General features: G+C 49.7%; 91 protein-coding genes and 1 other RNA gene (2 of these 92 cut by a window edge). 28 read left to right on the plus strand and 64 right to left on the minus strand.

Going from position 1 to position 115,343, the window contains the following annotated elements; translation table 11 throughout:
* The 3 genes from AC2YIT_RS01345 to AC2YIT_RS01355 all read left to right on the plus strand — a co-directional run.
* Positions 1-1,113: the 3' portion of a tail fiber domain-containing protein gene (locus tag AC2YIT_RS01345; protein ID WP_430843204.1), read on the plus strand. Its footprint begins 765 nt before the window's first position; 1,113 of the gene's 1,878 nt are visible here — the last part of the coding sequence; its start codon lies beyond the left edge, outside the window; it ends in the stop codon at positions 1,111-1,113.
* A complete protein-coding gene (locus tag AC2YIT_RS01350) occupies positions 1,110-1,805 on the plus strand; it encodes a T9SS type A sorting domain-containing protein (protein ID WP_430843202.1) in 696 nt (231 codons plus the stop codon). Before AC2YIT_RS01345 ends, AC2YIT_RS01350 begins: the two co-directional genes overlap by 4 nt.
* 162 nt (positions 1,806-1,967) lie before the next feature.
* The gene (locus AC2YIT_RS01355) at positions 1,968-3,566 is read left to right on the plus strand and encodes a tail fiber domain-containing protein (RefSeq protein WP_430843200.1); all 1,599 of its coding nucleotides are present in this window, start codon (positions 1,968-1,970) and stop codon (positions 3,564-3,566) included.
* 84 nt (positions 3,567-3,650) lie between these two features.
* Here the strand turns inward: AC2YIT_RS01355 and AC2YIT_RS01360 are convergent, their stop codons facing one another.
* From AC2YIT_RS01360 to AC2YIT_RS01370, 3 genes are all read right to left on the minus strand, one after another.
* Entirely contained in the window at positions 3,651-4,295 is a 645-nt protein-coding gene (locus AC2YIT_RS01360) for a hypothetical protein (protein WP_487278003.1), read from the minus strand.
* A gap of 96 nt (positions 4,296-4,391) precedes the next feature.
* Entirely contained in the window at positions 4,392-4,976 is a 585-nt protein-coding gene (locus AC2YIT_RS01365; protein WP_430843196.1) for a Crp/Fnr family transcriptional regulator, read from the minus strand.
* An 80-nt stretch (positions 4,977-5,056) separates the two neighbouring features.
* Complete coding sequence (locus AC2YIT_RS01370) at positions 5,057-7,627, minus strand: Kelch repeat-containing protein (RefSeq protein WP_487278004.1); 2,571 nt, start codon at positions 7,625-7,627, stop codon at positions 5,057-5,059.
* Positions 7,628-7,922: 295 nt separating this feature from the next.
* On the opposite strand from AC2YIT_RS01370, the gene AC2YIT_RS01375 reads away from it, so the two are divergent.
* Positions 7,923-10,169, plus strand: coding sequence for a GH92 family glycosyl hydrolase (locus AC2YIT_RS01375; protein ID WP_487278005.1), 2,247 nt, complete (start codon positions 7,923-7,925; stop codon positions 10,167-10,169).
* A 196-nt stretch (positions 10,170-10,365) separates the two neighbouring features.
* Here the strand turns inward: AC2YIT_RS01375 and AC2YIT_RS01380 are convergent, their stop codons facing one another.
* On the minus strand, positions 10,366-11,379 hold the full coding sequence (locus AC2YIT_RS01380) for an AraC family transcriptional regulator (RefSeq protein WP_487278006.1): 1,014 nt from the start codon (positions 11,377-11,379) through the stop codon (positions 10,366-10,368).
* A gap of 283 nt (positions 11,380-11,662) precedes the next feature.
* Here AC2YIT_RS01380 and AC2YIT_RS01385 point away from each other — a divergent pair, with 283 nt between their 5' ends.
* Both AC2YIT_RS01385 and AC2YIT_RS01390 read left to right on the plus strand, forming a co-directional pair.
* The gene (locus tag AC2YIT_RS01385) at positions 11,663-12,298 is read left to right on the plus strand and encodes a response regulator transcription factor (RefSeq protein WP_430843188.1); all 636 of its coding nucleotides are present in this window, start codon (positions 11,663-11,665) and stop codon (positions 12,296-12,298) included.
* 411 nt (positions 12,299-12,709) lie between these two features.
* A complete protein-coding gene (locus AC2YIT_RS01390) occupies positions 12,710-13,342 on the plus strand; it encodes a response regulator (RefSeq protein WP_487278007.1) in 633 nt (210 codons plus the stop codon).
* 11 nt (positions 13,343-13,353) lie between these two features.
* Here the strand turns inward: AC2YIT_RS01390 and AC2YIT_RS01395 are convergent, their stop codons facing one another.
* The 9 genes from AC2YIT_RS01395 to AC2YIT_RS01435 all read right to left on the minus strand — a co-directional run bounded on the left by AC2YIT_RS01395 (position 13,354) and on the right by AC2YIT_RS01435 (position 26,982).
* On the minus strand, positions 13,354-14,625 hold the full coding sequence (locus tag AC2YIT_RS01395) for an aminotransferase class V-fold PLP-dependent enzyme (RefSeq protein ID WP_430843184.1): 1,272 nt from the start codon (positions 14,623-14,625) through the stop codon (positions 13,354-13,356).
* A gap of 270 nt (positions 14,626-14,895) precedes the next feature.
* Positions 14,896-16,065 (minus strand): glycan-binding surface protein, encoded by a 1,170-nt coding sequence (locus tag AC2YIT_RS01400; RefSeq protein WP_487278008.1) that lies wholly within the window; start codon positions 16,063-16,065, stop codon positions 14,896-14,898.
* A gap of 17 nt (positions 16,066-16,082) precedes the next feature.
* A complete protein-coding gene (locus AC2YIT_RS01405) occupies positions 16,083-17,765 on the minus strand; it encodes a RagB/SusD family nutrient uptake outer membrane protein (RefSeq protein WP_487278009.1) in 1,683 nt (560 codons plus the stop codon).
* Positions 17,766-17,777: 12 nt separating this feature from the next.
* Positions 17,778-21,122: a TonB-dependent receptor gene (locus AC2YIT_RS01410; protein WP_487278010.1), complete on the minus strand. Its 3,345-nt coding sequence runs from the start codon at positions 21,120-21,122 to the stop codon at positions 17,778-17,780.
* 247 nt (positions 21,123-21,369) lie between these two features.
* Entirely contained in the window at positions 21,370-22,467 is a 1,098-nt protein-coding gene (locus AC2YIT_RS01415; RefSeq protein WP_430843176.1) for a FecR family protein, read from the minus strand.
* Positions 22,468-22,575: 108 nt separating this feature from the next.
* Positions 22,576-23,175, minus strand: coding sequence for an RNA polymerase sigma factor (locus tag AC2YIT_RS01420; protein ID WP_487278011.1), 600 nt, complete (start codon positions 23,173-23,175; stop codon positions 22,576-22,578).
* A 121-nt stretch (positions 23,176-23,296) separates the two neighbouring features.
* Complete coding sequence (locus AC2YIT_RS01425) at positions 23,297-25,051, minus strand: ATP-binding protein (RefSeq protein WP_430843172.1); 1,755 nt, start codon at positions 25,049-25,051, stop codon at positions 23,297-23,299.
* Between the two features lie 109 nt (positions 25,052-25,160).
* Entirely contained in the window at positions 25,161-25,586 is a 426-nt protein-coding gene (locus AC2YIT_RS01430; protein WP_430843170.1) for a response regulator, read from the minus strand.
* Positions 25,576-26,982, minus strand: coding sequence for a PAS domain S-box protein (locus tag AC2YIT_RS01435; RefSeq protein ID WP_430843168.1), 1,407 nt, complete (start codon positions 26,980-26,982; stop codon positions 25,576-25,578). Before AC2YIT_RS01435 ends, AC2YIT_RS01430 begins: the two co-directional genes overlap by 11 nt.
* Positions 26,983-27,087: 105 nt before the next feature.
* Here AC2YIT_RS01435 and AC2YIT_RS01440 point away from each other — a divergent pair, with 105 nt between their 5' ends.
* Positions 27,088-27,609: a DUF4142 domain-containing protein gene (locus AC2YIT_RS01440; RefSeq protein WP_487278012.1), complete on the plus strand. Its 522-nt coding sequence runs from the start codon at positions 27,088-27,090 to the stop codon at positions 27,607-27,609.
* A gap of 172 nt (positions 27,610-27,781) precedes the next feature.
* On the opposite strand, the gene AC2YIT_RS01445 is transcribed toward AC2YIT_RS01440, so the two are convergent.
* The 27 genes from AC2YIT_RS01445 to AC2YIT_RS01575 all read right to left on the minus strand — a co-directional run bounded on the left by AC2YIT_RS01445 (position 27,782) and on the right by AC2YIT_RS01575 (position 62,985).
* Positions 27,782-31,573, minus strand: coding sequence for a metallophosphoesterase (locus tag AC2YIT_RS01445; RefSeq protein ID WP_487278013.1), 3,792 nt, complete (start codon positions 31,571-31,573; stop codon positions 27,782-27,784).
* An 18-nt stretch (positions 31,574-31,591) separates the two neighbouring features.
* Entirely contained in the window at positions 31,592-32,455 is an 864-nt protein-coding gene (locus AC2YIT_RS01450) for an SdiA-regulated domain-containing protein (RefSeq protein WP_487278014.1), read from the minus strand.
* Positions 32,455-34,491 carry a polyphosphate kinase 1 gene (gene ppk1 / locus AC2YIT_RS01455; RefSeq protein WP_430843160.1) on the minus strand — a complete coding sequence of 679 codons (2,037 nt, stop codon included), beginning with the start codon at positions 34,489-34,491 and terminating at the stop codon, positions 32,455-32,457. Before ppk1 ends, AC2YIT_RS01450 begins: the two co-directional genes overlap by 1 nt.
* Positions 34,492-34,502: 11 nt before the next feature.
* A complete protein-coding gene (locus AC2YIT_RS01460; protein ID WP_487278015.1) occupies positions 34,503-35,810 on the minus strand; it encodes a Pycsar system effector family protein in 1,308 nt (435 codons plus the stop codon).
* Positions 35,811-35,834: 24 nt separating this feature from the next.
* Complete coding sequence (locus tag AC2YIT_RS01465) at positions 35,835-38,231, minus strand: GAF domain-containing protein (RefSeq protein WP_430843156.1); 2,397 nt, start codon at positions 38,229-38,231, stop codon at positions 35,835-35,837.
* 105 nt (positions 38,232-38,336) lie between these two features.
* Positions 38,337-39,614, minus strand: a complete 1,278-nt coding sequence (locus AC2YIT_RS01470; protein WP_430843154.1) for an NAD(P)/FAD-dependent oxidoreductase — start codon at positions 39,612-39,614, stop codon at positions 38,337-38,339.
* Positions 39,615-39,739: 125 nt separating this feature from the next.
* Positions 39,740-40,468 (minus strand): methyltransferase family protein, encoded by a 729-nt coding sequence (locus tag AC2YIT_RS01475; RefSeq protein ID WP_487278016.1) that lies wholly within the window; start codon positions 40,466-40,468, stop codon positions 39,740-39,742.
* Positions 40,465-41,214, minus strand: coding sequence for a carboxy-S-adenosyl-L-methionine synthase CmoA (gene cmoA, locus AC2YIT_RS01480; RefSeq protein ID WP_430843150.1), 750 nt, complete (start codon positions 41,212-41,214; stop codon positions 40,465-40,467). Before cmoA ends, AC2YIT_RS01475 begins: the two co-directional genes overlap by 4 nt.
* A gap of 15 nt (positions 41,215-41,229) precedes the next feature.
* Positions 41,230-41,868, minus strand: a complete 639-nt coding sequence (locus AC2YIT_RS01485) for a sterol desaturase family protein (protein WP_430843148.1) — start codon at positions 41,866-41,868, stop codon at positions 41,230-41,232.
* Position 41,869: 1 nt separating this feature from the next.
* Entirely contained in the window at positions 41,870-42,439 is a 570-nt protein-coding gene (locus tag AC2YIT_RS01490; RefSeq protein ID WP_430843146.1) for a DUF4833 domain-containing protein, read from the minus strand.
* Positions 42,440-42,460: 21 nt separating this feature from the next.
* Positions 42,461-43,366, minus strand: a complete 906-nt coding sequence (locus AC2YIT_RS01495; RefSeq protein WP_487278017.1) for a PfkB family carbohydrate kinase — start codon at positions 43,364-43,366, stop codon at positions 42,461-42,463.
* Between the two features lie 49 nt (positions 43,367-43,415).
* Positions 43,416-44,123: an HAD family hydrolase gene (locus AC2YIT_RS01500; protein WP_487278018.1), complete on the minus strand. Its 708-nt coding sequence runs from the start codon at positions 44,121-44,123 to the stop codon at positions 43,416-43,418.
* A 221-nt stretch (positions 44,124-44,344) separates the two neighbouring features.
* A complete protein-coding gene (locus tag AC2YIT_RS01505) occupies positions 44,345-45,352 on the minus strand; it encodes a lysylphosphatidylglycerol synthase transmembrane domain-containing protein (RefSeq protein WP_487278019.1) in 1,008 nt (335 codons plus the stop codon).
* A 22-nt stretch (positions 45,353-45,374) separates the two neighbouring features.
* Positions 45,375-46,334, minus strand: a complete 960-nt coding sequence (locus tag AC2YIT_RS01510) for a CDP-alcohol phosphatidyltransferase family protein (RefSeq protein ID WP_430843138.1) — start codon at positions 46,332-46,334, stop codon at positions 45,375-45,377.
* Positions 46,334-47,203 carry a hypothetical protein gene (locus AC2YIT_RS01515; protein WP_430843136.1) on the minus strand — a complete coding sequence of 290 codons (870 nt, stop codon included), beginning with the start codon at positions 47,201-47,203 and terminating at the stop codon, positions 46,334-46,336. The genes AC2YIT_RS01510 and AC2YIT_RS01515 overlap by 1 nt, the downstream gene beginning before the upstream one ends.
* A gap of 79 nt (positions 47,204-47,282) precedes the next feature.
* On the minus strand, positions 47,283-47,996 hold the full coding sequence (locus tag AC2YIT_RS01520; protein WP_487278020.1) for a nucleotidyltransferase family protein: 714 nt from the start codon (positions 47,994-47,996) through the stop codon (positions 47,283-47,285).
* Between the two features lie 27 nt (positions 47,997-48,023).
* Complete coding sequence (locus AC2YIT_RS01525; protein WP_430843132.1) at positions 48,024-50,594, minus strand: DUF5686 and carboxypeptidase-like regulatory domain-containing protein; 2,571 nt, start codon at positions 50,592-50,594, stop codon at positions 48,024-48,026.
* A gap of 114 nt (positions 50,595-50,708) precedes the next feature.
* On the minus strand, positions 50,709-51,719 hold the full coding sequence (locus AC2YIT_RS01530; RefSeq protein ID WP_430843131.1) for an NAD-dependent epimerase/dehydratase family protein: 1,011 nt from the start codon (positions 51,717-51,719) through the stop codon (positions 50,709-50,711).
* Complete coding sequence (locus tag AC2YIT_RS01535; protein ID WP_430843129.1) at positions 51,716-52,837, minus strand: hypothetical protein; 1,122 nt, start codon at positions 52,835-52,837, stop codon at positions 51,716-51,718. The genes AC2YIT_RS01530 and AC2YIT_RS01535 overlap by 4 nt, the downstream gene beginning before the upstream one ends.
* Positions 52,834-54,045 (minus strand): serine palmitoyltransferase, encoded by a 1,212-nt coding sequence (spt, locus tag AC2YIT_RS01540; protein ID WP_430843127.1) that lies wholly within the window; start codon positions 54,043-54,045, stop codon positions 52,834-52,836. Before spt ends, AC2YIT_RS01535 begins: the two co-directional genes overlap by 4 nt.
* Positions 54,046-54,494: 449 nt before the next feature.
* Positions 54,495-57,641: an efflux RND transporter permease subunit gene (locus AC2YIT_RS01545; protein ID WP_487278021.1), complete on the minus strand. Its 3,147-nt coding sequence runs from the start codon at positions 57,639-57,641 to the stop codon at positions 54,495-54,497.
* A gap of 21 nt (positions 57,642-57,662) precedes the next feature.
* Positions 57,663-58,712, minus strand: a complete 1,050-nt coding sequence (locus AC2YIT_RS01550; protein ID WP_487278022.1) for an efflux RND transporter periplasmic adaptor subunit — start codon at positions 58,710-58,712, stop codon at positions 57,663-57,665.
* Between the two features lie 242 nt (positions 58,713-58,954).
* The gene (locus AC2YIT_RS01555; protein WP_487278023.1) at positions 58,955-60,271 is read right to left on the minus strand and encodes a TolC family protein; all 1,317 of its coding nucleotides are present in this window, start codon (positions 60,269-60,271) and stop codon (positions 58,955-58,957) included.
* A 56-nt stretch (positions 60,272-60,327) separates the two neighbouring features.
* Positions 60,328-60,939, minus strand: coding sequence for a TetR/AcrR family transcriptional regulator (locus tag AC2YIT_RS01560; RefSeq protein WP_430843120.1), 612 nt, complete (start codon positions 60,937-60,939; stop codon positions 60,328-60,330).
* A 157-nt stretch (positions 60,940-61,096) separates the two neighbouring features.
* Positions 61,097-61,591, minus strand: a complete 495-nt coding sequence (locus AC2YIT_RS01565) for a DUF421 domain-containing protein (protein WP_487278024.1) — start codon at positions 61,589-61,591, stop codon at positions 61,097-61,099.
* Between the two features lie 63 nt (positions 61,592-61,654).
* Positions 61,655-62,644, minus strand: coding sequence for an FAD:protein FMN transferase (locus AC2YIT_RS01570; protein ID WP_487278025.1), 990 nt, complete (start codon positions 62,642-62,644; stop codon positions 61,655-61,657).
* A 149-nt stretch (positions 62,645-62,793) separates the two neighbouring features.
* Positions 62,794-62,985 (minus strand): hypothetical protein, encoded by a 192-nt coding sequence (locus AC2YIT_RS01575; RefSeq protein WP_430843114.1) that lies wholly within the window; start codon positions 62,983-62,985, stop codon positions 62,794-62,796.
* Between the two features lie 223 nt (positions 62,986-63,208).
* Between AC2YIT_RS01575 and AC2YIT_RS01580 the strand changes: the two genes are divergently transcribed.
* Together AC2YIT_RS01580 and AC2YIT_RS01585 are read left to right on the plus strand one after the other, a co-directional pair.
* Positions 63,209-63,355: a hypothetical protein gene (locus tag AC2YIT_RS01580; RefSeq protein ID WP_430843112.1), complete on the plus strand. Its 147-nt coding sequence runs from the start codon at positions 63,209-63,211 to the stop codon at positions 63,353-63,355.
* Between the two features lie 49 nt (positions 63,356-63,404).
* Positions 63,405-64,985 carry an amidase gene (locus AC2YIT_RS01585; RefSeq protein WP_430843110.1) on the plus strand — a complete coding sequence of 527 codons (1,581 nt, stop codon included), beginning with the start codon at positions 63,405-63,407 and terminating at the stop codon, positions 64,983-64,985.
* A 115-nt stretch (positions 64,986-65,100) separates the two neighbouring features.
* On the opposite strand, the gene AC2YIT_RS01590 is transcribed toward AC2YIT_RS01585, so the two are convergent.
* Positions 65,101-66,558, minus strand: a complete 1,458-nt coding sequence (locus tag AC2YIT_RS01590; protein WP_487278026.1) for a hypothetical protein — start codon at positions 66,556-66,558, stop codon at positions 65,101-65,103.
* Positions 66,559-66,832: 274 nt separating this feature from the next.
* Between AC2YIT_RS01590 and AC2YIT_RS01595 the strand changes: the two genes are divergently transcribed.
* Positions 66,833-68,533: a hypothetical protein gene (locus tag AC2YIT_RS01595; RefSeq protein WP_487278027.1), complete on the plus strand. Its 1,701-nt coding sequence runs from the start codon at positions 66,833-66,835 to the stop codon at positions 68,531-68,533.
* Between the two features lie 65 nt (positions 68,534-68,598).
* Here the strand turns inward: AC2YIT_RS01595 and AC2YIT_RS01600 are convergent, their stop codons facing one another.
* Together AC2YIT_RS01600 and AC2YIT_RS01605 are read right to left on the minus strand one after the other, a co-directional pair.
* Positions 68,599-69,384, minus strand: coding sequence for an alpha/beta hydrolase (locus AC2YIT_RS01600; RefSeq protein ID WP_487278028.1), 786 nt, complete (start codon positions 69,382-69,384; stop codon positions 68,599-68,601).
* 102 nt (positions 69,385-69,486) lie between these two features.
* Positions 69,487-70,074 (minus strand): Crp/Fnr family transcriptional regulator, encoded by a 588-nt coding sequence (locus AC2YIT_RS01605; protein ID WP_430843102.1) that lies wholly within the window; start codon positions 70,072-70,074, stop codon positions 69,487-69,489.
* 148 nt (positions 70,075-70,222) lie between these two features.
* Here AC2YIT_RS01605 and AC2YIT_RS01610 point away from each other — a divergent pair, with 148 nt between their 5' ends.
* Both AC2YIT_RS01610 and AC2YIT_RS01615 read left to right on the plus strand, forming a co-directional pair.
* Positions 70,223-71,476 carry an asparagine synthetase B gene (locus tag AC2YIT_RS01610; protein ID WP_487278029.1) on the plus strand — a complete coding sequence of 418 codons (1,254 nt, stop codon included), beginning with the start codon at positions 70,223-70,225 and terminating at the stop codon, positions 71,474-71,476.
* A 63-nt stretch (positions 71,477-71,539) separates the two neighbouring features.
* Entirely contained in the window at positions 71,540-72,136 is a 597-nt protein-coding gene (locus AC2YIT_RS01615; protein ID WP_487278030.1) for a Uma2 family endonuclease, read from the plus strand.
* Here AC2YIT_RS01615 and AC2YIT_RS01620 read toward each other — a convergent pair.
* The 3 genes from AC2YIT_RS01620 to AC2YIT_RS01630 all read right to left on the minus strand — a co-directional run bounded on the left by AC2YIT_RS01620 (position 72,133) and on the right by AC2YIT_RS01630 (position 74,807).
* Positions 72,133-73,077: a bifunctional helix-turn-helix transcriptional regulator/GNAT family N-acetyltransferase gene (locus AC2YIT_RS01620; RefSeq protein ID WP_430843096.1), complete on the minus strand. Its 945-nt coding sequence runs from the start codon at positions 73,075-73,077 to the stop codon at positions 72,133-72,135. The two genes, AC2YIT_RS01615 and AC2YIT_RS01620, sit on opposite strands and share 4 nt — an antisense overlap.
* A 164-nt stretch (positions 73,078-73,241) precedes the next feature.
* On the minus strand, positions 73,242-74,348 hold the full coding sequence (lpxB, locus tag AC2YIT_RS01625; RefSeq protein ID WP_487278031.1) for a lipid-A-disaccharide synthase: 1,107 nt from the start codon (positions 74,346-74,348) through the stop codon (positions 73,242-73,244).
* A 24-nt stretch (positions 74,349-74,372) separates the two neighbouring features.
* Positions 74,373-74,807 (minus strand): 6-pyruvoyl trahydropterin synthase family protein, encoded by a 435-nt coding sequence (locus AC2YIT_RS01630; protein WP_487278032.1) that lies wholly within the window; start codon positions 74,805-74,807, stop codon positions 74,373-74,375.
* A gap of 177 nt (positions 74,808-74,984) precedes the next feature.
* On the opposite strand from AC2YIT_RS01630, the gene rfaD reads away from it, so the two are divergent.
* The 3 genes from rfaD to AC2YIT_RS01645 all read left to right on the plus strand — a co-directional run bounded on the left by rfaD (position 74,985) and on the right by AC2YIT_RS01645 (position 79,961).
* On the plus strand, positions 74,985-75,950 hold the full coding sequence (rfaD, locus tag AC2YIT_RS01635) for an ADP-glyceromanno-heptose 6-epimerase (RefSeq protein WP_430843090.1): 966 nt from the start codon (positions 74,985-74,987) through the stop codon (positions 75,948-75,950).
* A 192-nt stretch (positions 75,951-76,142) separates the two neighbouring features.
* Positions 76,143-77,588 (plus strand): Fe-S cluster assembly protein SufB, encoded by a 1,446-nt coding sequence (sufB, locus tag AC2YIT_RS01640; protein ID WP_430843088.1) that lies wholly within the window; start codon positions 76,143-76,145, stop codon positions 77,586-77,588.
* Positions 77,589-77,687: 99 nt separating this feature from the next.
* Positions 77,688-79,961 carry a monovalent cation:proton antiporter family protein gene (locus tag AC2YIT_RS01645; protein ID WP_430843086.1) on the plus strand — a complete coding sequence of 758 codons (2,274 nt, stop codon included), beginning with the start codon at positions 77,688-77,690 and terminating at the stop codon, positions 79,959-79,961.
* Here the strand turns inward: AC2YIT_RS01645 and AC2YIT_RS01650 are convergent.
* Positions 79,951-80,847, minus strand: a complete 897-nt coding sequence (locus AC2YIT_RS01650) for a 1-aminocyclopropane-1-carboxylate deaminase/D-cysteine desulfhydrase (RefSeq protein WP_487278033.1) — start codon at positions 80,845-80,847, stop codon at positions 79,951-79,953. The genes AC2YIT_RS01645 and AC2YIT_RS01650 overlap by 11 nt on opposite strands.
* Before the next feature lie 38 nt (positions 80,848-80,885).
* On the opposite strand from AC2YIT_RS01650, the gene AC2YIT_RS01655 reads away from it, so the two are divergent.
* Entirely contained in the window at positions 80,886-81,917 is a 1,032-nt protein-coding gene (locus AC2YIT_RS01655; RefSeq protein ID WP_487278034.1) for an RluA family pseudouridine synthase, read from the plus strand.
* 50 nt (positions 81,918-81,967) lie between these two features.
* Complete coding sequence (locus AC2YIT_RS01660; protein ID WP_430843080.1) at positions 81,968-82,411, plus strand: GNAT family N-acetyltransferase; 444 nt, start codon at positions 81,968-81,970, stop codon at positions 82,409-82,411.
* A gap of 34 nt (positions 82,412-82,445) precedes the next feature.
* Here AC2YIT_RS01660 and trmD read toward each other — a convergent pair whose 3' ends face one another.
* The 10 genes from trmD to fabG all read right to left on the minus strand — a co-directional run bounded on the left by trmD (position 82,446) and on the right by fabG (position 92,907).
* Complete coding sequence (gene trmD, locus AC2YIT_RS01665) at positions 82,446-83,120, minus strand: tRNA (guanosine(37)-N1)-methyltransferase TrmD (RefSeq protein ID WP_430843801.1); 675 nt, start codon at positions 83,118-83,120, stop codon at positions 82,446-82,448.
* Positions 83,110-83,670, minus strand: a complete 561-nt coding sequence (gene rimM, locus AC2YIT_RS01670) for a ribosome maturation factor RimM (RefSeq protein WP_487278035.1) — start codon at positions 83,668-83,670, stop codon at positions 83,110-83,112. Before rimM ends, trmD begins: the two co-directional genes overlap by 11 nt.
* A gap of 90 nt (positions 83,671-83,760) precedes the next feature.
* Positions 83,761-84,327: a 30S ribosomal protein S16 gene (locus AC2YIT_RS01675; protein WP_487278036.1), complete on the minus strand. Its 567-nt coding sequence runs from the start codon at positions 84,325-84,327 to the stop codon at positions 83,761-83,763.
* A 165-nt stretch (positions 84,328-84,492) separates the two neighbouring features.
* Positions 84,493-86,001, minus strand: a complete 1,509-nt coding sequence (locus AC2YIT_RS01680; RefSeq protein WP_430843074.1) for an OmpA family protein — start codon at positions 85,999-86,001, stop codon at positions 84,493-84,495.
* Between the two features lie 62 nt (positions 86,002-86,063).
* Positions 86,064-86,472, minus strand: an RNA gene (gene rnpB, locus AC2YIT_RS01685) — RNase P RNA component class A.
* Between the two features lie 108 nt (positions 86,473-86,580).
* Positions 86,581-87,921 carry a DUF4403 family protein gene (locus AC2YIT_RS01690; protein ID WP_487278037.1) on the minus strand — a complete coding sequence of 447 codons (1,341 nt, stop codon included), beginning with the start codon at positions 87,919-87,921 and terminating at the stop codon, positions 86,581-86,583.
* Between the two features lie 94 nt (positions 87,922-88,015).
* Positions 88,016-88,999: a Smr/MutS family protein gene (locus AC2YIT_RS01695; RefSeq protein ID WP_487278038.1), complete on the minus strand. Its 984-nt coding sequence runs from the start codon at positions 88,997-88,999 to the stop codon at positions 88,016-88,018.
* Between the two features lie 53 nt (positions 89,000-89,052).
* The gene (locus tag AC2YIT_RS01700) at positions 89,053-89,991 is read right to left on the minus strand and encodes a DUF2279 domain-containing protein (RefSeq protein ID WP_487278039.1); all 939 of its coding nucleotides are present in this window, start codon (positions 89,989-89,991) and stop codon (positions 89,053-89,055) included.
* A gap of 22 nt (positions 89,992-90,013) precedes the next feature.
* Positions 90,014-92,086: a VWA domain-containing protein gene (locus AC2YIT_RS01705; RefSeq protein ID WP_487278040.1), complete on the minus strand. Its 2,073-nt coding sequence runs from the start codon at positions 92,084-92,086 to the stop codon at positions 90,014-90,016.
* A 74-nt stretch (positions 92,087-92,160) separates the two neighbouring features.
* Positions 92,161-92,907 (minus strand): 3-oxoacyl-[acyl-carrier-protein] reductase, encoded by a 747-nt coding sequence (gene fabG, locus AC2YIT_RS01710; RefSeq protein WP_223403474.1) that lies wholly within the window; start codon positions 92,905-92,907, stop codon positions 92,161-92,163.
* 150 nt (positions 92,908-93,057) lie between these two features.
* Between fabG and yiaA the strand changes: the two genes are divergently transcribed.
* Positions 93,058-93,492, plus strand: a complete 435-nt coding sequence (yiaA, locus tag AC2YIT_RS01715; protein WP_223403476.1) for an inner membrane protein YiaA — start codon at positions 93,058-93,060, stop codon at positions 93,490-93,492.
* A gap of 45 nt (positions 93,493-93,537) precedes the next feature.
* On the plus strand, positions 93,538-94,248 hold the full coding sequence (locus tag AC2YIT_RS01720) for an SDR family oxidoreductase (RefSeq protein ID WP_487278041.1): 711 nt from the start codon (positions 93,538-93,540) through the stop codon (positions 94,246-94,248).
* Between the two features lie 251 nt (positions 94,249-94,499).
* On the opposite strand, the gene AC2YIT_RS01725 is transcribed toward AC2YIT_RS01720, so the two are convergent.
* From AC2YIT_RS01725 to AC2YIT_RS01735, 3 genes are read right to left on the minus strand one after another with little or no spacing between them, the layout of a single operon-like run.
* Entirely contained in the window at positions 94,500-95,573 is a 1,074-nt protein-coding gene (locus AC2YIT_RS01725) for a hypothetical protein (protein WP_487278042.1), read from the minus strand.
* Positions 95,570-96,208 (minus strand): ABC transporter ATP-binding protein, encoded by a 639-nt coding sequence (locus AC2YIT_RS01730; protein WP_487278043.1) that lies wholly within the window; start codon positions 96,206-96,208, stop codon positions 95,570-95,572. The genes AC2YIT_RS01725 and AC2YIT_RS01730 overlap by 4 nt, the downstream gene beginning before the upstream one ends.
* Before the next feature lie 20 nt (positions 96,209-96,228).
* On the minus strand, positions 96,229-97,119 hold the full coding sequence (locus AC2YIT_RS01735) for a hypothetical protein (protein WP_430843058.1): 891 nt from the start codon (positions 97,117-97,119) through the stop codon (positions 96,229-96,231).
* A 298-nt stretch (positions 97,120-97,417) separates the two neighbouring features.
* On the opposite strand from AC2YIT_RS01735, the gene AC2YIT_RS01740 reads away from it, so the two are divergent.
* Both AC2YIT_RS01740 and AC2YIT_RS01745 read left to right on the plus strand, forming a co-directional pair.
* Positions 97,418-98,491 (plus strand): isoaspartyl peptidase/L-asparaginase family protein, encoded by a 1,074-nt coding sequence (locus AC2YIT_RS01740; protein ID WP_487278044.1) that lies wholly within the window; start codon positions 97,418-97,420, stop codon positions 98,489-98,491.
* Between the two features lie 41 nt (positions 98,492-98,532).
* A complete protein-coding gene (locus AC2YIT_RS01745) occupies positions 98,533-99,954 on the plus strand; it encodes an alpha-L-fucosidase (RefSeq protein WP_487278045.1) in 1,422 nt (473 codons plus the stop codon).
* On the opposite strand, the gene AC2YIT_RS01750 is transcribed toward AC2YIT_RS01745, so the two are convergent.
* Positions 99,951-100,235, minus strand: a complete 285-nt coding sequence (locus AC2YIT_RS01750) for a type II toxin-antitoxin system RelE family toxin (protein WP_487278046.1) — start codon at positions 100,233-100,235, stop codon at positions 99,951-99,953. The two genes, AC2YIT_RS01745 and AC2YIT_RS01750, sit on opposite strands and share 4 nt — an antisense overlap.
* The gene (locus tag AC2YIT_RS01755) at positions 100,229-100,516 is read right to left on the minus strand and encodes a hypothetical protein (protein ID WP_430843050.1); all 288 of its coding nucleotides are present in this window, start codon (positions 100,514-100,516) and stop codon (positions 100,229-100,231) included. The genes AC2YIT_RS01750 and AC2YIT_RS01755 overlap by 7 nt, the downstream gene beginning before the upstream one ends.
* A 216-nt stretch (positions 100,517-100,732) precedes the next feature.
* Here AC2YIT_RS01755 and AC2YIT_RS01760 point away from each other — a divergent pair, with 216 nt between their 5' ends.
* On the plus strand, positions 100,733-102,196 hold the full coding sequence (locus AC2YIT_RS01760) for an alpha-L-fucosidase (protein ID WP_487278047.1): 1,464 nt from the start codon (positions 100,733-100,735) through the stop codon (positions 102,194-102,196).
* A gap of 370 nt (positions 102,197-102,566) precedes the next feature.
* Here AC2YIT_RS01760 and AC2YIT_RS01765 read toward each other — a convergent pair whose 3' ends face one another.
* Positions 102,567-103,643, minus strand: coding sequence for a glycoside hydrolase family 76 protein (locus AC2YIT_RS01765; protein WP_487278048.1), 1,077 nt, complete (start codon positions 103,641-103,643; stop codon positions 102,567-102,569).
* A 216-nt stretch (positions 103,644-103,859) separates the two neighbouring features.
* Here AC2YIT_RS01765 and AC2YIT_RS01770 point away from each other — a divergent pair, with 216 nt between their 5' ends.
* The 5 genes from AC2YIT_RS01770 to AC2YIT_RS01790 all read left to right on the plus strand — a co-directional run bounded on the left by AC2YIT_RS01770 (position 103,860) and on the right by AC2YIT_RS01790 (position 112,095).
* A complete protein-coding gene (locus tag AC2YIT_RS01770) occupies positions 103,860-104,471 on the plus strand; it encodes an RNA polymerase sigma factor (protein WP_487278049.1) in 612 nt (203 codons plus the stop codon).
* A gap of 77 nt (positions 104,472-104,548) precedes the next feature.
* Entirely contained in the window at positions 104,549-105,628 is a 1,080-nt protein-coding gene (locus AC2YIT_RS01775; protein WP_430843040.1) for a FecR family protein, read from the plus strand.
* 183 nt (positions 105,629-105,811) lie between these two features.
* Positions 105,812-109,390, plus strand: coding sequence for a SusC/RagA family TonB-linked outer membrane protein (locus AC2YIT_RS01780; RefSeq protein ID WP_487278050.1), 3,579 nt, complete (start codon positions 105,812-105,814; stop codon positions 109,388-109,390).
* Between the two features lie 46 nt (positions 109,391-109,436).
* Positions 109,437-111,101 (plus strand): RagB/SusD family nutrient uptake outer membrane protein, encoded by a 1,665-nt coding sequence (locus AC2YIT_RS01785; protein WP_487278051.1) that lies wholly within the window; start codon positions 109,437-109,439, stop codon positions 111,099-111,101.
* A 43-nt stretch (positions 111,102-111,144) separates the two neighbouring features.
* Positions 111,145-112,095 carry a sugar phosphate isomerase/epimerase family protein gene (locus AC2YIT_RS01790; RefSeq protein ID WP_487278052.1) on the plus strand — a complete coding sequence of 317 codons (951 nt, stop codon included), beginning with the start codon at positions 111,145-111,147 and terminating at the stop codon, positions 112,093-112,095.
* A 150-nt stretch (positions 112,096-112,245) separates the two neighbouring features.
* Here the strand turns inward: AC2YIT_RS01790 and AC2YIT_RS01795 are convergent, their stop codons facing one another.
* Positions 112,246-113,412: a LacI family DNA-binding transcriptional regulator gene (locus AC2YIT_RS01795; RefSeq protein WP_487278053.1), complete on the minus strand. Its 1,167-nt coding sequence runs from the start codon at positions 113,410-113,412 to the stop codon at positions 112,246-112,248.
* Positions 113,413-113,754: 342 nt separating this feature from the next.
* On the opposite strand from AC2YIT_RS01795, the gene AC2YIT_RS01800 reads away from it, so the two are divergent.
* Positions 113,755-115,343: the 5' portion of a SusC/RagA family TonB-linked outer membrane protein gene (locus AC2YIT_RS01800; RefSeq protein ID WP_487278054.1), read on the plus strand. Its footprint extends 1,435 nt past the window's final position; the window shows 1,589 of its 3,024 coding nt (coding positions 1-1,589); the start codon lies at positions 113,755-113,757; its stop codon lies off the right edge, out of view.

The following is a 115,343-nucleotide window of genomic DNA, read 5'->3' on the forward strand; positions in this document are numbered from 1 at the left end:
GCGACCGGGGACAATGCTTTCGCCTTGGGAGCTGGTTCTAAGGCATCAGGAGCTTATTCATTCTCCTCAGGATTCAATGCTAATGCATCTGGCTCCAAGTCAGCTGCCATTGGCGAGAACGCGGTCGCATCTTCCACTAACGCATTTGCCGTCGGGCTAAACAGTCAAGCTATCAATGCTGGTGCCATAGCTATTGGATACAACTCAAAAGCAGCCGGCGCAAATGCGCTTGCATTTGGAGAGGGTTCTGAGGCTACCGGCCAGAACTCAATTTCATTTGGGAACTCAACCGCATCCGGTCTTCGCTCCTTTGCCGTTGGTGAAGGGGCATTGGCCAAAGCAGTTGGCGGAATTGCTATCGGTACTTACAATAATTCGGGAGATTTCCCAGGGGCTCAACCAGCTGCAACAGACCGAATATTTCAATTGGGACATGGCACTAGCGCCAACAGATCCAACGCAATCACCGTGCTAAGGAATGGTTACATCGGGATCGGAGACAATGCAACAAATCCATCATTCACTATGGATTTCGGAGGGCGACCGAGAATTAGAAATAGTGGCGGCTCGATGACCGCCGGATTGCATTTAGATGATTCACAAGGCAATGCAGACAATTTTGTCGGAATGCTTTCAGATACCCAAATCGGCTTTTACCTGAATAACGCTTGGAGATTTTGGGTGGATGATGTCCACGCTTATGTAAATGGATTCACGGTTAACACCTCCGATCGACGCTTGAAAAAAGATCTTGTACCACTTGAGACCAGTATTTCTAAATTGAAAACTCTGCAAGGCTATTTTTATAAATGGCTGGATCCTAAAAGAGATCAATCAATTCAAACCGGTTTAATGGCACAAGATGTTGAAATACAGTTCCCGGAACTCGTAGCAACAGAAAAGGACGGCTACAAAGCCGTCAACTACACCGGCTTCATCCCTCACCTGATCGAAGCCGTCAAAGAACTGGACAAAAAGACCGAGGAAATCGCCGCCCTGAAAAAAGAGCTGGCCTCTGTTCAGGAAATGAATAAAAAACTCAGCGCATTGGAAGCCAGCATCAAAGAGCTGTTGGCAGGCCAAACATCCATCTCAACCCAGACAAGCAAATGAAAGCATTATACACCATCACAGCCATCACCTTATGCGTATATCATACACAAGCACAGCAAATTTCACCCGGGGCACTTTACGCCGCCAGTGGCTCCGGATCGGCCAATGGCGTGAGCGTCAATTGGGTACTGGGCAGCCTCAACACATTTTCAGATTTATCCGTGCTTCCCGTGAGGCTGATCAGCTTCACAGGGCAAGTGAACGCTGCCGGCCTTGCCGAATTACATTGGAAAACTGCGGAAGAAACCAACAATCTCGGGTTCGAGATACAGAAATCGCTGGATGGTAAAAGCTGGGAGTTGCTGGGTTGGGTAGACGGAGCTATTAATTCCCGCACAGAGAAAAGTTATCAGTATGTCGATCAGGAGTTTGTGACAACCAGCTATTACCGGCTCAGGCAAGTGGATACCGACGATTCCTACACGTACAGCAGGATTATTCGCGTCATTCCGGAAAAAGAAAGCCTCGACAGGTTCTACGTTTATCCAAATCCGTCACGCGAGAGCAAAGTGCGGGTACAGGTGCCTGAGCGCACGCAAAGGCTGTTACTGTACGATCAACTAGGGAACAAACTAGGGCAATTCGAGGCCCCTGGCACAGAACATACTATCACATTACCGCATCCCGGATCATTCATGCTTCAAATCGATACCCCGGTGGGAAGCAAGACAACAAAGCTGATTTTTCACTGAGGGTTAACTGGGGTTTACACAGAGGCCGCCATATTGGTGGTCTCTGTTTCGTTTGACCATTTAAAATCCCACGGACACCTGCCACTAAATGCTTTTGTATTTAGCGCACACACTCGGCGATTTTCGGGACAGTTTACGATAATCGCTAATCTGACTTCATGTATGAAACGAAGAGTTCTCCCCCATTTTCTTTTTTGCCTGGCATTAACCTTCCAGACTGTGCTCGCCCAGGCACCCTATAAATTCACTTTCCAGGGAATAGCCATCAATAATATGGCTCAACCAGTTCAGAATGCTTCCATAACCGTCAAAATAAGTATCATAAAAAGTCAGGTTCTTGGCCCTGTTGTTGTCGAAGAAACGCAACCTGCTCAAACGGACTCAAACGGTATGTTCACCATAGTTGTCGGAGCAGGCGGTGGCGATCTCTCCCAGGTAGAATGGCCGTACGATATTTTCTTTCTCAAAGCGGAAGTTGATGATGAAAACAACGGCAAATTCCATTTCATTGGGATGACCCAGCTTCTAAGCGTTCCATATTCTCTTTACGCAAATGAATCCGGAAAGTGGCGGAATACGGAACCGGTTGTTCAAAGGAGAGATCTGAAAAATGGACAAAGTCTTCCTCCAATTGGTGCAGGAGCGAGAATGATATGGTATCCAGGCAAGGCCGCTTTCCGTGCGGGAGCAAATTTCGATAAATGGGAGGATCAGGGAATAGGCCGGTTTACCTTTGCCTCGGGATTCAACACAGAAGCTTCCGGAGATTTTTCCACGGCTTTGGGTGACCGCTCTTCCTCCACCGGCGAGTTTTCCATATCGGGGGGCTTCGTCAGCAACGCCAAAGGAAAATCAGCGATCGCATTGGGGTATTCAAACGAGGCCCACCAAGATCATTCAATCGCACTCGGACATACTTCGCAGGCGTTCAATCCATTTTCCATAGCCTTTGGCTCCAGCGCCACGGCCATGGGCGATTACGCCATTGCATTCGGACATCACACAATAGCCAAAGCAAATTTTGGCGTCGCCCTGGGGCTTTTTAATAATTCATTCGACCAACCTAACGGAAGTTTAACAGACAGGCTGTTTCAGATCGGTAATGGTCTGGACATCAATAATCGCTCCAATGCACTGACAATCCTGCGGAACGGAAACATAGGCGTTGGCGGAAAAGCTGTCAGTCCCCAGTTTATCCTTGATGTAGGATCACGCATGAGAATCCGGCACGACAACGCAACTTCGGGGCTTTACCTAGATAATTCTCAAAATAATCCGGAGGGCTTCATGGGAATGAAAACCGACAAACAGATCGGCTTCTACCTCAACGGTGCGTGGCGGTTTTGGATTGATGAAAACGGAAACGCTTCCACACCCTTTGGGGTGCTTCAAGTTTTCAGTTCCGATGAACGATTGAAACGGGATATTACTCCATTGAAAGGCAGCATCGATGCCGTCACCCGTTTACACGGTTATCATTATCATTGGATCGATCCCAAGCGAGGAACAGAACTGCAAACGGGTGTGATAGCCCAGGAAGTTGAAAAGTACTTCCCCGAACTCGTCCAACAAAACGAGAAAGGGTTTAAAACGGTGAATTACATCGGCCTGATTCCACATCTGATAGAATCAGTCCGGGAATTGAAAAATCAAACGGCGGAGATTGCCGAGCTAAGAAAGGAAATTAGTGAGCTCAAAGCACTGGCAGGTGGAAATACCAACAAAAACGCTGCGCTGCAAAATACAACCAAAACTAAGTAGAACTAGACTTCATTTTTTTGAGGGTTAAGGGTGATTCAAACAGAGACCGCCGGTTCGGCTGTCTCTGTTTTGTTTCCAGGCAAATTAACTTTTGGATGTTTCGCTTAACTGCCGCTCTAACGCCCGCCTGGTCAATGAACCGTAGGTGATTGCTGCCGTAATGCTGATCAACGACCACATCCCGTAGTCCTTTACAAACCCACCCGCATCCTTTAATCCTGCAAAATATGCCGCAATACCGCAAGCGGCACCGACAATCCCGGCTAGCAGAAAAGATAATATGCATTGCCACACCCAGCGCCCCGGCTTCGGTAGTAACGAGCCCACCAAACCGGCATTGATCATGCCGATCGTTGCGTACATAAAAATGATATCGAACGGAATGTACAAAGTATAGTAACCAAGCCAGAAAGCGGCAGGTACAAGCAATAGAAAATAGCCTAAACCCTTGAATGTACCGATAGAAAAACGGATTTGAAGCGCCCCGTTTTGCCCTATAACGAGTAGCACGATAAAAGTTACGAGCGAGACATTGTGCATAACAAGCTGTGGGCCAGTCAGGACCTTATCATGTGGTCCGGTAAAATAATGCGCCAGAAAGGGGTGTAGAACGGCCAAGCCTAATGCATTGGCAAAAATGTGGTTGCGGACCCAAATTTTCAAAAGCAGGGCAGTTTCCCGGAAAGGAAGTGCAGGAGCCTCCGCCGGAAGAATCATTTCATTTTTCATCGATATGGCTGAATAGTTTATGTGCAAACATCGCAGGAACTCCCTTGCGACAATACAAAGGTATTCCCCGCGTAGCGGGCAAATACTTGACGATCGTCAAGAAAGCACGGAGCTCGCCAGCCGTTTTCTTATACGGCTCAAACTTTCGGCACTAACGCCCAGCATATTGGCCAGGTGTTTCAACGGTACACGTCTTGCAAAGTCAGGCTGATGTTCGAGCAAATGCAGGTAACGGTCTTCCGGGCGGTCCCAGGTGAGTCGCGAGGCGCGTTCAGCGGCCTCCTGTGCTGCCCGCTCGCTGATCACCCTCGAAAAGCGCTCGAAAGCGGGACATTCTGTCAACAGTAGCTCGCGATCCGTTTTGGAAAGCGTCAGAACGATAGAGTCTTCCATCGCAACTGAATTATTGATGGTAGGCGTACCCCGGTAGAAACTGTCAAAATCGGTGAAGAATTGATTTTCAAAGTTGACATTGCAGGTTTTTTCCACGCCCTCGCGCCACGTGAAATGGCGAATAGCGCCCTTGCTTACAAAACCGATAAAGTCGTATTGCCTGCCTTCCCGGATAAGGAATTGCTTCCGTTTCAGTCTGATCGTTTTTAAATAGCGCGCCACGATAGTCAGCTCCTCAGCCGACATTCCCGCCACTTCCCGACAAAGATTTAGCAGAGACTCGGTCATAATAAATTTAAAATAAGATACTTATCACAAAAATACCTTAAACCGATTGCCCGAAAATGCCGTTCACGAACTCCGGCCTGTCACGAATGCAGCACTTCGGGCATATCCTTCCTGAAATCCTCCCCGTAAATCCGGTTATATTCACGGGCGAAGTTCTCAAAAGTGGTTTTTGCGAGCGAATGCTTGCCCAAATGGGCCAACGCCTTGCATTTGAGAATCATTGCTTCCTCATTCACAGGATCAAAATAGAACACGTAGTTGGCCAGCTTCACGAGAAACTCGGGATCGTCGGCAATTTTGATCGACGACGCATAACGCAGGTAGGCATCGACGATCTCGTTCGAAATCTCGGATTTGAAGCTGTCCAGCCATTCATATTCCACATTCGAAAGGAAATTGCCCCGCTTGGTAATGCTGGCAAGCTCAATGATGCTTTGCTTCGTAAGCAGTTTACGGTTTCCGAGCAATGTGAGGTAATGCATATAATCAACCTCGATCTTCTCAAAGTCTATTTTGATCTTCCAGTAACCCGTCTCTTTCGATACCTGGCAATACTTCATCTTGTCGAGGATCGCTTTCAGTTTCGCGATATTCACGGAACGGTTGTTCCGCGCACTTTCCGATGGCTTATCGAACCAAAGCAGTTCCTTTAATTTCTCCGAACTGATTCCGTCCCAACGGATAGAGTAAAGTAGTATTACCAGAAATAGCTCCTTCACCAACGGGCTGAACTGCTTGGTGATCTCATTTCCGTCCTCATCATATAACTGTAAATTACCGAACAGTAGAATGCAGCTTTTATAAGGCAGCGCCTTTTCGACAACCTCTTCTTCCGTCACCGGCTGCTCAGCCCCGGGTAATAGCTCCGGCACGGCCCCTACTACCGGCGCCTTTGTCGCTTTTTGCTTGCCCAGTTGCCCCGGCATGTAACGATAGAGCCAATACGCCAGCAACACAGCCAGGAAAATCGCGCCGATGATCCACACGCTGCGTCCTAGCGGACCTCCCATCGAGGCTATTTGCGGGGCCACGGTTTCGAGTGGTGGGGCGTAAAGCGAGTAAATCGCTACCCTAGTCTGCAAATTCGCGTCTCTGTAAAGCGTCACGGCAACGAAGCGGCCATTGGCCTTGTCATAAAAAAGATCGGCAAAAGACTCGATATCAATAAACTGGTAAGGCACTTTCGAGCCTACGGGCGTGAACTCCGGACGAGTGAGTGACCCCTTGATCAGTTGCAGCTCGGAGCTGAATTGATGCTTCGGAAATATCAATGCATAGTAAGAGCTATCCTGCTCATTGATAATCATTGAGTTAACAAAGACAAAATCCTCCTTCGGTACTGTTAATTCATAGATCTTCCTGAATTTCCGCTGCGCACGGTCGAAATAGAGCAGGTCATACCAATTCCGCGGGTTGAGCATTTGCTGTCCGGTGGAGCTGCCATATCCGCCTATCACATACGCGCCTCCTTGCGTGGCGCCCAGCGCGGCCAGGTACCGGGGTGTGAAAACAGAATCTTCCAGTGCAACTTGCTGCCAAGTTCCGGACGGCAGATGGTAACGCTGCACTTCCTTTTTATAGGCAAGATGCCCGTAACCTCCCAGCACATAGATCGAAGAATCGGCAGGCGAAAGGAATTTATTGGCGTGGAGGTAGTAAGTCTTGGCCTGGGCGGGAATATCATTCTTATCCCAGCTGCGTGTTGCCGTATCAAAGGCTGTAACCTGCTTTTCGTTCAGAAAAATGTTATACAAACGGTTTCTCCCCGTATCAAACAGTACCTGGTTATCCACATAAACAGGCTGCTTTCCACTCCGGTAAGGCATCGTTACCAACCGGTTGCCCGCCAGGCTGAACCGCACGAGCGAATCTTGCGCCACGACAAAGACGTTACTGCTTTTTTCATCGAATCCGACGCGCACGTAGCCTTTCAATGTAACGGTTTGCAGGAGCTTCCATTCGTAATGCAGCTTTTTGATCCAGATCGGGTGGGTGGCAGCTGCGGCTTTTTGCCGGATTTCCTCCGTGGCTTTCAGGCCATCCGTTTCGTTCAAAGGCCAGTGATAGACTGTCCGTCCGCCCTGGCGCAGTTCCACGTTCCGGACCTTCATCGGCGGTACGTCGGTGGTGCGGAATTCCTTGTACTGGTTAGCACCAAAAAGGATCTTATAACAACCCTTCGTTACATATTTTACGGGTTGAGAAAAGCTGTGGTTTCCGTACACGACGGTAATCTGTTGCTTCTGCTTTTGAAAACGCAGGGTAATCCGGTTCCATTTGGCGAAAAGATCATCTCCGCGGAAGTCGAACGAAATGGGTGAAAATTGCTCCCCGATCACGAGTTTGAAATGGTTCTGATTGACGGAGCTATTGTCGTAAATCAGGTCGATATTCTGCTGATCATCCCCGATGACGCGGACAATGTAGCCGAAATAGGTCTTTTTATTCCTCAAAAAGGACAGCTCAAAAGCGAGCTCGAAGTCGTCGTCCAGGCAAATCGGTCCCTCCGGACTCAGGTCGAGTCCTGTGCGTTTGTCCTGCACTGCTTCAAAGCTCTCGAAACCAAGCCCGTACGACTGGGCCCTCACCTGAAAAGCGACGCCCAGCAATACAATTGACCAAAAATAAAAGAGAATAGACCTGAATTTCATAAGAGCGGGTTGGCGGGAAAACCGTGGGAAGTTTTCTCCTGGCAATGCATTTAAGGGTTCTGTTAATCGATTGTTAAGCTTTTCTTAAGTAACGCGCGTTTAATTCGTGTTCGCTTCCCAAAACTATACTTGCACGATATCAATTTAAAGTTAAACAATAACCAGGGTTTTTAATAACCCGCTAAATAGTGGTCTGTTTTTTCAGGAAAGCCCGGCACAACCAGCTATCTATACTTTTTAAAACCATAACCAACCAAAATATAAGCGCCGAAACCGTCATTAAATTTGATTAAGCATGATTCAACCCTTTAAAAAACTGACTAATTCCTCATTCATACTTGCTTTTTGTTTGCATTCTTTAACCAGTCCTGCACAAAAAAGTCCTGAAAAAGACAATCTGCAATATGTCGACCTGCGCATTGGAAACGTAGGCCAGCTTCTGGAACCGACCCGGCCCACCGTGCAGCTGCCCAACCAGATGATACGCATGTTCCCCATTCGCCAGGATTACCTCGACGACCAGATTTCGAGTTTTCCGGCCATCATCGTATCGCACCGGCTCGGTCAGGCATTTGCATTGCGGCCCGGCACTCGGCCTGTCTCCGCCGATTCATGGAAACACAAAATGGCCTACGATCACGACCTGGAAGTGCTCCGGCCTTATTATTACTCCACTTATCTGATTGACGACGAAGTAAAAGTAGAATTTGTCCCCGGCAAAAAGGCCGGCATTTACCGCTTTCAATTTCCTAAGAATAGTCAGAAAAACATCCTTTTCGACCAGTATAACAATGGGGAAAGTAGCTGGAAATTCACGGGCGGAAAAGAAATAATCGCCCGCGAAATTTACCATGACGACATCCCCATTTACCTCTACGGAACATTCAGCGAGGCGGGTAAAACAGGGTCGCTTGATGGTGAAAATGTTGTATCCGGGAACGAAGCAAAAGGAAAAAGCCTCAAAGCCTACATTACATTCCCCGAGCATGCTTCCACGATCGAATTTCGTTACGCGATTTCGTTCGTAGGCGCCGAACAGGCGAAGAAAAACTTTGAAACCGAGGTAAAAAACACCGGGTTTGAAGACCTAAAAAAAGCGGGTGAACAGATTTGGGCTAAAACAATCGGACAAATCCGTGTAGAAGGCGGTACCGAGGCGCAGAAACGGAGCTTCTATTCATCGCTTTACCGTACCTATGAGCGCATGGTGGACATTTCAGAAGACAATCAATATTACAGTGGTTATGATAAAAAGGTCCACACCAGCGAGCGGCCGTTTTATGTAGACGACTGGACCTGGGACACTTATCTCGCGCATCACCCGCTGCGTGTGATCCTGAACCCGGCACAGGAGGAGGATATGTTGCAATCATTTGTGCATATGTATGAGCAAAGCGGCTGGATGCCTACATTTCCGGTGCTTTTCGGCGATCATGCATGTATGAACGGCTTCCATTCCTCGGTAACCTTGCTGGACGGCTACCGCAAAGGCCTTAAAAACTTCGATATTGCCAAAGCGTACGAGGGCATGAAAAAGAATGCCGAGCTGGCGACCATGCTTCCCTGGCGAAACGGTCCCAAATGTGAGCTCGACGACATCTACCATTTGAAAGGCTTCTTCCCCGCGCTTGCTCCGGGCGAAAAAGAGACTGTAAAACTGGTCGACGGCTTTGAAAAACGCCAGGCCGTAGCGGTTACCCTGGGCGGCAGCTACGACGACTGGGCAGTGGGCCAACTGGCGAAAGATCTCGGTAAAAATGCCGATTCTCAGAAATTTAACGCCCGGGCAACCAACTACAAAAATCTTTGGAATGAAGAAAAACAAATGTTCATTCCCAAAGACAGCCAGGGCAAATGGATTGCCATCGACCCGAAATTCGACGGCGGAATGGGTGGCCGTGATTTTTATGACGAAAACAATGGCTGGACTTACAAATGGCAGGTGCAACACGATGTGAATGGTCTCATTGATTTAATGGGAGGCAAAAAGAAATTCGAAAGCAGTCTCGATCAACTGTACCGGGAAGGGCTCGGTCGTAGCAAATACGAGTTCTGGGGCAAATTTCCAGACGCAACGGGCCTGGTAGGACAATATTCGATGGGTAATGAGCCGAGCTTCCATATTCCCTACCTCTATAATTTTACCGACTCTCCCTGGAAAACGCAGAAACGCATTCGCTTCCTCCTCGATGTGTGGTTCAAAGACAACGTCTTCGGGATTCCGGGTGACGAAGACGGGGGCGGTATGACCGCATTTGTTGTATTCTCTTCGATGGGTTTCTACCCTATCACCCCTGGTTTACCGGTTTACACGATCGGCAGCCCTGTTTTCGAGAAAGTTTCAATCGATCTGCCGAATGGGAAGGAATTTAAAGTGATTGCCAAAAATTGCTCGGTGGTTAACAAATACATTCAAAGTGCAAAAATGAATGGTAAAGCACTGAATGTCACCACATTCACGCACGAGGAACTGGTGAACGGCGGAACGCTGGAACTGGAAATGGGGCCGTTGCCGAATAAGGGGTGGGGAGTTGGGGAATGAGTGAATGACTGAATGATTGAATGATTGAATGATTGAATGATTGAATGAGCGAATGATTGAATGAGCGAATTTTGAATGACTAAATTTTGGGGATTAGGGACTATCGCGTTAACTGTGTAAACTTTCAATCTAAGTCCTGTCTTAATATTTGGAGTAGGTGTTTATCAGTTAATTGATCGCTCATTCAATCATTCAATCATTCAAAATTCTTCTGATACCCCACCGGCGTCACGCCTGTCCACCGCTTGAACGCTCGGGAGAAAGCACTTAACTCGTTGTATCCTAACATGTAGGATATTTCTTTTACGTAGTACTCTCCACTTTCCAGGTAATGCAGTGCCAGCGATTTACGTACGTCATCGGCCAGCTCCTGATAGGTAACTTGCTCGTCTTTCAGTTTTCGTTGCAGGCTGCGCGGGCTCACATTAAAATTGGCAGCCATTTCTTCCAGCGAAACAAGGCCCAGATAGGCATTTTTTAACAAATATTGCTGCACTTTCTCCTGCCACGAATCTTTGCCGGCCTTTCCGGATGCTGCTGTACCGACTTTCTGCAAAAGACTTTCCTGCAAAGCGTAATTGGCGGTAAGGATCGGCATATCCCAATATTTACGGTCAAAAGAAATGGCATAGTCATCCTCCGAATGGGTCGGGACACAGCGCAGAACGCGTTCCAGCTCGGGGGCTGCGGCGTCGGTAAAAGGCATCGTGATATGTTCCGGGCGTATGCGCGCCAGGATGAGCCCGTCGAGTTCGTGCACGGCAAAAACGAGAAAAAAGCTGATCATTTGTTCGAATGCGAAGGGGGAAGCCGCGCGGCGGTTCTCATCCGGATGCAGGCGAAGCGTAAAGGTCTGCGTGTCAAGCTCAACAGTCATGCCAAACAAATTAGTGATCAGCGGCGTAAGGGCAACGGCGTGCTTCACTCCTTGTCCAACCTTAGTACTGCTTTTGATAATCTCGCCTACGATCCCCAAAGCAGCCAGTTGCAGCGATTCGCCCAAATGAAGCCCAAACAGCGCGTCGTTGCTCAGGTGACACGCATTCAGCCACAGATCGTTGAACTGTTTCGGACCTATTTCCAAATCTCCGCCGTTCGTGAGCGCTTGGAGATCGATACCCGAAAGACGGCAGAGTTTTTCCAACGGGAGATCACGCTGGGCGGCATATGCCATGAAAGCGAGGACAAATTGTTTTTGCTGATCGTTCATAGGGTAAATTTAAACGCTCCACCCTGAACGTAAAAGCACTTGTCGTATAATGGTAAGCGATTGTCGCTCCCGATCCCCTTAAAATAAAATAGCCCTCCGGCAGCACCGGAAGGATATTTATGATACTCAACGTTAATTAATGCACAAATTTACTGTGTATACAACAGTACCTTTATAGAGTTAAAACGTTGCAAATGTAGATACATTTCTACAACTCAAACCCTCAATAAATTTTTAGATTTGTGTGCTATCCACTAATGTCCGTATCCTTTGATCAACTGTTATGAAGATATTGATCGTCGAAGACCATCCTCTAATCCGGATGGGACTGAAACTTCTCATTTCCGAATCGGATCCAAAAGCCTCTGTCACTCAGTGCGATACATTCCCAGAAGGCCTTGCATTGCTGGATCAGGACCGGTTTGACCTACTGATCCTGGATATTGACATTCCAGGCGGAGAGAACATCAAAATGATGAACATGATCCGCGGCAAACAGCCGGACATCATCATTTTGATACACTCGGGATACGACGAGCAGGTGTACGCATTGCCCTACATTAAGGCGGGCGCCAACGGGTTTCTTTCTAAACAGGCCTCGCACGATGAATTCAAGGCGGCACTGAAAGCCGTGATGAGCAAAGGCAAATATGTGAGTTACCAGGTGCAACAAATCCTGCTCAATACGATCAAAGACAACAATTTCGGTAAAGTAATGAATCCTATTACCAGCCTTTCTCCTAACGAAATGCGCGTGATGCAGCTACTGACCGAAGGCAAATGGACCAAGGAGATAGCGGCGATCATGAATGTGAAAGAGAATACGGTAAGCACTTACAAACGTCGTATTTTCAATAAGTTGGATGTGGTAGATTCGATTGAGCTATCCAAAAAGGTTTCGCTGCTCAAACAGTTCTAGCCGTATGAAATTGCAGGGTAAAGCACGTTTGCCCGCTTCGCTGCTGGGGTAAGGAAACCTTATCTGCATAGCCGACAGGGTGCGGACTGTGCCTCCCGAACTACTTCGTAAAAAATATATTGAACAAATATAAATGCAGAAATTTTGCAAACAAGCGTAGTATAAAAACTACTACATAAGTAACCCAAATTAAATTAAACAATCATCTTATGCATTAAAGTTATTTCTATTACTTCATACAATTAATTGATTTACAAACGATTGCGTGTAGATTTTCTTAAATAACCACAGAAAAGATTCTATTCTCCATTTGTTTCAACGCTACAAAGGCAAACGGATAAGCCACTTAAATTTACCGCATGGGAACGGTATTCGGATCCCGCTGGGAAACCTTTATGACCCGTTTCGTAAATGAAACACATACTGCTTATTGAAAACCATTCCATTGTAAGGCTTGCAACCCTTTTCATTATACGTGACGTGCTCCCGGCTGTCACTTTCTGGGAAACCGACAACTTTCCGGATGCCTTGCACATCGTTTCCACACAAAGACTTGATCTGATCCTTCTCGACATTAACATTCCCGACGGCGAGGGATTTCAAATGATCGCGAAGATCCGCCGGCTCCAACCCGAAGTCGCCATCATGGTATTCTCAGCTATCGACGAGGAGCTGTATGCCATGCATTATCTCAAAGCCGGGGCAAATGGTTTTCTTTCTAAAAACGCCTCCACGGAGGAGATCCGAACGGCTATTGTGGCTATGCTTACGAATGGCCGGTATGTAAGCGAAATGGTGCGGCAGCTCCTCCTTCGCGGTAACGTCACGCCGGAAGTGCGGCAAAGCAATCCGCTTGCCGCACTTTCTCAACGTGAAATCGAAGTAATGGACCTGCTGCTGCAGGGTAAGTGGATGAAGGAAATCGCCACATTCCTGAATATCACCGGTAGTTCGGTAAGTACCTACAAGCTGAGAATCTTCGAGAAGCTGGGCGTCGACACGGTCATCGAACTTTATCAAAAGGTCAGCAGGCTGAGGGAGTAATCCTTCGACGGTTAGCCCATCAACTCCTCCCGTAATCTGCGCGCTACCACCTTATCTTCGCCGGGCTGCAACATCCAGGCTGTGATACGGATAAGGTTGGCCCCTTTGAGTGTATCCTCAGTGGCGGGGTCAATGGAATCTGAGCCCGCCTGATAGTAGTATAACGGTAATCCGGAGAAGCCTGCTTCTATGGATGGCGAGCCGAACCGAAGCTTATCGCGCAGCTCGCGGCCTGTCAGTTTTACGATGCTATCGTCCCAGCTGACCGTCAGCGTCGGCGTGATATTTCCGAGTTCGGGGATCGTCACTTTGGTGGTAATGCCGGGGAGATCCTTCACTGCATTTTCGATGCGCGCAATTTGTGCTTCCCAATCCTTCCATTCGCGGTCGTGATCGCCGGAGATGAATTTCTCGAGTGCCACGTACATGCCCAGTATTTCTTCCTTATTAACCTTGTGTCCCCGTGCGACTGTGAACCCGCGCGGAGGCGCGTTCAGGCGGGCGGCTGCGACGATGTCTTTGCGCCCCATTAATATCCCTGCGCTTTGCGGGCCACGCATGGCTTTGCCTCCGGAAATAAACACCATATCGAAACCCATGTCGTTGAACTTCCAGAGATTGGAAACCGGCGGCACATCAGCAGCAATATCAATCGAGGTAGGAATATTATGCTTTTTGCCTAATGCGATCCATTCCTCGTGTTTGATATGCCCGGCATGCGCTGTAATATTCAGGAAATGCAGCAATGCTGTTTTCTCATTGATAGCCTTTTCCACGTCCTCGATCGTCTCCACCTCAACCACGGTACAACCCGTGTTCAGAAAAGCATGGTTATATCGCTCGTTGTGGGATTTCTGGCAAATCACTTCCGACTTCATCCCGGTCCCTTCCAGGTGCGGCAGCTGTTCCACCTTACGTACATCCAGGCCCGTGAGCACGCCCGCGAGGCCGAGTGTCATAGCCGAAAAAGCGCCGCACGTCACCATCGCCGCTTCCGAGTGTACCAGTTTAGCGATCTTCTCCCCCACCTTGTCCTGCACTTCATCGATCATACAAAAATGCCGGGAGGTGTTTTCGATCGTTTCCACAACTTCATCATGCATAATGCATCCCGACATATAGGTAAGCGTTCCGGCCGCATTGATGAACGAGCGGATGCCGAGCTCGGCAATAACATCCCGCTTTTTCTTGCGGGACACATAATCAGCCCGCTCCCCGGAAACCGGAAGCGAGCCGATTAATGGCAATGTGGTAAGGCTTTGAATAACTTTTCTGCGTTTCATGGGTTCAGGTTTTGCTTGAAACGCAAGATACGAATGAGTGAGTGAATGAGTGGATTTTGAATGACCGAATGACCGAATGACTGAATTTTGAGGGACTATCGCATTAACAGTGTAAACTTTCAATCTAAGTCTTGTCTTAATATTTGGAGTAGGCGTTTATCAGTTAATTGGTTGATCGCTCATTCAATCATCAATCATTCAATCATTCAGTCATTCAATCATTCAGTCATTCAGTCATTCAGTCATTCAGTCATTCAGTCATTCAATCATTCAGTCATTATCTTTCCCCTTCGGCACGATCCGGAAATTGTCAAACGCCATATCACAATCGAGGTCGCCGCCTCCGTGGAAGAGCAGGCGCGTGTAGTAGCCTTTGGCGCTGACGGTGAGTTTTGAGCCTGCACTTTCATAGCTTGCTGCGATCTCGTCGAATGGTATCACCACCGTTTGCCATTGTCCTTTGGTATCGTAAGGCGGCAACCAGGTATATTGGCTATCGTTGAAGCCACTCGCCAGCCCTGCGGTAATTTTCAATACGTTATTATTGTAAGGCTTAATGGTATTGACTTCAAATTTCAGGACATAATTGGCGGGTTTCAGGATCGCCGAGTCAGGGATGTTCTTGCTGATGGCCCCCATTGCATCGGGCGGGCCACCGGCCACCTCGGTCCATTGCCAGCCACCTATCGCCTTTTTGACCCGGATATAATTACCATTGATCGACGGCGGAGCTCCCGCGCCCGGCATCGAAACGACAAATGCCGGATTCCACCAACCGGTAAACGGATCGCTGCTCAGGAAAATGTTGCGATTGTCACGGAACCAGAGGTCGGACTTCGTTTCACCGAATTTGGTTTTAATCGTCAAAGGTCCAGGCTGCGCCCCCTCCGGCACAGTGACCTGTATTTCCTGATCCTTCACATTAACTAGCATACCCTGTTTTCCTCCTGCAAATGTTACGGTAAGCGGTTGGTAAAAGAAGTCGCCGCGAATCGTGGCCACGCCCCCTGCCGGAACATACTCGCTCAGCATCGCCGATATGAGCGGCTCGCTGATCTTCACTTCAAAGCTATGTTCCAGGGTCTTACCATTGGAGAAGATGATCCGCATTTTGTTACTGATCTCGTTCGGAATCTGCGTCGGTATCGAAACCAGGATCGTCGTACTCGTGATGTACGTGGGCGTCAGGCTCGCGCGCTGGTCGTTGAACCAGATTTCCTTCGCATCCTGCAAGTTTTCTCCCACAATGGCGATCAGATCCCCCTGCCCGGCCCCGGTAAGCAGCGAATCGGCATCTTCCGGGTCGGTCACGCGGATGAAGTTGACCACAGGCTCACCGTTGTTTGGAAGATCGTCCTTCTGGCAAGAAATACTGAATGCAGTAATCAGCGCCAATGCGGCCATCAGCGCAAGGTTTCCTAGATTAAATAGTCTATTCATAAAAATGCCTGACAAAATCATTTACGTTGATAATCAACCGCCGGTTTTTGAAGATTGGGCGCCTGGCTAAGTTCCGCCGACGGGATTGGCAGCAGGAAATTGCCGCTGTTCGCATCTATTTTCCGCTCGGCCGTGGCCCAGGCCGTTTTCGTGAAAGTCCAGGACGTTGGGTCCGGAAAGCGGTCGGGTTTAGTAAAGAAAAATCCGCGGTCCTGTGCATTCAGGATCGCGTATGCCTTAGTTGGGTTGTAATAATGCAGACTGACCAGATCATACCATGCCATTCCTTCCATGGCAAACTCGACGACCCGCTCTTTAAAGATCTGATCAAATGTAAGCGCACCGGTAACCGGCGAAAGTCCGGCTCGGGTATGCACGTGATTGAAATATTGCAGTGCCTTAGAATCAGTGGTAGAAGTATTATTGCCCAAAACTGCCTCCGCATAGGTCAGGTACATTTCGGCCAGACGCATCATATAGGTATCGTGCCCGTAATTTTGCTGCGCAGCCTGCCCGCCCACATCCGCGGCCTTGCCGGTAATGTATTTTTTGATGGCGATAAAATTGACATCCGTTCCGGTGAACGGGAACACCAGTTTCTGACTTCCGCCCGGTATCGTTTGGGTAATCTCCGGATAGCTTGCTCCCGGCAGCATGAACGTCGCTTTCAGCCGCTGGTCCACAGTCCGGCCTTGTAGTACCGTTTCGGAAACCGTTTTAATGCCTTCATACTGCTGCATAACCCACCAGGTGGCACCTTTATCACCTCCCCAGCCATCTCCATTGGCAATATCAGGGCCATATGCTAGATAGGCCGGAGTGGAATTCTGCGTACCCCATGCACCAGGCGAGTACGCCCATTGCAGCGAAAACAGTGACTCCGCATTATTGTCATAGGGATACCGGAAAAGGCTCTCGTACTTCGGCAGCAGCGACGCCCCGCTGAGGGTTATCACGCGATCCGCATAATACTTTGCACTGTCCAGAAATACCTGGTTGCGCTGGCCCGACGCGCCCGCTTCCACACCCGCACGCGTGAGGTAAAAACGGGCCAGCATCCCTTCGGCCGACCATCTGGTAAGCCTTCCGACCCGCACGGGCTTTTCCGGCAAATCCTCGGCTACCTGCCGCATTTCGCTTGTAATGAATTTCCACACACTCTTGGGCGTATTGCGCTGCACAGTCGTGTCGGAAAGCAGTGTGAGGTTGTTCTCGATTACCGGTACGGCGCCCCAGTTCATTACCAGGAAACGATAGGCCAATGCCCGCATGAACCGCGCTTCGGCAATAGCGTGCTTTTTAACAACCGCGGATACCGACGCCCCCGCATATTTCTGAATGTTCTGAATAGCCAGATTCGATTGTCCTACAACGATGAAAAACGACCGCCACGTCGAGCCATTTTCCGGCGTATTTCCGGTGGTGTTGAAAAGCACATTTCCCCTATCGTTCCATGCCGAAAACGCCGTACCCGCCCGAAAGTCCCCGAGGTTATACGACGCCTTGTCATTGTAATCGAACCATACCTTGCTGTATAGCAATGCAGTACTCGCCAGCACCTGGTCGTCGGTTTGATAAAAGCCGGCATCCACAATGGCGTCCTTAGGCGGGCGTTCAAGGAAGTCTTCCGAACACGCCCAGAGCAATGCGAATGGAAATAGGACAATCAGCTTCTTGTAAATGTTTTTCATGTATTTCATTTTTCGGCTGTTTTAGAAATCCAATCCTAAACTGAATGTGTAAACGGGCGTCAGCGGATAGCGGCCGTAATCGAGACCGACCGCCTGGTTCGTTGCACTGGCATCCCTCGAAACATATGCGCCCACTTCGGGGTCAAAACCCGAATAGCGGGTGAGCGTGGCCACGTTCTGGGCGCCCACCGATATCCTCGCGCCCCGGATGATTTTCTGGCGTGACACCAGCGATACCGGCAGGTTATAGGTCAGGGAAATATTTTTCAGCCGGATAAACGACCCGTCTTCTACCCATTTATCGGTATGCCGGGCGAAGTTGCCGTTCGGGCCATTCGAGATCCGGGCCACGTCGGTGCCAGGGTTCGAGAGGGTAACTGTGCCGTCGTCGTTTTTCACCGGCTTGGCATAATCCATCGCATGCACAAGCAGGTTGCGACTCAGGTTGATATTACTCGCGTTGGTATTCAGTTTGCCCAGAAAGTTGTACACGTCATTGCCGTAGGTGCTGGTCAGCAAAATGCTCAGGTCGAAACCTTTATAGGAAAATGAATTGGTAAAACCCGCAAACAGCTTGGGCCACGGGTTACCGATGACCGTTTGATCGTTCTCGTTGATAATACCGTCGCCATTCACATCCCTGAACTTCACATCCCCTACCCAGATATTGTTTTCATTGATAGGCAGCTTCACGCCGTTATTATCGACAGGTAACGGGCTCTTTTCGATTTCCTCCACAGATTGGAACAACCCTTCCTCGATATAGCCTCGGAACAGCCACGGCGCCTTGCCTACTTCAGAGCGCTGCGTCCAATCAGCCAGCCACCACGACGTCCGATCCACAAACGCCGCATCCGAATAGAATGACTTGATCTTTGTCTTAAAGCCCGATATATTCAAATTGGATTCCCATTTAAACCCGCCGCGGTTGACATTGACCGTGTTGACCGTAAAACCCCAACCCTTATTCTGCAATGCACCGATATTGACGGTGGGCGATCCGACAGCGCCTACCCCATTGGTTCCCATGTACCATGGCAGCGGCTTTTCCATCAGCAGGTTGTCCGTATTTTTGATATAATAATCGAATTCAAACTGGATGCGGTTTTGAAACAGCCCGAGGTTGATCCCGAAGTTGTTTGTCTTGGTTTCTTCCCATTTCAGTCCGTCGTTGGCGTATTTAGTGGGTAGAAACCCGGTGGTAGTGGGCGTAGTCCCCGTGCCCATAGGCGAATAAATGCCGCCGCTGCCCTGATTGCCGGTAATGCCTGTTTCGAAGCGCAATTTCAGCTCGCTGATGGCCGGCACATGAAAGAAAGGTTCCTGCGAAACGCGCCACGCTGCCGAAACCGACGGAAAGAAGCCCCATTTGTTATCGGCGCCAAAATTGGCCGAACCATCGCGCCGGATAGTACCCATAATAATGTACCGGTCTGCGAAATTGTAATTCAACCTGCCTAGATACGATTCCATCGCCCATTCACCCGATCCACCCGAATTGCTGGCCGTAAGCGCGTCGCCCGCCGCCAGGTCGAGAATATCGTTGGTAAGGAAGCCTGTACGCCCTCCCGCCAGGTTCTTCCAGGTCGATTCCTGCGCTTCGTGACTGAGCATCACATTTACGCTGTGCCTGCCAAACTGCCTGTTATATTCCAAAAGCTGGTTCCAGTTCCAGTAGGTATTCACACCCGAGCCGTTGGTGTAGGAAGCCGTCACATTCTGTGCCCAGCCGATTTTGTAAGTCGGGATGTAGTAGGATGAATTTGAAAAACCCAGGTTGGTATTGAACGAGGTCCTGAATTGCAGGCCTTTAGCAATCCGCACGCCGATGTTAAGCCCGCCCAGCAATTGCCTTCTGACCAGCTTGTTGGTCGTCAGGTTTGCAATAGCAATGGGATTCACTGGTGCGAAAATATTCGCTCCGTTGTTGTCGTCGCCCCCGCCCCAACTACCGTCGATATTCCTCACAGGCACCTGTGGCGTGAGCTGCAATGCATTCGAGATGATGTTTTCCTGGCTTGTGGTGAGGTTGTCGTTGGTTTGGTTAAAACTGAGATTTGCGCCGATGCTCGCCCATTCGCGCGGTTTATTATCCAGGTTGAGCCGGAACGCGTAACGGTTAAACCCGGAGCCCAACGCGACGCCATCCTGTTTCAGGTATTCGCCGGATAAATAATAGGTAGTGCGGTCGTTACCACCGCTGAGACTCAGCTGGTGCTTGTGCATGGGTGCGTTTTTAAAAAGCTCCTTTTGCCAGTCGGTACCTTTTCCGAGCAGAGAAGGATCGAGGAACTCTTCCGGTGTTTCGCCACCTGCCAACTGGTGGTATTCGCCCACCATTTGGGCGTACTGCTGCAAGTCCATCACTTTCAAAGGCTTTGGGGGAGTTTGGAGGCTGAATTGATAGCCATATGCAATTTTTGTATCGCCCGCCTTGCCTCTTTTCGTTGTGATTAACAGGACCCCGTTTGTGGCGCGGGAGCCGTAAATCGCCGTGGCGGACGGCCCTTGCAGTACCTCCACCGATTCGATATCGGCCGGGTTCAGGCCGGCCAGGGGATTGGAGGAACTTTGCGCCCCGAACGACACCGATTGTCCCTGGATTTGCACGCCATCCACCACGTACAAAGGCTCATTACTTCCGCTGATGGAATTAATCCCGCGGATATTCACCGAAATACCGCCGCCCGGCTGCCCGGAGTTCTGCGTAATATACACCCCCGCTGCGCGTCCCTGGATCGCCTGCTCCAAGGTGGTGTTGGTGGTACGCGCAATGTCTTTGGAAGAAACGGATGTCTGGGCAGTCGTAAGATCGGCCCGCTTCATCTCCCCGTAGCCGACCACTACCACTTCATCCAATGCTTTGGTATCCACTTTCATCGCCACGTTCAGTTCCGACCGCGCGCCTACCGGGATTTCCTGCGACAGATATCCCACGAAAGAGAAAATGAGTGTGTTCTCCCCTTGCCCCAGTTCCAGCTCATATTGCCCTGCCGAATTGGTGGTGGTGCCTCGCGAAGTCCCTTTCACCACCACACTTACACCCGGCAGGCCCTCGCCCTTTTCGTCAGTCACTTTTCCTTTGATCGAAGCCAGTACTTCGCTTTTATTCTCTTTCGGTTCCGCTTCAGGCAACGTCATCGACGAGCTCTTTTCGGCTTTGAAAAGCATCACTTGCTTTCCCGCCACCTCGTAGCGAATGGAAAGCGGCCTGAACAACCTCACCAGCGCTTCCGCCAGCGGCTCATTCGACGCCTGGAACGTAACCCGCGTCGACGATCGAATCTCGGCCGGGTTGTAAATAAATTTCACCTCGGAGTTCCGTTCGATAGACAGGAGTACACTTTTGAGGCTCTTATCCTCCATCTTGAGCGTGATTCTTCTTTCCAGCAGATCCTGGCCAACTAAACGGTAATGACTAAACGTCGAATGAGAGAAAACGACAATTATGCATAACTGTAATAAGGATAGTTTCATGATATCCCACACAATAGTTTTGAAATGTAGATTTTCAGGCATATTCAGTTTCCATTTGATTCAGCATTGAAAACAAGGCAATATTTTCCTATCCCTTTCACACGAGCGGAAGGCATTTAATGGGTCCAGAAGTATTTCAATCGGCTTTGCAGCCCCCGCCATGTATGATTACCTGTCCATCCACCACCTCATACTTTGCGTGGATAATCCGGCATATCAGATCCAGCTGTTCATACATCGGTAATCCCGAAATGTTCGCCGTCAGCTGGCAGTCCGACAGCAATTCTTCATTGAAAAACAGCTCGATCCCGTACTCTTTTTCGAGGGTTTTGAAAACATTTTTAACCGGCGCCTCGTCAAATACCAGCGACGCTGCCGGTATTTCACGCACTCTTAGCGGCACGTCCACAATTACCTTCATCAACCGGGATTCCTGCTTGTCGAACAGTACCCGCTGATTAGGTTTCAGTACCACGCCTATAACCTTTTCCGGCGCGTCGGCAATGGGTTCATCCTGCTTCGAGTAGACCGACACCCTGCCTGTTATAACTGAAACCGAAGCATTCCGGTCCTTTTCAAACGACCTTACCGTGAAACTCGTCCCGAGTACGCGGGTTACCAGTTCATTTGTTTTCACCAGAAAAGGCCGTTCAGGATTATGACTGATCTGGAAAAATGCCTCTCCTTTTAAATATACTTCCCGTTTTTCCGGAGCGAATTTCTCCGGGAACGTCAACTCACTTTGCGGTTCCAGCGTTACCACGCTGCTATCTTCCAGCAGGATTGTAACGGGCTTCATGGTCCTGTTGAAACGTACAACATGCCCATCCGTATTTTCATGCACACTCGCCGCCGCGCGCAGGCTGGCCGGCTTGGTTTCCATAGAACGGTAACCGAGCCAGCTAAGCCCTGTCACGATGCATATTGAGGCTGCAATTCCCCAATACCGGTACAAAGCAGGCCTCATACGCGTTTCCGTGCGCTGTGTGTGCCCCCCTATGTGTGCGAGCAGGTCCGTCACGCGGCCGTCCAGCTCCTCCGCTCCCACGTACAGCTCCTTTTCAGCCAAAACATACAACAATGCACGCGCCTCGTCCAGCTCTTCCCGGCGGTCCGGATTTTCTTTCATCCAGTTTTCCCAAAAAGCCGCCGCCGATGAATCCTGTTCCAGTATCCACGACCTGAAAGACGGATCCGTAACGAAGTCGGTAGCAGTGTAATATCGATAATTCATGATTGGGGAACGCTTCTGATAAAGAGATACAAATGGCTCCTCCCGGATACCATGAATTATAGATTTTTTTGAAATATTTTTATTCAAATATTTACAAACAACTCAAAATCAAGAAAATAATAAAACAAGAAGCGCACTGATCGCTGAGGGGCTGAACCGTTTGCGAAGCTGGCCATAGGCCATTTGGAGCAGATTGGAAACCGTTTGCGGAGTTATATTGAGCATTGCGGAAATCTCTTCGCGGCTGAGCTCCTGGTAATATTTGAGGTAGATCACCTCCCGCTGCCGCACAGGCAAGGCAGCGAGCATTTCCGAAACTACCTGCGCTTTCCGTGCCAGTGTTTCATCGCGGATCATCCACCATTCGGGAGAGAATTCAATGGAAAAGGCATACTCGTCGTGGAGCGGATCGTCGGCCAGGCGCATTGTCCGCCGGTTACGGGCTATTTTGCGACGAATTGATACAAGCAGATAAGCTTTGACGTGTGTTGGTTCGGCCACCCTTTCTCGGCTATGCCAGAGGTCAATAAAGACTTCCTGAATACAGTCTTTTACGAAGGCTTCGTCCTTCACAAATTTGAAGCCATAATTAAGCAGGGCTTTAAAATGGAAATGCATCAACAGCCCCAAAGCCCGGTCATTGCCTTCCACCAGCTCTTGCCAGAGCCGGATATCCCTGGATTGAGAGGAATTTCCACTGCTAGTCATGCATTTATCGGACGTTTTCTTTGCCGGGGCTATACAGGCAGGCGCAAAGGACGGGCTGCGCAAGTGTGCTGCATAGCTGGGGCCCAAAGATATATTTATATCACTATAAACCTAATAAATATTATTTTACAGCGATCCCCAGAAAAGGAAAGATATAGTCGTAGAAATCCTGAGGAATAAAAGGCTTGATAAAATATCCTGAGAAGCCACTCGCCATTGCCCGCTCTTTCTCGTTTTCGAAAGCCGAAGCGGTCAGGGCGATTATAGGCACGACGGGATCGAGCTGACGAATGAGCGCGGTGCTTTCGAAGCCGTCCATGACGGGCATCCGGAGGTCCATCAGTACAAGATCGTAGTGAGTCTTGCTAAACATTTCATATGCTTCCTGCCCGTTCGACGCCGTATCATGGAGGATGTTCCTGCGTTTCAATAGCTGCGTAGCCAGTACCAGGTTGGTTTTATTGTCGTCAGCCACAAGTACCCGCACTTCCGGCATAGCTTCGGCAACCACTACCGGTAGCGGCTGGCTCACTACCACCGGTTGCTCTGAATAAGGCATTGACAATCGGAACGTAAACCTGGATCCCTTCCCCTCCTCACTTTCCAGATGTATTTCGCTGCCGAACAGGCGCATCAGCTCCCTGGAAATGGCCAAGCCCAGCCCCGTGCCACTCACGCTATCGGAATGCGTCCTGGTCCGCACCTGGGTGAAAATTTCAAAAATACCGGGCTGCTCCGACTTCGGGATACCGATGCCCGTGTCGGTCACAGCAAAATCGAGGGTCACAGCGTCTGGGGTACGGTCCACTTCTTTTACATCCAGTGTGACCGAGCCCTTTACGGTAAATTTGATCGCGTTATGCACCAGATTGGTAATCACCTGACTTAAACGAACGCGGTCCGCGACAAGCTGCACAGGTAATCCGGGGTCGACCGAGAACACCAGGGAAATTCCTTTCTCATTGGCTTTGGGATCGAAGGTCTTTTTGAGTATATCAAAAAAATCGAAAGGATTGAATGGCTGCGGGTCGAGCACCACGTGATTGGAGTTGATCTTGTTGAAATCCAGCACGTCGTTCACCACTGCCATCAGGTGGTCGGCCGAAAATTTCAGGGTTTTGAGCAGATCATTGGGCTTTTCGCCGCTCTCTTCCTGCATCATCAAATGCACCATGCCTACGATCCCGTTTAGCGGCGTACGGATTTCGTGGCTCATCATTGACAGGAAGTCCGTTTTAGCGCGGGTAGCCTGCTCGGCAATGGTTTTTTGCCGTTCCAGGGCATCGTTCTGCTGTTGCAAGGTATAGCGGAAATAGAACTCGCGCTTATCTCTATTGTAATTCAGCATGACTACAAAAGGAAATACGACGTGCGCCGCCATTACAAAAATGGCTCCCTGTTCTACAAAATCCGCCAAGGAGGTATTGCTCAGAAAATGGATCGACGCCGGATACAGTACCAGAGCCATTACGGAAATGACCACGCCATAACGCGGCGGCCAACGCAGCACCAACCCCGCAAATATGACCGAGAGCGTAAGGTTGATACAAGACTGAACGTATGAAAAATGCGGCCTCGACAGCAGGAATGCGTAAAAACAGACCAGTGTTGCAAACGTATAGAAGCTCATCTGCTTTCCTGAGATCACTTTTTTGTAATTCAGGAACATATATCCGAGAATAATCGAGTCGGACAGCAGGTGAGTCGGCAATATTGTGTAAAAAAACGGGTCGCCGGAAAAGTAGAAGGCCATTGCCGACAACGGGTTGCAAACCAGAAAGGTAATGCAAAACAGCCGGTTTGGAACCCGTGTCTTAATTTCCGACTCTTCCTGCCAAAGCTGCTCAAAAGATCCGGAGTGGTAGATATCTTTCAAATAGGAGCTTTTTTGAACGTTGAAATCCAAAATTACCCTTAAAAATGTAAATGACAGCACATTTCGGGACGCAAATCCCGGGTTTTATCAAGCCGCCCGGCAAATGCGGCTATTCCAGTATCACGTTATCAAAAAATCCCCTCAGTTTTTCAGAACCGATGATCCTGCGGCAGGTTTCGACGGTGAGCGGCTTTTGCTGATAATCGATCACCTGCCCGAACGTCAATGCCCGGGACTTCTCACTCTCTTCGGTTGCCGAGCTTACCATGACGACCAATACTTTGGACAAATACGGCTTATCATTGATCGCTCCCAAAAACTCCCAGCCATTCATCACCGGCATATTGATATCGAGCAACACCAGAAATGTCGTTTCCATCTCCTGGTTACCATCCAGATAATCCAGCGCCTCCCGTCCGTTGTAACAAAGCACGGTATCGCACAAAACCCCGCTTCTTTTGAGAAAGGTATCATGAAGAAACAACATGATCTTGTCGTCGTCTACCAAAAGGATTTTGAGCCCGTCATTCGTCATCGTACTGAACTTTATCTGCCTTGCTTACAATTCTGCGGACCACCTCGTCCAACTCATCCGCCGAGGATCTGATGAGCCCGAGCGCCATTTCAATCGGCATACCCGCTGTATCACCGGACTGAACAAGGTCCACCAGGCCCATCAGGCGCGTGAGCGGGGCACGCACCACATGCGACTGCGTCCAGGCGATCTCCCTCAGTTGCTCGTTCTGTTGACGGTACCGCTCGTTGCTGACCTCGAGGTCCCTCGCTTTCTTTACCGCATCGGTAATGTCCCGGGAGTTTGCAACCACGCCACCAACCGCCGGATCGTCGGTCATATTGGTTGCGATTGTCACGATCCACCGGTATTCCCCAAAAGCGTCCATAAAGCGGAAAGGCTCTGTTCGGATCTGCTTGTGTTCCCTGATTTTTAAAAACAGTGCCAGTACGGCCTCCCGGTCGTCGGGATGTATCCAGTCGAATGCATTTTTCCCTATAAAATCCTCCGGTGCAATACCCAGGATCGGATAACTGCTTTCGCTCACAAATTGGTAGTTGCCCTGCTCGTCCAGGATTGCAATGAGGTCTGCACCCTCCTGCACCAATGCTTTAAACCGGCGCTCGCTGGCCATCAGCTCCCGTTTTTTTTCCATGCGCTCGGTCACATCCGTGATCACGCACATGTGCAGGCCAGGTAAAATATTGGATTTGGAATTGAAACTGCCGGTTATCAGCGTGCCGTCCTTCCGTCGAATTGTCATCAAACCGTTGAGAATTTCACCATTGAGGAAGTTCTTCCATACCACATCGAAGCCTATTTCGTCGGGCAAATGCATAAAGTCCTTAATACAAACCCCTCGCAGCTCATCCGCTCCATATCCGAGCATGCGGCGGGTCGCATCATTAAGGTCTGTGCAGCAGCCATTGTCGTCGCAAAGTACGATCGCGTCAGTGGTATGGTCGAAAATCGCTTTAAACTTTTCCTCCGATATCCTGCGCTCCTGCTCCGAGGCGATCCAGGACGTAATGTCCGTTGCCAGGACCAGTTCGGCCTTTCTGCCTTTGATATAGACGATATTGCTTTGGATCAGAACGTCGATAAGCTCGCCATTCTTTTTGCGGTGCCTATAAACACCCGATGAAAACAACCGCTCGTGTTCCCGTACGATATTTACAGCGTCGAGCATCACAGGAATCTCCGTTTCCGGTCTCAGGGCAAGGATGGTCATGTCCAAAAACTCCTCCCTGCTAAACCCGTAATGCCGTACAGCCGCCTGATTGGCATCCAGTATCCCGTATGTCTCCACGTCATATACCCACATGGGTTGCGGGTTGAGCTCAAACAAATCGTGGTACATGATCTCAGAAGCCAGTGGCTCCCTGTTTTCAAACTCTTCCTGCTTCTCTATACTCATTCATTCCAACCCGCAAGGGAATCGCATTTCGTAGATTTAATATTACAAATTTATATTTCGCTGGCATAATAATTATCCTCCGGTTGCAAAACAACGAGGAAGTTTATGCGCGGATACATTTTTTTAATACTTACGACCCTTTTCGTCACCCTCACAGGCTGCGAAAACGACGACAAAACCGACCCTTCGGTAGTCGGCGAGCTCGATAAGCAGTTTATCCTGGAAGCAGCCGACGACGCCTTGTTCCAGGTCAATGCCGGACAGGTAGTTGCTTCACGTACGACGCAGGACAGCATTCAGAAATATGGCGAGGAAATGACGACCGACCACACCCAGGCTGGAAAGGAGTTGCAAACACTCGCCGCAGCCCGGAAAGTACAGCTTCCTACGACGCTTTCGGACGAACGCCAACAGCAGCTCGACAGTCTCTCCATGCAAACCGGCCTGGGCCTTGACACCCTGTATCTCAACCAGATGGTAGCAGTGCAGGGGCGCGTCATTCGTATGATGGAAATTGAAGGCACCTCCGGCAAAGATACCGAATTGAAGCAATGGGCCTCCGATCGCCTGCCTATTGTGAGGCAATTCGAAGAACGCGCCAAAGCCCTGAGGGATTCGCTGCGATAGCGGCCCGGCGGCCCGGCGACCCGGCGATCCGGCGATCCGGCGGTCTGAAGACTGTGACCGCTGACAACCGACGGCCGACCAAAGACAATGGTCCGCTCCTGACTATCCATGACAATCAATGACCACTACTGACCACCATTGTTACAATCCGGCGGCCGCCCACAGGCCCATTTTAAAACCAGAACCCAAGCTGCACAGCGATCCTCGGTTTCTCCTCATTCTTCTCTTTCGGAATGAATGCGCCCGCGGCGATGGTCAATGCGTCGACCGGCGAGAGCCAGATGCCACCTCCGTAATTGTAATGCCATTTATCGGACGATTCGCCTTCCAGCCATACACGGCCATAATCGAAGCCCCCGAAAATGCCGTACGTAAGCGGTAATGTCGGGTTATAGCTGCTACCAAGGCGAAGACGCAGGTCGGTGTCATGCCAGAAAGAGCTTTTTCCATAGAACCGTTCGGTGCGGTAGCCACGAAGTCCTAGTTTACCCCCGACATTCGGCATTTGGAAAAACTGAAATCCGCTGCCAAAGTTCACACCCGTACCTGCCTGTGTGGCAAGGATGAGGTTTTCTTTCTGGTCGAGCGCGGTATACCAGGCGAACTGGGCGCGCAGGCCTGTGAAATTCTTGTCGCTTTTCAGATCGGCCGTCCAGTTCAATGCGGCATTGAAACGGATACCCGTATGCGGCGAGAACAAGTTATCGACACTGCTGAAATTGAAGGTAAACTTGGCGCCGCTGTAATATTTGGTTTTGAAAATATCCTCCGGCAAGCCGTTCTCGCTGCTGGTAATATATCGCCCGCCGGTCGCCTGGATATCATTCACTTCGAATGACGGGCCTAAGGTAACAAAGCCATTATGTCCGCCGAAACGCTTTTTGAGAGCCGGATAAACGTAAAATGCGCTTTGGCGCACCCGGTAAAAATTGGCGTCGTCCACAGGCCGTTCAGTTTCGTTTCCTAACCCCGCGTAGTTGAATGCATAGCGGGGGCCGCGGTAGTAACTATCCAGGTAGAAATCAAATTTTTTGAATGCATTGATAAAATCGCCGGTGTAATTGACTTTGAAGCCCTGCGTTCTCACTGCAAAGCTTCCACCAATGCTCTGCACCGAAGCGTAGGGTTCTTTCTTGAACCCGTACTTGGTGATATTCACCGCGCCGCCGAGGAAGAACCCGTCGTCGGGGTTGGCACCGAGCAAGGGTAGCGGCAATGTGATATCATAGTTACTGTCGGCGCTACGGCGGTCGTACACGTTGAAGCGGTACAAGCTGGTACGTTTGTCCCTGGTATCAGGACCGGGAATAATGGTATTGTTTTTCAAATCGTCGTAGACGAGGGTTTTCTTCCCGCCTCCGCTCACGCGTGCGCTATCCGCGAAAACGTCCTTACCCAACCCACCAATAAGCCGCAGCTTTATACCTCTGCGAACATCACCTTTTACGATAAATTCGTCGTCGTCGCCATTGCCATAAATATTGATAGCGTGCGTGACGGCATTTTCGAAAACGCGCTGATAATTCTGATGTTTGATGCGGCCTTCCTTACCCGTCTCGTACACAGTTACACGCGTATGCGCATCATCCACCCGCTCGATCACGAAGCGCTCCTGCTCTTCCGTACCGATCACATTCACTTCCTTACTTACAAATTCGTAATGCGTCCGTGCGATCTCCATCAAATGCGCCCGGCGCGCTTTCAGGCCTTCGATCATTTTGGCCGATACCATCTCCCGCGCTTTCGGCGGCCAGTCGTTGAAAGACGCCTCGATGGCCTCGTCGGTAAGGTTCTTCTGAATGTATTTCACCTGTTCTTCCCATTGCTCCCAGCTCAGCTCGTTCAGAAACGTACGGTCGAAAAGGCGCGCGCTCCAAGTCGTCCACTTCATGCTCTGGATTTCCGGGCCGTAAGTCTGCAATTGCCTGAGGAATGGCAGCGTTTGACGGGCAATGTTGGTAAGAAAGCCATCGTAGCGCGAGAATGCCTGGTCGCGGTCGCGGGGAATGGGGCGGTAAACGATAGTACCGTCTTTCTGCTTGGTAGAAGCCCAGGCCCACTGGTCGTCGTGACGGTCCCAGTCGCCGACGACGAAATCAAGCAAGCGCGTGCGGATCGCCCATGACTCGTCGACTTTATTCTTGCTGTTTTCCAGCAATGCTTCCACGAGTTCGGGCGTGCTCACGATTTTGTCGGGGTTGCCGAAGAAGTCGGCGTTCTTCCATTTCTTTCCATCGGCACGTTCCTCCACGAGGTTCATGGTACCTCCGAAAACGCTGTTAAATGTCCCCAACCCGGGCTGGGCAGGCACATAATACATTCTCGGATTGGTATGATAAACATTGATCGCGCCCGCCAATGCCGGCATATTCAACGGCGCAAACGGGTTCGTGGACAAAAAGTTATCTTCCACAAGATATTGCGCTGCGATCATTTGGTTGAACGGAAATGGCAGAAACCGGCTCACATCCTTGGTAAGCCCGCGCATGGCATATTCCCGGCCGTCGCCGTCGCGCAGGCGCAGTGAGTTCGTCTGATTCCCCCCGCCCTGCTTAGTGGGAATCACGCCGCCTTTGTAGGTTGCCAGGTCGAGCACGGGAAAACGATATTGTTGCAGGTACAAGGGCCGGTAATGCTCTCCCAGCATTACCTTATGGATCTTGCCGATCGGTTTTACTTCGTTGCTGACTATGAATTTCGTCGTCGAGTCGGCATGCTGATTGTATTCGGTAAATGCGATGGTCGAATCCGGTATTTCAATCTGCTGTTTGTCCTTCACTTTGTGCTGGAAAACCAATTTTGCCTCTTTGCCATCCGGCGTTACTTCCCAGAATTTCGCCCAGGTTTCGCCGCCTGCGTAGAAGCTCAGTGTTGAAAAACCGAGTTTAGAGGATGAAAACATAGAGCCTTTCCCGAGACTCACCGGACTTACCTTCGAGCCGCTTCCACTCACGACAAACTCTTGTCCATCATTCTCGATAAATTCCAATGCATGCTCATGCCCGCTCGCGAAAATGAATTTCCCATTCTTTTTCGCACCTGCCAGCACCGCCGTGCGAAGTTCCTTGTAATGCTTGTTGGCGACATCCTGCCGTGAGCCGATCGTCGCACGGAACAATGCACTAAGGCTGCCCAGTACCGGCAGCGGAATGTACAATTTCGGGTTCAATTCGGTCAGCGGGAAAATGTGCTGCTTGATAGTGAACCTTCCCCCATGCGGACCGTACGTGTAAGGCGGGTGGTGCATTGCGATCACGACGTGCTTGTTGCGGTATTTCCGCACCACGTTCTCCCACACAAAACGGAACTGTTCTCGGTTTCGGATCTCGCAGCCGTCGTTGATCTTCTGGTCGCGGTCCCAGTCGGTAAGCCACCATTGCGAATCGGCGACGATGATCACGACATTGTCGTTCAGCTCCACCACATCGGGGCCCGAGCAGCCGTTCAAGGGCAGGAAATAGTCTTCATACTCCTCTTTGTCCTTCTTTCCGCGGGCCTCGTTAATGTGTTTCTGAACATATTTCTCCTGCCGTTTCAAACCTCTTACCCCCCAGCCGCGCCAGTCGTGGTTACCGGGCAGAAAAATGGGGCGGCCTTTGAAGTTTTCGAGCGTTTCTAGCTGGGAATTGATGCGGAATTCAGCCACTTTACGCGTTGCCGAATCTTCCGAAGGCGGCATACCTGATTCGTAGATATTATCCCCGAGGAACAATATGGAGCTATTTTTCGATTCGGTGCCGAGTTTCGTTCTGAGGTATTCCAAAACCGGTGCACGGTTTTCGGGCGAATCGTTACCGGCGTCGCCTACCAGGTACATGGTATGTTTCAGCTCCAATGCAGGATCGGGCGAAGCCGACTGCCATTGCGCCCCTTCCTTCGAAAAACGGGTTTTATAGCTCGCGCAGGACGATACGCCCGCCAGAACTGTCCCTAATGCAAGTAAACGGAGTAAATATCTATTCATAGGATATCAGCAAAGGCCCTACCGGCCCGATTTTCTGAATTTGAGCACATTTCCGCTGAAAAGGTCATCGCCCTCATTGGAAATATAAAGATTGCCCGCATTATCGAATGCAATGCCTTCCGGCTGGATGAACATGTTGCTGTTCAGGTGATGGGCGTCCTTCACCCGCCATTGCCGGTCGGCCACCACCATCAATTTATTCACCGCCGAAATAATGTACCATTCCTTGGTAATGGGGTTCCGGGCAATGCCCGACGGCCTGAAACCACGCGATACCTTGCCGGTAATCGCCTTAATTTCATCGACATTAATGGCAAACTTGCCCGACTCCGCTATTACCGAATCCGGACCGGTTTTCAGGATATATCCCGAAACGCTGTTCTTGGAGTCGTCGCCTGTGCAGTTTTTACAGATCACAAACAATTCGCCGGTACCTTCGTCGCCGTACATTCCTTCATATTCACCTTTGGGTAAAATGCCTTTCACCTCCGACACCCCTTCCGGCTCTTCATAGACTGCCTCGGCCATCGGGAATGTGTAAATGGCACCATTGCTTTTCAGGATATAGGCGCGGTCGTTGATGATCGATACATCTTCATAATCACCCTTTTTACCAAATTTCGCATGTAATTGCTTCGGCACATCCCATGCAAGCCTGAACAGCTTGCCGTCCTCGTCCTGGATCGCGTAAATCGTATCACTTTGCCCCTTATCGAACGCAATGCCCGACACCTCGAAAAGGCTTTCGGGCAAGTTGAACTTCTCGGGTTTGTTCAAATCATATTCCCGGAAAATTTCCGTCTCCTTTTGCGTTGAGTTGCAGCCGACTGTCAGCAAGCCCAGCAATGCAATAGTCGCCAACGCCGGTCCGTAGTTTTTCATCAGAATGTCTTTTTAAGATTCTCGACAGCACGTGTCAGGTACTGGTAAATTGCCTCCTGCGAGCGCACGCCGCCAGGAAGCGTCGTAACGGGCGCATTATGCAGTTTTTCATCGATCCACACGGCTTGTACAGTGTCGTCCCATTGCAGGGCGAGGATATCGATGAGCTGCTTTTTCAAATCTTCGTGGTAAATGGGGAAACAGACCTCTATCCTGCGGTAAATGTTACGGTTCATCCAGTCCGCGGAGCCCATGAATACCTCGGGTTGCCCATTGTTATGGAAAATGAAAACACGGCCATGTTCGAGGTAACGGTCAACAATGCGCTTGATGCGGATGTTTTCGCTCTGTCCCGGAACGCCCGGCACGAGCCTGCAAATGCTCCGCACGATCAGGTCCACAGTAATGCCCGCATTCGAAGCTTCGTAAAGTTTATTGATCAGGACTTCCTCTTCCAGGTTGTTCAGCTTGATGGTAATGCCCGCTGGCAGGCCGTTTTTAGCATTATCAATTTCTCTGTCTATCAGTTCGATGAACCGGTTTTGCAGATTGAACTGCGCCACGAGTAAATGCTCGAACCGCATGGCATCAATCTTCTCCGGTTTCTTCTTTTTACTTAAAAAACCAAACAGCAGCTCTGTTTCTTCCAGCATAGCAGGATGCGCCGTGAGCAGGATATGATCGGTGTAAAAACGAGCTGTACCTTCGTTAAGGTTACCCGTCGCGAGCAAGCCGAGGTGGGAATGCGTCTCGTGTTTCCGCTTCACCAATGCCAGTTTCGCATGCACTTTCAATGCATTGACGCTGTGGATGATCTTCACGCCCGCCGATTTCATCTTCTTCGCCCAGCGGATATTGTTCGCTTCATCGAACCGCGCTTTCAGCTCGACAAGTACCGTTACTTTCTTGCCGTTATGGGCCGCGGTAATGAGCGCGTGCGCAATTTTGGAATCATATGCAACGCGGTACATGGTCGTGTAAATCTCCTGCACCGAGCGGTCGATAGCGGCTTCGTTAAAAAACCGGAGAATGGTGTCGTAGGTCTGGTAAGGCGCATGAACCATCAAATCACGGCGGGTCAATGCCTCGAACAAGGTTTCGGGTTCTTCAAACCCTTCCAGGTGCTGCGCTGCCGGCCAGGCCGGGTACGAAATCGCCGGAGAAGCGACAGGCAGCGCCGACAGGTCTTTCAGGTTATGATAGCGCCCGCCTTCCACAAGCGATGCTTTTTTCAGATCAAACACATTCACAATGTATTGCAAATGCCGCAACGACATACCTGGCTCGTACAGCAACCGCGTGGCCAGGCCAAAATCGCGTTTGCTCAATTGCTTCTCCACCTGCTCTGCCGTATCGTCGCCGTCTTCATCAAGCAAATCCAGCTCCGCATCGCGGGTGACTTTGATATTGAATGCTTTGATATCCAGCGCCTCCGGGAACAGGATCGGCAGATTGCACCGGATCAGGTCTTCGAGGAAGATAATGTATTCGCCGTCGGGCTGTTTAATTTTCACAAACCGGTCGAGCTGCGGCACCGGGATATTCACCAGCGCTATTTTTTCCTTATTGCCAGGCAGTTCCAGCACTACAACGATGTAAATCTGGTTGTTTTCTGGAAAAAAAGAAGTCTTATCGTTCAAATAAACGGGCTGCAAAAAACCCGCTATTTGTGTATAAAAATAGTGGCGTGCGAATGCGGCAATCTGTTCGGAAACGGGTTCTTTATATAAAAAATGAAACCCCAGCCGTGCCAGTGCCGGAATGACCGATTTCCCGAGAATGCGGCCGAATTCATCCTGCTGCCGGTTTACTGTCGCCTCGGCTTCCAGGAAGGCATTGTTAGCAGCATCCTGCATCGAATTCTTTTGCAGGTATGGCATCCGTACCCGGTAAAATTCATCGAGGTTGGACGAATAGATCGATAAAAACCGGATCCGTTCCATGAGCGGGACGGTTTCGTTCGCGGCCTCCATCAATACCCTTTCGTTGAAGGAAAGCCAGCTGATATCCCGATTGAAATAGCGGAACGCTTCCATAAGGCGACGGATCAGTGTTCGAAGAAAATGGAGGCGATCACAAATGCGACCACGGAAATGACTATACCAAACATGAATACGTTATAAGCCACCCGCAGCAAGCGATACTTTCGACCGAGTACAACTCCCTGGGAATAAACGTCCTTGGTCAAGCTTCCGTAAAGAAAATCCCGGTCGTTCATCATCGTTTGCATGCCTTTGGAATACTCATTGAACGACATTCGGTAGAAGTTTCCGAAAAACAGCAGGTTCACGCTCTTCGCATCAATGTCCTCTTGCGTGAACGTGCCGCGCGGGATAGTCGGGCGTGTGGACAGGATCGAGAACACCATCGTAACCATACACACCGTGAGCAGCATCATCGTCGGGAGAATGAGGTATGCATTGTCTTCGAGCTTACGGACGAGCACGCTCAGAAGCACCGAAATGATGATCGACGTGGTGGTGATCATAATATGCGCCTTGTTATCAGCCATATCGCTCAGGCGCTGGTGGTTGTTGGAACTGATCCTGAACATGGTTTCGATGCCTTTGTCCGGCCGGTCATCCTTTTTCTTTTTGCCTTCGGCTATTTCAGGGATGAATGTCTCCTTATGATGCTTGATCACCGGAAGGTCCGCAACGGGCGATGTAGCCGGACTGGTTGCCGGTGGCTCGGTCGCTGGTGTCGCCGACGCGGCCCGCTGCTGCGATTCCTGTACAGCCGCCTCTTCCAATGCGTCTTCCAGCAGCTTTTGCTTCAACTTTTCGAGGTTCTTTTTCTTTTGTTTATCCAAAAGATCGCGACAGTAATCGGTCTGATATTCGTGGTTCTCGAGCAGTTTAATGGTGCTTTTGCGCCACTCGGTCTTGTCGATTTTCCTTCCCAGGCGCTGCTCGGCTTCTTTTCGTACGAGCTTGTTCCAATCCCCGAACTCGGGTGTACCCAAATGGTAGAGATCGGCGTCGCAAACAACCTGTTGCAGAAAATTGGTCGGCTTTTGCGGCCATACCGTCGCCAGAATGCATCCCTCCACCTCGGCGATCACATCCTCTTCCACCTCTTCCGAACGGAGAAACTCCGCGGCCATTTCAGCGCCACGCTTTTCATGCCCGGCGGCCTCGCCGGTACTGTACCCCGTATCATGAAACCAGGCGGCCGTTACGACGATGAAAGTCTCCTTATCCTCCAACCGGTAATGGTTGGCGATCTTGACGGCATTGCCTACCACCGACTCCGTGTGAACGAGATTATGGTAGCTAAGCTGTGCCAGCGCCTTGGTACCGAAAAAGTGGTGGACGTGATGCTTAACCTTGTCGAGCCGATGGTTATAGTTCATAGAACGTTCAGTTATGATGCTTCGTTAATTCCAGTCCGATTCCAGGTTCACGCCCACGCGGAGCGCTTTAAGACCCGTAACACCCTGCAAGTCTTCGAGATCGAAGAATTCCAGGTCATCCAATAAAGTATTTTTTTCCTGCAAATACCGGATATAGCCTACATATTCTTCAGCCGATTTGCTGTTGAAATATACCAACGCGATCTTGCCCGGCTGGGTAAGCCGCTCGCCGGTTCCTTTCACATGCACCTTGTCGATCCGCTTCTTGATTACCTGGTACCGGATATTGTAGGCGCCTTCGACATCGAACCGCCGCTCGTCGTCCCGGAAGCTGATATCGATACTGCCCGAGTTGATGAAGATCAGCTGGGTAGTTTCGAGCGGCTTTTCCAATTGCGGGATCAGCGAATGCGTAATGCGGGCAATGGCAGCCATGGTCGTCAGTTGCCACAGACGGATATTTTTCAGGTAAAGTTCACTGAAACGCTTTTCCGGTTCAATGGACTGACCAATGTAAATGTCGTACTCGATTCCGTCCGTCCGGAATTTCTCGAAATAGCACGGGTAGGATTCCTGGATTTCGTTGCGGAACAGATCGAGATAGAGGTTGACGGACGAGTTGATTGCCTGCATCGACGCCTCCAGTTCACGGCGGTTGGCAAACGCGGCGCCGTGGTCCTCGTCGATCATCTCAAAATACTGGTCGATGCGGTTGCGCAGCACCAGCTCGCCGGGGTCCATGGCGCCGGAGCCGAACATTTTCAGACTTTCCTCTTTGAAATGCTGCAAGAACGGGTGCGCCTCGTTTTCGAGAAAATCCCGGATCTTCATTTCATCGTTGTCGGTGCTTTCGTCGGTGATTTCCGCAATCCATTTGCGGCACTTGAAAATCATCTCGTCGGCCAGCCCGAACCCGAGTTTTTGTTTAAGAACAGTAAAGGTTTCTATCAATACATTGAATTGAAGGCGCAGGTCTTCCCTGAGTGCTGCATTTCTTTCAAGCGTGGAATTCCGGATGTCGATCGCGCCGTAGAGCGGGTACACGTTCCGGAACTGGATGCTTTCTATTTCTGCATTCTGCGGGTTCAGGGCCTTGTCGCGAATGTAATGCCAGGCGGTTTCGCGGAAGCGCCATTGTACCGCGGGTTGCAGGGAGGTAAACTTGTCGCGGATCACGTTGTCGATCTGCACATTGAACTCGTCAATGTAGTTGGTCATCATCTGCGCGATCCACGGCAATGCAATATCCAGCTTCGCGAGCAGGCGTTCATCGATCGACTTCTGCTCTTTGGAATACACTTCCAGCACACCTACGACCTTGTTATCGTGGTAAACGGGCAGCAATGCGTAAGCTTCCACGCCATCGTTTTGCAGAATGCGGATAAAGTCCTGCTTTTTAGGGTCTTCGGCACCCAGGTTACGCAGCAGCAGCGTTTTCGGCGCCTCGAAATACTGGGTAGCCATGTCGAGGTACGTCTGCTCGGCCATGTCGTTCTCGGTAGCGGCGCTCATTAGTTTACTGAACAGGATCGAGCCCCTGTCAAAAACAAGCTTGTTGTTCACGCGCAGCACGGCCATAAGTCCGAAATCGACACCAGCATTTTCAACCAACATTTTCAAAGCGCCCGCCACGTAGTTGAAATAGGTTTTCGGGTCGTACGAAGCGCGGTCGAGGATGGTATTCTTTATATTTTCGACGGCGTGCTCAGCGGTAACGTCATTAAGCGTAATCACCGAGAAACCTTCGAAATGGAAGAGGCTGTGCGGCAATAGGGTGGAAAATACATTCAAATCGAAATTCTCCTGCAAATCCGAGCGCAGCGTATCGAGGTCGAGCTCGGGGAGGCTGCCTTTGGCATATACTTCACAAAAACTGTTGTCGATATGCACCCGGTAAAACTTCTGCAGGCCCGAATCGTCGTCCTTCAAAGTGATGATCATATCCGGGTGGTGCAGCGGCGGAAAATGGTAGAGCTTTTCCAGAATGAAGGAATAGAGCATCTGCATTTTCTGCTTGTAGTTGACCCCGCGATCTTCGATGAGGTCGCACCGTATGTTGCCATCCTGCTGAAAAAGCAGGCTGTAAAAACCCGACGTGCCATAAAAAACAATAGGGCTGACGGGTGCACTCAACGCCCAGAAAACTTCCTTTTCGTTGGCGATAGGTGGCATGAGCATGCCATAGATCAAACTCAGTTCCTCTTTATAGTTGGTGACTTCCGAGAGCGGAATATCCTGGCTGAACGCCGGGTTGGCTTTCAGTTTGTCAAGAACCAGCGAGAAAAATGTCTTTTTGACCGTTTCTTCCTGATCGATTTTACTTTCCAGAAAGCTGATAAAGCTCCGAAAAGAAATGGATGAGTCAAGTTTCTGGAGACCGTATGGTGTGTTTTGAGTTACATCAATCGTGATCGGTTCCATTATTTGGTTTTTTGCACACTGAATGAATGCTCTGATGGCTTTCGGTTACTAAAATTCAGTGTTTTTTGTCAAACTGCCAACGATAAACGTTGAATTACGGTTCCATTAAACCGATTCGACCTTTTCCTGCGTTACCGAAGGCTTGATGATCATTCGCAGGGACTGATCTTTGGTAAAATAGGCGATCATCCAGTTGTAAAGCGTTTTCATACGATTACGGTGGTTGATCAGCGATATGAGGTGTATGAAAAGCCAGGCCAGCCACGCGATCATGCCTTTGAAATGTACTTTCGGCGAAGGCAGGTCCACCACAGCTTTGGCACGACCGATAATGGCCATCGAACCTTTGTCATTATACTTGAATGCGTACAGCGGCTGGTGTTCGGCGATCCGTTCGAAGTTGCGCGCCAGGTTCTTGCCCTGCTGGATCGCCACCTGCGCTACCTGCGGGTGCCCGTTCGGGAAGCCCTCGTCGGTGGTTTGCAGACAGCAGTCGCCGATCGCGTAGATATTATAGGTACCGTTCACTTTGTTGTACGCATCCACGAGCAGCCTGCGCCCGCGTCCGTAAGCTTCTGCTGGAATGCCTTCGAAGATTCTGCCCGTAACCCCGGCCGCCCAGATGAGCGTCTTGGCTTCGATACTGTCGCCTTCGGAGAAGTACACCTTGTCGTCGACAAAGTCGGATACGTGGGTATTGAGGCGGATTTTCACGCCGAGTTTGCTCAGGTCCCGATAGGTATCTTCCTGCGACGCCTTGCTCATTGGTGAAAGCAAGGCCTCACTGCCGTCGACCAGGTATATTTCGCTGCCTTTCCCGGCCAGCTCGGGATACTCCTTGCGGAGAATACCATTACGCATTTCGGCAAACATCCCGGAAATTTCCACGCCGGTAGGCCCGCCTCCTGCGATCACGACCGTCAGCAGCTTTTTGATCTCGGCCGGGTCGGTACTGAGCGTCGCCTGCTCCATTTGCATCAGCAGCTTGTTCCGCATACTGATCGCATCTTCGAGCGTTTTCATCGGCGTCGCATTGCGCTTGACATTCTCCATCCCGAAGAAATTCGTTTCCGCGCCCGTCGCGAACACCAGGATATCGTAGGCCAGTTCGCCATTATGCAGGATGATCTTGTTCTCCCCCGGCACCACTCTCTGCAACTCTCCCAACCGGAAGTGAAGGTTTTCTTTTCCTGAAAAGAGTTTTCGGAACGGGTAACTGATGCTCGATGGTTCCAGGAAGGCCGTAGCGACCTGGTATATCAGCGGCGGAAAGAAGTTGTAGTTGTTCTTGTCTACCAGGGTTACCTCAAATTTCTCGCTCTTTGCAAGGTCCAGCGCCAGGTTGACACCGGCAAATCCTCCTCCTACGATTACAATATTCATGGTGCTTAATTTATTAGGGGGTTAATGAAATGTATGCTTCAGGGTAGGGTCAGGAGGCTTAACCAATAGTGTGCCAATGTGGTACTTTCGAACGGCGTTCCATATAAAACGCCATTTCCCTTTTTTCAGGCCATGCTGTCGGTCATCTTTCCGGATTTCTTCAAATACCTTACATAACCATACAAAGCCCCGAGTATCAGCACGATCGCAACAAAAATAACAACCCTGCTATCCGGTTCCGGTACGATTTCCGGGTATTTGAAAATCAGTATGGCCACTATGCCTATCAGCCACACCAGCAATGTATTGTACTCTTTTAAAAGCCAGCGTTTGTAATTGAAACGCATACCTTTGAAAGTCTCCGAAATACCGGCCGGGTTAATTAGCCAGCGGTTTACACGACTGCAATAGGCATCGAACTGTGCTCCGAATTTATTCCTCAGAAAGTTCTCTTCCGCCAGCACAATCGCCTGATAAATAAACAAAAACAGCGGCATTACGATTCCGACATATATCAGCGAATTGGCTAGAATACCCACACCCAGCAGCATCAGTATATTACCCACATACAACGGGTTGCGACAATGCCGGAAAATGCCTTCGGTTACCAGCGTTTCGGCATACACCTTTTTATCGCGCCCCCCGCGGATAATGTACGCGAGGCCGATGGTAATGCCCCGGATCAGCTCTCCCGAAAATGTCACCAGCAATCCGAGGATCACCGGGTACAGGTAATAGCCCGGGCCGAATTGCTCCCGTGAAAAGATCGGCGGCGAGGGCAAAAACAGCAGCAGGTACAGGATGATAAACAGGTTATTTCTGTACTTGAAAAAGAAATTACCGATCGCGATCATGATTTTTTATAAGCTATCATTCCTGAAAAATTGTACCACTTGAAGAAAATTTCGCAGTCCGCGAAACCGGCCTCTTTCAGCAGAAGCATGTTTTCAGACAACTTGTAAGGGATCAGCACATTTTCGAGCGCCTCCCGTTTCTGGGATATTTCGAGCTCGCTGTAATGGTTGCGCCGCTTATAGTTGTAATAGTATTTAATAAAATCACGATTGAACACGCTGCTCTCCGCGAGCACTTTCTCCACCAGCAGCAACACGCCACCGGGGTTCAATCCTTCGTAAATATTTCTCAGAAGTCTTTCGCGGTACAATGGCCTTACAAATTGCAGCGTAAGGCAAAGTATCACCACAGAACCATTGGAAATGGGAAGTGGCTGGTGCAAATCCCCCGCGACGAGGTCGTAAGGTCTTACAAAACCCGCTTCTTTCAGCTTAACATCGCATTTGTCAAGCATTTCCTGCGACTCGTCGATCCCAATAAACCGGATGTCGGAGGGAATGAGTTGGTCCAAACCAATCAGCGTCGTGCCGGTAGAACACCCCAGGTCGTACACCAATGTTCCTTCTTTCACATGGTCGGCAGCGATCTCGGCGAGCATCCGCTGCATCTCGTTGTAATAGGGTACCGACCTGCTCACCATGTCGTCAAAGACATTCACCACCGTGGTCCCGAATTTAAAATCGGAGACCCTGGTAATTTCATCTCTGAAGACCTGGTCTAAATTCTCATTTCCAAGGTTCTTCATAAGTTAAAGTTACGGTTAGATCGAGTTAGATTTTGGGGTGCGCTTTTCGTTGGAGTCGAAAACCCTGTCCCAAATATCTGAACTTACACCGTAACCTTTACTTGCATCTGAATAATGATGTTGCATATGATGCTTTTTTAATTTCTTCCAGAACCCGGATTTGAAATTAGCATGATGCAACGCATAATGGCTCATATCATAAAAAAGATACCCGGCCATGAACCCCGCATAGAAAGCCGCTACGTAATATTCACTCAAAAAAAGTGTGAACAGGAAATAGAAGCCCGTCGCCAGCGGAATGCTCACCGAAGGCGGCATTACCAATCTTTTGGCGTCATTGGGATAATCATGATGCACACCATGGAAAATGAAATGGATGCGCTCCATGAACTTGCCGCGGGGTGTAAAATGAAACACGAACCGGTGCATAAAGTATTCGGTGAAAGTCCAGAAGAACAGTCCGCCGAATACGGTCCCTACAAAATTGTACCAAAGCATCTCCCCTGGCCCCAATGCTTTCCAGGAAAAGTAGCTGATCACCGGCACAAAAATGAAAAGGGGTACTGAGTAATGTACCTTTGAGAAAGCTTCCAGGAAGTCGCTTTTAAACATCCTGGTGGATTCCGTTGAGTTGGAGACATAGTTTTTAGGCATGTCAGGATGGTTTTATTCGCTGAATAATGGTTTTACCGGTGGCAATTTCGGTGCCTTTGAGCTCGATATAGAGCACATTCGGCGACCAGAAAGTACCGCCGTCGATCCGGATGAATACCCTGCTCAGGATGCATTCCTTCTTATCGATGCTGGTATAAACATGGTATTCGTTCCGGGCGTCCTTCCGCAGGTAGAGCGGCAGTTTCGAATACGCTACCGAACGGAGTTCGAAGCTCGCATTGCCGATCGCCTTTGAATTGATGCCGTATGCAAATTTCCGCTGCAAATAATTGAGCTCCTTGCGCATCCCGCCTTCCGGATAACGTATCCAAAACGTATTAACGGGGTTCTTTTCGCTGATTTTTCCTTGTTTGTCGACGTTAAGCTGGTAACAGATTGTATTCGTATTCGGATCGCGCTGAATGTAAAAAAGTAACCCGGGAACGTTGTTCGGCACCGGAAATTCGTCCGGATCCGTGGCCGTTGTACCGGCTTTTTTGTCTGGTAATCCTCCTGCATACGAAACAAGCGTCAGGCTGAGCGCCATCAGAATGTTGAGTACGTATTTCATGACTTCAATCGAAAACTACATTCAAAAAATGGCTTGTGCGATGATTTCACGGTCGCATTCGCCGTATTGCAACACTTCCTGCACATCTTCCGCATTTCCGGAAAAAGGTCCCGACGACTGGATTTTCAACGTCGCCATCGCCGCCCCGAATTCGCCGGCTTCCTGTACGCCCGCCCCTTTCACACGCTGGCTCAGGTAGCCGGCCATGTAGGTGTCGCCGCAGCCGGTCGCGTCTACCACGTCGGTCGGTTTGTAGGCAGGGATCTGGTAAAAATGGTTGTCTTTGTAAATCAAAGACCCTTTGCTGCCCAGGGTAATGATGACTTCTTTTACCCCCAGATTGGCGAGATATTTCGCACCTTCGATCACATCGCTCGTGCCTGCGACCACTTCCATTTCAAACTCATTGGCTTTGAGAATATGGATATAGGGCAACGCTTCCTTTTTAGCTTCCCAATCGGTATAAAAAACCTTCTGGTCTTTCACATAACGCAGGTAGCCCTGGATATCGAGCGAAACCTTGCCTTTCGCAGCCAGCATTTTGATCAGATCCACGGTAATGTCGTCCGAAAGCAACGGTCCCAAGTGGAAATACTTTGCTTCGATCGCCGGCATTTGCGACACGGTGAATGGTGCGGCCTTGTGCAGTACATTCTGCTCGCGGTGGTCCTGGTTGGCGCTGTAAATGTTTTCGAAATAAACGGTGTAGGGACTGTTCTGGGAAAATACTTCGATGTTCTCCTCTCGCAGGCCTGCGACGATATGGCTTTCCTTTTCAGCCAAAGCCGTTACGAGCATATAGCGGACATCGAACTGCCGGAGTGCCTTCGAAAAATAGAACGAAGTGCCCCCGGGCATATACTTGACAGACTGGGCAGTAACTACTTTATCCAAAGTGATATGCCCGATGGTACATATATCGTACATGATACTGGTGTCTCAACCCAAGCCTTCAGGCTTGGGTTATGGGTGATAACTAGCCCAGGCTCTCTATGGTGTCGGCCACCTGGGCAAAATCTGTAATTTCGGCATCGGCTACCGATACCTGTGCCTCGGCATCTTCTTCGAATCCCGCCACATTCAGCCAGATCGCCTTCGCGCCGGTCGCCTTTGCAGGCAGAATGTCTTTGGAATACGAATCGCCTACCGCTACGCATTCCTGCGGAGGAAAGCCCTGCGCCTCTACGCCCAGCTGCCATATCGCAGGATCGGGCTTCCGGACGCCGACCACTGCCGACTCCACGACAGACTGGAAATAATGCGCAATACCAAATTCCTTTAAAACGCTATTCAGGTTACCGTAAAAATTGGAAACCATCACGAGAGGGTATTCGGCGGCCAGTTTTTCAAGAACAGGCGCTGCCTTTTCAACACTAGTGCGTGCGACGCGGTCACAATCGCGGGCGATGGCTTCGATGGCCTGGCAGTCCAGCTCGTATCCGTTTTCCTTCAGATAGCCAAACTGCTGCTCTACTTTAAGAAACAGCACATCATAAAACACATGATGCGGCTGGATGATCGGATGGATAGCCAATGCCCTCTCACCAAACTTGTATGCACTCGCAAATGCTTCTTTGTCAACCTTTACATGACTACTTTGGTAAGCATCCCACAAAACATTGGCCCAATGCAAGCCGTTCGTATCGATCGTACCGCCGTAGTCAAATAAAATTCCTTTAATCATACTTTAGTTTCCAGTCTCCTGGGATTTGAAATCCCCGATTATTAGATTTTATATCAATTCTTATTCAAAATCTATCTGCAAGCTTTGCTGATGACACGAGCTTTTTTGCTTATAGCTTACTTCTGGGCAGTTGTCTAAAGACAACTACAATAGATTCATTTGTGCATTACAATCCCAAAGCCAGTCCCATTGCCCCGGTCTTTAGTCTGGGGATCCAGAGATTAATTAGAGCTAATGGGCACTGGTTCAAGTTCTGGGCTGTCCAGCCTGCCCTTTTTAGTTTTTCTATTAATGAGGGCTAATCCGATGATAATCCAGACTATTTCCCTAATCCTCAAAACAACCCCTATAAAAATCCCCTGCGCGGCAGGCAATCCCACACTTCCTAATGCCAATGCCAATCCACCTTCACGGGTGCCGAGCTGCATCGGAAAAAAGAAAATCAAATTCGCGAACAACGACGAGCCGGAGCTCACGATCAGCGACTGTGCCAGGCTCATTTCCATTCCGATGGCGTGGGCCGTGAAATAGATTTCCAGACAGCCGATTACCCTTCCTGCAAATTCATAAAACAATGAGGCGTAAAATGCGTTCCGGCGGTCGGAGTACAGGACGCGGATCTGCTCGTCTACTTCATAAAGCGTTTCCGCATTTTTGGCAGCGAACTCGCGTGCTTTGTTTTTGATAAAAGGTACTTTTTCCAGCAAGCGGAACGTGCTTACCGTGAAACCTTTTTTATATACATTAATAAACCAATATCCCAGCACCAGCCCTACTACCAGCAATATCCCGCAACCGGCCAGCATAGCATCGCTCAATGGAACTACGGCCACGATCAGCACAATGGACGCCAGCCAAAACAGCACGTGCGAAAACATGTGCATCAGGCTGTATAGCAGCACCGAAGAAGTTGCTTTCTGGATACCGAGCGTCGGTTTCAGCTCCATTATGCGGTAAGGCTCGCCGCCTAATGCGACGAACGGGGTAATGTAGTTAATCGCATAGCCCGAAATCGTCAGCCGCAGCACCGACCAGAACGACATATTCGTTTCCGGCAGTTGCGGCTCACGGATGATCGCGCGGAATGCGAGGGCATTCAGGATGTAGATCACCAGCCAACTGCCGATCACCGGCAGGAACCAGATGCCCGTCCTGTTGATGTTTTCCCAAATCACGAGCAACCCGGTGCCATAGATCATATAGCCCAGCGAGAAAATACCGATTGCCATGAAAAGGGCTTTATACACCTTGCTACCCATTGTATTTGCCTGTGGTTATCTCCTTGTAAAAATGATTGCTCACCTGCTCCTGCTTCACGATCATGTAAATCAGGATCGGGTTCAGTACGAAAATGTCGAAAAAGAAATAGATCCATGACTGATCGAGAAACAGCCAGAGGAACAAGAATATCACCCGCGTATTGAACTGGACGATATTGGTATATTTCATCAATGGCTTGTTCTGCGCACGGAAATCGGTAATGAGTTTAGCAGGCAGGCCATTCTGGTATTTCTGCTTCACCACCGCCAGCAGTTTTTGCAGCTTCGGCGAAAAGAATTCCTGTTCTTTAGTATAATTCAAATACAGCCTCGCCACGATTTTCATACCGAATTGCCGCGTCCAGCTCATTTCATCATATTCCTTCTGCAAATCGCGGCTGTTGTCGAGCTCGCTGCCGTTGGTGCCTTTGATGAAAAACAAATGCACGTTACGGTAGTAATCCGCCATGGCCGACTGGATCATATGCGACACGCCGGCCACCACGCCAGGTACCCAAATCCACGCGCTCCAGCCCTCTTCCATGCTCCGCAAACAGATCGCGATGTGAATGGCGATAAACCAGAAATCACCGGCCACGCCATCGAGAATGCGGCCGAAGCGGCTCTTGTCGTTCGTCATGCGCGCGAGCTGACCGTCGGCACTGTCGAGCGAGTTGGCGAACATGAGCGACAGCATCCCGATCACGTTGATCCACAATTGCTGCGGATAGAACAATATCCCCGCAGCCACACCGAAGAAAATGCTGATGATCGTCACCGGGTTGGGTCGCAGGCCTACCTTCGCGCAAAACAATGCGATTTGATAGCCGATAGGCCGGTAAAACCAGATATCGATCTTTTCCTCGGTATCATTCGATTTCAACGAGTTTTCGAATGCCGAGGTTTTTTCGGGTTCTTCTGCAATTGGGCGGGGTGTAGTCGTTGTCTCCATTAATTGTTATTCAAAAATCTTTGGTAAAGCCGGCCGGCAATGTGCCCGGCAGCCTGGTCACGGCAGGGTGCGAAACTCGGCCAGTCGTTCAGATCGATGATACGGTAGTCGCCGTCCTTTCCTATAATGGCATCGCCCCCGTAAATATCAATCCCCACTACCCCTGCCGCTTCATTGGCCGTGTTCTGCAACCCTTCGGCACTGAACGGGTAATACACCGAATTACCGTTGATCTGCTGATATTCCGCGTATTTGTGGTGGTTGGCGTCGTACGGGTAGAACCAGAAAAAGAAATCCGTGCCCCTGACCCCGTAAAACTTCACCAGATCGCCCACCAAATGCTGGGAAATCACCGCGTCGGGAATTTCGCGCAATGCGTATTCCCGCAAAATTTCCTTGGCTTCCTCGCGCGATGCGGCAAACGACACATCTTCCTTATGGATGGCGTGGAAATCGCCCCTTTTGATCCAGTAACCTTTTCCTTTGATCTGATCAAAAACCTCGTCTCCCTGGTAGTCGGTCGGTACGATGTAGCTATCCGCAACCGGGATATTGGCGTTGTTCAATGCATTGGTCAGGTTGGTACGGAAGCAGTTTTCAATGCCAAATGCGGAGTTCAAAACCTGCGTACCGTTTCTTTCCAGCTCCTGTAACTTGGCCACGACCTGCTTTTGGCGTGCCATGGTGAAAATCTTACTGTAATTCACTGTTTCCATCGCCAGGAACTCATCTTCACAACAGATGGTAATGCGGCATCCCAATTTTTCCAACTCCTTGGCCGTTTGGGAGAAAATCGCATCGTCGTTCCCGATATGGTTGGGCGAAAACTTCTTGTTACGGTGCACGCCCAGAATTTCTAATTCGTTCATCTAATGGTGTCGACCGGCAAAACGCCCCGGTCTGTTAGTAATAAATTGGTGTCAATAAAGTGTGTGTCAATATTTTAGATTAATAGACCACCTCACCGCTCAAAAACAGCTCGGCCGTCTGAATGTCGCTCACATGGTCCACGTCCACGATTTTGGTGAATGGGTATGCCTTCAAATACAAGCCATCCGACACAAGCTGCCGCTGGTAATTCCGCATTCGGCTCACCCCATTTTCCACAGCCGCATTCACGGTTTCGATCGCTTTCCTTCTGAGACAATAAATCCCGCCTGAGACAAACGAGGTATCGGTACTATTATCATCGGTAAATGCGGTAATGCGGTCGTCGTCGTCAACTGCCACGTAGAGAGGACTTTCGTCGTCAATGAATGCCGTTACCGCCATTTGGCCTTCCAAATCCTTACTGTCGGCAAACTCGGTAATGAATGCACTGAACTCTTCTTCGCGAAAAACGGTGTCAGTGGTAGTCAAGCAAACTTCGCTCAGCTCCGGCTCGCTTTTGAACAACTCGTACACACTATGCAGCGAACTCGGTGTGGTCTTCTTGACAATTTGAATAGGCAGATTATCGCTCAGCCCCATCAAATGCATTTCGAGCAGCGGCGACTCCTCGTTGATGATCACGAGAATTTTCTCTGCATTATTCCGCATAAAAATCCCGATTAATCGGTCGATCAGCATTTCGCCGTGCAGGCTCACCATTGGTTTCGGAAGCGTAAAACCTTCCTTCGCTAACCGTGATCCTTCTCCTGCCGCTATGATTGCGTAATTCATGTTAATATCCCTTTTAAAATCAATGCCCTAAAAATCAAGCCTGAACCGCGCCCGGATACCCCATTCCGACACATTCGGATTGTCGAGGTAAGTGAACCGTTTTACCAGGTCTACGCGCAGCAGCTTGAAAATGTTGGCAATACCCACACTACCCTCGATATAAGGCTCGCGTGCCAATGTATAAGTGATAGGCCGGCCCTGATCATCAGTCGCAAAGCGGAACAGCGACGGATTTAATGCCGGGTTGTTCTCGTCCCGCAAGCCGCCCACCAAACCTTTGAAACTCACTACCTCGCGCAGTTTCAACCTTTTCAGCAATGGTATTTTGTTGAATAAGAAGCCGTTCAGGTAATATTGTACGTCGAGGCTCGCATAATGGTCGCTCGCGAATTCCAGGAAGTTCATCAGGTTGTATGAATTCAGCTGATAAGCGTAAGTCTGGTTGGCGCGGTGGATCGTCAGCAGCGGGAACTGGATTTGTTTACCAAAAATATAACCGCCTTCCGCCGTAATATCCGCGAAACCGAACTGTGAAAGATAGAACCGCTTCTGAATGTTCAATGCCACATTGTGATAGTTGTTTTCTCCTTCAAAAACCCCTTTCAAACCCGCATTGTAGCGCAATGTGAAGATCGGGTATTTGTTGATGATCGGCGTGCGGTACAACTTGCCTTGATAATATTGCTCGTGCGGCGCGTAACGGAATTCCACATTCGCTTCCGTGTTGTTCAGCGACATGGCGTTTTCAAGTTCCCCGCCCTCGTTCAGGTGCTCGTAGCGCAGCACGCCCGCGGGAGTCTGCTTCCATTGGGTAAAACCAATTTTATAGGAAAAGCGGCTCTCGAACTCGCGTACGTATTCCAGTTTGTAAATATCGTTGTACAACCACCGGTTATTATCCCCGCGTTTGAACGACAACAGAAAGTTATCCTCCTGCACAAACTGCAACTCCTGCCCCGGGATCTTGGTATCGCGCTGGAAACTCGCCCGGAGGTAATGCAGCGGGAAGTGGTATACCGATTTGTTATTGAATGAATAGGTACCGCTCAAAAAGTACTTCCATTTACGGTCCTTAAAACCATAAGCCGCGTAAGTCTCGAAATACACCCGCTTGCTCATGTCCGTCGTCGTACGGCCACCGAAGCGGAGGCGAAAACCTTCCACGGGGTTGAAGCTGTAAAAGGTATTCACCGGGCCCACTTCTACTGCACCAAACGACTTGTAACCCGAGAGGAACAGCGTCGCAATGTCCATAGTCCGTTTGAATGAAGGGATGGTTTGCAGGGTATCGATATTTTTGTAAATATCCAGCTCCGTACGTTCCAGCGGAATATGCCGTTTGCTGGCCCAGAACGACTCGGTGGTTTTGACCTCTGGATCGTACACGATTTCCTCGCCCGGCCCGCGGTAAATGCTGTCAGGACGAGCCTGGTTAATTGTGTAGTCCTTGAAATTGACCGTGCGTTGGCCATACAATCCACCGTTCTTCTCACCTAATGCAAACTCCATGGCGAGCGTCGATTTGTTCATAAAGTATCGGCCGTCGGTTCCTTTCTCGAATTCCAGGCGCGCTTCGAGGTCGCGCATGAAGTTGAGGTTAATATCCTTGTTAACGGTCAAATAGGCATTCTGCACACCATATTTGCCATCGAGGGTAATGTACAGCTTCCCTTCGAAAAGCATATCCGTCTTGTTCCGCGGCACAAAGCCCAGCTCGATCAGCTGCGGATCGGCGGTTTTAATGGTGTCGCGGATAAAGAATTTATAGAATGTCGGTGCGGAGTTCGCGATCGGGCTCAGCAGCAGGTTGGTGGCGATAGAGATATCGTTGTCGTAAATGTTGATATCTTCATACAAACGATTGAAATAGGCGCTCAAACCGTCGTTATCCACAAACTTCGCGTCGAATTCGGCCCTGCGGTTCGCCAGCACGTATTGTTTCTTGTTGTAGGGGCTTTTGCGGAAGTAAATTTTCGAGAGCTTTTCCTGAATGTAGGCCGGAAGCATATTCTTGCCTCCCATAGCCGTGGAATCCTGGCTTTTGAACAAAAACTGATAATTCCGGAAGATGCGTTTGTCCTTGAAATCGTCGGACAAGTTGCTCAATGCAAGCGAAATCTTTTCATACTGTTCGTATTCCAGAAAATTGTTGCTCGTCGGTTTGTTCTCATCCTTGTGCGCGATTACCTCGCGGATGAGCTGCACCGCCGGATTGTCCTTGTTCCGGTAACGGGCTTTGGTTTTAACGGTCACCTCTTTCAGCATCGAGGCGTCCACAGCCATTTTCACATCGATCACCTGGCTCACACCCGGTTTGATCGGCTTTTCAACGGCCATATAACCTACATAAGTGAATTTGATCGTCGAATGGTCTTCACGCAATGTCATCGCGTAACGGCCATCAGCGTCGGAGGCGGTCCCCATGGTTGTTCCCGGGATCAGGATCGACACGTATGGCAGGGTCTCGCCTGTCTTTGCGTCGGTAACGGTACCTTTTATCGTGGTGGTATTCTGCGCTATGGCTACTCCCGCGCCGATCAGCAAAATGTTGATCGCCACGAGTACTTGTATCCATATCGACTTGCTGATTGCTTTCATGTTGGAACGTTCGTCACGTGTTTTGGCTGCCCTCTGCTTGTTTCAGAATCATGTACGCTGCATGCACACCGGCAGATTTGCCGGCCGCAGCTGATGATCAAGCGGGTACGATAGTTAGAGCCACTTATTCTCCTTATACCAGGTCAATGTCTCTGCGAGGCCTCGGTGCAGATTGTATTGCGGTTGGTAATGCAGGCGACGTCGGGCCGCATCTATGCTACAGATCCAGTTAGGGGCTGTGAGTTCTTTTAGTTTTTCTTGGTTTAAAACCGGTGTTGTTGATGAATTTGCATAAACAAAATCCAGGAACCGGGCGATCATTTCGACGAGCAGCAGCGGCAGGTGCGCGCGGAAAATCTGCTTCCCGCTGATAGCCCTGAACTGATCTGCCAATGCGTAACGGTCGTATGCCTGTCCGTCCGAGATATTGTAAACCGTAATTTCCTTTTCCGTTTCCCTCAATGCGGCCATGGTAGCCGTCACGAGGTCTGTTACATATACGAAACTCAACCTTTGCGGCCCTCTGCCGATGTAGGCATCCAGGCCTTTGCTGAGTGTTTTAAAAAGGACGAACAAGTCCTTTTCGCCGGGGCCATACACTGCTGTCGGGCGGATAATGCTCAGCGGCAGGCCATTCACTTCTTTCAGGTATTGCTCAGCCAAAAGCTTGCTTCTTCCGTAATCCGTCACCGGAACAGGCAAGGTTTCTTCTGTGATCGGCTGGGCCGCATTGTACGCCGCGGGGCCTAATGCCGCGAGGCTGCTCAAAAACACGAACCGCTTCAACGGAATTTCCGCAGACACGGCAGCCTGCGCCAGATTCAGCGAATATTGCGCATTGACCAGGTTGTAGGCGGCAGCGGTTTTGGCTTTGGTCACTCCCGCTGCGTGGATGATGTAGGAATACCCTCCATCTTCCAGCAGCTTCGTCAATTTATCTTTGGAACTGAAATCAGCATTCACATATACAAGGTCCTTCGGATCCGCATTCAGCTTTTTGAGGAAACTCAGGTCGCTGCTTGGCCTTACTGCCGCATGTACTTCCATGCCTGCTTCGAGTGCCGCCGCTACCAGGTGGTAACCTATAAATCCGCTGGCCCCTGTTATGAATAGCTTTTCTTTCATATCGGTTTCTCAAACAATCTGTACCGTTTGTACAGCTTCCCGTTGATCTGCTCGATGGCGTGGTTCATGAGGTAATTCTCTTCCAGCATCCATGAGCATTCGCCGCCCGTCACTTTGGTACCGTAGGTGTTCTTGATAATGCGGCCGTACAAACAGGCTTCGATACCCATTTTGCGGTAGCCATCAATCACCCCGAGCGTGAGTACGCGGATGCGCGTGATGTTTTTCTTGCCAAACAGTAATTTGAAAATCCCGGTCGGCAACAAACGTCCACGCTTGATTTTGATCAGAATCTGGTTGATATCCGGAATACCGAGTATAAATCCTACCAGTTCATCCCCTTTTTCAGCCACCAGGCAAAACTTCGGATCAAGGATCATTTTCAGGTCCTTGGCCAGGTAGTCAAACTCTGCCTCGGTGGTCGGTACAAAACCCAGGTTCTTGTCCCAGGCCTTGTTGTACACTTCCCGGATCTTTACGACTTCGTTTTTGAAATCTTTCAGATTCACCTGCCGGATCGTGATACCGCTTCTTTTGAGCCTTTCCTCCAACGCGTCGATCATCCGCACCGACTTGTCGTTAGAATCCGCCACGTTGATTTCGTAAGCCAGCAGATCGGTTTTCTTTGTCAAACCGGCCTTTTCCAGCAATGGCAGATAATAAGGCGCATTGTAAGGCATCATCGCCATTGGCGGCCGGTCATAACCTTCGATCAGCAGACCGCAGGTTTCATTGGTTGACAAATTAACCGGCCCTACGAGCGTGTCAGCCCCTTTCTGCTTTACCCAGGCGGTGGCCTCCTTCAAGAGGCCGTCCACCACCTTCTGATCATTTATCGTATCGAAAAAACCGAAAAAACCGTCCTTCCGATTCGTAAATGCATTGTGATTGTTATTGTAAATCGCCGCTATCCTTCCGTTCACTTTGTCTCCGTCGTAGGAGAGAAATAGTTTCACCTCCGAATGCTCATGGAACGGGTGCTTTCCCGGTGTGAGCATGTCCCTTTGTGCAATGAACAGTTCCGGTACATAATTCGGATCGTGCTGATACAGATCATGCGGAAAATCAATGAACTTGCCTAATTCCTTCGGAGTGTTTACGGGGGCTATGCGGGTCATAGTCTTTGTCTTTCAATAATTGCGTCAGGGCAAACCTCACGGTAAATGCGGGACATTTTATCCACTGCCTCCTCGATCTGGCCGAATGTATGCGTAGCCATCAGCGAGAAACGGATCAGCGATTGTTCCGGGCGTACCCCTGGCGAAACCACCGGGTTCACGAAAATCCCCTCGTCCTGCAATCTGCGTGTCATGATGAAAGTCTTCTCGTTGTCGCGGATGTACAGCGGCAAGATCGGGCTTTCGGTTGCGCCCAGGTCGAAACCATTTACGAGCAGCAACTCTTTCGCGTATCTTGTATTGGCCCAAAGGCGCTCCATGTGGTGCGGCTCGGTTTCGATTATATCCAGAGCAGCCAACGTGCTTCCCACGGACGCGGGCGTCATGCTCGCGCTGAACATCAGCGAGCGTGCGCGGTGTTTCAGATAATCGATCGTAGCGGCATCACCGGCGATGAACCCCCCCAGGGAAGCCAGCGATTTGCTGAATGTTCCCATAATGAGGTCTGTTGTTTCGGTCAGGCCGAAGTAAGAAGCGGTTCCTGCTCCTTTTTCACCGATTACCCCAAGGCTATGCGCGTCGTCGACGAGCACGGTGGCATCGAATTCCTGTGCGATCGCATTCAGTTCAGGGAGTTTGACAATATCCCCCTCCATACTGAAAATACCGTCCGTCGCAATCAGTTTTACAGCTTCTTCGGGCAGGAGAGCCAGCTTTTTACGCAGGTCCTCCATGTCGTTGTGCTTATATTTGATCACTTTCGAGAACGACAGGCGGCTTCCGTCGATAATGGACGCGTGGTCGCTTTCGTCGAGGATCAGGTAATCGTTACGGCCGGTGAGGCATGACAATGCACCCAAATTGGCCTGGTAACCGGTGCTGAACAACACGGCACCTTCTTTTCCTACATATTTGGCCAGGCGGCGTTCCAGTTCCTCGTGGATATCGAGGGTACCGTTGAGAAAGCGCGAACCCGCGCAACCTGTCCCGTACTTCTGAGCCGCTTTCTGCGAGGCTTCGATGATGTAGGGATGGGAGGTCAGACCCAGATAGGAGTTGGACCCGAACATCAGGACCGGCTTCCCGTTAATAATAACCTCTGTGTCCTGTCCGGACTCAATCGGTCTGAAAAAAGGATATACACCTTTGGCTCTTGCAATCGCCGGGTCTTTGAATTCGGCGATGCGATTATTTAAGATTTTACCCATAGATAAATTGTGTCAGAATCAACAGCTTGTTTTAGTGGGGTGCCTACCGGCATCAGGCTGCGGCCTGATAGAGACATCAGGCAAGTCAGTTGGTATTGTAGCTTTTATTTCCCATGTTACGTACAGTTAGATCGTGAGTCTGGTTATTGATTTTTTCGCTTGTTGACCCGTCATCTATTGCCTTTGAATAACTAATTTCTACCGTTGAGAAACTCGTATTTTGATTCGGCAATAATTCAGGTTAAGAGGTAAACCCCATACCGGGCCGACTAGTTCATTAAAATACCCGTTCATTTTGTATTTTTCGGGTAAAAAGAAAAAAAATGTTTTGTCCCGTTTCCGTGCCCGGACCTGTAACCACCAAGCTCTGACCGACTTTGCGTTTGCAGGAAGGATTTAAAGTTACCGGACAAAACATTAATTTTTTCATGTTACCAGACTCAGTTTCCTTAAATTTCTTCCACCACAACGCTTTCCTGCACCCTGCCCGACTTCGCACGCCACGTATTCCACTTTTCCCCGAGCCTGTCCACCAGGTAATACGCCATCGGCACGAGATAGATGGTGAGCAGCATCGAACTCGTCAGACCACCGATCAATACCCAGGCCAGCGAGTTCTTCCATTCGGCCCCGGCGCCCGTCGCCGTGGCTATCGGCACCATCCCGATCACCATCGCGATGGTCGTCATCAGGATCGGACGGAGACGTTCTTCCCCGGCAATCAAAATGGCTTTCCGGAACGGTATGCCTTCTGCCTTTTGCTGATTGGCGAAGTCGACGATCAGGATCGCATTCTTCACCACGAGGCCGATCAGCATCAGCATTCCGAGCATGGCGAAAATCCCGATGTTCGAAGACGACAACGCAAGCGCCAGCAATGCACCGATCACCGCAACCGGGATCGAAAACAGCACCACGAACGGGTACACAAAGCTGTCGTAGAGCAACACCATGATGAAATACACCAGCATTAACCCCGCCAGCATGGCCAGCCCCAATGAGCCGAACCCTTCGCTCTGGTTCTTCGCATCGCCGCCCCAGGTAAGTATAATGTCGTCCGGAAGCGGATTTTCCTTTAAACCGGCCTGAATATTACTCACCAAAGTTCCCGATCCAATCCCTAATGTATTGGCGGTGACTGTAACGGATGAGCGACGGTTTTTGCGCTCTACAATACTCGGGCCGGTACTCAGGGTTACATCCGCAAACTGTGCAAGCTGTACGGATTGCTTAGCCACCGGACTGTAAAATGTAATCGCCTTCACATCTTCCGGATTTTTACGGTCAAATGCGTCCAGCATAATGCGAATGTCGTAGTCCTCGCCCCCATCGCGGAACTTGGAATCGTCATTCCCGGCAAATGCATTTTGCATGGTAGCACCGACGGTTTGAATGTCCAATCCCAGTTTCGCCATTTTTTCACGGTCGATATCCACGCGCACCTCTGGGTTACCCGCTTCTACGGAGACGTTCACGTCGTTCGCACCCGGTGTTTTCCGGAGGCGGTTCGCCAGGTCATTAGCTGCGGCCAGAATTTTATCGAGGTCGTCGCCGCTGAGGAACACTTCAATAGGCGCGGTACCCGAGTTCACCATTCCGATGGCAGCCGAATTGAATTCCACTCCTGCGAATTTTTGCTCCAATTCCTTCCGCACGGCCAGCATATAGTCCTCCGTCGGCTGTGCATTCCTGCGCTCGGCCACGGGAACCAGTTCTACGGTTAACTCCGTGCGGTTGGTTTCGCCTCGCCCCGAGCTGTTCAGGCCCGTGCTTGCACCACCTACGTTCGCGAAAATCGTTTTCACTTCCGGCTTCTTGCGCAGGTAATCTTCAATGCTTCGTGCGGTGAGGTTATTCTGTTGCAAAGAAGCGCTTTTGTCGAGCTTCATTGTAAGCAGGAACTTACCCTGGTCTCCTTCGGCCACGAACTCCGAGCCGATAATGCCCAGGCTCATCACCCAGCCTGTCATGACCACGATCGCCACCAATATCCCCGAAAAAGCCAGTTTGTGGCTCAGCACCCATTCCAGGGAGCCGTGATACCATTTTGTCAATGCTGTCAAACCTTTTTCAAACCAGATCAGGAATGCCTGCGCTGGGTTTTTAGGGTTAAGACGTTCGACTTTCGCCATTTTGGACGTCATCCACGGAGTTAATGTAAAACTCACCAGCAAACTGACCATCGTGGCAAATGCTACCGTCAACGAAAACTGCCTCAAAAGGTCCGCAATCACCGAATTCACCATCGTAATCGGCACGAACACAACCACGATCACGAGCGTAATGGCCAATGCCGCAAAACCGATTTCCGTCACCCCTTCCACGGTTGCGTCCCAGCGGTTTTTACCCATTTCCAAATGCCGCTGGATGTTTTCCAGGATCACAATGGAGTCGTCGACCAGGATACCAATCACGAGCGAGAGGGCAAGAAGCGTCATCAGGTTGAGCGAATAGCCCATCACATACATAAAAAGGAATGCAGCAATAAGTGACGCCGGTACCGAAACCATGACAATGAATGCATTCCGGAAACTGTGCAGAAAGAGCAGCATAACCACCGCAACGAGGATCACCGCAATCACCAAATCGTGCGTTACCGCTTCCACAGATTCCAGTGTAAATACCGAACTGTCGTACGCGATCGCGAATTTGATGTGATCCTTTGCATTAGCCTTCTCAATGGAAGCCAGCTTCGCCTGCACCGACTTGCTGATCTCGACCGCATTCGCATCGGATTGCTTTTTGATAAACAAACCAATACCATTCACGCCATTATACCGGCTGATGCTCTCCGCATCAGTAAGGCCGTCGGTAATATCAGCCACATCGCCCACGCGAATGGGACTATTGCTCACCGGTGAGGTAATGACGAGGTTACGAATGTCGTCCAGCGAAGCAAACTTGCCGGCCAGTCGGAGCGTCATATTCTCCGACGTGCTTTTCACTTTCCCGGTCGGGAAGTCGAGATTAGCCTGGTTAATGGCCTGCGTCACCTGCAAAAGAGACAGCCCGTAAAAGCGCAGCTTATCATTATTCACATTAATGCGGATTTCACGCTGGTCCCCACCGGTCATAGTGATCTCGGCCACGCCTTCGATCTGCTGTAACATGGGCAGGTATTTGTCCTCTACCTGTTGATAAAAGACTTCATTAGGCAGGCTGGAAGTCGCCAGAAGCTGCATAATGGGCTGGTCGCTCGGCGAGATTTTGGACAATGAGGGCGTTTCCGCGTCGTCGGGCAGATCGCTGAGCATGTTGTTCACATCGCGCTGGGCATCTTCTAATGCCTTGTCGATGTCGGTACCGGCCTTAAACTGCACGATTACCAGCGACGCGCTTTCCATGGATTTGGAAGTCACGTCTTCAATATTATCCAGGCCGGACACCGCATCCTCAATCTTCTTGCTGACCTCGGCCTCTACCTCCGTCGGCGCCGCGCCTGGATATAATGTAGTAATGGTAATAGTAGGAACAGAAAATTCGGGCAGCAGCACATAGCTGAGCTGGGTATAGGAAGCCAGCCCGCCGATGAACAGGATCGCAAACAACACGATGATCATCGAAGGGCGCTTCAATATGGTTTCAATGAATTTCATGGGCTTGTTGATGAAGTGTTGTTATTGTGCTATCACCGATGTTCCGTTTTGCAGGTTGATCTGCCCGCTGGTCACGACGCGGTCACCGGCTTTCAGACCTTTGGTGATCTCATAATATTCGTTTGTCGTCGCGCCTACGCTCACGTCGCGTAATGTGGCCTTTCCATTTTCCACCACATACAATTGTGGCTGCTTTGCCGAGCCCATAATAGCCTGCCTCGGCACCGCCAACGCTTCGCCTTTCACTTTCGAACTGCTCGCAATGGACCCGTACATGCCGGCTTTCAATGGGTTAGTGGCTGAATTCTGCACGGTAATTTCGACCGGATAATTATGCGCCTCGTCCCCCTGGGCTGCTACCATCGTTACGCGCCCATTGAAGTTTACGTGCGGGTATACATCCGTACGTACAGGAATATCTTTACCGGTTCTGAACTCATTTACCGATTTTTCGGGGATATTCACCACCAGTTTCAGTGAAGAAATATCGGTAATCTCCGCAATCGGTGTTCCCTGGCTTACAACTGAGCCTTTTTCAACCATTTTAGCGGTAATAATCCCGCCAAATGGTGCAATAATGCTGGTATTTTTAATCTGCTTGTTCAATTGCTTAATCTGCGCCTGCGTGCTGCGGATGCTCAGCTGCGTGCGCTCGACATTTACCGCCGGCGTCGCGTCCCCCTTTACCAATGCTTCATAGCGTTTCAAATCGTTCTGATAACCTTCCAGTGTCACCTGCAATGCCTCCACCTGGTAATGCAGCTGCTCGTCGTCGATCTTCGCGATCAACTGCCCGGCTGCCACATGCTGACCTACCTCTACATTCAGTTTTACAATTTCTCCGCTGGTCTGCGGACGGATTTCCGCCTTCCGGTTCGGGTTAAACGACCCCAGGAACCCCGATTCCTGCGACAAATCGCGCAGTTCCGCAACTGCCACCTTCACCCCCACCTTCGGATCAGGATCGGGGACATATACTTTCTGCTCCGTTTTTTCCTTGTTGCTCAGCAACTTCGCCGCCGTAAGCCCCAGCACGGCAATAATTCCCAGGAAGATGAATAGACGTTTCATAATGGTTATGGTGTTGAAAAGTGTTGTCAGATGTGGTCAAGTGTTGTCACGTATTGTCAGGTGTTGTCAAGTATGTCAGTATTGTCACATTAGAAAGAAAACTACAATTGACTATACCTGACTATAAATGACCACACCTGACTTCCTGACCTACTTAGTTCCAGTTTGTCGATGAAGAATTTTTAGCTGTTGATGAAGTGCTAGTCTGTTGATGAATACGGCAAGATTGATGAAGTATAATGTTATTTCTGAACCAGTTGCCCGGTTGCTTTTTTCCATTCCAATTCGGCTTTCAGAAGCTGCACCAACGAAGTCAGGTAATTACTCTGGGCGTCGAGGAGGCTGTTTTCGGCCTGAATCACGTCTGTGAGCGATACCGTACCTTCCTTAAATTGCAACTGGATCTGTTTGTACACCTTCTCCGCCAGCCCTACCTGCTCCTTTTTGGCATTGATATTCTTCTGCTCGACGCCAAACTTGTTCCGGGCGTTGTTCTCTTCCATTTGAATGGCTTCACGTACCTGTTTCAGTTGCACGTCCAGCTTCTCGCGGTCTATCTGGTTTTGGCTACGTTTGGCCTTCCGAGCCATCCCGTCGAACACATTCCAGTTGAGCTGTAAACCCGCCCAGTAACCAGGCACGTCCTGGAAAGTTGAGTTTTCTCCGCCTTGCGCATAGAATGCCATATTGGCTACACCATAAGCATTCACAGTGGGGATCAGGCCGGAACGTATATTCTTGTCCTGCAATTCATTAATATCCTTTTGCTTTTGCAATAAAGCGACATCCGTGCGCCTTGTTTTGTCCCAATCGGCATAAGCCGGCAATGCGACATCACGAACGCTCACAAGTATACGTATTGAATCGTTCTGCGGGATTCCGGTGTAGTATTTCAAAAGGTTAACCAGCTGATTATAATTATCTTTCAACGTCGCCTGCTGCGTTTCTGTCGAAGTTTTGTTGATCAGGATCCTGTCCACGTCCACCCGTTGCCCAAGTTTATTCTGGTATAACAAATCCGAGACCTTGTAAAGCCGGTCGAGCGAAATGAGGTTGCTGTCGAGAAAAGCCATCTGCTGAACAACCGTAACCAGGTTGTAATAGGCGTCCGTCACATTGTAGGCCACATCTTCCTTTGTTTTTGTCGTACCGAGCGATGTCAGCTCGCGGTTCAGATTAGCCGCTTTCAATGCATATTTCACCGATGGATTATACAGTGCCTGAGTCACTTGTGCCGTAGTCGAGAGGTTATACGGCAATCCGAAAGCCAACGTACTGAACTCTCCCTCCGGCCCTCCGAACGCGCTCGCCGGTACCACTTGCCCAGGGATTTTGAAATACCGCTTGTAATCCCCCGACACATTCAGACTCGGCAGCAATGCCGATCGCACCTCGGCGATCTTCGCATTTGTCTTTGCCTCATCGAGGCGCGCAGCCTGCACGCTGAAATCGTTTTTCATGGCCAGATCCAGCAATTGGTTAAGATCGTACTCTTGCGCCTGCGTTCGCTGGAAAAGCATCAGGCATAGCATTCCCGTGACATGGAACAGGTGTTTCATGACTAGTACAAATGTTTATTTTAAATGTTTGTTTAATGAAGTGGCAAAAAAAATGGCTACCCAATCACGAGATAGTTGCACACCATTGCCTTAATGTGCTCCTTTTGTTCTTCTGCGTATTGTTCGAACTCCTCATCGGTCATCACAAAAAGCTCCTTATGGATTTCCTTGCCCATGAAAATGAACTCTACACCGCACTTGATCAGCGGAAGAATATTTTCGAGCTGCATAGGGCGCAATGTCCCGTTGGCCGCCCCTTCCTCCAACTGCTTTTTGAAATAAGTTTCCCGCACTTGCCTGAAAATCGACATGTCCGGAAAGAGCCTCTGCGGTGATTTGTGGATTTCGTTCATGATGAAAATCACCAGGTCGGGCTCCTTTTTCATCATCGCAAAATCGTTGTCGATGATCTCCGAGATTTTAGCTTTTATATCAATGTCCTTGTTCAGGATCGTGAGCATGTTCTGAAAATAGTCTTCCAGCACATCTTTGAATATTTCCAGAAACAGCTTCTCCTTGCTTCTGAAATAGTAGTTGGTCAACGCAATATTCATATCGGCCTCCTTCGCGATGTCCCGCGATGTAGTACCATCAAAACCTTTCTTCAGAAAAACACGTTTTGCCGCCTCTCTTATCTTGTCCTCACTTTTTTCTGTAACGCACTTCACGATGCTGATGTATTAGGTTGTTGTTATGATTGCAGCCGCTTATTGAATCAACGGATCAAAGTTGTGCAATTGAAATCACAATGTCAAACGTTTTAAATATAAACTTTAAACAAACATTTAAAATATTAGTTTGAAACTAGTATTTATTATTTTTATCCTATTCTTCTACCTTTCTCACAAAACTGATCTGACCATTATTCTCCATGTATGCGCTTTCGATCTTTTCAAAGCTTTCCACATGCATATCGTTGCGCAAACTCGCATAAAGATCTGATTCACTGATCAGTGCACGGCGCATATTGTCATGTCTCAGCTTCCCTTTCTCAAAAAGCACGATCTTCTGCCCCTTGATCAGCGCGCCAAAACGGAGGTTCAAGGCACCCAGCCACGCTCCGAGGCGATGCAATACGGCAATAACGGTCGCAGAAGCAATGGTAGGCACAAACTCCGAAGCGCCTACTACCGCCCGGCTCAGGATTGCACCGAGCAGGATCACAATGATATTATCAAAGGGGGATTTCATACCGAAAGAGCGCCTTCCGGCAATGCGAAGGAGAATGAGCGTGATGATAAATATTACCACCGCCCGGGCCGACATCTGGAGAGCGGTCTGGTTTTCGCCCTCGCCGAAAAGTTGGGTAAGGGTTTCCATAGAGAGTCAGTTCGTTTCCTGCCTAACTGCAAAAAACAAACCAGGGGCCGCCCAGGCCGCCCCCTAATCAAGCATGTTCCATTCGGCAACGCGGTTGCCTTGTTTCTCAACGAGCCACACCTTGCTGCCCTTGAAACGTTTAAGGTACTTTTTGCTCTTTTCGATGCCTGCCACACTGAATGCCGTCGCCAGCGCATCCGCCACAGTTCCGTCGGGCGAAATGACTGTCGTACGCACATGGAAAAGCAGGCCTATCCCCGTTTTCGGGTCTACAATATGCGAATACCGCACGCCTTTATATTCCATAAAGCGGTAAGTAGGGCCGGAAGTTGCGAGCGCGACATTCGACAGCTGCATGGCTTTCAATGAATCACTGCCGTTGGAGACATTGATATTCCACCCCTGGGTACCAGGAGGCGGGTTGGTGAGTACGATTTTCCCTCCCGCATCCATCATAGCCGAAGTGATGCCCAATTTTTTGAGTTCTTTAATGGCTTCTTCTGCCGCATAGCCTTTGCCCAGGCCGCCTATATCGAGCCGCATGCCCTTTTGCGTCAGCATAATGCTTCGCGTTTTCTTATCCATCTTCAATTTGGTATAGCCGGTACGCGCCAGGGCATCGCGGATCTCCTCCTCGGGCGGGAATATGCCTTTACGCGTTGCATGTCGCCACATTTGCACGACAGGCCCGAGCGTTGCGTCGAAAACGCCGGCGGTCTTGGCGCTGATATCCTGCGAAACAGCGAGAATGTCAAAAAGATCCTTGCTTACCGGCACCCATTGTCCGCTTCCCGAAGTCGCAGAGAGCCTGTTGATCTCGCTGCCATCGCGGTAATCGCTCATAATTTCATTCAATTCCTCCACCCTTTTGAAGGCGCGATCCGCCGCCACTTGGGCTATCGAGTCACTGGATGTATAGAAAACGAGCTTGAAAGGCGACCCCATTAATCCCTTTTCGAAAGTGTAGCGCTGCACCTGCGCATGCAAAGGCGATAAGGAAATAATCAGGCAGGCAAAAAACAGATACAGGAAAAGCTTTGAAAATAAGGCCATTGGAATAAATAAGGAATAATCGTGCAGTAAAACTACTTCATTTCGCACAATTCGCAGGCAGTGACCCTGCTATTATCCTGACATACCTTCAACGACAAAAGGGGTACGGACATCCCGTCCATACCCCTTCTGCTTCCGGTAATTATATATCAGTATTCGCTATACTCGTCTATCAGATTGCTTTCCTCAGCCTGGTGATGATGTGCATTAATGGCATCTTTGATCATTCCTGCACCTATAAACGGCAGGGAAACAACAGTCGAAATAATCATTGCGAAAAACATAATAGTTGCAAAAAATAACTTCCCGGAATATCCAACCACGCTCGATAAGAAGTTCATGCTATTGCAATTTAACCATAATTTTCATTAATAAAGTTACAAAAAATAACTGTGCCAGTGTAATAAAATATATTTATTTTAGCAGTTAATTTAGTGATTTATAGATATTTAACTACATAAAAAAAGTAATTAGTAGCATCCGTTCTACAAAACATAGAAACATTTTCCACGGCGCGTAATCAATTGTAAAAATCATTTCATATCGACACACCTCCTCCCATTCATGAATAATTTTTTCGCTTCTTTTTTCAGGATTATTTTTGCCGGAATCCTCGGGGTAGCTACGGTGCTTACAACAATGATCATGTCGCCATTCCTGCTGATCCTATGGATCTGGAAACAACTCGGCAGCAAGCCTCCCCGCCAGTAAAGACAGAAGTTTCTATATTGCGGGTAAACAGAACCTGACGACGCACTCCATGAAAAGAAGAAACTTCCTGAGGCTTGGCTCCGCAGCCGGATTGTTTACCATAATGCCCGCTTTCTCCCGACCGGCGCGTACGATCGTCCCCGGCGAGTATGATGAAATGACCATCGCCGAGATGCAGAGACGAATGCAGTCCGGCAAATTGACTTCATTGATCCTGACACGCCATTACCTCGCTGAAATAGCCCGCGTAGATAAAGCAGGCCCTAAACTTGCATCAGTCATCGAAGTGAACCCCGACGCGCCTCAGATAGCGGCTGCTCTGGATAAGGAACGTAAATCAGGAAAGATCCGCGGGCCATTGCATGGTATTCCGGTTCTGCTGAAAGACAACATTGACACCGCCGACCGCATGAAAACTACCGCCGGATCACTGGCATTGCTAGACAACGTAGCTTCGAAGGACGCATTTCTTGTCGCCCGGCTCCGGGAAGCCGGCGCGGTGATCCTCGGCAAAACCAATCTGAGTGAATGGGCTAATTTCCGGTCGACGCGGTCGTCCAGCGGTTGGAGCAGCCGTGGAGGACAAACGCGAAATCCGTATGTACTCGACCGTTCTCCCTGCGGATCGAGCTCTGGCTCGGCGGTAGCGGTAGCCGCCAACCTTTGCGCGGTGGCTGTCGGTACCGAAACGAATGGCTCGATCGCCTGCCCGGCGTCGATGAACGGCGTAGTGGGCATCAAACCGACAGTTGGCCTGGTGAGCAGAAGCGGTGTGATTCCCATCTCCCAAACACAGGACACAGCCGGCCCATTCGGACGAACTGTCGCCGATGCAGCCGCATTGCTCGGTGCTATGGCAGGCCAGGACCCTGCGGATATCACTCAGCACAAACCCCAGCAACCGCTCCCCTCCGATTACAGCGCGTATCTGGATTCCAACGGGTTAAAGGGAAAGCGTATTGGTGTGGAGAAATCGATGCTGAAAATGCACGAGGGGATCGATGAGCTGCTTAGCAGAGCATTAGAACAGCTCAAAGCGGCCGGTGCCGAAATTGTGGAAGTGGAATATATGAAGTTGCAGAAGCTGCCGGGTGCGGAATCGCTCGTGCTGCAATATGAATTTAAAGACGGCATCAACCGGTATTTGTCCACCTCCAACGCGAAAATCAAGTCACTCGAAGGCCTTATCGAATTCAATCAGGCCAATAAAATGAAAACTATGCCGCATTTCGCCCAGGAACTTTTCGAATTATCGCAAGCCAGGGGCGATTTGCATACTAAAGAATACAAAGAAGCGCTGGAAAAGATCAACGGTGTGGCCGGCGCATTGGCAGACCTAATGGATAAGCACAAGCTGGACGCACTATGCGGCCCGTCCACCGGAGCCGCCTGGTGCACCGACCTCGTCAACGGCGACTTCTGGACCGGGTACGGTTCCTATGGCCCCGCCGCATTGTCGGGCTTCCCCTCCATCACCTTGCCGATGGGCATGCTCAGCGGCCTGCCCGTCGGGATTTCGTTTCTTGCAAAAGCTTACCAGGAACCTGAGTTGATCCGCATCGCTTATGCATACGAGCAGGTATCGCGTCACCGCGTTGCGCCCGGGTATGTGCGGAGTGTGGGGTGGTAACGGCTGACTGGAAATAGTCATTAGTTGTCAGACATAGTCAGGTGTAGTCAGCAATTGTTCTTGATGTTGCTGGCGCAGTCGGTGGCAGGCGGTCATTGGTCGGGCCACTCGCCCTCTACCTCGCCAGGTACATCTCATAGAACGACCCTTTCTGACCGAGGAACTGGTTCGCCTCCTGCTGTGAGTAGATCGCCTTCCCCAATTGGTAGAAATCCTCGTATTGATTATAAGGATAGGGGGTGAATTTCACTTTGTCGGGAAACAGCGATTGTGTGACTACATTCTCGGTCAATGCGCGCTTGATGTGTGATAGTGGTACAACCAACCCCAGCACGAGAAAAACGATGATCGGGTAAGCGATGCGCATCTTGTACCAGCCGGGGTATTCTTTCACCCATTCGGCAAACCGGTGAAGGATAAAAAGCGACAGCAGTGTGAGCACGGGCGTGCTTCCGCGCAGGAACCAGTCGTTCCATTTGCCCATCCGGAAGAGTGATATCGCTATCAGAAGCAGGAACAGGCCATGGATGATGTTGGCATACTGGCTTTTATGCAATTTCAATATCAGCACAATTCCATACAGTACTGCAAGGTCGATCACGACGCCGAAAAAATAATGAAATGCGATCTCATTCCGCGGGTTGAACTGCCAGATAAAACCGGATATGACCGAGTTTTTCCCCTGCAGGAAGAAAAAGAATGTAGGGATAAATAGCAGGCCCGGGAGAAAAAGGTCGAGCATCGGCCTGGGTTTGAGAAAATATTGCGGCTCTCTGTAATAACGCAGGATGATCAGCATTCCGAAGATGATCACGAAGACGATCGAAGGAAAAATTCCCCATATGAAAATAGAAATAACCGCCAGGAAGCTCTCTTCTGGCTTTTTGTCATACACATAATCATGGAAGAGAATGCAGGAGACAATGATGATCGGAATAAGCTGATTGGGTGCCCATTGCGTTTGGTACAACACCGGCCATATCTCCGTAAAAAATGGCGGCACGTGGTAATTAAGGCCGATCGCGTGCAGAAAAAGCACTTTGGTAACATGCCCCACCCCGCCTAGCGAAAGAAAGAATACCAGGGACAGGTAGCTTCTTTGGGTAAAAATGAATATCCAGCAAATACCGATGAAAAGCCCTATCGACGCCCACAAGTACAATGCAATACCGGATGGTTCCCCTAACCCTTTCGAAATCAACGCAGGGACGAGGAAGAAGCCGAAGTAATGGCAGGCATAGCGGCCGTTTTCCTTGAAAGTAACCGGCCAGGATTGGTTGTAGAGCGTGTAGTACTTCGAATTATGCGCCCAGAAATCGAACGCCTGAAAGCAAAAGCCCCCTACTCCTGAAAAAGCGATGATTGCGAGTGAAATGAATGCGATCTCGACCATATGGCGGGTCGCGAGATCGGTTTTCAGCGTCTTCTCACGGTGGTAACTTAGGACGTACATCGCCACAAGCCCTACGACCAGACACACCGAAATGGGCATTCTGAACCAGCTGATGGAAAAAATCAGGTTTGGCAACAGCAAATAACCCAGACTCAAATTACGAAGTACAGTTGTTTTCATTCAGTAACCGGCATTCAATTGATTGATCCCAACGCGTTTCTCAAAAAATCCGACAAAAATACTAGAAATACCTTGTCATCAAAGAGTGACAACCACCCGTTTGTAACCGTTGCAATATTCTTATCATTTTAATATTAAATATACCAAAAATAGGAAGTTGCAGCGCTATTTACTTCGCAACCGGAACGCTATCTACCCTCCCTGTATTGCCGTAAACCGCGAGTAACCCGAGGCATTTTGCTTCTTTCCTTCGGAAATACCTAACCCGACTTTCATGGACAGAAGACAATTCGTAAAAACAAGTACGCTGGCGTTCTGCGCGTTACCCATATTACAAACAATTGGCCACAATCGGGGCGATGCGATGCCCGACTGGCTCCAGACGCTGGTGAAGCAGGCCGATAAAAGCATCGGATCTTTACTGACCTACCAGGTGAAAGACACCCAAAGCCCCGACTTTGGTGGCCTGCGCGATGGTTTCGACCTGCTCAATCCGCATAGCACCTCCGCATTGATTCAATATGGCGCCAGCGGCCTGTTCGCTCCAACTTCCAAATACTATCGGTCAAAAGAATTGCTCGCAGCTATGGACCACGCTGCATTGTACCTGATTAAAACCCAGCATAGCGATGGTACCATCGATCTGCTCTCGACCAACTTCCATTCGACTCCCGACACGGGCTTTCTGGTGAAGCGGCTTGCAATGGCTTATACACTGATCGAGCAATCGGGTACAGAGGGGACCGGTAAGATGCTCGCCAACCTGAAAACCTTCCTCCTGCGCGGGGGTGACGCGCTGAGCGTGGGAGGCATCCACACGCCCAACCACCGCTGGGTGGTATCCGCCGCATTGACCAAACTGAACGAACTCTGGCCTAACCCCAAATATGTGGCGCGGGCCGAGCAATGGCTGGCCGAACACATCGACATCGACCGCGACGGCCAGTTTAATGAGAAGAGTACATTCATTTACTCATCCCTGACCGACCGGCTGCTCATTACCATCGGAAAAGGCCTAAAAAAGCCGGAGCTTTTTGATGCCGTGCGCAAAAATCTCGATATGACGATGTATTATGTCCATCCCAACGGAGAGATCGTAACCGACGCTTCCGGCAGGCAGGACAAGGCCATTGTCGGCACATTGGAAAATTACTATTATCCGTACCGGTACTTCGCGATCAAGGATGGGAATGCGCAGTATGCCGCCATGTGCAGGCTAATAGAGCAGACCGCCAGCCTGAAAACCACCGGGTTTGTGGACTACTTCCTTACCGACCCTTCGCTTTGGGTTGAGCTTCCGGCAGAAAAACCGGTACCGGTCAACTATGTCAAAACCTTCCCGAATTCCGGCCTCGTACGCATTCGCAGGGACCGCCGGGATTGCACACTCATCGCCAACAATCCGGTTTGGTTTACTTTCATGAAAGGGAATGCAGTGCTCCAGGGGGTGCGCTTTGCGTCTTCTTTTTTTGGCAAAGGCCAATTTCAATCCGAAAAAATCAGCGAAAATGGTAATGAATGGGTGCTTACACAGAAACTCGACGGGCCTTATTTTCAGCCTTATCCCAAAGAATCCATTGCTCCGGACGGCGATTGGGAGAAAATGCCCCGGAATTTCAGACAGCAAAGCGAAGTACAGATACTGGAAACGAAAATCATTATCCGGGAAACTTCCGACGGGATGGAAATAGAAGTGGTAACCAATGGTACCGAGCGCGTACCGGCTGCATTGGAATTGATTTTCCGACCGGGCGGAACGCTCAAAGGTGTTTCCAAAATTGAAAACACCAAAGATTCGTGGTTACTAAAAGAGGCAACCGGCTCTTACGAATTGGGAGGTGATACGATTCATTTCGGTCCGGGACTGGCGCTGCACAAGAACGTTGCATTACGAGGAGCCTTACCGGCCATGGAAGCACCTACTGTTTTTCTCACTGGCTTTACACCTTTCAAGCATATTATCCGCTTTTCGTGATGTACATTTTAAAACCGCTTTCCTACCGGAGCGGCGGCCGCTACGCCCTGCTTGGAAAGCCGTTTTTAATGTTGACTGATCCAGTCGAGGATGTAATCGGCATCCTCTTTCCAGGTGGGCTGGCCTAAAACGAAGTGGTTGCGGCCGGGGAACTCTTTATAATCGGTCACAGAGCCGTTTTGCTTGTAGGCTTTGAAGTTGCGAAAGTTCAAAGAAGCCGGAATGATGTTGTCGAATTCGCCCGAGGTGATCAGCAGCGGAGCGTGCGCTTTTTTGAAGTCTACTCTGGCGGCGGAAGTGATACCGCCGCGAGCTACAGTTTTGGACTCGGGAATCACGTTTTCTTCCCAGGTTTTTATTTGCTCTTCGAGCGTCATGCCATTGGTGAAGGCGTATTGCCAGTCGGCGAGCGACATCAGGTAAGTTTTTTTCAACGAAGTAAACAATCCGAATACCTTATAACCTGCTTTCAGGAAAGAGAATTCATAGGGTATCACACCTTGTGGAGGCACGGGGTGAATGGCGGCGCCAGCGACGCCCAGGTCGCGGTTGATCAGAATCTGGGTAATCAATCCGCCCAGCGAGTGACCGATGATGATCGGTTTTTCGGGTAATGCTTTAATGAAGTTAGCGTAATGATCAACGAGCTCTTTGAATGTCAGGCCGGCCAGGGCGGTATCGTTGGGCTGTCTGTCTCTCAGTTCGGCTGCCGGTGCGTCTTTGTACGGCCAGGCTGGTGCATAAGTGGTGTAGCCTTTGCTTTCAAAATAGGTTCTCCATTGGTCCCAGCCATTGTGGCTTACAAATGCACCTGTTACAAATACGACGGTTTTGGTGTTATTGGCTTTCATGATTTCTATCGGTTAAAAGTTGAATTTTGTTTTTTGTTCCGCTTTGGACATGACAAAATTCAGCACCTTAGCCGACTATATTCTTAACCCAAGTTAAGATCGTCATTTACCCACCATTCTTTTTCTGATTCGGCTCAGCGAAGGGGCCTGAATGCCCAGATACGAGGCAATATGATACAATGGGACGTTGTTAAAAATATCCGGATGGTTCTGGATCAGTTCGAGATAGCGCTGCTCTGGCGTACGGAACATAAATTCCTCGGCGCGGTTCATCGCCAGGTTAAATGCGGTTTCCGCCACCAGCCGTCCGAACCTTTCCCAATGGTGTGATTTGCCGTACAATTCAGTGAGGTGGTTGATATGGATGTATAAAATCGTCGAATCGGTCATCGACTCGGTGTAATAGCTGCATGGCGTTTGGGTCACAAAACTCTTGTAGGCCACTACCACCTGATTTTTGGAGAAGAAAAAGACATTCTTTTCCTCCGCCGATTCGTCATCGATGTAGTAGGTCCGGAACACGCCGTCGAGGATGAAGCCCAGGTATTTGCAAACATTTTTGTATTCATTATAAAACTCCCCTTTTCCATAGGTTTTTCGTTGCCAGTAGGGTGCCGACAGCTCAAATGCAGCGGCATCGATCCCCGCGAACTGGTTGAGTGCGTAGTTCAGAATTTGTGTTTCCGTCATAAGTGAAGCAGGTGAGCAGAGGTATATTCCAAAAATAGGCATCGGCAACGCAAAAACCTCATAACCAGCTACCTAAAATCTCGATATTTCGTTAAATTTGATACACCTCCCCTGACGATGCAGCTTCGGACTTCAAACGTTTCTTACCATGCTGAGAAAGATTCTACCGCTCGTGTTGGTTTCCCTGTCGCATATCTGCCTCGCAAACCAGATCCTGATCCCGATGGACAATACCCAGACTAACCATTTAAAGGCGTATGGTCTGGCCTATATTCTGCTTAAAGGGGATATTGAAGTGGATTGGCTACTCAACTACCGTGGGGGTAGTTTTAAGTTTCAGTATTCCAAATCCATTGAAAATGAATGCAAGCTTCGGGCGGTCTCCTATGAGGTGCTTTCGGAGGCTACCAGTGCGCAGATCGTGAACGAGATCAGTAATCCGAATGTGAACATGGATGTGGTGAAGCTCTTTAAAGCGGCCAAAATTGCAGTGTACTCCCCTATTAAAATCAGCCCGGCCGAATTTGAAAACACTGACGCCGTATTGCTCGTGCTCAAATATGCCGAAATTCCGTTCGAAGTCATTTATGATGAAGAAATCCTGCGTGGTGACCTGCCCAAATACGACTGGCTGCATTTGCATCACGAGGATTTTACGGGACAGTTTGGCAAAAACCTGCGCCGCACCAGTGAAGCGGATATTAAAGCCCAGGAGGCTATCGCGAGTCGCTATGGTTTTTCAAAAGTGCCGAAAATGAAGCTGGCGGTCGCTAAGGCCATTAAGGAGTTCTGTGCTGGCGGGGGCTTTCTGTTTGCCATGTGCTCCGGTGCCGAAACTTTCGATATTGCCCTGGCAGCCGAGGGCGTCGACATTGTAGATAACCTCGACGGAGACGGCGTCGACCCCGACGCCCAGTCTAAGCTCGACTTTGACAAAACGTTCGCATTCTACAACTTCAAACTGCAACTCGACGAGTACGACGGGATGAATTTCTCGGACATTAATTCAGCGGCGGGCCGTTACCGCGGCTGGGGCGAAAATGATGCTTATTTCTCCCTATTCGATTTTTCGGCTAAATGGGACGTCATTCCGGCCATGCTTGTTCAAAACCACGAGCATTTAATCCGCGAATTTTTCGGACAAACCACTGCATTCTCCAAATACACGGTCAAACCCAGCACACTCGTCATGGGCACGAGCAGCAACTCCGACCGCTACATTTACGGCGAACTCGGTCGCGGTCAATGGACCTTCTACGGCGGCCACGACCCCGAAGGCCGCGGCGGGGGCGGCAGGCGCATGCCTACCGACCTCAACCTCTACCCTAACTCACCGGGGTATCGGCTGATATTGAACAACGTGTTGTTTCCTTCCGCACGGAAAAAGAAACGGAAGACCTGACGAATCAGGCGCTTCATTGACTTCCGGCAGTATTTTGGGTAGATTTACTCAAAAGAACATGCTATGCCTTCAATCGTAACCGATTTCGACGAACTTGACCTGAACGGCACTTACACATATGCCGATTATTTGCTCTGGCAATTCAAGGAGCGTGTGGAATTGATTAAAGGCAGGATCTTTAAGATGTCGCCAGCGCCAAATACATCGCATCAGCTGATATCATCAAAACTCCAGGGCAACCTTTTCGTGCATTTAAAGGACAAGTCTTGCTATTTGTTCAGCGCACCATTCGATGTGAGATTGTTCGACACGAAAAAGTCTGCATTCGTCAACAGAGATATTTACACGGTTGTGCAGCCCGACTTATGTGTTGTTTGCGACAAAAATAAACTGGATGAAAAGGGCTGCCTCGGCGCTCCCGACTTAGTCATCGAAATTCTGTCTCCGGGCAATTCGAAGAAAGAAGTGGATAACAAATTCGATTTATACCAGGAAAGCGGTGTCAGGGAATATTGGATCGTTCAGCCTGTCGATCAAAATGTATTCATTTTTACACTGAGCGATTCCGGCGTCTTTGTTGGCCTCAAACCCGCCACGGAACAACTGCGATCGGCCATATTCCCCGAGCTCTCAATCGATTTGAAAGAGATATTCAACTAGTTCAGCTCCATTTCCATCTTAATATCGGCCCGTTTGAAGTTATGCCCCGTCAATGGCACTTCCTCAAACCCGAGTTTTTTGTACAGGTTTATACCTGCGGCTGATCCTTTCCGATTCGAGTAAAGGATCACTTTCGAAGCGCCAAGCTCCCGGGCTTTTTCAATCACCGCATTACCCAGCAAATCACCGATCTTCTTGCCACGCATGCTTTTTGAAACGGTCATTTTACTCATTTCAACTACATCACCATTGCGTTTCAATGCGCATGTGCCCACGGGCTCATCGCCGTACAACGCGATCAGGATCGCTCCGCCGTCTTTGAGATAATAGGTTTCCGGGTCTGACAGCGTCTTTTCATCTTCCGGTTCCACTTCATAGGTTTCGGAAATCCATGCGTAGTTCAGGTCGTAAAAAGCCTGCGCATGTTCCGGTTTGTAATCCACAATGCGGATGGCCGCATTGGTTTCCTCGTTTTCCATTCTTTTATAACGTTCAAAAAAGCCTTCTTTTTTCAATTGATACTCTGTCTCGTCCATGGCTTGTAGCAGGTTATTGGCATTATCGATAATCTGCTCCGCTGTTTTCCGGATTTTCTCCCAAACCGGCAGCATTTGTTCCACCAACGCCTTCGCCTTCTTCGAAAGCCGTACCATTCGCTTCCGCTCGTCCCGCTGGTCTTTGAATGACTCCACCAATCCTTCCTTTTCCAACTCTTTCAAAAGACTGATCGTTGAAGGATGCGCATACCCGATCTCCTCGGATAACTCCATAATCCCCAACGCCTCCTTCGCATGAAGCGCATAAATGACCGGAAACCACTTCGGCTCGAAATTGATGCCATTGTGCTGGTAAATGAGCACGCCATCCTTCCTGAACTGGTCGCTCAGGCGCTGCAAACGGGTTGATATCGCAAGGGCTCCTACTTCGTTGAAGATGTTCATGGTCGGGAATACAAATTTAAGTTTAAATATACGTAGATGACTACGTAATTAACAAACAACAGAGGTATTTTTGTGGCTTTTTTGTTTTGGGTAAATTGGATAAAGTGTAACAAGCTATGGATATTCAGGCAATTATCTCCGACATTGAGTAGCCTGTGATAGGCCTATTGAAGATATTTAACGATCAATTCACCGGTCCGCTCGGACGCCCCCGCTCCGCCAACGAGTTCTCCAAGACGCTCATAATCTCGCATTTGCCGAACATTTTTATCCCCACCAGGTAAAATTCGTTTCAGCTCAGCCACAAGATTCCTCTCATTCAACTCATCCTGGATCAGCTCCCGCACGGCCTCTTTCTCTAAAATCAGATTCACCAAAGAAATAAACGGAATACGAATCAATCGTTTGGCTAATGCGTACGAAATAGCGCTCGTTCGGTAGCATACTACCTCCGGGACTTTCAGCAATGCAGTTTCCAAAGTAGCAGTACCGGAGGTAACCAGCGCGGCGTCGGCTACCGAAAGCAAATCATAAGTACTTTCATAAACGATCACCGCCTTGCCGCTGGATAAGTACTGATCATATAATGCAGAAGGCAGATTTTTCACCCCGGCAATCACGTATTGATAGCCTGGAAAATGCTTTTGAGTGGTCAGCATAGTGTCGAGCATGCCGATGACCTCCTGTTTGCGACTGCCGGGAAGCAATGCGATGACAGGCCGGCCGTCGAGGTGGTGTTTCCTGCGAAAATCGGGGTCGGGACGGAATGCGGCAATAGCATCCATCAGCGGATTGCCCACGTAGTCGACACTGTAATCGTACTTTTTGTAGAAGTCGACTTCGAACGGAAAGATCACGAACATGTGATCTACATTGGCCTTGATCTTCCAGGCTCGTTTCTGGTTCCACGCCCAGACTTTCGGGGAAATGTAATAGAATACTTTCAGGCCTTTCGACTTCGCAAACGAGGCAATGCGCAGATTAAAACCCGGGTAATCGATAAGAATCAATGCATCCGGCTGATATTCAAGAATATCGGCTTTACACTTTTTGAGAAAACCCGTGATCGTACGGAGGTTCATGACCACTTCCAGGAAGCCCATGAATGCGGTGTCCTTGTAATGGGTAACGAGCTCCATACCTTCGGCTTCCATCATATCCCCCCCCCAACCACGGAACTCCGCATCCGGATCATTCGCTCGAATGCCCTTAATCAGATTGGAGCCATGTAAATCCCCCGAGCGTTCCCCGGCGATTAGGTAGTATTTCATAGGCTATCGGCGGTCGGCGGTCGGCTATCGGCGGTCGCAATATTCCCCATAATACTCCACGAAGTTCTTGGGCGTTTCTATCAGCTTGATATAGTGCAGTTTCGCGTTCGGCGCCGCCTGCGCGATGGCTGGTTCGAGAATGTTCCAGATTTCCATTACAAAAATCTCACAGGATGCCATTTTGCCCTGCATGAAATCCACATCGAGGTTGAGGTTCTTATGATCCACCTTGTCGACGATTTCATTTTTCATAATATCTCCGAGCACTTTCAGATCGATCACAAAACCCGTATCAGGGTCGGGCTTTCCTTTAACCGTAACAATCAGCTCAAAATTATGCCCGTGCCAGTTGTTGTTGGCGCAAGGGCCAAATACTTCCTGGTTTTTCTCATCACTCCACGCCGGGTTGTAAAGCCGGTGGGCCGCATTGAAATGCTCTTTCCTTGTTACGTAAATCATAAAACTTCCTGCCACTTGATAATTCTGGCGCAAAATTACACCATGTATCCGTAGTTTTGTTTGTTAACAAGAGGATAACTAAAAAAAATCCTATTTCACCCTTAAAATTTAAGAGTAGATCGGCGCGGTTCGGTACTCTTATCTGGCATTCTTTTTACCGTTAAACATATAATCTCGATGATTATCGTAACAGGAGCAGCCGGCTTTATTGGCAGCGGGCTTATCAGCCGCCTCAATCAAGACGGCTTTAAAAACATTATTGCAGTAGATGATTTTTCCAAAATCGAAAAGGCAGAAAACCTCGAAGGAAAGACGATCAAGGAAAAAGTAGAAAGAAATGCGCTTTTCGAATGGCTGGATGCAAACAACCGCGATGTGGAATTCATTTTCCACATCGGCGCGCGTACCGACACCACGGAGTTCGACAAGGAGATCTTTGATGAACTGAATGTAAATTATTCTAAAGCCATCTGGGAAAAATGCGTGGCTTACCAAATTCCCCTCGTATACGCGTCGTCCGCGGCTACGTACGGGTTGGGCGAGCACGGATACGACGATAACGAATCTACGATCAGCCAGTTGAAACCGCTGAACCCTTACGGCGATTCTAAAAACGAGTTCGACAAATGGGCATTGGCGCAGGAGAAAAAGCCGTTTTTCTGGGCGGGCCTTAAATTCTTTAACGTTTACGGACCTAATGAATACCACAAAGGCCGTATGGCGTCGGTGATTTTCCATGCATACAACCAGATCAAGGCCACCGAGAAAATGAAGCTTTTCCGCTCGCACAATCCCGATTTCAAGGATGGAGAGCAAATGCGTGACTTCATTTATGTAAAAGACCTGATCGACGTTTGCATTTTCTTCATGCACCACCGCAAGAACTCGGGCATATACAACCTTGGAAGCGGCAAAGCACGTACATTTAAAGACCTGGTAACGAACACATTCCACGCCATGGGCAAGACGCCCGACATTTCGTTTATTGATACCCCGGCCGATATTCGCGATAAATACCAGTATTTCACGCAGGCCAATATGAGCAAATTGCGCTCGATCGGATATACCCGTCCGTTCAGCACGCTGGAAGAGGGTATTGATGATTATGTAAAGAATTACCTTTCATCGAGAGCGTATTTGTAGGCCTTCCGGCTGATCAGAACTTTGAAAAGACCTGACCCGGCGGGTCTTTCCTGTTTCACCGGCCTGAAACCTATTTCCACGGGCCACTGCCGGAATCTCCACAATTTTCCGTATTTTTGAACCTCTGAATAAACTCAATCCCACTTCTCTGTGTTAGCATGATACCAACCAGAGTGTGACATTATTACGACTATGAGCAAAGAAGAAGAATTGTTGGAGGAAATCACCAGTTCGGAATACAAATACGGCTTTGTGACTGATATTGAAGCAGATGAGGCTCCTGCGGGCTTAAATGACGACATTATCAGGTTCATCTCGGCTAAAAAGAACGAACCCGAATGGATGCTGCAATGGCGCCTGAAAGCGTACCATTTGTGGCTTACCATGGAGGAGCCCAAATGGCCGAACGTGCACTATCCTCCCATCGAATTCCAGGCTATCAAATATTATTCGGCTCCGAAGAAAAAGAAGGCTGTCGAGAGCATCGACGATATCGATCCCGAGTTGCGCAATACTTTCGAAAGGCTGGGGATTTCTTTGAATGAACAAAAAAGGATTTCCGGCATCGCGGTCGACGCGGTAATGGACTCGGAGTCGGTTTTCACGACTTTCAAGGAAACCCTCAAAGAAAAAGGCATCATTTTCTGCTCGATCAGCGAGGCGATCCGTGAACATCCGGAGCTTGTGAAAAAATACCTGGGCTCGGTGGTACCACCGAAGGATAACTACTACGCAGCCTTGAACTCGGCGGTATTCTCGGATGGGTCATTTGTATACATTCCGAAAGGTGTTCGCTGCCCAATGGAGCTTTCGACCTATTTCCGTATCAATGCGGCAGGAACCGGCCAGTTCGAAAGAACACTAATCATCGGCGACGAAGACAGCCACGTGAGCTACCTCGAAGGTTGTACAGCGCCTATGCGTGATGAAAACCAGTTGCACGCCGCGGTAGTTGAAATCTTTGCGCACGACAATGCAAATGTAAAATACTCGACCGTACAGAACTGGTATCCAGGCGATAAGGACGGAAAAGGAGGTATTTACAATTTTGTAACGAAACGCGGCCTTTGTGACGGGCCTAACTCGAAAATCTCCTGGACGCAGGTTGAAACAGGCTCGGCAATTACCTGGAAATACCCCTCGGTGATCCTGAAAGGCGACAACTCGATCGGTGAATTTTACTCGGTGGCTGTAACCAACAACATGCAACAAGCCGATACAGGTACCAAAATGATCCACATAGGCAAAAACACGAAAAGCCGGATCGTTTCGAAAGGTATTTCGGCCGGAAAGAGCCAAAACTCTTACCGCGGGTTAGTGCAGGTATTCAAAAAGGCTGAAAAGGCGCGTAACTTCTCGCAATGCGATTCCCTGTTGCTCGGCGACAAATGCGGCGCACATACTTTCCCTTACATTGAAGTGAGTAACCCGTCGGCGACAGTAGAGCACGAAGCAACTACTTCGAAGATCGGCGAGGACATTCTTTTCTACTGCAACCAACGCGGTATTCCAACGGAACAAGCGGTTGCATTGATCGTGAATGGTTATGCTAAAGAAGTATTAAACCAGCTTCCGATGGAATTCGCCGTTGAAGCGCAAAAGCTACTGGAAATCAGCCTGGAAGGAAGCGTAGGTTAAAATTCCCAATAAGATTAAACACAGAAAGCCTTTGATTCGTCGAAGGCTTTTTGTATTTTATTGATCTTAGTAAATTTTTCCATCAACGATCCACCCTTCATGACTCACGTTCCGCAACTAATCATAGACCTGTCGCTCATTCTCACGATGGCCGGTATCATTACCGTAATCTTCAAGAAATTGAAGCAGCCAATCGTGTTGGGCTACATTCTGGCCGGGTTACTTGTTGGACCTAACTTCCACTTGTTTCCGACCATCACCGACATTAAAACGATCGAGATCTGGGCCGAAATCGGGGTAATCTTCCTGCTCTTCAACCTGGGTCTGGAGTTCAGTTTCAAAAAGCTGGTCAAAGTCGGTAACACGGCTGCTATCACCGGGCTTTTTGAAGTATTCATGATGCTCGTAACGGGTTTCATTACCGGCCAGCTGCTCGGATGGAGCAAAACCGACAGCCTATTTCTCGGAGGTATCATTGCTATTTCCTCCACCACCATCATTTTCCGTGCATTCGACGAACTGGGCCTCAAAACCCAGAAATTCACCCGCGTCGTAATGGGTATCCTCGTCATCGAAGACCTTACCGCCGTATTGCTGATGGTGTTACTTTCGACATTATCGCTGAGCCAGCAATTTGCGGGATATGAATTGATCCAATCGAGCTTAAAACTCTTCTTTTTCCTCACAATCTGGTTTTTGGGGGGCATTTTCGTGTTCCCTACACTGCTGCGGCGCTACCGGCATCTGATGAACGACGAAAGCGTGCTCATTACATCGGTCGCATTATGCTTTGGAATGGTGTTCCTGGTCACGAAAGCGGGTTTTTCGGCCGCATTAGGGGCATTCATCATGGGCTCTATCCTGGCGGAAACCACCCACGCGGAAAAGATCGAGCATTTGCTAAAACCGGTTAAAGACTTGTTCGGAGCGGTATTTTTCATATCCGTTGGAATGTTGATCAATCCGGGCCTGCTGTTTGAATACGCAGTGCCGACTGCTATTCTGGTACTCGTGGTAATGCTCGGAAAAACGACATTCGTCACACTGGGTGCGGTAATTTCTGGACAGCCTCTGAAAAAATCGCTGCAATCGGGCATGAGCTTGTCCCAGATCGGTGAATTTTCGTTTATCATTGCAAATCTTGGCCTCTCTCTGAAAGTGACCAGCGGATTTCTCTATCCCATTGCCGTCGGAGTTTCGGTGATTACGACATTTGCGACACCTTACATGATGAAGGCCTCCGAACCTCTGTATGAATGGCTGGATAAACGCTTGCCCGAAAAGTGGCGGCTCTACCTCAACCGGTATAGTACCAGTACGGAGACCATTGCGCAAACGACCCAATGGAACGAAATCCTAAAATCCTACGCGCAGACAGTGATCCTGAACTCGGTGGTCGTGGTCGGCATTATCCTCGCATCCTCGCGCCAGCTCGCACAACAACTGCACACGCGCGTACCCGAGACATTCCTGACCAACTCTGTGCTCTTTGCCATCACATTCCTCCTGATCTCGCCGTTTCTCTGGGCATTGGTCTTCAAAAGAGGCAATCGGAAGGCCTATTCGGCGATCTGGCTAAGTCGGAAATACAGCCGAGGGCCGTTGTTAGTACTTGAACTTTCAAGAGTTGTCATAGCGATTTTGCTGATGGCCTTCCTGCTCAATTCGTTTTTCTCAACCCAAACGGCGTTCATTGTAGCGGGGGCTATTATGGTGCTTGGCTTCGCCATTTTTTACCAGAGGCTTCAACAGTTTTATCACAAAATCGAAGACCGTTTCCTGCAAAACCTCAATGCACGACAATTGGAAGGAAGTGGTAAGTCGAAAAGAATTCTCCTTCCCTGGGACGCACACTTCGCATTCCTTGAAGTGAGCCCCGACTCGAATCTGATCGGGAAAAGCTTGCAGGAGTTGAAAATCCGGGAAAACTTCGGGATTAACGTCGTGCTGATCGAGCGGGGGAGCAAGACCATTCATTTACCAAGACCAACGGAAGTGCTCTATCCCTGCGACCGCATCGAGGTCATCGGTACAGACGACCAACTGGACGTGTTCAGAAGCCACATCGAGGTAAGCACGAATGGCGACGTGTACATGGCGCACGAGGACAATGTCGTGCTCGAACGCGTTGAAGTGAAAACACAGCATAATATCCGCGGTAAAACTATCCGGGAGAGCCAGATCCGCGAAATGACCCACGGCATGATCGTCGGCCTCGAAAGAAACGGGGAACGTATTCTCAATCCGGATTCGTCGATGGTCATCGAAAACCAGGACGTGCTCTGGATCGCCGGTGACCGGGATCTGATCAAGGAGTTTATGGCCAATAAACCGGCTAATAATGAAGAGGAAGTAGAAGTTGCTACTCCTTGATAAGGCCTTGCAGACCGCCGGTATGCACTGCTACGATCGTCGTTCCTGCTTTGAAATAGCCCTTTTTCAGAAGGTCAAACAGGCCGTAGAACATTTTCGCGGTATAAACCTGCTCCAACTGAACGTCAAATTCAGCCCGGAAATCTTGCATAAAAGCAAGCAGTTCACTGTTCCATTTCGCATATCCGCCGAAATGATAGTCTGTCAGCAATGTAAGATTTCCGGGCTCCTTATATTCTTTCAGGAGTTGATGAATATCTTCTTTGAGAAAATCACCTCCCCTTAATACTGAAAATGCAAGTACGCTGGCTCCCGCCGAAAGGATTCCTGCTGCTGTGCCGCCTGTTCCAGCCGCCGCGGCGATGTAATCCGGCATTGCTGCTAACTCATCCTTCACTTCGTCGACCATTTCGGCCGCTCCCTTTAATGCGAGTTCGGTAGTGCCGCCCTCAGGAATCAGATAGGGATTCCCAAAACGGGCGGAAACATTCAGCAGATAGGCTTCTGAATGCCTTTGCCTGTATTCCTCCCGCGATACAAAATGCAATTGCATTCCTTGCTTCCGGCAAAACTGAAGGGTTTCATTCTCCTTACCTTCCAGTTCCAGGCCACGGACAATGCCGATAGTTTTCAAACCCAACCCATTCCCTGCAGCGGCCGTCGCGTACAAATGGTTGGAATACGCACCGCCAAAGGTGAGCACCGCCCCGGCGCCCCTTGACCGTGCATCGAGTAAATTATATTTCAGCTTTCGCCATTTGTTGCCCGAAACAGTCGGATGAATGAGGTCATCGCGCTTTATATACAGCCGTACTTCTGCCTTCTCAGTGGTCGCATTAACGAGTCGTTGAAGGGGCGTAGGTACCGATGAACTTAGTAAATCCACTTATTTTGATAATTTTGTTAATAGTAACTCCCAAAAGAATGTCCGTAGAACTTGTTGATATTGCCTCCGAAGAGGACGATTTATTTGAACATTACCGCATTGTCGCTGACAAAGGCCAAAGCCTCATGCGGCTCGATAAATTCCTGAATCTTCACGTAGCCAACGCTTCCAGGACAAAAATACAAAACGGGATCGAAGCGGAGGCCGTAAAGGTAAATGGCCAACCCACGAAGGCTAGTTACAAGGTCAAGCCATTGGACGTGATCACGCTTTCACTCCCCGAACCACCGCGGGATACCGAGATCGTCCCGGAAAATATTCCGCTGAATATCGTGTACGAGGACGACGTGCTGATGATCATTAATAAGCCCGCAGGAATGGTCGTTCACCCGGCTTATGGCAACTGGACCGGCACCCTGATCAACGGATTGGTGTATCACTTCCAACAACTTCCAACCGGCAGAAACGGCGAAGGCCGACCAGGACTGGTGCACCGCATCGATAAAGATACCTCCGGATTGCTCGTCATCGCCAAAACCGAATTCGCGATGACTTTCCTCGCCAGCCAGTTTGCCGATCATTCGATAGAACGTACCTATCACGCATTAATATGGGGCGAACCCAAAGCCGAAAAAGGTACGGTTACGGGCCACATCGGGCGCAGCGCGCGCGACAGGCGCGTAATGGACGTATACGTGGATGGCAGCCAGGGCAAACACGCGGTGACGCATTACGAAGTAATCAAACCGCTTCGCTATGTTTCGATGATCAAATGCAATCTTGAAACCGGCCGCACGCACCAGATCCGTGCACACATGAAGCATATCGGCCATCCTATCTTTAACGACCCGATGTACGGGGGAGACAAAATCCTGAGGGGCGTGTCGAGCGGAAGTTATAAAGCGATGGTGGAGAACGGTTTCAGCCTCATTCCCGGACAGGCGCTGCACGCGAAATCGCTCGGGTTCATCCATCCTACTACCCGCCAATGGATCCAATTCGATACGGAATTGCCTGAAAACTTCCGGGCAGTCCTCGAAAAGTGGGAAAACTATGTAAACTCTCAGTAGGAAATAGTATATTCTGGATTCTTAACCTTTCTAATCAATAAACCACTAACATGAATATTTCGACCAGGCAGGGAACAGCAGAGGATATACCCGCAATTTTTGAATTGGTGAAGGAGCTTGCGATATACGAACGGGCACTAAACCAGGTAACCAATAATGTCGACAAAATGACCCGTGATTACAACGAAAAGCTCTTCGATTTCTTCGTTGCCGAAGTGGATTCAAAGATCATCGGGCTTTGTCTTTACTACTTTCGTTACTCCACCTGGAAGGGAAAACGACTTTACATGGAGGATATTATCGTAACCGAATCGATGCGCGGCAATGGGATTGGCAAAATCCTTTTCGACGCTACGGTTGTAGCTGCAAAGAATGTAGGCTGTACGGGAATGATGTGGCAGGTGCTCGATTGGAACACGTCCGCGGTTAATTTTTATCGCAAATACGGCACCAATTTCGACAATGAATGGATCAACTGTAACCTGGATTTTTAAGGATCGAAGCTGTTTATAAAGGTTGGCCGGCCCGTTATTGCAACAGGTCCGGCCTTCTCTCTTTCGTTCTTTTAAGCGACTGCTCATAGCGCCACTCCTCAATCTTCGCTTCATGCCCCGACATCAGAATTTCCGGCACTTTATGGCCTTCGAAATCCGCGGGACGCGAATATACCGGCGGCGCGAGCAGATTATCCTGAAATGAGTCCGTTAATGCGGAAGTTTCGTCGTTCAAAACGCCAGGGATAAGGCGGATAATGGCGTCGGCAAGTACGGCTGCGGCGAGTTCTCCGCCTGATAACACATAATCTCCAATGCTGATTTCCTTCGTTACAAACATGTCCCGCACGCGCTGGTCTACCCCCTTGTAATGTCCGCAGAGCATCATCAAGTTGCCTTTCAGCGAAAGCTGGTTCACCATCCGCTGCTGCATTTGCTCACCGTCAGGGGTAAGGTAAATGATCTCGTCGTATGCCCGCTCGCTCTGTAATGCACGTATACAACGCGCAATCGGCTCGATCTGCAACACCATTCCCGCACCACCGCCGAACGCGTAATCATCAATTGTACGGTGCTTATTGGTCGAATAATCGCGGATGTCGTGGATTACGACTTCCACGTGATTGCCCTGCTGTGCCCGCTTCAATATCGAATGTGCAAAAAAGCTGTCGAGCAGGCTGGGAACACAGCTCAATATGTCAATCCGCATCATCGGGAGTGCTTTCTGATGAGTTATCGAGATAAACTTCCAATAAGCCTTCGGGCAAATTCACCAGCAGTGATTTAGTTCCCTTATCCGCTTTGATCACAATATCATTCGCCGTCGGGATGAGCACTTCCGAGCCCTGGTAATCCATCGCGATCAGGTCCTGCCCATTCAAGGAATACACCTCGCGCACAATGCCCAACTCACCTTTTGTTTCATCCACTACTTTAAAGCCTTTGATTTCGTGGTAATAGAACTCGTCGTCGCCAAGTTCCTGCAAATTTTCCAGCGGCAGATAAAGCGAGCTTCCTACGAGCGCTTGGGCTTTTACAATGGTATCAACATCCTCGAATGTCACAATTGCATTGCTCTGTTTTTGGAGGTTGATATCTTCAATAAAATAAGGCACCAATTCCCCCTTGATCTCAATATAAACCGTTTCCAGGTCTTCATAATCATCCGGATAATCCACATCCAGATAAATTACCACATTGCCGGCGGTGCCGTGGGTCCGTACGATATAGCCCAATAAATAACAGTTATCCTGTGTCATTTGCGGGATTTCAAATTTTGGTTCTGTATAAAACAATATGAGTCTGTGCGGAACACCGACAGACCCATAGAGCATGTATGTAACATGAAATTATTCTGCTGACTCTTCCGCCGGCGCATCGGCTGCCGGAGCTTCTGCTGCATCTGTCGCATCAGCAGCTTCATCAGCCGCCTCCTCAGTTGCAACTTCTTCCGCAGGAGGAGTGTTTTTCTTAGCGATAGCCTCAGCACGAGCTTCGTTAACTTTGCGCTCTGCGTCAAGTTTCGCTTTCTTGTCAGCCTCTTTCTGCTGTGCCAAAGTGTCGGCAGCAGTAGCTTTACGGTCTGTTTTAGAGCCTTTCCACTCTTCGAAACGTGAATCTGCAACTTCTTGCGTGATAGCACCTTTCAAAACACCTACTTGCAAGTGCTTGCGGAGCAATACACCTTCGTGTTGCAAAATCGAACGAGCTGTGTCAGTTGGCTGAGCACCTTTCAAAAGCCAGTCAACTGCTTTGTCTGATTCCAAAACGATGGAAGCAGGGTTAGTACCCGGGTTGTAAATACCCAGTTTTTCGATGAAGCGACCATCACGTGGTGCTCTGGCATCTGCGACTACGATATCATAGATCGCTTTCTTTTTGCGTCCCCGACGCGCTAATCTGATTTTAACTGCCATTTGTGAATTTGAATTTTGGGAACTCGTCCCGTAATTAAACAGGGTGCAAAGGTACAAAAATAACTTATAAATAATAAGTCATTTTCGTAATTAACAGGGTGCAAAGATACGAATAAAAAAAGGGAGACAATTTCTCGTCCCCCTTTCGGTGTGTTAGTGCAACTACTAGCGACGGAAACCAGCCGGATAAGTAGAGCGGATTGTATTGTTAGGCAGGATCTTGATCTCTACGCGACGGTTAGATTGAAGACCTTCCACTGTTGTGTTTTCTGCGATCGGACGATATTCACCGTAGTACTCAGTGATGATACGGCTAGGATCTGTCAAACCAGCGCGAACCAGGAAGCGTTTCGCTGCATCCACACGGCGACGCGACAGGGATACGTTGTAGCTATCCGAAGCACGGGCATCGGTGTGCCCCACGAGTACGATGCGGCAATTGGTACGCATGTTCAGCAGTTCAACCACTTTGCTGAGTGTTTCTTTCGAAGCATTGCGGATAATCGCTTTATCGGTATCGAATTCGATGTTGCTGAACAACGCCTCGCATTCGTCTTTCGGCAGGTTATTTTTGATAGCATCGCGGATGATTTTGTCGATATCCAATGCTACACCACCACCGGAAACAATGCTACCCGCTGGGGTATTCGCTTCTTTATCGAACAGGTCGGCCACGCCATCACCGTCAGAGTCAGTATAAAGACGTGGATCAACCGGCTTAGGCATGTTAGCTTTTGCGATGGAGTCCGCATCGTTCATAGTCGGGTTGTAAGGTACCGGAATCAGCTGCTGAGGATTAGCCCAACGCAGGTGGTAACGACCTGCGGCAGCATCGTATTTTCCGTCTTTCGCTCTTACAGCGTTTTTACCTAACTTATAAGTTAATGCGAGGGAAACAAATCCGTAAGCATCGTTTCTTGAATCACCTTTGGCGAATGTCCAGATCCCTTGCTGCGAAACATAGTCACTCAAATCGCCTACGGTTGCATCCAGTTTCTCGGTATTTACAAAGTTGTGAGTGTAATCGATACCAAGGTCAAACCGTGATGACAATTCGTAATGCAAGGCGAAACCTACCGGTACTACCCATTCGCGTGTGTAAGTGGATCCGTTGCGTTCCCATTTACCGGCTGTTTTTGAACTGGCATCTGTATTGGTTGAAAAATTACCATCGATTCCCTTCGTAACATTAGTATAATCGACGTCGGTATGGTAATAGATGATTCCTCCTCCCAAATGCGCATCCAATTTCCAGCGACGGAACTTATTGTAGCCAAGTAGCAAACGATTCACGTTCAATGTACCATCCAAAGTCAGTTGAACAAACGACGGGCTATTGAAAGTGGCGCTGTAAGTATCACCGCTCAATGAGCTGTAATGGTTATCCTTAGCGCCTTGCAGACGACCGTTAACGCCCGTCAGCTGGATACCGAACAGAGGAGTGAGCTGCTTGTTTAATGAAAGCCCCCACGCGCCTGTTAGCTCTTCCCGGTCTCCACGCTTGAAGCCATTATACTGGGTCAAATCTCCGAAGAATTTTGTAATACCTCCGTAACCTGTGATTGACCAAGTATTCATTTTATTTGGTCCTTCATAGGTGCGGTTTTGAGCCTTCGTATTGTAGCTCAGGAGGGTAGAACAAAGCAAAGCAACGTAAAGATTCTTTTTCTTCATGGGAAACACGCGTTATGTGATTCAATTCAATATAGCATTATACATAAATTCAAAAATCAGAAAAAAGGCCAAAGCCTGTAAGCCGGGTTCTGTGACTTCGACCGGTTACCCGATCTCTGCTCCTGCCATTTATCCAGGATTCCGGTCACCCGAAATCTCTAACGATCTACCCGTGTCGGCGCCCCGAGGGGACAGGGACGAGTAGCCCCGTGAACCAACACCTATTTGATCTTTCAGCCCGTAAGGTTTACCATGCATTCCCTGTCACCAGGAAACCGGTGGGCTCTTACTCCACCTTTTCACCCTTACCGAGGCATACAAAAAATATGCCAGGGCGGTATCTTTTCTGCGGCACTTGCTGTCAACGAACCGTCACCAGTTCGCTGCCTTCCTGTTAGGAAGTACGGCACTCTGCGCTGCCCGGACTTTCCTCCCCGGTTAAAAAACCGCAGCGGCAGGACAGCTTAGACCTTTCCTCTGACCACAAAGCTAAGAAATACTTTCTTTCGATCAGCAGTCAATATACCATAAAAAGTAAAAAAATATGGCACTTATGCTGAATATTGTACAAATTTTTGATCAGATTCCCTTCAATCCGTCGACTTTCAAATTTACTCTCCCGGTCGCAAATACAACAGAATAAAGATGTTTCGGAGTAAGGTAAACCTTATCGGGTACAATATCGGAAAGTATTCCTTTTACAACTACCCCTTCGGTGACTTTATAGTTGGCGAGCATTTTCTGAATCGTGTTTTTTGCGTCGGCAATCTGGCCTCCGACCGGGAACACCATCCGCTTTTCCATCATCCTGCTGAACTGCCCCTGCAGAAGCCAACCCGCCGTCCGGACGATCGAATTTTTGGTATCCAGGTCGTAATCAAGGCTTTTGAGTGACAGCTGCTGCGTTGCGGGGTCATAGTAAGGGACTCCCTTTAGATAAATATCGCCGCTAATACTGCCTTTCAACCCGGCCTTGATCACCAGCCGGTCGTTCTGTCCGTACATTTCAATGGAAGTAACCTCTACATGATATTTCCCTCCTAAAAACGAGAATTTCTCCCCGGCAAACTGTTTGGTAGCCAGCCTGGCAGCGTCTTCGTAAGACACGAGGCTAATCAATCCGATCTTGAAATCATCCTGAACCTTATCGACGATCTTCAGGTCCGGCAACTTCTGCATAGGAGCCACGGCCGGTTTTACAGCCGACGTAATAGTTTGGGTATACCCTTTAATACCAATGATCGAATGGAGAACATTGTTTTTCGCAAGCAGCGGCGTCATTTCCACACCAGTGGGCCTGACTACCAGCCAGGTATCATATTCCTTCGCAAGCATCACAGGCTGACGCGCAATATTCCAGGCCAGCTCCGCATTCTTTTTCAGTTCTAGGTTCGAAGCCACCTGTTCGTCGATCGCGTCGGTGATCTTCTCAAAATTCTTATTGAGCATCCGGCTCACCATGCCTTTAATAGGAATATTGATGCCCGCCACGCGGATGTTCGGTTCGCTGATCCAGTCATAACTATCGACATAAGTCTCCGATTTGATCTGCCACGACGGCATAATACCTATTTTAGAGATCAGCCGGATGCGGATCGAGAACTCGGTATCCTTGTAACCCGACATCGTCACACCCAACGGACTAATCTTGTACCCGGCGCTTACCCAGATCTTCAGTGGAACTTCAAAAAGGAACGACGAATCAATCGCCACAACCTTGATCGGGCTGATCTTCCAGACCTTCGCTTTCAGATTGTCGTTACCTTCATCCTCGTAACTGGTATCATCGTAGATCACCCCCTTGATCTGGTTGTTGATCTGCTTTTCGATTTCCGCTACCGGAATCTCGACCGGCACATTCAGTACCGACAAATGCTTCTCGTTCTGGATCTCCTTATCCGAATATTTGTATTCTTCCATAGGGGCCTTAGGGGAGGTTTTCTTAGAACCGCAGCTCCAAAAAACGACGGCTGCCAACACGATTACCAGAAAATAACCGCGCCTGACGTATACTTTACTTGATTTTGACGAGGGTTGCACCGTATCCGAATTTCTCTTTTAATGCATCTTTAAAAAATTGCACATGCTGGTTCCTGCCCAGCCTGCGGTGCAGCTCGTTTTTCAGAGCTCCGCTGCCTGCGCCATGTATAAACGTAATTTCCTCCATTCCATTGGCAATGGCCGATTCCAGGCTACTCTCGAAAACATCCAGCTGCTTTTTCAGGATTGCATCGCTGGACAGGCTTTTATGATTGTTGACCAATTTTTCGATATGCAAATCAATCACCTGCTCCGGTTTAGGAAGGCTGTTCTGCTCGGGGGCGGCCTGTCCCAGCATTCTCGCCTTGATTTCGCCCGCAACATCCTCCGAAATGCCGGGAGTTTCACGTTTCAGGTTCTCCTCATCAAGTTGATATACAAACCCTTCTTTTCCCAACACAGGCACCTTGCCTTTGTTTTTATAAAACGACTGCGCGCGGCAACGGATGCGCTTGTTCAATGCAACAGGCAACTGGTAATTGCCCTCGCGGAAATACAATGCATGGATATCGAACACCGGCCAGGATTCGAAATCCTTCATTTCCACTTCGGTCAGCTTTTGCGAGGTCCGTGGTTGCAGCACCCCGGCAGCCAACCCCTTGTTCACCGATTCAGAAGCGGCTACGGCTGTGAATGGCAATATCCAGTCAGTATTATTAATGACATGTACACTTAACGTGCGGTCGTTCACGGAAATGAATGCCAGGTAAATACCTTTTTCCGCAAAGGGTGCATTGCGTGGAACGATCACATCCGCGCGGGCGGCCACCGCTTTCACTTCTTCGGGTTTCACCATCCGCTGTGATTCCACGGGCGAAATAGTAACAATTTCATTTCTCAGGACAGGAATACGAAATCCGTCCTCAATTTCGATTTCAACCACGTTACCAGGCAAAAAAGCGTAAATAACGCCCTCTTCCCTGCCGTGAACCAGTCGTACTTTATCTCCGATATTCATAGTAAATGTTGCTTTTTCGTCGTCTGAACAGTTTGGGGGTTCAAACAATATTTTTAAAAATAAAACGGCTTAAAACCGACACCCTTGCTGCTAAACTGCAACGCTGGCGCCGGGATTTTCAGGGAATTGGCCAGAAAACCCAGCGTCTTAACAAACTTGTTCCGGGTTTTGATCTTCGTGAGATCGATATCCAGTGACAAATAATATTGCCGGTAAGGTCTGTAACCCATTTCGATACTTACGTCTTTCTGGGCCGAAACCATATTCTGGATACCATAACCTACTGAGAAACAAAGCCAGGCTGGCCAATTGGAGCCTTTGAAAAATGATTTCGGGCTGGCAGAGAACCAGTAGGTTTGACCATTGTAATCTTTCAGCCAGCGCTCCGACCAGCTACTCCCGAGCAGTTCCGGACGCACGTGCGCCAGCGAAGTATAATGAAATGAGAACTTAGGCTGAATACGTACCTCGTCCCACAATGCCACCTGCCCGAGATACAGCACCGAACCCGTCATGTTCGCGATCATGTCGCCGGGAGAAAAACCATAGTCCGGCGAGAAGCCGTCCAGGATTTCAATCGGTGTCTGAAAAATCACTCCGGAAATGGCGCCGTAAACAAGCATCTGCCTTTTCGAAATACCCGTCTTTTTGTACAACGCCGCCGTGTGCCGGGCAATCTGGTACGATGTGTAAAGGTGCCCCATTTTGTCCATTTGCAGCCACTCGTGACTATCGTCCTGGATGGTGAACTTCGTCAGCGGGTTCTTGTACCATGACTTGCTAAGCCCATAAAGCGTTCCCAGATAAATACCCGATTGGGCCGCAAAAATACCGCGGAGCAGTTTATAATTGGGCCGCACGACAGGCCCATTTTCCCGGACAGTCGTGTCCCGGGCGATCGTATCGGCGGGCGGCACGGGTACCTGTGCGTACGCAGGAGACGGCACTCCGGCCAACAGGCCAATTAGTAAGCAATAAAGAGTAAAGCGCATTCGATCATATCGGGAGCAGAGATCAATAACCGCCATGGTATTTTCTCAACCCCCATTCTGCGCCCAGCAACACTACAAGCAGGAAGAACAGCCATTTCAGATAGATCAGCTCAACCATATCTTCGGTACTGTCCAGCCTGTCGGCCGGGCGGTCAGTTTTAAGTTTTTGAATAAATTGTTGCAGTAATGCAGGCGTCATAAATGTGCCGCCCGACCGTCGCGCGAGATCGCGGAGCATTCCGAAATCCGCCGTCGTATTGCTCAGCTCAAGATCCGCGTTACGGATCACAAACTGCCCTGATACATTTTCCTGCTTTCCTTTCAAAGTGGTGGAAGCCGCATACCGGTAAACGCCGTCCGCCAGCCCGCTCACATTAAACCGGGGTGTTTCCTTCGTATGTGTGTACGTGAATTGCTTGCTTTTGCCCTTTTCATCCACCACTTCCAGTTTTACCTCCTGACCGAAAATCGGCTCGTAAATGTCGTTGTAAACCTCTGTCTGAAATGCCACCTGCTCGCCTGCTTCAAACTCGTTGCTGATCGGATATACACGGAATTTCCGGCGGTCTTCCTTCACCGAAAGCACCTGGATCAGTTTCTGAAACAGGTTATCCACTACTTCCTGTTTGCTGGTTTGGGCAAATTCCTCCTGCCGCCATTGCCAGATCCCCTCTCCCGCCAATACGGCCGTTTTTGGGTCTCCATTGGTATTTAAAACCAGAAGTGGTTTGTTGGTATTGAGCGTTCCTACTTTCTGGTATAATATGGTTTCAGTACCCGACGACACATTGTATTCGCCGAAAGGCACCGAAAGCGGAGGAAGGCGTTCCAATAATTTCAGGCTCTCTGCATCCAGGTTCAGCTGAGTAAACGAAGGATTAAACCGTGCCGTGACCTTATCGATCTGGTTATTTGCGGAAGCATTGATAAACAGCGACCGGTTCAGCGAGCTGACCAGCGGCACCGCCGATTGATTTCCCAAAATGAAAAACAAAGGCATTTTAGCATCCAGAAACTTGCGGACCTGCGCATTACCCAATCCGAGTACATTAGGAATCTGATGCAGGATCACCAGGTCGTAAGGCTTTGTACTGGCCGGTGGATTATTAGCAATGGACAGAATATTGATATCCAGCTCATAGTTATCATTCGCCTCGATCACACTCCGGATACTTTTAATATCGGGGTGCGGCGCAAGCGCCATGAGTAGTATCTTTTGCCGGCCATCGATAATGTCAATATAAACGTCCTTCCGGTTGTTCCTGCCGGAAGTTTCTCCTGAAACTGCACCCAACTCAATGGTATAATGCTGAACGCCCTTTTGTGCAGAAGATGTCTTGAAATCAAATGCTTTGAAATAATCCGCACGGTCGATGACAACCGGCTGGCTTTGAATCACGCGGCCATTTTGTTTCAGAGTCACCGTGGTACTTTTGCCCTGCAACCCGTTTGCTGCGATCTCGGCCCGCAAAGGGAACTCATTACCCAAATATGCGATGCGGTTACTAACGACGTCTTTCACCCGGATATCCAGCTTCGGCACCGAGTCTCCCACCGCCAGCGTATTGACTCTGAACGGATAACGGTTATAGGTCGGTGATACGCCCTGGTTCACGATACCATCCGAAAGCAATACCACGTCCGTCAGGTTGCGGCCTTCGAAATTCGTGCGGACCGTTTGTAGCAGTCCCGCCAGGTTGGTTTTGTTTTGATTAAATGCAAGGGAATCTGCATTGTTCTCGGTGCCGCCAAGCGATTCAATGCTTACCTCGAAGCCGGAATCGTTCAGCTCGCGAACAGCGGCCCTCACCTGCTCCATCGCGGCCGGCCCGTACTTACCAACAGATTCGGAGTTGTCAATCGCGAAAACGATCTTGGCCTTGTCGACCGAAGTTTGCGTGCGCCGCACCAGCGGACTCAGCAGCAGGAAGCAGATCAATGCCACCGCAATTCCACGCACAGCTGCCAGCGCATAGTTCAGTTTCTTACCCCAGGCCGCTTGCGGCTGATACAGCAGCCAGGCATAGGCCAGGCCCGCGAGCACGCAGAAAATGATGAACCAGTAAGGGGTTTGGAATATGAGCTCTGACCGCATGGATTGGAATTCAATAGCTGGCGACGTTACAATATACAATGAAACCGCCAGCTATTTACTAACGAAGAAAGACTCTATGTTAACATACCACCGTCGACCTGGATTACCTGGCCGGTGATATAGCGCGACATGTCGGAAGCAAGGAACACGCAGGCGTCAGCCACTTCTTCGGGCTGGCCTCCGCGCTTCATCGGGATCGACTGTTTCCAGTCTTCCACCGCCTTCGCATCTACTGCATCGGTCATTTCGGTTTCGATAAAGCCTGGCGCTACGGCATTCGAGCGGATATTTCTGGAACCCAATTCCAATGCAATGGATTTGGTAAAACCGATGATACCCGCCTTCGAAGCAGCGTAGTTCGACTGCCCTGCATTACCGCGTATACCTACTACCGATGTGATATTGATGATCGACCCGCTTTTCGCACGGATCATGGATTTCGTAGCGGCTTTGGTAAGGTTAAAAACCGATTTCAGGTTGATGTTCACCACCGTGTCCCATTGCTCTTCGCTCATACGCATGAGGAGCCCGTCACGGGTAACGCCTGCGTTGTTGATGAGCACATCGAGCTTGCCGAAATCGGCGATAACGTCGGTAACGAGCTGGTCCGCAGCCTGAAAATCGGATGCATCCGAGCGGTAGCCTTTCGCTTTCACGCCGAACGCTTCCAGCTCTTTGGCCAAAGCCTCGCCTTTTTCGACGCTGGACAGATATGTAAACGCGACATCAGCACCTTCCTGAGCCAGGCGCAGCGCGATCGAACGTCCGATACCCCGCGAAGCTCCTGTTACCAATGCAACTTTATTTGCTACTAACTTCATAAATAGGATTAGAATCTGTCAAAATGTATACTGCCGGCAAAAATAGGATATTGGGCAGAGACCGGCAAATAAACGACCTATGGTACTTTATTACAAAATGATGTAATATTCAGGCAAAAAACCTTCTCCAACCATTTAACTTACACTAACATGAACACTACAAATGTCCAGAAAACATCAGGAGCCTTCATTGCCGCATCGTGGATCGCATTGGGCGTGGGAATGGCAGGCTTCATCATCGGCCTCTGGCGCTCGGAAATGCTGCTGAGCGAAAAGGGATATTATTTTACGGTATTGATGTACGGGCTTTTTGCCGCAGTATCGGTCCAGAAGAGCGTTCGCGACCGTTTGGAGGGTGTCCCGGTGACCGGCATTTATTACGGTATCGCCTGGTTTTCGACGATTCTCGCCATTGTGCTGCTTGTCGTCGGCCTCTGGAATGCGACACTGCTTCCCAGCGAAAAGGGCTTCTACGCATTCGCCTTCCTGCTAGGCATTTTCGGCGCCATTGCGGTTCAGAAAAACACCCGTGATTCACAGATTTTCGAAACCGGTAGCTCATTTTCCAAACCTTCTGATCATTGATACTGTTAAGCCGTTACATTTAATTTTTGAAACTAAATTCAGGTAATGGCAGAAATAATAAAAACAGCCCTGATCACAGGTGGTTCAAAGGGAATAGGATACGGCATTGCCGAAGCGCTCATCCGCGACGGCATCCGTGTCGCAATTACAAGCCGGTCGCAGCAGAATGCCGACGAAGCGGCAAAGGCGTTGAACAAAATCCGCGAGGGTTACGCATTAGCCATCGAATCCGACGTCAGAAATCTGGCTTCGCAAGAAAAGGCAGTACAAACCGTACTCAGCCAATGGGGCCGGCTCGATTACTTTATCGCCAACGCCGGCGTCGGCCATTTCGCACCAATCCAGGAGCTTAGCGCTGAATTGTGGCAGGAAACCATCGATATTAACCTCACCGGCGTGTTTTTCAGCGCAAAAGCATCCATCGCAGCACTGACGGAGTCCAAAGGGTATTTTATCAATATTGCCAGCCTAGCGGGCACCAACTTCTTTGCGAATGGTACTGCCTACAATGCCAGCAAGTTCGGTTTGGTAGGCTTCTCACAAGCCATGATGCTCGACGTACGCAATGCGGGCGTGAAAGTAACGACCATCATGCCGGGTTCCGTCGCGACGGAGTTCAACAACCACGAGCCATCCGATAAAGACGCCTGGAAAATCCAGCCCGAAGACATCGGCCAGATCGTATCCGACCTCATCAAAATGCCGGCGCGAACGCTGCCTAGCAAAATCGAGGTACGGCCTACGACACCGAAATAAACCCGTCGTCGGAATTTTTGGTCAGGTGTAGTCAAGTGTTGTCAGGTGTGGTCATTGATAGTCAGGAATTGTCATTGGTAGTAGAATATTGTAAAATATAGAGAGGAGAACTTGACCATGCTGACGATAAATGACTACACCTGACAACACTTGACTACTGACTACACTTGACTACATCTGACTACATCTGACTACACCTGACTACACCTGACAACACCTGACCACACCTGGCAATGCCTGATCACATCTGACTACTTCCGACTACTCCTGGACCAGGATGCATAAAGTGAGAACATCAACCCACAAGCCGCCAGCAGCAGCAGTGGAACTTTGTACAAAATCAGCAAGGTAAGGCCTACAAAACCAAACAGGAAGACTTGTATGGCATTCTCCGGCAGCCCTGCTCTTTTATAAAAATATAGGTGGGAAACTATGAGGATCGTTAAGCCCAGCAGGTACAACTGTGCCACCTCCGCAAAGCCGAGGGCGCCACTACGAAGCATCACCACCGTTTCGGGGACGATCAGCACCAAATGCGCTGCCACTACCCTACCCCAACGCCTCCAGACCGGCACAGGTAACGACCGGCCCCAAAGCCAGATTTCAGCTTCCCATTGATACAACTCCAATGAAAGCCCCAGATTGAGTAAATAAGCCAGTGACATTCCCACGGCCGGCATGCGAATGTCGTATTCACCAGTGCTGTAATAGAGCATTGTTCCCGCCGCCACCAGCATTGCACCCATTTTACCTACTAATAAGGTAATCCCACGTTCCCGTACGAGCCATTCCATCGACCAATAAAGCCATGACGATGGACGTGGGAATGGCCATTTGATAATGCTTTTACCTTTAACCGGCACATACAAAACCGGCTTCCGAACGCGCCATTCGGCAGTTAGGGTAAGAACGAGTATTAATACAAAATAAAAAGGAATAACCGGCCAGAGGCGTGCCAGTAGCTTGTCCTGAATAGCGATGACGAGCAGGTAAGCCCCGTAATAAAGAATGGGTTGAAGAAGACCCAATGCCTGGCCTGCAAACCTTCGCGTACGTACGATCGCAGGCCAGGTACGCGCGTGATAGATGAAGGTATATTCCGGCAGCTTCCAGGTATTAACCAGGAACTGGACACACAACAAACTATAACCCAGCCAGATCACAAAAAGACTGAGCATTCCATAGGTACCTGTCAGAAAAAATACCGCGAATGCATGATGCTCATTGGCGCTCAGAAACCCGAAAAGTACACCGAGCAACACCAGAAACATTCCGGCCCGCTGTCTGAAAAACGCCGAAACCGTGGAGAGCAGCAGCATTTTCATAGCGCATCCGCAGCTACCAGTGTTTTGTTCTTCAACCGAAAACTCCGGGAAACATGTAGCCCCTCCTGCTCAAAAAGCTGGTGCGACGATAGCAGAAACGTTACACCGTTATGATGGTATTCTTTGATCAGTTCGAAAAGCACTTCGCGGGCTTCGCGGTCGATCGTAATGAGCGGTTCGTCGAGGATAATGAGCGATGGATCGCCCAGGAATGCCAGCAACAGGGATACCTTTTTCACCATCCCACTCGAACAACTGCCGAACGGGTTTTGGAGATAATTAATGCCGAATGCTTCAATGAGTTTGTCGCTTTGCCCGCGGGACGCGCGCTGTGCTTCGGCCACGAAGGCGATCAAATCCGCGGGCGTTAGAAACGAAGGATAAAGCGGCTCTGCCTCTCCGAGGTTCAGGCGAAGGCGGTACTCGACCGGGTGTTTTTTGAGGTCGTACTTATTATCAAGCCTGATATTCCCTTCAAATGGCAACATGCCCGCCAGCGTCCGAAAAAGCGTCGACTTCCCCGCGCCGTTTTCTCCCTGTATCCAGTAAATGCCTTTCTCAATTGCAAAACCGGGGATTGAAAGGATTTCCCGTTCGCCATACCGCTGCGTGAGCTGACTGATTTCCAATACCATATCGCGGAATGGCCGTTATATTAAGGAACGATATTAAACTCGTCTTTCAACACTTGCAGTGCTACTGACTCTTCGTGACGGTAAAGATCCTTGTCGAAAAGCGCATTATGGCCGGCATTCTGTAAGCTGATCCAGCTGTGGGTCGCATACGGGTCGTAATTAAAATGTTTGAAACGATGCCCTGCATTGTTCATATCCGCAAACCATTTCACCCCCACATCCAGGCGGTCGTAGGCCCCGAATGCGGCTCCTTTGCCAACAGGCATAGTGTCCTTACGTGTTTTTTCCAGATCGATCATCGCCACATACTCATTCAGCCTACATTCGGGCAACGGCCATGGCGCGGTACGGTCGACCACGAGCTTGTACTCGCCTGTGCGGGCTTGCGGATACCTGGCAGCCAACTGCATCAGTTCCTGGTAATCCGGCTTATATTCGGTATATCTTTCTGAATCACAAAGCCCGGCTTCTCTCGCAGGGCATACCCAGCACTGCCCGATACTACCGATGCCCGATGCGTCGCCGATGCCATTCAAATACTCACCTACCAGGTCGCTTTTGAAATACACATCATTATGAATCACGAGCAGGTATTTCTGGTCCGATTTCTCCCAGGCATATTGGTAACGTACTGCGTGGCGATACCGCTTGAAGTTCAGCAGGAAATCAAATTTTACATTTTTAGTCCAAAGCCAGACATTGGGTTTGTAATAGACGATCTTATCCCCGAAATGATCAAAAATGAATTTGAAATTCGGTGGCTCCGGCTGCTTGGCTTCTTCTACAAAATAGATTTTATTGATCCATTGATGCGAATGCTTCATGAGCGTCAGCAGTGTAACGGCCGTCTGATACGGCTTCCCGTAGGCGTTGATCGCCACATCCACACATGCTTTTGGAGAGTTCATCATCGTGTATGTCTTTCTTTTTCTTAATAAATAGCCAAAGGTTGCTATTAAATCAGAAACGATCTGTTTTTCGTTTGAAAAAATTAGTAAGTGAATTGAGGCCACTTAACCAGCCGCTTTTCAGACGCCTGTCTACAAATATTTCAAAATAAGACACTTCAACCAACAGATCATACGAAATTTCATATTTTCATTGATCACAAATTCCGCGGAACGTATATTTGAAAAAATTTTAATTAATCCGCGGATTCATTTTTAAAATTTTACAAAACTACACTTACCATTCATAAACCCGGACACCATGAACACTAACCGCCGCTCCTTCCTCCGCCTGTCGGCCTTCGCTCTGCCTTTTACACGCGTCAATCAGCTTTTTGCCAAAACACCTGCGCCCGGCGCTCCGGCGGCCGACGCTCCGGTGGCCGGCACTCCGGCGCCCGGCACTCCCGTGGTCATCTCCACCTGGGATAGCGGTCAAATTTCAAATGCAGCGGCATGGCCGGTGCTCGAAAAGGGCGGTCGTGCCCTCGACGCCGTGGAGCAAGCCGCTATCGCCATTGAAAACGATATCAACTGCTGCGTAGGTCTGGGCGGAAACCCCGACCGCGACGGCCATGTGACACTGGATGCGTGTATTATGGATGAAAGGTCGAACTGTGGTGCCGTGGCATTCTTGGAAAGGATCAAACACCCGGTGTCTGTCGCCCGCAAGCTCATGGAAACAACCCCGCACGTGTTTTTAGTGGGTGCCGGTGCTCAGCAATTTGCATTGGCGAATGGTTTTAAACTGGAATCCGGCAAACTTTCACCGGACGCTGAAAAAGAGTACAAAAAATGGCTCAAAAAAGCAGAATACAAGCCGGTCATCAACATAGAACATAAACAATCGAAAGGCCACGGTCCTTTCGCCCCCGCGCGGCTGGACAACGGCGATTTCAACCACGATACCATGGGTACCCTTGCATTGGATGTCCAAGGTAACCTCTCCGGCATGTGCACGACCAGCGGTATGGGCTTCAAAATGCGTGGCCGCGTGGGAGACTCCCCTATTATCGGCGCCGGGCTCTTTGTCGACAATGAGATTGGCGCAGCCACTTCGTCGGGACAAGGCGAGGAAGTGATCCGCGTGGCCGGCACCCATTTGGTGGTCGAGTTCATGCGTAATGGCTCCTCACCGGAAGAAGCCTGTAAAAAAGCAGTTGAAAGGATCGTAAAACGTGACCCCGAAAGGGCCAAGACTTTTCAGGTAGGCTTTCTGGCCATTAACAAGCAGGGGGAGGTCGGTGCCTATTCCGTCCAGCCCGGATTTGCCTATACCATCACTACCGGCGATGGCAAGGGTAAAGTAGTGGCTTCCAAAAGCTATCTATCGTAGTCCCTCAGATAGAAATATTTACCTAACACTTAACCATTACAATGAACCTTAAATCGACAGCAGCTCTTCTGGCAGGGCTGCTAATGGCGTCCGGATCGTATGCGCAGCAGCATTCGGAGCAAAATCACTCCAAATACGTTGCACCTGCCGATCCGCTCGTGCAGCAGAAGCTTTCCAAATGGCAGGATATCAAATTCGGACTGCTGATGCACTGGGGAACATACAGCCAGTGGGGCATTGTAGAATCATGGTCACTGTGCCCGGAAGACGAAGGCTGGTGCGAACGCCGCGGGCCGCATGCACACGATTGGTTCGAATATAAGAAGGCTTACGAGGACATCGCCAAAACTTTCAACCCGGTCAAATTCAACCCTGAACGCTGGGCGAAGGCGGCCAAAGGTGCCGGGATGAAATACGTGGTGTTCACCACCAAGCACCACGACGGCTTTTCGATGTTCGATTCGAAATACACCGATTACAAAATCACCAATACGCCATTCAAAACCAATCCGAAGGCCAACGTCACCAAAGAAGTACTCGCAGCATTCCGCAACGAGGGCTTCATGACAGGCACCTATTTCTCAAAACCCGACTGGCATACCGACTCCTACTGGTGGCCTTACTTCCCGCCTAAGGACCGCAACGTTTCTTACGATCCGAAGAAGCGCCCCGAAATCTGGAACAAGTTCAAAGACTTCACTTACAACCAGATCGAAGAGCTGATGTCGGACTACGGCTCCGTAGACATTCTGTGGCTTGACGGCGGCTGGGTACGCCCGTTCAACAGCATCGATACGACCATCAGCTGGCAGAAAACGATTCCTTACGACCAGGACATCGACATGGCGCGCATTGCTAAAATGGCCCGCTCGCATCAGCCCGGCCTGCTCGTGGTAGACCGCACCGTTACCGGTGAGTTCGAAAACTACGTAACACCCGAGCAATCGATCCCTGATCATTATATGTCCATCCCGTGGGAATCCTGCATGACAATGGGTGATTCATGGTCCTATATTCCGAAGGAAAATTTCAAATCGACCCAGAAACTGGTTCACACCCTTGTTGACATTGTTGCAAAAGGTGGTAACCTCCTTTTGAACGTAGCGCCCGGCCCCGACGGCGAATGGCACGAAGAAGCCTACACGCGCCTGGAAGAGATGGGTAAATGGATGAATGTAAATGGAGTCGGTATCTACGAAACGAAACCGCTGGCTCCCTACCGCGCCGGCAAATGGGCTTATACCAAAAAAGGTAACACTACTTACGCATTCTACCTCGCCGAACCAGGCGAAAAGCTGCCAGCAAGCCTGAAACCGGAAGGCCTGGAAATCACGGCGAAAGCAAAAATCACATTTGCAGGGAATAAAAAAGCATTGAAAGTGAAGAACGGAGCGATTGAGCTGCCTGCTAAAACTGTGACAGAAGTAGGTACGCAGCCTGCTTACTTATTTGTGATTAACTAGGATTTCGGAGGAAACGACTTGTAGATTTCACCCCGGCTCAATACCCGTAAAAGTGTAACGTCGGGGTGAATGTATTCGATACCAATCCGCCAATCACCGATGCTGATCCTGTAATAATGTTCGTGGCTCTTTTGCCCTTCCATTTTGCGGTAGTCGAGCCCTGACTTTTCTAGATTCTGAGCGGCTTCAAGTTTTTCTATTACCTCGAAAACCTTGTTCTGGACGACTTTCGGCGCGTTTTTTAGATCTTTTTTAAACTTGTTGACGAAAAGTATTACCATCCCATTTCCTTTTTCAGGTCAGAAACCGGGAACCGGGGTTCATCCTTTTCGGCACGCATCAGCTCAAGCATGAAATAGTCATTCAGCTTTTCGTTTTCGATGATGGATAGGATTTGCAGCATTTCGGTTTCGCTCCAATTGCCACGTTGTTTCTTGACACTGAACGTCGGCGCCGGAATACCAATCTGTTCGGCCAGGTAAGCATTTTTATAACCCGATTTATTGATCAAAGTCGCCATATTCTTTTTCAATGCGATATAATTCTCAACGATATTTACCATAACGATCGATGATTTAAAGGAACTTGATGTTTCAATTTTCTAAATTAAAATTAAGATTTTTGTTGTGCACTATCAACTTTTCAACCAATACCTATTAATGAGCCTGCGGTGAGCAGAGAGGAACATGAGCAAAAAATTTGTGAACTCTCTTAAAAAAACGATCTTCACTCTCGATTTGCATCACCCCTATCTGTATCATCAGAAACACCTTTTCAAATGATCAAAAAAATATCCGGTCTCCTCTGCCTGACGGCGTCGATCGCTTTTGCCCAAACTCCCCCAAAACCTTACGGCGCATTGCCGGCGGCGCGTCAGATCGCATGGCACGAAACCGAAGTTTACGGTATCATGCACTTCACGCCCACCACATTCGAAAACAAGGAATGGGGCTATGGCGATGCTGACCCCAAGACTTTCAATCCAAGTGATTTCAACGCCGATCAGATCGTCCAGGCGGCCAAAGCAGGCGGGCTTCGCGGTATTGTCCTTGTGGCGAAACACCACGACGGCTTCTGCCTCTGGCCGACCAAAACGACCGACTATAATATCACCAAAAGCCCGTTCCGGGAGGGTAAGGGTGACCTCGTGCGCGAGGTGGCAGACGCAGCACGCAAGCACGGGCTGAAATTCGGGGTATATTGCTCCCCCTGGGATCGCAATAATGCCAAATACGGTACACCGGAATACATTAAAGTTTACCGTGAACAGCTCCGCGAATTGTACACCAATTACGGCGAGCTATTTATGTCGTGGCACGACGGCGCGAATGGCGGCGACGGCTACTACGGCGGCGCGAGAGAAAAACGTTCGATCGATAATACCACCTACTATCAGTGGGATTCTACCTGGACCAACTACACCCGCAAACTGCAGCCGAACGCGAATATTTTCAGCGACATCGGCTGGGACGTCCGCTGGGCAGGTAATGAGGATGGCAGCGTAAACCCGACTTCATGGGCGACATTAACACCAAAGCCCTCCGAAGGTCAGAATGTGGCCGTACCGGGCCAGGCTAATGCCACCGAGAACCCTGGCGGAACCCGGGGCGGCAAGTACTGGATCCCCGCTGAATGCGATGTTCCATTGCGCAAAGGCTGGTTCTATCACGCAAATGAGAAGCCGAAAACACCCGAAAAGCTGTTTGACCTTTACCTGAAAAGTGTAGGACGCGGCGCAGCGCTGGACCTTGGCCTTGCACCCGACACCCGCGGCCAACTGCATAACGACGACGTCGTAGCCCTCAAAACGTTCGGCGACCATGTCAAAAACACTTTCGCGACAAACCTCATCGGTCGTGCGTCGTCGAAAGCGGTGAATGTGCGTGGTTACAACTCCGTTTACAGCGCCAAAAACCTGCTCGACGGCAAACCGGACACCTATTGGGCAACCGACGACGATTTCAAAACGCCGGAAGTGGTAATTGAAATGAATCAGCCGATCGTGTTCGACATCATCAGTTTGCAGGAATACATTAAACTGGGCCAGCGGATTGAAGAATTCGCCGTTGATGCCTGGATAGGAAACGAATGGAAGGAGGTATACAAAGGTACCAGCGTGGGTGCAAAGCGCCTTGCGAAACTCGACGTACCCGTCACTTCCAATAAGGTACGTCTCCGCATCACCAAATCGCCGGTTAGTATCGCAATCAGCGAGTTTGGGGTTTATAAGGATACTGAGTAGCGCATGCAATTATACAAAAGCGCCGGTTGAAAAATCATCAACCGGCGCTTTTGCTTTTATAACAGTGTAATTCTCAAATTTGTAAATGACTTTATTCTGGATATACGCCCTGCCAGATCGTGCTTATCCAGATTTTGTTGTATCAAAAAATTAACAAAAACATCTGTATCGAGATAGCATACTTAAATAATTACATCATTGGAATCATCTGCTAGTCTGGACAAATCGATGTTCTCATCTACTTTAAGCGATGGGTATTGTCTCTGTAAAGCCTTCATTTGAAGATACACGTCGTGTTGGTTCTTAGAAGCGGCACCTTCAATTGCATAGCTCATCAGGATTGTTTTTATACAAAAAATAATACTATATCCTATTCCTTCACAAGCCGCTCCAACCGCGCGTACATTTCCAGCATCGCTCCCTGGTCAATGAGCGTTTTTACCGGTTTGCGGCCCAGGAGGTTTTTGCTGTCGCGCTCATCTTTCCAGATCCGCTCGGCATCTGCGATGAAGATTTGATAGTCGCCGGCCTGTGAATCAATTTTGTGGAGTTCTTCAAAACCGCGCAGCAACACCACATTGAACCAATAGTTGTCCGGCAACTTGTTGTTCTTGTAAAAATGCTTCTTTGAACCTTCGGCTAATGCCCTGGCTTCGTCCAGGTATTCCTTTTTACCTGTGATATTGTGCAGCAAAACCGCCGATTGCAGCATGGTGCCTGTATTGTAGGAGTATTTGGCCGAATCTATTTTCAGTGACGGTACTTTGATGGCGTCATAATAGGTCCCATCGCTTGCGCGCAGGTTCTTTTTAGTCCAATCGTAGAGGCTGATCGCCGTTTTCAGGTATTCGGGATCTTTTTTGATCTGATATAACCGCAATGCCACCAGTATTCCGGGGCCATTCGAGCAGGTGTTTTTTGTATTCTTTTCATCCTCTTTCCAATAAATGCCTCCGCCCGCCTGGTCGTCGTAGCCGGTCATCATGAACCGGTAAATTTCTTCGGCGATACTCAGGTAATCCTTTTCGCCTGTGCGGTTGTACGCGTCCAGGCACGCGATCGCGATCCATTGGTTGTCGTCGTAGAAACGGGAGTCCTTTTGCTCACTCGTCACATACGCCTGATAACCCGGGGCAGGTGCACTGGTATTGTAATATTGCCGTATGGCGCCCAAAACCGGCTTCATGTATTGCTTGCCCGGGCTTACGGCCTCCGATTCGGTCGCGGCCTGGAGCAATGCACAGAGCGGCCACAGATAAGAATGCGGCTTTTCATTCTTGCCATTGGTTTCAATGAAGAGGCCCGTCGCCGACTCGTAAAATACGCCTTCGATGTTGTGAAGAATCTGCCCGCGCCGCGATTTGTAGTCGGGCGCGGATTGGGATACGGCGAAGTCGAAGCGGGCCATGCCGAGCAAAATCAGCACCGTTGTGTACATACTTTTCATAAATAGTTTCGATTTTTTTGAGTAGAAGGAGCCACTGAGAGGTTCTCTACTTGAAAGATCCTCCTTCAATCGCCGGCCCTAAAATCGCTACCAGCGGCATTTTATCAAAATAGAATAATAAAATTTGGTTATTCTAATAATATACAAAACACTATTTTATATCCAGTTCACATCCCCTATTTTTGATTAAATCCCCCATTAACCTGGCTAATCTTCTTGACCGCATTGGACAAACATACCGACGATGCCTTGCTCTGGAATTCGTTCCGTGGTGGGGACGAGCACGCATATACGGAGCTGGCAAGGCGCTATTACCGGGTGCTTTTCCAGTACGGCCAGCGGTTCACGCATAATATGCAGTTGATCGAAGATGTGATCCAGGACCTGCTGGTACATTTATGGCTGCACCGTACGACCATCAATGAGACGCCGTCAGTGAAGTTTTACCTTATGAAGGCATTCCGCCACCGAATGCTGAAAACCATTAAACCGTTGTCCGAAGAAACCGGACTGACCGACGAATGCGATAACCTGCTGTCCGAATTTTCCAGCGAAGAGGACTGGATTAGCCGGGAAAACGATCTGGCGCTGAAAAAACAAGTCCATACGGCGATCCACCAATTGCCGGCGCGACAGCAGGAAGTCATTTACCTGCGTTTTTTTCAAAACCTGATGCCCGAGGAAATCGGCGGGCTTCTGGCCATCAACGCACAGTCGGTCAGCAACATCATTCAGCGGGCATTATCCAACCTGCGCGGGCTCTGGCGCACGCCTCCCTCCATTTCGGTTGTCCTCTGCTCTTTTTGCCAAATTTCCTCCTTGTTCTGATTTAATTTAAAAAAATACAGCCTAACCGAGTATTCCGGCGGAATAAATGGATAATGTGAAAAAAACCGCATCACTCCATGCTTCACGACCGGTCCGATCATTTACTGCAATCACTGCTCGAAAATTCCGCATTCAGATGCTGGGCAGAGGGCAGATCTGCCGAAGATGGGGCCGTTTGGCAGAAATGGGCGGCGGAACATGAACACGGGCATGCTATTCTCCGCCAGGCTGTCGAAATTGCGCGTGCGGTACCTGTACGCGACGAGCATCTGACAGACGAATACATCCAGCACAAGATCAATGACGCATTGCAAGCAGCGAAACGGCAAGAGCAAGTGGGGAACAGCCGGAAAAAAGAATCGTTTTTCCCTGTTTTCCTCTCGGGATGGAACGTAGCGGCAAGCCTGCTGATCGTTGCCGGGCTTTGCTTGGCATTGTTCCGCATTTACTACGGACATCCTGCTCCAAAAGCGGCACATACAGTCTCATCTGCAAATGCCTTGAAAGAAGTAGCCAATACGGAACGACCGTTCAAATATGTGCAGCTTCCCGACGGCAGCTCCGTGGTACTGCACCGCAACAGCACGCTCAAATACCCCCCCGCATTCAAGGGCAAGAAACGGGAAGTATACCTTACAGGCGAGGCGTTTTTTGAAGTGACCAAGAATCCCGAACAGCCGTTTTTTGTATATGCAGAAGAATTGGTCGCTAAAGTGCATGGTACCAGTTTTAGCATCAAGGCCATTGCCGATGAAAAGGAGATTACCGTTGCGGTCAAAACAGGTAAAGTCTCTGTTTTCAGCGAGCGGGCCTCTCCGCCCCTCCTTCTCACCTGCAACCAACAGGCCACATTCGAGCGAGCACATGCGAAGTTCGTACGATCGGCGCTTAAAAGCCCTGTCCTGCTGAATATCCCTATTGAAAACCAGGAATTTACTTATTCAGAAACACCTGCGGCAGCCGTTTTCGACGCGCTCGCCCAAGCTTATGGCGTGAACATGGTATTCGACCGGAACAGTCTGGCGAATTGCAGCATTACCGCAACACTCGGCGACGAGCCGCTCGAAAACAAGCTGAAATGGCTGTGCACCATCCTTGAAGCCAAATACACGATTACCGAAGACAGCATCACCATTACCGGAAACCCATGCAACTGATTATTCACTTCAAAACCCGACTATTTGGATAAAAACAACAAAGGTGAACGATGCTACCAACATCATTCACCCGTACGAAATCCCCTCTTTCTGTGCTGGCGCTAAGAAGATCCCCCGACTGGAAGTCTGTGGGACACGGGAATTATTTTGCCGATTTTTTAAACCTACAAAACAGACAAAAGTATGAAAAAAACCTTTGACCGGCAGAGTTACCTGCTCAAAATTATGAGAATCAGCCTCATACAATTGTTCATCATCATCCAGTTCTCCGGGCTCGCCGTCGCCTTCGATGGCTTCGGGCAGGAGGTACTCAACCGTCGCCTGACAATCAACATCCGCGAGCAGAAAATCGGTGCGGCCCTGGAACAGATCGGCAAGCTTTCCGGCGTGCATTTCATGTACAGCCCGGAGCTCATCCGCTCGCAGCGCAAGGTCACTTTCAGCGCCCGCGAGGAGAAACTGGAATCCATCCTCGATAATTTCCTGACACCCTTGCAGGTTTCCTATGAAGTTTCGGGAAAACAAATTCTGTTGAAAAGGGCTCCTTCCAAGCCCGCCTCCAACTTGCCTGAAGGCACAGGTACGTCCATTAAAACGATCCAGTCCATTGATTTTCAGGTTAAGGGCACCGTAAAAGACGCTACGGGCGGCACGATTCCGGGCGCCACGGTCGTCCTTAAAGGCAGCTCATCCGTAGGTACCACCACCGATGCCGACGGCGGATTTTCCCTGAACGTGCCTGATGGCAGCACTACGCTGGTGGTTTCGTCCATCGGTTTCCTCACCCAGGAGATTGATATTGCCAACAAAACGATGGTGGAGGTTACGCTTCAATCTGACATCAAGTCGCTGAGCGAGGTGGTAGTAACGGGTTATTCGTCTCAATCGAAACGCGATATTACCGGCGCCGTGTCGACCGTTGACGCTACCGAGCTCACCAAGGTAGCTGCCCCGAACGTGGCGCAGCAATTGCAGGGACGTGTGGCGGGGGTAACCGTTACGTCCAACAACACGCCGGGAGGCGAGGCGACCGTCCGCATCCGCGGTTTTGGTACGATCAACAACAACGACCCCCTTTACGTCATCGACGGCGTGCCTACCAAAGGCGGCCTGAACAGCATTAACCCGAACAATATCGAGTCGATGCAAGTATTGAAGGATGCTTCTTCCGCTTCTATCTACGGTTCGCGCGCCGCCAATGGGGTGATTATCATCACTACTAAGAAAGGAAAAGTCGGCGCGCCCAGATTTACATTCAATTCCCGCGCAGGCTTCCAGACCGGCAAAGTAGACCTGGGCCTGATCAAAGACCCACAGCAATTCGGCGACCTCTTGTGGACGCAACGGAGAAATGCAGGCGTGCTGACGAACGGCAACCCCTCGCACCAGCAATATGGCAACGGCCCTACCGCCGTGGTACCTGATTACATTCTGGCAGGATCCAGCTACGGCCTTTTTGAAGGCGATCCAAAGACTGACCCTTCCCTTTACAACTACAACCGAACCGGATTTTACCAGATCGTAAAGGCCAACAAACAAGGCACCGACTGGCACAAGGAAATCCTGCGCCCGGCGGCCATTCAGGAATATAATATCGGTGCAAATGGTGGTACCGAGAATGGCCGCTATGCCATCGCGCTCAACTATTTCAAACAGGATGGTGTACTGATCCATACTTCGTTCGATCGCTACTCGATCCGCTCGAATACCGAGTTTACTTTCAAAAAACGCATCCGCCTCGGGGAGAACCTGGAACTGAGCTACACTGAAAACAAAGGCTATTATAACGCGAACGGTACGGCCAGCACCACCAACAACCAGGACGGCAACCCGATCGGTAACGGTTACCGCATTCCTTCAATCATTCCGGTGTACGACATTATGGGCAATTTCGCTGCTACCCGTGCCGCCGGTCTGGGCCCAGCCACCAACCCCGTCGCGCAGCTATGGAGAAGCCGCAACAACCAGACCAACACGTTGCGCGCATTTGGTAATGCATACCTCGAAGTGGATATCCTGAAAGACCTGACCGCCAAATCCAGCATCGGTATCGACTTCATCAATGCTAACCGCGTGAGCTATACCCTGCTTGACCTTGAAGAAGCTGAAATCGAAGCAGCCAATGCGATGACGAACGGAAATGCTTACGACATCAACTGGACGTGGTCGAATACATTGAATTATACCAAAAACCTGGGCACGTCGCACAAAATCAGCGTACTGGCGGGTACTGAGGCCATTAAAGGTACCGGCCGCGACTTCTCTGGAACGCGGACTACGTTTTTCTCGGAAGACCCGTTATATATGTACCTCAACTCCGGCACCGCAGGCATTGCCAACACCGGCGCCGGATACGAGTGGGCCTTGTTCTCCATTTTCGGAAAAGCGAACTACTCATTCAAGGACCGCTACCTGTTAGAAGCTACGGTACGCCGCGATGGTTCCTCACGCTTCGGGCAAAACAACCGCTATGGTACATTCCCTGCATTCAGCGCGGGATGGCGCTTGTCGGAAGAAAGTTTTATGAAAAGCATTCCCTGGCTGGATGATCTCAAACTACGTGCGGGCTGGGGACAGACCGGTAACCAGGAGATTGGAAACTACAATGGTTTCAGCACCTACCGTTCGAGCCTGAGCCAGTCGTCGTACGCGATCGACGGATCAAACAATGCGGTACAGCCGGGCTTCGATACCGAGGCTTTCGGTAACCAGAATGCGAAATGGGAAACCACGACGCAGACCAACGTGGGTATCGACGCGACTTTCCTGAAAGGGATGTTCGGTCTGAACCTCGATTTGTACAACCGTACTACTTCCGACATGCTTTACCAGGTGGCATTGCCTGCAACACAGGGGGTTGCAACGATTCCTTTCGTGAATGTGGGCGAAATGAACAACAAGGGTATCGACCTCGGCATCGACTTCCACAACAAAGCATTGAACGGCGACCTGACCTACTCCGTGGGCGTCAATTTCTCTACCTATAAAAACGAGGTCAAAAAGCTGAACAACAGTGCCACCGCTGTGCTCCTGGGGCCTTCGATCCGCAGTTACACCTGGACACGCTCGGTGGCTGGTATGCCATTGTACTCATTCTATGGCTTGCAGATCGACGGCATTTACCAGAACCAGGGCGAAGTGGACAACGGTCCGAAATATCCGGGCTATGCGGCTGTGGGTAAATACAAATACCACGATACTGACGGCGACGGCACCATTACCGACAACGACCGCAAGTTCCTCGGCAACCCGCACCCAGACTTCACTTACGGTATCAATCTGAGTGTAGGCTACAAAAACTTCGACCTCTCGGCATTCTTCCAGGGCGTGAAGGGCAACCAGATTATCAACATGGTGAAACGCTGGGTAGATTTCAATAACCAGGCCGGTAACCGCAGCCTCCGCATGCTCAACGACTCCTGGACGCCTGAAAACCCGGACGCCGTATTACCGATCCTCGATGCGAACGACAGCCGCAGCCAACAGCCTTCGAGCTATTTCATCGAGGACGGCTCCTACCTCCGCATGAAAAACCTGACGCTCGGCTACACATTACCTGCCGGTGTGTTGTCCAAAATCGGTTTCGAGAGCGCACGCGTGTATTTGCAGGCGCAAAACCTTTTCACAATCACCAAATACAGCGGCATCGATCCCGAGGTTACCTCGGTAGGTTCTACCCCAGGCAGCACGGTTTTGGGCGTGGATCAGGGCAATTATCCCAATTCGAAGATGTATCAGATCGGTATCAATTTCGGGTTCTAGTTTGGTTTAATAAATCTTTAACACGGCATCATTCTCATTATTAAATATGAAAAAGAGCGTATTAGCATTAACAGCAATGGTCTGCGTGGGCGTACTCACCTCCTGCGGAGACAGTTTTCTCGAAACCACGCCGCTGGGGGTGGGCAACGAGGCCATGCTTGCGAATAAAACCGGCGTCAATGCGGTATTGATTGGCGCATACAGTTTGCTCGACGGCGTTGGTTCAGGACCGGTAAATACTTCGTCGGTCAGCAACTGGATTTACGGTTCCATCGCCTCCGACGATGCCTATAAAGGCAGTGACGTGGGCGACCAGGCGCAAATCACGACCATCGAACGCTACATTGCCCAAGCCGACATCGGGGCTTACAACGACAAATGGGTGTCCGTTTACGACGGTGTTTCGCGGTCTAACAACGTGATTAACCTGATCGCCAAGGCTACTGATATGACCGCGGCCGAAAAAGCGCAAGCCCTCGGCGAGGCCCGCTTTCTGCGTGCATGGTATCATTTCGAAGCGAAAAAGCTCTGGAATATGGTGCCTTACGTGGACGAAACCGTCACCGACTACATCAATCTGCCCAATGACAAGGATATCTGGCCGAACATTGAGGCGGATATTCAATTCGCAATCGACAATATGTCGGCGACGAAGGCGCAGGTAGGCCGTGCGAGCAAATGGACTGCCAAGGCGTTACTCGCCAAAGTCCATATGTACCAACGGGATTACCTCGCCGCCAAGCCTTTGCTCGACGACGTGATCAGCAATGGCCCGTTCTCGCTCGTGAACAGCTTTCATGACAACTTCCGTATTGCCACGGAGAACAACTCGGAATCCATTTTTGAAGTACAAATGTCTGTTGCCGATGGCGGCGCGGGCCAAAACGGAAGCTGGGGTGATAACTATAATTTCCCTTACGGCTCGGCTCCCGGCGGTTGCTGCGGGTTTTTCCAGCCTACCCAAAATCTTGTGAATGCATTCAAGACCGACGCCAGCGGGCTTCCATTGCTGGATACTTTCAATGATGTGGATGTGAAGAATGACGAAGGGCTTTCTTCTACCGATGCATTTACGCCGTATGAAGGCACCCTGGACCCGCGCCTTGATTGGACCGTGGGCCGTCGTGGACTGCCATTCCTGAACTGGGGCATTCACCCGGGTAAAAACTGGATCCGCGACCAGAGCTTTGGCGGGCCTTACACTTTCAAAAAGTTCTTCGCTTACAGCGGTGAAAATGCAGGCGCCGAGTCGCCCCGTGCCAATGCGAACAACTACCGCGCCATTCGCCTGGCCGACATTCTGCTGATGCGCGCCGAAGTGGCCGTGGAAGACAACGATCTCGCAACCGCATTGAAACTCGTGAATCAGATACGCACCCGCGCAGCCAACGTAGTGGTGCTCGATGCGGCGAACAAACCTGCCGCAAATTACCTTGTAAAACCTTACCCAGCATTTGCGAACCAGGAATACGCCCGGAAAGCGGTGCGTTTCGAGCGGCGCCTGGAACTCGCCATGGAGGGCCACCGGCATTTCGACCTGGTACGCTGGGGCAATGCGGATGTGGTGCTGAATGCCTACCTGACCAAGGAAAGTAAGAAACGTACCTATCTCGCCGGCGCCACTTTCGTGAAAGATAAAAGCGAGTATTTCCCCATTCCCCAGGCGCAGATAGATATCATGGGGGCAAACGTTTTGAAGCAAAATCCATAAAAGTGACAAATTTTTAATATTATTATCCAAAAATTATCACTCAATGATGCCTCACGAACAGGATAATACTTCACGGCGCGATTGGCTTAAAACCATCGCACTCGGCGGCGCGGCGGCGATGACCGGCCACGTTGCACAAGCGGAAACAGCCCCGGCACCCGCTGCACGCAGGATTCCTATTGCCGTCTCAACCTACTCCTACTGGCACTTCCAGGAACAGAAGTACCCGATCGACAAAGTGATCGAGGACGCGGCCAGGCTTGGCTTCGACGGCGTGGAAATCCTGCACCGGCAAATGGATAACGAGACCATCCCCTACATGAACAAGCTGAAAAGGCTTGCATTCGATAATGGATTGGCGCTTCCGCTTCTCTCTATCCATCAGAGCTTTGTGCAGCCGAAGCCGGAAGATCGAAAAAAGGACATTGAACATACCTTAAAATGTATTAACCTTGCGACCCAAATGGGGATTCCGGCGATCCGGATGAACACGGGGAGCTGGCGGACGGTGAAGCGCGATGCCAACTATTACAAAGATGGCAAAGAGCCGCCGATCCAGGGTTTCACGGATCAGGACGCCATCAAATGGTGTATCGAATCGATGCAGGAATGCCTGGTGGCCGCCGAGAAAGCGGGGATCGTGCTTGCGATCGAAAACCACTGGGGGCTTTCGTCGAACATCGATTACCTGCTCGAAATCTATAAGCCGCTGGCCTCATCTCCGGCGATGGGTATGAATGTCGATACCGGTAATTTCGTAGGCGATCCCTATCCGCAGTTCGAACGCCTGGCGCCCTACGCGACGATCGTTCAGGCCAAGACCTATTACGGCGGAGGCCATTATTACGACCTCGATCTGGATTACAAACGGATCGCGGGCATTTTAAGGAAGGCGAATTTCAAAGGTTACGTATCGCTCGAAATGGAAGGGAAAGAAGACCCGGCCACAGCGGTGCCCAAAAGCCTGAAAGTATTACGCGAAGCGCTGAGCTAGAACGCCTTTTGCTTCGCAAAGATTTTCATAATTATATTCTGTAGTTAATAAAGTGCTGCTTCTCTGGGGCCGCACTTTTTGTTTTTAATAATGCCACCAAGACACGAATAAACACGAATAGGATCTTCGTGTTTATTCGTGTCTTGGTGGCTAATTACATCGCCGCGAAGAACCTCTCACAATCAGTTCCGTACTCAAAACCCGCTTCTCATTGACGATAATTTCCTCCGCATCTACCAACTGCAAAATCCATTCTGCGGTAGTGCGACCGATTTGCATAGTAGGCTGGCGAACGGTAGTAAGGCCGGGGCCAATGTAAGCGGACTCCGCATTGTCGCTGAAACCTACTACGCCGAGTTCATCGGGAATGGAAATACCTTTTTCCATGGCCATCAGCATGATTTCAATGGCCGAAGAATCGTTGACGGCGAAGATCGCGTCGGGGCGGTCGATGAGGTCGAGGAGGTACTGGCCGTAAATGCGGGCTTTCTGCTGCGTGAGCATGCCCTGAATGATCATATGGTCCTGAACGGGCTTTCCATATTTCTCCATCGCCGCCCGGTAACCGCGCAACCGCTCCTGGCTAACCTGCAGCGTAAGCGGCCCGCCGAGGTGCGCAATGCGTTCGTAGCCGTTCAAAATCAGATGCTCCACGGCTTTAAACGATGCTTCGAAATCGTTTACGACCACTTTCGGTACGTCGATCTGATCGCAGACGCGGTTGAACTGGATGAGCGGGATTCCGCGCTTGGCGAAAAGACTAAGGTGATCGAAATTGTTGGTTTCCTGCGTAAGCGAAATGAGCAGTCCGTCGATCCGGTTCGCCAGCATTGCCTTCGTATTCGATATCTCGACCTGGTACGATTCATTACTCTGCATGATGGTCAGGTTATACCCGGCCCCGGTCAGCACTTCGTGGGCACCGATGATCACATTCGGAAAAAATTGGTTCTGAAATTCTGGAACGATCATTCCAATTGTATTCGTCCTGCTTTTGACAAGATTATACGCCAGCTGGTTAGGCTGGTAATCGAGTTGGGCGGCTTTGTCGAGTACAGCCTGGCGCGTCTCCGGGCTGATGTCCGCATGCCCGTGCAAGGCGCGCGAGACAGTCGAATTGGATACTCCCAGCGATTTGGCGATATCGATGATCGTCGTCTGGTGCCGTTTGCGTTTAACCAGCGACGCAATCGAATCGTCCTTCTCTGAATGCGTAAAATAGTAGTTGCACCATTTGCACAGGTAGCGCTGCTTACCTCTCACATAGCCCGCCTTCATGATGCCATCTACCTGCGCGCACTTCACACACTGAATCATATAATCTTTGTACTTTTTAAATAAACCGCTCTTCGAATACTTTATCGGAATCTTCCTCCGGCTCTCTTCACAAAAATATAAAAATCTCCTATTAATCATCCGCAAAACCATATATCGGTATCGTTTCCGCAAACGTTACCGATACTTTTTGTTTAATTCCCGGAAATTTATGGGCTAAAACCCGTTCGGCATCGCCTCATCGGGCGACTATATTTAGGTAAAAACCGCATTTCAGCAGGGGTATTCAAAAGTATAGTCCCCCACCGCTAACGCTGTTTCGATATAATAAAATTGTACTATTTCAATTTTACCACTTTAAATCAAACCCTAATTTTTACCTACATGAAGAAAAAAATACGTGACCTGTTCCTGCTCAGCCTCCTGTGTCTGGGCATTGCGCAGTCGCTGCTCGCACAGAATGTGACAGTGAAAGGCAAAGTGACCGACGAAAAGGGCGAAATGATTCCCGGTGCAAGCGTGACTGTAAAAGGTTCTCAGCAAGGAACATTGACAGACGCCGAAGGTATGTACTCCATCGACGTGGCAAATAATGCGACGCTCGTGTTCTCATTCCTTGGCTACCTCAAAGAAGAAGTGGCCGTATCCAACCGCTCGACCATCGACGTTTCGCTCAAAACTGACACCAAGGCGTTGGAAGAGGTAGTCGTAGTCGGTTATGGAACACAACGCAAGGTGGAAACCACCGGCTCGATCGCCTCGGTGAAGGCAGCGGACCTGGTACAGACACCGGTCGCGAATATCGCGCAGGGTTTGCAGGCACGTGTTGCGGGGGTACAGATCAACCAGAACTCTGGCTCACCGGGTGGTAACATCAGCGTGAGGATTCGTGGTACCAACTCCATCAATGGTTCTTCCGAACCGCTCTATGTTATAGATGGTATTCAGGTTTCAAATGGTGGTGGAATAACGGATGTAAGCCCGCTTTCAACGATTAACCCCAATGATATTGAGTCGGTTGAAGTATTGAAAGACGCTTCCGCTTCGGCTATTTATGGTGCCAGAGCTGCCAACGGCGTAATCCTGATTACTACCAAACGCGGTAAAAATGGCGGTACACGGGTAACATACGACGGTTACTACGGCTCGCAAAAGGTGAACAAAACGCTGGATGTCCTCAATGCTTCACAGTTTGCAGAACTGGAAAATGAGGTATTCAAAAATAACTACTATCCCGACCCAGCCTCACTCGGCGAAGGTGTTAACTGGCAAAAACTGATTTTCCGTAAGGCGCCAATCCAAAACCATCAGCTATCCATAAACGGTGGCAGTGAAAAGACGCAGCTAGCCATGTCACTTAACTATTTCGACCAGGACGGGACGCTGATCGGCTCGCAATTCCAGCGTTATTCCTACCGCCTGAACCTCGACCATCGCATCAGCAAAAATGTTAAAGTAGGCACGAGTATCCTGGGCAGCTATTCCATCGCGAACGGTATCCAAACGGGGGGCACCAACATTGGCGACGGCGGCGCGGTACTTTCGTCCGTTTTGGGAGCGGCTATCGGCGCACCGCCTACTCTCCAACCCTACCGTGCCGACGGTAGTATTTTCCCTTTTGGCGAACAAGCCGGCGGCCAGTATCGCGAGGTTGTCAACCCGTTGAATTTCTCAGCTGTCCTCAACAAACGTTCGATCAAACGGACGCTCGCTAACATTTACGGCGAAATCTCGCTTTTGAAAGGACTCACCTACCGCGCGTCATTCAATCTCGATCAGAAAGGCGAACTTTTTGATGGCTATTCGCCTCGCTCGATCGTTAACAAAAGCGACCTGAACGACAATTCCGGCTCCGGTACCAAAGCGAACTCCAATTATCTCGCATTGCTCCATGAAAGCATCCTGACGTACAGCACCACTTTTGCTAAAAACCATTCATTCAAGGCCACAGCCGTATTTGGTACCCAGCTTGA

This window comes from Dyadobacter sp. SRI_021, assembly GCF_057586235.1.

Bases quoted from the DNA above. Each gene is read 5' to 3' on its own strand.
- AC2YIT_RS01595 (WP_487278027.1), top strand. From the start codon at position 66,833: ATGGACAGAAGACAATTCGTAAAAACAAGTACGCTGGCGTTCTGCGCG.
- AC2YIT_RS01590 (WP_487278026.1), bottom strand. From the start codon at position 66,558: ATGAAAACAACTGTACTTCGTAATTTGAGTCTGGGTTATTTGCTGTTG.
- AC2YIT_RS01490 (WP_430843146.1), bottom strand. From the start codon at position 42,439: ATGAAATACGTACTCAACATTCTGATGGCGCTCAGCCTGACGCTTGTT.
- AC2YIT_RS01580 (WP_430843112.1), top strand. From the start codon at position 63,209: ATGAATAATTTTTTCGCTTCTTTTTTCAGGATTATTTTTGCCGGAATC.
- AC2YIT_RS01630 (WP_487278032.1), bottom strand. From the start codon at position 74,807: ATGATTTACGTAACAAGGAAAGAGCATTTCAATGCGGCCCACCGGCTT.
- spt (WP_430843127.1), bottom strand. From the start codon at position 54,045: ATGGGTAAAATCTTAAATAATCGCATCGCCGAATTCAAAGACCCGGCG.
- trmD (WP_430843801.1), bottom strand. From the start codon at position 83,120: ATGCGGATTGACATATTGAGCTGTGTTCCCAGCCTGCTCGACAGCTTT.
- AC2YIT_RS01600 (WP_487278028.1), bottom strand. From the start codon at position 69,384: ATGAAAGCCAATAACACCAAAACCGTCGTATTTGTAACAGGTGCATTT.
- ppk1 (WP_430843160.1), bottom strand. From the start codon at position 34,491: ATGGAAGCGTTCCGCTATTTCAATCGGGATATCAGCTGGCTTTCCTTC.
- AC2YIT_RS01760 (WP_487278047.1), top strand. From the start codon at position 100,733: ATGATCAAAAAAATATCCGGTCTCCTCTGCCTGACGGCGTCGATCGCT.
- AC2YIT_RS01505 (WP_487278019.1), bottom strand. From the start codon at position 45,352: ATGGCAATCGGTATTTTCTCGCTGGGCTATATGATCTATGGCACCGGG.
- AC2YIT_RS01460 (WP_487278015.1), bottom strand. From the start codon at position 35,810: ATGAACTATAACCATCGGCTCGACAAGGTTAAGCATCACGTCCACCAC.
- AC2YIT_RS01725 (WP_487278042.1), bottom strand. From the start codon at position 95,573: ATGAAAATGCTGCTGCTCTCCACGGTTTCGGCGTTTTTCAGACAGCGG.
- yiaA (WP_223403476.1), top strand. From the start codon at position 93,058: ATGAACACTACAAATGTCCAGAAAACATCAGGAGCCTTCATTGCCGCA.
- AC2YIT_RS01610 (WP_487278029.1), top strand. From the start codon at position 70,223: ATGCTGAGAAAGATTCTACCGCTCGTGTTGGTTTCCCTGTCGCATATC.
- sufB (WP_430843088.1), top strand. From the start codon at position 76,143: ATGAGCAAAGAAGAAGAATTGTTGGAGGAAATCACCAGTTCGGAATAC.
- AC2YIT_RS01390 (WP_487278007.1), top strand. From the start codon at position 12,710: ATGAAACACATACTGCTTATTGAAAACCATTCCATTGTAAGGCTTGCA.
- AC2YIT_RS01470 (WP_430843154.1), bottom strand. From the start codon at position 39,614: ATGAATATTGTAATCGTAGGAGGAGGATTTGCCGGTGTCAACCTGGCG.
- cmoA (WP_430843150.1), bottom strand. From the start codon at position 41,214: ATGAAGAACCTTGGAAATGAGAATTTAGACCAGGTCTTCAGAGATGAA.
- rfaD (WP_430843090.1), top strand. From the start codon at position 74,985: ATGATTATCGTAACAGGAGCAGCCGGCTTTATTGGCAGCGGGCTTATC.
- AC2YIT_RS01365 (WP_430843196.1), bottom strand. From the start codon at position 4,976: ATGACCGAGTCTCTGCTAAATCTTTGTCGGGAAGTGGCGGGAATGTCG.
- AC2YIT_RS01530 (WP_430843131.1), bottom strand. From the start codon at position 51,719: ATGAAAGAAAAGCTATTCATAACAGGGGCCAGCGGATTTATAGGTTAC.
- AC2YIT_RS01585 (WP_430843110.1), top strand. From the start codon at position 63,405: ATGAAAAGAAGAAACTTCCTGAGGCTTGGCTCCGCAGCCGGATTGTTT.
- AC2YIT_RS01700 (WP_487278039.1), bottom strand. From the start codon at position 89,991: ATGCGCTTTACTCTTTATTGCTTACTAATTGGCCTGTTGGCCGGAGTG.
- AC2YIT_RS01420 (WP_487278011.1), bottom strand. From the start codon at position 23,175: ATGACTAGCAGTGGAAATTCCTCTCAATCCAGGGATATCCGGCTCTGG.
- AC2YIT_RS01485 (WP_430843148.1), bottom strand. From the start codon at position 41,868: ATGCCTAAAAACTATGTCTCCAACTCAACGGAATCCACCAGGATGTTT.
- AC2YIT_RS01705 (WP_487278040.1), bottom strand. From the start codon at position 92,086: ATGCGGTCAGAGCTCATATTCCAAACCCCTTACTGGTTCATCATTTTC.
- AC2YIT_RS01575 (WP_430843114.1), bottom strand. From the start codon at position 62,985: ATGAACTTCTTATCGAGCGTGGTTGGATATTCCGGGAAGTTATTTTTT.
- fabG (WP_223403474.1), bottom strand. From the start codon at position 92,907: ATGAAGTTAGTAGCAAATAAAGTTGCATTGGTAACAGGAGCTTCGCGG.
- AC2YIT_RS01440 (WP_487278012.1), top strand. From the start codon at position 27,088: ATGCGCGGATACATTTTTTTAATACTTACGACCCTTTTCGTCACCCTC.
- AC2YIT_RS01720 (WP_487278041.1), top strand. From the start codon at position 93,538: ATGGCAGAAATAATAAAAACAGCCCTGATCACAGGTGGTTCAAAGGGA.
- AC2YIT_RS01435 (WP_430843168.1), bottom strand. From the start codon at position 26,982: ATGAGTATAGAGAAGCAGGAAGAGTTTGAAAACAGGGAGCCACTGGCT.
- AC2YIT_RS01545 (WP_487278021.1), bottom strand. From the start codon at position 57,641: ATGAAATTCATTGAAACCATATTGAAGCGCCCTTCGATGATCATCGTG.
- AC2YIT_RS01790 (WP_487278052.1), top strand. From the start codon at position 111,145: ATGATGCCTCACGAACAGGATAATACTTCACGGCGCGATTGGCTTAAA.
- AC2YIT_RS01740 (WP_487278044.1), top strand. From the start codon at position 97,418: ATGAACACTAACCGCCGCTCCTTCCTCCGCCTGTCGGCCTTCGCTCTG.
- AC2YIT_RS01410 (WP_487278010.1), bottom strand. From the start codon at position 21,122: ATGGAGGATAAGAGCCTCAAAAGTGTACTCCTGTCTATCGAACGGAAC.
- AC2YIT_RS01405 (WP_487278009.1), bottom strand. From the start codon at position 17,765: ATGAAATACATGAAAAACATTTACAAGAAGCTGATTGTCCTATTTCCA.
- AC2YIT_RS01535 (WP_430843129.1), bottom strand. From the start codon at position 52,837: ATGACCCGCATAGCCCCCGTAAACACTCCGAAGGAATTAGGCAAGTTC.
- AC2YIT_RS01430 (WP_430843170.1), bottom strand. From the start codon at position 25,586: ATGACGAATGACGGGCTCAAAATCCTTTTGGTAGACGACGACAAGATC.
- AC2YIT_RS01525 (WP_430843132.1), bottom strand. From the start codon at position 50,594: ATGAAAGCAATCAGCAAGTCGATATGGATACAAGTACTCGTGGCGATC.
- AC2YIT_RS01385 (WP_430843188.1), top strand. From the start codon at position 11,663: ATGAAGATATTGATCGTCGAAGACCATCCTCTAATCCGGATGGGACTG.
- AC2YIT_RS01795 (WP_487278053.1), bottom strand. From the start codon at position 113,412: ATGATTCAGTGTGTGAAGTGCGCGCAGGTAGATGGCATCATGAAGGCG.
- AC2YIT_RS01450 (WP_487278014.1), bottom strand. From the start codon at position 32,455: ATGAAAAACTACGGACCGGCGTTGGCGACTATTGCATTGCTGGGCTTG.
- AC2YIT_RS01520 (WP_487278020.1), bottom strand. From the start codon at position 47,996: ATGAATTACGCAATCATAGCGGCAGGAGAAGGATCACGGTTAGCGAAG.
- AC2YIT_RS01475 (WP_487278016.1), bottom strand. From the start codon at position 40,468: ATGATCGCGATCGGTAATTTCTTTTTCAAGTACAGAAATAACCTGTTT.
- AC2YIT_RS01780 (WP_487278050.1), top strand. From the start codon at position 105,812: ATGAAAAAAACCTTTGACCGGCAGAGTTACCTGCTCAAAATTATGAGA.
- AC2YIT_RS01500 (WP_487278018.1), bottom strand. From the start codon at position 44,123: ATGATTAAAGGAATTTTATTTGACTACGGCGGTACGATCGATACGAAC.
- AC2YIT_RS01605 (WP_430843102.1), bottom strand. From the start codon at position 70,074: ATGACGGAAACACAAATTCTGAACTACGCACTCAACCAGTTCGCGGGG.
- AC2YIT_RS01745 (WP_487278045.1), top strand. From the start codon at position 98,533: ATGAACCTTAAATCGACAGCAGCTCTTCTGGCAGGGCTGCTAATGGCG.
- AC2YIT_RS01465 (WP_430843156.1), bottom strand. From the start codon at position 38,231: ATGGAACCGATCACGATTGATGTAACTCAAAACACACCATACGGTCTC.
- AC2YIT_RS01370 (WP_487278004.1), bottom strand. From the start codon at position 7,627: ATGAAATTCAGGTCTATTCTCTTTTATTTTTGGTCAATTGTATTGCTG.
- AC2YIT_RS01660 (WP_430843080.1), top strand. From the start codon at position 81,968: ATGAATATTTCGACCAGGCAGGGAACAGCAGAGGATATACCCGCAATT.
- AC2YIT_RS01415 (WP_430843176.1), bottom strand. From the start codon at position 22,467: ATGAATTATCGATATTACACTGCTACCGACTTCGTTACGGATCCGTCT.
- AC2YIT_RS01615 (WP_487278030.1), top strand. From the start codon at position 71,540: ATGCCTTCAATCGTAACCGATTTCGACGAACTTGACCTGAACGGCACT.
- AC2YIT_RS01515 (WP_430843136.1), bottom strand. From the start codon at position 47,203: ATGAACGAATTAGAAATTCTGGGCGTGCACCGTAACAAGAAGTTTTCG.
- AC2YIT_RS01680 (WP_430843074.1), bottom strand. From the start codon at position 86,001: ATGAAGAAAAAGAATCTTTACGTTGCTTTGCTTTGTTCTACCCTCCTG.
- lpxB (WP_487278031.1), bottom strand. From the start codon at position 74,348: ATGAAATACTACCTAATCGCCGGGGAACGCTCGGGGGATTTACATGGC.
- AC2YIT_RS01675 (WP_487278036.1), bottom strand. From the start codon at position 84,327: ATGGCAGTTAAAATCAGATTAGCGCGTCGGGGACGCAAAAAGAAAGCG.
- AC2YIT_RS01445 (WP_487278013.1), bottom strand. From the start codon at position 31,573: ATGAATAGATATTTACTCCGTTTACTTGCATTAGGGACAGTTCTGGCG.
- AC2YIT_RS01570 (WP_487278025.1), bottom strand. From the start codon at position 62,644: ATGGCCTTATTTTCAAAGCTTTTCCTGTATCTGTTTTTTGCCTGCCTG.
- AC2YIT_RS01550 (WP_487278022.1), bottom strand. From the start codon at position 58,712: ATGAAACGTCTATTCATCTTCCTGGGAATTATTGCCGTGCTGGGGCTT.
- AC2YIT_RS01765 (WP_487278048.1), bottom strand. From the start codon at position 103,643: ATGAAAAGTATGTACACAACGGTGCTGATTTTGCTCGGCATGGCCCGC.
- AC2YIT_RS01690 (WP_487278037.1), bottom strand. From the start codon at position 87,921: ATGGAAGAATACAAATATTCGGATAAGGAGATCCAGAACGAGAAGCAT.
- AC2YIT_RS01695 (WP_487278038.1), bottom strand. From the start codon at position 88,999: ATGAATATCGGAGATAAAGTACGACTGGTTCACGGCAGGGAAGAGGGC.
- rimM (WP_487278035.1), bottom strand. From the start codon at position 83,670: ATGACACAGGATAACTGTTATTTATTGGGCTATATCGTACGGACCCAC.
- AC2YIT_RS01355 (WP_430843200.1), top strand. From the start codon at position 1,968: ATGAAACGAAGAGTTCTCCCCCATTTTCTTTTTTGCCTGGCATTAACC.
- AC2YIT_RS01350 (WP_430843202.1), top strand. From the start codon at position 1,110: ATGAAAGCATTATACACCATCACAGCCATCACCTTATGCGTATATCAT.
- AC2YIT_RS01360 (WP_487278003.1), bottom strand. From the start codon at position 4,295: ATGAAAAATGAAATGATTCTTCCGGCGGAGGCTCCTGCACTTCCTTTC.
- AC2YIT_RS01510 (WP_430843138.1), bottom strand. From the start codon at position 46,334: ATGGAGACAACGACTACACCCCGCCCAATTGCAGAAGAACCCGAAAAA.
- AC2YIT_RS01555 (WP_487278023.1), bottom strand. From the start codon at position 60,271: ATGAAACACCTGTTCCATGTCACGGGAATGCTATGCCTGATGCTTTTC.
- AC2YIT_RS01400 (WP_487278008.1), bottom strand. From the start codon at position 16,065: ATGAATAGACTATTTAATCTAGGAAACCTTGCGCTGATGGCCGCATTG.
- AC2YIT_RS01785 (WP_487278051.1), top strand. From the start codon at position 109,437: ATGAAAAAGAGCGTATTAGCATTAACAGCAATGGTCTGCGTGGGCGTA.
- AC2YIT_RS01645 (WP_430843086.1), top strand. From the start codon at position 77,688: ATGACTCACGTTCCGCAACTAATCATAGACCTGTCGCTCATTCTCACG.
- AC2YIT_RS01620 (WP_430843096.1), bottom strand. From the start codon at position 73,077: ATGAACATCTTCAACGAAGTAGGAGCCCTTGCGATATCAACCCGTTTG.
- AC2YIT_RS01395 (WP_430843184.1), bottom strand. From the start codon at position 14,625: ATGAAACGCAGAAAAGTTATTCAAAGCCTTACCACATTGCCATTAATC.
- AC2YIT_RS01380 (WP_487278006.1), bottom strand. From the start codon at position 11,379: ATGAACGATCAGCAAAAACAATTTGTCCTCGCTTTCATGGCATATGCC.
- AC2YIT_RS01755 (WP_430843050.1), bottom strand. From the start codon at position 100,516: ATGGTAAATATCGTTGAGAATTATATCGCATTGAAAAAGAATATGGCG.
- AC2YIT_RS01775 (WP_430843040.1), top strand. From the start codon at position 104,549: ATGCTTCACGACCGGTCCGATCATTTACTGCAATCACTGCTCGAAAAT.
- AC2YIT_RS01495 (WP_487278017.1), bottom strand. From the start codon at position 43,366: ATGTACGATATATGTACCATCGGGCATATCACTTTGGATAAAGTAGTT.
- AC2YIT_RS01375 (WP_487278005.1), top strand. From the start codon at position 7,923: ATGATTCAACCCTTTAAAAAACTGACTAATTCCTCATTCATACTTGCT.
- AC2YIT_RS01750 (WP_487278046.1), bottom strand. From the start codon at position 100,235: ATGGTAATACTTTTCGTCAACAAGTTTAAAAAAGATCTAAAAAACGCG.
- AC2YIT_RS01735 (WP_430843058.1), bottom strand. From the start codon at position 97,119: ATGATGAACTCTCCAAAAGCATGTGTGGATGTGGCGATCAACGCCTAC.
- AC2YIT_RS01655 (WP_487278034.1), top strand. From the start codon at position 80,886: ATGTCCGTAGAACTTGTTGATATTGCCTCCGAAGAGGACGATTTATTT.
- AC2YIT_RS01730 (WP_487278043.1), bottom strand. From the start codon at position 96,208: ATGGTATTGGAAATCAGTCAGCTCACGCAGCGGTATGGCGAACGGGAA.
- AC2YIT_RS01565 (WP_487278024.1), bottom strand. From the start codon at position 61,591: ATGGAAACCCTTACCCAACTTTTCGGCGAGGGCGAAAACCAGACCGCT.